This window comes from Bacillus sp. JK74 (assembly GCF_053663395.1).
The window spans coordinates 119790-235132 of the sequence record NZ_JBSJQB010000006.1; the positions used below are offsets into that span (position 1 = coordinate 119790).

Here is a 115343-nt window from a genome sequence, read left to right on the forward strand (position 1 = left end):
ATTTGGGGCTGTATATGGATTATTGCGTATTCCGTTTCTTTATTTAAGGTACTTTCTGTAGTCCTTGCTTGTGTCTGGTTAATACTGGCAGTATTAGGATGGATACTGACTTTGAAGACATATCTTAAGCAGAAACAATTTGATCCTATGCCCACTTTCTTAAAGAATCAATTAAAATATGCTTGGATTGGATTCATATTAGTGGTATGCATTTTTGTTTTCCTGTTTTTAATGGGATTATTGCCGCGAACAGGAGAATTTCTATCGTTTTTGATTGTTTTAATGGTGTCTATTATGTACATATTCTTAGGCATCGTGTTAACAAAAGAGATTTTTGTTATGGGATTTTGGCTGAGCATACTCGGTATGCTTACATTCTGCCTATTTCCTGATGCAATGAATATTGTTTTTGCATTTATTGGCGGAGGCAGCCTATTACTTACAGGAATGATTTTGAAAAGAAAAGGGCAAGGAAATGAGTAATGTTAACAATATCAATGATTTAATACATGCCAAAGTGCGGTTGGGAATTATGAGTTTATTGATGACTTATGATCAATGTGATTTTACTTTCCTGAAAAAGTCATTAGACATCACAGATGGGAATTTAGGTTCGCATCTGAAAAAGTTAGAAGATGCAGCTTATATAGAACTAACCAAGAAGTTCGTATCCAAAAAGCCGAAGACTATTGTTCAGATCACGAAAGAAGGGAAAGCAGCCTACAAGGAGTACATTAATACGATTGAATCCATATTTAAAATAAATAACAGTGGGGGCATGGTGTAAATGCTGCAAGTTGAACATATAAGTAAGCGCTATGGCACGACTCTGGCTTTGGACAATGTTGCTTTAACAATTCCGAAAGGAGTCTGCTATGGACTTGTTGGACCGAACGGATCCGGCAAATCTACCTTAATTAAGATCATCTCGCGCATCATCCGCGAATATGACGGTAAGGTTGAATTTGTCGGCAAGGAAAATGGCAGGCTGGGTTATGTTCCGCAGGATATCAGCCTTGAAGAAAAATTAACCGCAAAAACCAATATGGAATTTTTCGGAAAGTTACACAGGCTGAATGGCTTAAAACTAAAGCAAACAACAAAAAAACTGTTAGAAGATATCGGGTTGTTAGAAAGGGCAAACGACGTTGTGGAGAACTTTTCTGGAGGAATGAAGCGCCGTTTAAATATCGGGTGTGCATTAATGCACGATCCAGACTTAATTATTCTAGATGAGCCGACGGTAGGTGTGGACCCGCAATCACGCCGCTACATTTTTAAAATCGTAAATCGACTCAAAAAAGCCGGTAAAACCATTATTTATGTGAGTCATTACATGGAAGAGATTGAAACTCTTTGTGACTATGTAGCTTTTATCGACAGAGGGCAAATTATCGATGAAGGAGAAATAAATGAACTGCTTAAACGACATGAAGAATCATCTATTATGTTTAACTCCTCATTGTCTCCTGAATTAATAAAGAGCCATGGTTTTGAGTTTTCAGTCGTTAATTCAGGGTTGATAATAAAAACCAAAGAACCTTTAGAAACCATGGAGCGCTTAATTAGGGTCAGTAAGGAAAACAATATTGTGCCTCATCAGTTGTTTTTATATAAGCCAAAATTAGAAGATGTATTCTTTAAACTTACCGGCACTGATTTGCGTGATGAAGAATAAAGGGGGAATTTATCATGTTACCGCTCGCTCAAATTGAAACGCTAAAACAGTTAAAGGATAAGTCTCTGTTTTTTTGGACGATTATATTACCCATTGTGTCCATCATATTGCTGATTGAGCTATTTACGACAGACAGTGCAAACAAAACTTTAGTAGCTTCTCAATCTGTAACCGGCATGAGCGTATTCTTTTCAACATTCATTATTATCTCCATCGTTATAAGTTTTGTAAAGGATCGGGAAAAAGGAATTGTATCAAGACTGGCAAGTACTCCTTTAAAGCCTTATAACTTCTTCTTAGGAAAAAGCATCCCTTTTTTAGTCATAACTTTTATGCAAATTCTTCTCCTTTCCGTTCTGGGAATATTTCTGTACGATATTGAAATTAATAATTTTCCGGCGTATTTGTGGGTTGTTGTGTTGATATCTTTACTAGTTACATCCTGGGGAGTTGCTATTTCAGTCTTTGCAAAGACTGAAAATACCGGCTTGGTCATGACAAATGTGATTGCATTAGGTACCGCTGTTGTATGTGGTTTATGGACTCCTTATGATCAATTGCCAAGCTATCTTCAAACTATTGGAATGCTCTTTCCTCAGTACTGGGCGCATCAAGGGTTAATTCAATCGGTCTCGACGATATCTGGAGGAGAAAGTCTAGTATGGGTAACATTTGTTGTACTGGGCTATACAATACTAGGATTTATAGTTTCTCTAATTGGATACAGACATTACATTAAAATGGCGAGAAATTAAACCTCCGTGAGAATTAAGATATTAAAACGCAGCTGGGACTAAAAGGAGAGCGGGAAATGATTAGTGAAAAACTAAAACTGTATGTCGAGGCTCAATTTAAAAAGTATGAAAAAAACTCGTTGTTGAACAGAAAAAAAACGGAGCTAATTCCTTTATTGGCGGGTTTGATGAAACCAGTTCACAATTTTTTTCGCTAATGAGAAACAGAAATTTGCAAGACGCCTTAAGGACCAGTGTTGGAGAACAGTTTAAGCAGTCACAAATGCCAGCTCTGCTGCATGGTTGGATTATAAAAAACAAAAGGTATACGTGAAGAAAGCATTTTTGTATATCTTTAGGGTCTAAGCGATAATTTGACAGGGAAAGGACTGGATGACTCCGGTCCTTTTTTTACCTCACAAAAAAAACCTTCAAGTTTTTCAGTCCCTTTGCATACAATAACTTCAGCCCGCCTGTTGGGCGGCTGTCTTTGATATTCATTTTTCGTTTTTAGAAGTTTGTGTTATTCTTATATTTGGTATCTCCTATTTTCAGACCGGGTCTGATACGGTACCTTTTAATGCCAGAAAAAAATGTGAAACGAAGAACGGATATCCTGCGTCTAATGGCTGGCGGGATAAGATGTTCAATGGGCATGACACGAATGATAAATATATCGTTTTTTAAAATGGTGTGTTTATGGGGCTGTGTGATGCTTTCGTTTTGCTTGGAAAGCAGGAATTGAAGCAAAAAGTAAGAATACAGATTTAAAGTGTTTAGGAAAGTAGAGGTTGCCATGAAGAAATTATTTTCTTACAGACTTAGTTTTTTTGTACTGGCTATTATTTTGTTTTGGGCCAAAACGTATTTAGCCTATCATGCTGAATTCAACCTTGGGGTGAAGGGTCCGACGCAGCAGTTTCTGCTTGTGATCAATCCGTTCTCAAGCGCCATTTTCTTTTTAGGACTGGCATTGTTTGCGAAAGGCCGCAAATCAGCGATTATCATGGTGATTATTGATTTCATCATGACGTTTATTTTGTATGCCAATATCCTATTCTATCGATTCTTCGATGATTTCTTGACATTCCCGAACTTAAAGCAATCCGGTAATGTCGGAAATATGGGAGACGGCATCTTCAGCATTATGTCCGGCCATGATATTTTATACTTTGTTGATATTATTATTTTAATCGCGCTTCTGGTGTGGAGACGTGAGCTGAAGGAATTCAAGCTGAAAAAACGGTATACGTCATTAATTATCGTGACGGGTATTGTGTTGTTCTTCGTGAACCTGGCGATTGCCGAAGAGGACCGCCCGGAGCTGCTGACAAGAACGTTTGACCGCAATTACATTGTAAAATACTTAGGCCTTTATAATTACACGATTTATGACGGCGTACAGACGGCGCAGACGGAATCACAGCGTGCATATGCCAGCAGTGATGACCTGACGAGCGTTGAAAACTATACATCGTCGCATTATGCGAAGCCGAACGCCGAGTATTTCGGCAAGGCCAAAGGCAAGAACATCATTAAGATTCACCTGGAGAGCTTCCAATCATTTTTGATCAATTACAAACTTGACGGAAAAGAAGTCACGCCGTTCCTGAATAAACTCGCCCGCGGCGGAGAGGACATGACGTACTTTGATAACTTTTTCCACCAAACGGGCCAAGGTAAAACATCTGACGCCGAGCTGATGATGGATAACAGTCTGTTCGGACTGCCTGAAGGATCAGCCTTCGTGACAAAAGGGGAAAACACGTATCAATCGCTTCCTGCCATCCTTGACCAAAGTGAGGGCTATACAAGCGCCGTTTTACACGGTGACTACAAATCATTCTGGAACCGTGACCAGATTTACAAACATATCGGCTACGATAAATTCTTTGACGCCAGCACATACGATATGTCTGATGACAACCTTGTCAATATGGGACTGAAGGATAAACCGTTCTTCAAAGAATCTATACCGAAGCTTCAGTCGCTGAAACAGCCGTTCTACGCGCATTTGCTCACGCTGACGAACCATTATCCGTTTACGCTTGATGAAAAAGACGCAACGATCGAAAAAGCGAAAACGGGCGACGCGACTGTGGATGACTATTTCCAGACGGCGCGTTATCTTGACGAAGCGCTTGAACAGTTCTTTAAAGATCTGAAGTCATCCGGTTTATATGACAACTCGGTGATTATGCTTTACGGAGACCATTACGGAATCTCTGAAAACCATAACCGCGCGATGAAAGAAATTCTCGGCAAAGAAATTACGCCTTATCAAAACGCGCAGAATCAGCGTGTGCCGCTTATGCTTCGCATCCCCGGCAAAAAAGGCGGGGTGAACCATACGTACGGCGGTGAAATGGACGTTGTGCCGACGATCCTTCACTTGGAAGGCATCGATTCTAAGAAATATATTAATTTCGGCACCGATCTCTTCTCGAAAGACCATGATGATACGGTGACGTTCCGTAACGGAGATTACGTCACGCCGAAATATACTTCCATCTCCAATGTCGTATACGATACGAAGACAGGAAAAGAACTGAAAGGCAATCAGGAAACGAAAAACCTGAAAGCCAGAGTCACAGAGCAGCTGAAGCTGTCTGACAGCGTGATGTACAAAGACTTGCTCAGATTCCACAAATTGAGCGACTTTACGCCGGTTGATCCGTCTAAATATCATTACGGCAAAGAAAAGCTGAATCAGGATAATAAATAATAGAAAGAGCCTTACGGAATTTCCGTGAGGCTCTTTTTTTGTGTGTATCTTCACCAATCTGAAAAAAGAGAGAGCTTTTGGTCACAAAGGGCGCCAATCTCTCATATCTTACAGTAGATTTTGAAACCGGTGATAGAGAATCGGACAAATTATCGGGTTGGTTTCTCTTATACGGGCGGTTTCGAATCCAATATTCACAGAGAAGAGGGGTAGAGATGAAAGCAGTCATTCTCTGCGGCGGAAAAGGAACGAGAATGAGCGAAATCACCAATGAACGTCCCAAACCGCTCGCCATGATAGGCGGCAAACCGATTCTATGGCATATTATGAAACTCTATCAATACTATGGCGTGAACGAATTTATCCTGCTTCTTGGTTTCAAAGGAGAGATGATTAAGGAATATTTCTTAGATTATGACTGGAAGAATCACAGCATGACGCTGGACAGCTCTACCGGAGAAGTGCGGATATTGGGAACATCCGAGCCGTGGAAAATCACTTTTTTAGACACGGGGGAACACACGCAGACAGCGGGGCGGCTTTTACAGGCGAAGGACATCATCGGTGATGAAACCTTTCTTATGACGTACGGGGACGGACTGGCCAACATCAACCTGTTTCATCTGATCAGCTATCATCAATCAAAAGGGGCTGCGGCGACCGTCACCGGTATAGAAAAGACCTCGCAATTCGGAACGCTGACGGTTGAAGACGGTATGGCGAAAAGCTTTTCTGAAAAAACCTCAAGTGACGGCATCATCAACGGCGGATTTTTCGTGCTCAGCCCGAAGGTATTTGATTATCTGCCGAAAGACAGGGACGTCATGTTTGAAGAAGAACCGCTGAAGGAGCTGGCAAAGGACGGCGAATTGGCGGTATACCGGCATTACGGTTTCTGGACGGCGATCGATACGTATAAAAACCTGCTGGAAATCAACAAGATGTGGGACCGGGGACAACATGTATGGAAGGTATGGTGATCAAGTTTGAGTTTCTGGAAAAATAAAAATGTGTTTGTGACGGGATGTACAGGTCTTTTAGGAAGCTGCTTGGTGAAGGAACTGATCGATCAGGGGGCTAATGTGACGGGACTTGTCCGTGACACTGTGCCCAAGTCGAACCTGTATCAGGGAGAACAAGTGAAGCAAATGAATATCGTGCACGGCGCGCTTGAAGATCTGGATGTGATTGAGCGGGCGCTGGGCGAATATGAAATTGACACGGTCTTTCATTTAGCCGCTCAGGCGATCGTCGGCGTCGCAAACCGCAATCCGATTTCCACATTTGAAGCCAATATTCTCGGCACATGGAACATCCTTGAAGCGTGCCGCAGGCATCCGCTCATCAAACGGGTGATCGTCGCGTCCAGTGATAAAGCGTACGGCGACCAGCCGACACTGCCGTACGATGAAAACATGCCTCTTCAGGGCAAACATCCGTATGACGTATCAAAAAGCTGTGCCGATTTGTTAAGCCACACATATTTTAATACGTACGGACTTCCGGTCTGTATTACGCGCTGCGGCAACTTGTACGGCGGCGGAGATTTGAACTTCAACCGGATTATTCCGCAGACGATTCAGCTCGTGCTGAACGGTGAAGCGCCGGAAATCCGCAGCGACGGCACATTTATCCGTGATTATTTTTACATCGAGGATGCGGTCGAGGCATACCTTTTGCTGGCGGAAAAGATGGAGGAGCTCAATCTTGCGGGAGAAGCGTTCAACTTCAGCAATGAGATTCAGCTGACGGTGCTGGAACTTGTAGAAAAAATTCTTAAGGCGATGGACAGTGACCTCAAGCCGAAAGTGCTCAACCAGGGAAGCCACGAAATCAAGCACCAATATTTATCAGCGGAAAAGGCGAGGAAGCTTCTGAATTGGACGCCCGCGCATACCATTGATGAAGGATTGGAAAAAACGATCGAATGGTATAAAGCCTTTTTTCAAAAGTAACAGAAACAGAGGTGAGAGAAAGACGTGACAAGCGCATATTGCACAGTTTTATCAAAAGGAAGGCTGTATCAGGCTATCGCTTTGTTCGGCTCATTGAAAGCGGTTCAGGCGGACGCCCCCATTTTTACTTTGTGTATGGATCAAGACACCTATGACGTGCTTCAGGCAATGCGGCCGGATAATGTCACCTTGATTCAGGTGTCCGCACTGGAAAATGAGGAGCTCCTTGAACTGAAGCGGACGAGGGATCAGAGCGAATACTGCTGGACGGTGAAGCCGGTATTTCTCGAATTCGTGCTGGACGGACATCCGGAATTAGAGCGTGTCACGTACATTGATGCCGATTTGTTTTTCTTCGCTGATCCGCGCGCGATTTTTGACAATCAGCCGGATTGTTCGGTGCTTCTGTCACGGGGCGATATCGTCATTCCCACATTTAAAAAACAGGAAATCGACATGCTGCAGCGTCTTTTAGGCCGGTATAATTCCGGTTTTCTCAGCTTCAAAACCGACAGTGCCGGCACAGATTGTCTCAGATGGTGGAAAGAACGCTGCCTGGAAGAATGCAAAAATGCGCCGGGCGAAGGAAAATTCGGAGATCAAGGCTACTTGGATTACATGTCCGGCCTGTTCCCGAATGTGTGTGACATCACCACGCCCGGCGTGAATATCGGCCATTGGAATTACGGACGCCACACGTTTTCATGGAAGGACGGGCGTCTTGTGCTCGAAGACGGAAATCCGCTGATTTTCTATCATTTCAGCGGATACCGGATCGTCACAGCCGGCGACATTCGGCAGATTCATGAGACGGACCGGACCGACCTGCCGTTTGTCCATCAGCTTTATCAGGACATTCTGAAGCGGGTGATCGGGACGGTCAGCGCCGTCTGCCCGGAGTTCAGCGGCTTTGCATCTGAGGATGATAACAAATAAATGATCATATACAGGAAGTGAACGAAAAGTGAAGGCAAGCGTCATTGTTCCCGCATATAATTCCAAGGAGAGGCTTTATAACAGCCTGCTGTCTTTGAATGAACAGGAATGCACAGAGCCGTTCGAAGTGATTGTGGCTGACAACGGTTCGGAAGACGGAACCTTATCCATGCTTGAATCATTCAGCGCGAATTTTCCGCTGATTTTTGTAAGAATTAAAGAAAACAGAGGGATCGCTTACGGCCGGAATCAGGCGGTCCGCAATGCCAGAGGCGATATTTTGATTTTCCATGACAGCGACATGCTTGCCGAAAAGGATTTGGTGGCGAAGCATATCAAGGCTCATGAGAACCGGGACGATCTTGTCGTATGCGGTATGTTCTGGAAGCGGATTTACAGCTTTTATTATGACCGTTTTGAAAAAGAGCATAAGGAAAAACTCGCCGAACTGTATGAAGAGCTGCCGGGCGATAAAGAGGCGCTCCTTGATGAAAGTGACATCAGAGACGGAAGCTTTCTTGACCGATGCTTTGATTTAGATACCGACTTTATCCGGGTGCTGAAAAGCATTTTGGAAAAATACGGAGATGATTTGAACGGCTACCGTCTGCCGTGGCGTTTTTTCATTACGAACAATTCATCAGTTAAGAGGCAGCACGTGGCAGATCTCGGCCTGTTTGATGAAGGCATTGTCAGATACGGCTTTGAAGATTATGATCTCGGCATCAGGCTTCATCAGTCGGGAATGAGATTTCAGCTGCGGCGCGATATCATGAGCGTCCATCAGGAGCATCCGAGCAACTGCGCTTCCGTTGATGACATCAGGGCGAATATCGCGTACATGTGCGACAAGTATAATGACATTCATTCGCTTGACGTGCACCTCGCGTTTAACGGCCCGTTTGACGCGGAGTTAACCAACAGTATAATGGCAGACATCGAGGTGCTGCTTGATTATGAGAAATATGAAAGCCTGCTGCACATTTTTCTCGAGCTGCTGCACGCGGTTAAAGACCGCAACCTCGATCCGGACTGGAAGACGAAAAGCCCGCGGATCACGGCGAACAGCTTCCAGCTGCCGGAGGTCGGAAAGCTTTTGGCAAAAGCGGAAAAAAAGCTGGGCGTCACGCACTTTGCAAGGGCGTTCAAAGCGCTGACTGCTGATTTACTGCATGTGGATCTTAAATAAATTGGATGTGATATGGTGAGTAAATATCATTTTTCAACCATTGTTTCCAGAACGCATATCTTTAAACTGATGCCGATGATTCATTCTCTCCATGAGCATTGCCGGGATTTTCATCTGTATGTGCTGTGTGTCGATCAGAAAGCGTACGAACTGCTTCAGCAGGTGCCGTGGGAACATGTCACGGCGGTTCAGCTCCATGAAATGGAGGACCCGGAGCTGCTTGAAGCAAAGGGCGGCCGGACGTTTCATGAATATTGCTGGACGCTGAAGCCGGCTTTTCTGTTCCATGTGATGACGGAGTATGATGAAGCCGAATATTTTGCCCATTTGGACACCGATCTCTTTTTCTTCTCAGATGCGGGCGAGCTGTTTGCGGAAAAGCCGGATGCTTCCCTTTTTCTGACGGATCACCGCAATTCAGAACGGTTTGCGTCTTATTACAAGCTGACGGGGCAGTACAACACCGGGTTTGTCGGCGCGCGGAATACCGGGGAAGCGTACCGGGCGGTCTGGCAGTGGAGACAGGATTGCATCTCCTATTGTACGGTGGAGATGAATGAAGAAAAAAAGACATACGGTGACCAAAGGTATGTTGAAAAGTGGCCCGCGCAGTTTGAACACGTTCATGTCACGGAGTCGATCGGCGCGAATGCGGCGCTGTGGAATATTGAGCAATATGACGTCAGCCTGCGCGACGGGGCTGTATATGTCAATGACACCCCGCTGATTTTTTATCATTTTTCAGGCTTTACGCTCGTCACGGAGAACGAATTCAATCTCTGCTGGTACTATCACATTGATGACGAGGCGACAGTCAGTATGATTTACGTCCCGTACATCAAAAACGTAAAAAAATGGATTGATGAAATTCAAAAAGCGTTTCCTGATTTCAGAGACGGGTTTATTCCGAAATATGCGGTTCCTGACACTCATTTTTATACGGTTGAAACATAAAATCCCTGCCTTTTCGGCAGGGATTTTTTTATGAATGCCATTCTTTTAATGTTTTGTCGCTCGGCAGGACAAAGGCGAGCAGACCTAAAACGGGCAGAAAGGCGACGGCTGTCATGGTCGGCGTCAATCCCGCTGAATCAATAAGAGCTCCGAGCGCAACCGCTCCGATCGCGCCCATTCCGAAGGCGAGCCCGACCGTAAGCCCTGACATCGTTCCGATTTTGCCGGGAACAAGCTCCTGCGCGTAGACAACCGTCACGGAGAAGCTGGACATCAGAACAACGCCGATCAGCGCCAGTACGCCATAGGCGATGACAGGTCCCGCAAACGGAAGGAAAATCGTCAAGGGAGCCGATGCCGTCATGGAAACGATGATGACGTTCCGCTTTCCGAAACGGTCTGCAAGCGGCCCGCCGAGAAACGTTCCGACAGCTCCGAAAAATAAAAAGACGAAGATGTAGCTCTGTGCCTGCTGAATGCTGACATGATAGGCATTCATCGCATAGAACGTATAAAAGTTGCCGATCGCGCTCACATACCAGGAGCGCGCGAAAATTAAGAAGATAATCATGATAAGGGCGAGAATAATCGGTTTTGTAATCACGGTCTGCACAGCGGCGGCCGGTGATTTTTTACTTGCGGCGCGCAAATGAATCAGGCGGCCTTTATACCATTTGGCGATATAAATGAGAAACAGCACAGCGATTGCGGCGACTAGCGTAAACCAGACAGAGCCGAATTGACCGAGCGGAACGAGAATCAGCGCGGTAATCAAGGGCGCCATCGCCTGGCCGGTATTCCCTCCGACTTGGTAAATTGATTGCGCCAACCCGCGCTTTTCGCCGGCGGCCATGTAAGCGACACGCGATCCTTCAGGATGAAAGACGGCGGAGCCAAGGCCGATAAAAAAGACACAGCATAAAATCGTCAGAAAAGACGGGGCGAACGCGAGACCTAAAATGCCGAGCATGCTTGCGGTGAGTCCGAGCGGCAAAGCATACGGCATCGGGCGTTTATCCGTATACCAGCCGATGACGGGCTGCATCACGGAAGACACCATATTCAGCGTAAAGGCGATAATTCCGAGCTGCGTAAATGTAAGATTCATGGAACGTTCCAAAATCGGAAACATCGCCGGAATCACCGCTTGCAGTGAATCGTTCAGCAGATGACAGATCCCGATAATGAACAAAATAGAATACATGGTTGTCTCGGGACGATGGACAGGTTTTTCTTTAAGCGGGGCGGCAATTGCCAAAGTGATTCTCCTCCTTTTTATGTAAACGAAGCATACACCATATTATTCATAAGGTGAATGAATTATCAAGTGCAAAAAAGGCTCTTCTTTCTCAAACAGAAAAAAGAGCCTCCCTTTTTATTAATTTAACAAACTGTGTTTTCTCGAATACATCATATAAACGACGATCCCGGCGGCGATCCAGATGACAAAGGCGAGCCATGTCACGCCCGGCAGGCTGCTTGCGAGATACAGGCATAAGCATGCGCTGATGATCGGCACAAAAGGCACGAAAGGAACACGGAAGGAAGATTTGATCTCCGGATGTTTCTTTCTTAAAACGATGACGGCGATCGCAATGACCGTAAAGGCCGCCAAGGTTCCCATATTGACGAGATGCGCCAAGGTTCCCAGATCAATAAAACCTGCGATCCCGGCGGCAACGATCCCCGTCACCCATGTGTTTTGAAACGGTGTTTTAAAACGCGGGTGAACCTTGGAAAACATGCGGGGCAAAAGGCCGTCTCTGCTCATCGCAAATGTAAGGCGCACCTGAGCGTAAAGCAGAGCGAGCATGACCGTTGTAATCCCGATAATCGCGCCGACGGAAATAATGCCTGCTATTTTGTTCTGGCCGACAAATTGGAGCGCGAAAGATACCGGATCTCCGACATTCAGCTTGGTGTACGAAAGCATTCCTGTCAGGACGAGCGATACCGTAATGTAAAGAACGGTGCAGATGGCAAGCGCGCCGATGATTCCGACAGGCATTGATTTCTGCGGGTTTTTCACTTCTTCCGACGCGTTTGACACGGCATCAAATCCGAGATACGCGAAGAAAACGGTCGCGGCGCTCGTGATGACGCCTTTCATTCCGAACGGCATAAACGGAGACCAGTTTTCCGGTTTCACGTAGCCGAAACCGACGACGATAAACAGCAGAATGATCGCAATTTTCATCAATACAATGACATTGTTAAAGCGGGTGCTTTCTTTCACGCCCCTTGAAACAATCGCGGTAATGACCAAAATAATGATAACGGCCGGCAGGTTGAACACGGCACCCGTTTTGCTGCCGGGTGCGGCGGTCAGCGCCTCCGGAAGATGCAGCCCGAAGCCTGCAAGAAGCGACTGGAAATAAGATGACCAGCCGGTTGCGACGGCGGCGAGCGCGATAACATATTCAAGCATTAAGTCCCATCCGATTAAAAACGCGAGACACTCCCCGAGAGTGACATATGAATACGTATATACGCTGCCTGAAATCGGAATGGATGAAGAAAATTCCGCATAACAAAACGCGGCGAGCGCGCAGGCAAGGCCCGCGAGCACAAACGACAGAATCAAAGCCGGTCCTGCGCCTGTCGCGGCCACAGTCCCGGTAATCACAAAAATCCCCGTGCCGACAACACAGCCGATTCCGAGCAAAACCAAGTCAAAAGCGCTTAACGAGCAGGACAGGCTGGTCTGTTTGCTCTGGGCCTTTAAGTCGGCCAGCGGCTTTTTCCGAAATAGTAAAGACATATGGGTCCTCCTGAAAATTCATAATATTCTTATCATTATATACACTGACGTTTGTATTATATTGTCGAAATTTCTCGCAGTCAATTAAAGAATTTTCCACTTTAAAAGGACAAAGCTAAAAAGCGTCGATGCACGGAAGGAAAGGGAATTTTATTGTGAAATAGTTCAATTTTCTCACCTTAAGACCGATACAAAAGATGACTCATCAACTAATTTCAAGTTTCGGTGAAAGGGAGATGTTTACATGTTTCAATATGAAGAACTAAATAAGCAGTTTATCGGCGGCCGATGGAGGGATGGAAGCAGCCGGAACGTATTGGAAAACAGAAATCCTTATACTCAAAAAGTCATCACCTCATTCCGAAAAGCGACGCCTGATGACGTGGATGCGGCATATCGCGCCGCGGCTCTTGCGAAACAAGAATGGGACAAAGTAAACCCTTTTAAAAAGCGGGCCATTTTGGAAAAAGCCGTTTCTTTCATTGAAGAGCACGAAGAAGCGATTATTTACTTAATCATGGAGGAGCTTGGCGGAACACGGCTGAAGGCTGAGTTTGAAATCGGACTTGTCAAAAATATGATAAAAGAAGCCGCAACATTTCCGGTGCGGATGGAAGGGAAAATTCTCCCGTCCACGATTGACGGAAAAGAAAACAGGCTGTACAGAATACCCGCCGGAGTCGTGGGGGTGATCAGCCCGTTTAATTTCCCGTTTTTCCTTTCGATGAAATCTGTTGCGCCGGCACTCGGCGCGGGGAACGGCGTCGTGCTGAAGCCTCATGAAGAAACGCCGATCTGCGGCGGAACGCTTATCGCGAAAATTTTTGAAGCGGCCGGCGTACCGGATGGGCTGCTGAATGTCATCGTGACGGATATCGGGGAGATCGGCGACAGCTTTGTTGAGCATCCCGTGCCGCGGATAATCTCATTTACAGGCTCAACCGGAGTGGGCAGCTATATCGGACAGCTTGCGGTCAAACACTTTAAAAAACCGCTGTTGGAGCTTGGCGGAAACAGCGCGCTGATCGTGCTTGAGGATGCTGATCTTGAATACGCCGTCAATGCGGCCGTATTCAGCCGGTTTACGCATCAAGGCCAGATCTGTATGTCGGCGAACCGCGTGCTCGTTCACACATCTGTATATGACAAATTTACAGAGCTTTACGAAGCGAAAGTGTCATCGCTGAAAGTCGGCGATCCGATGGACCCTGATACGGTTATCGGTCCTTTAATCAATGAGAGACAGGCGGAAGGCCTGAGACGGTCTGTCGAAAAAGCGATAGAAGAGGGAGCGGTTCCGGTGCTGTCCGGCCGATTCAGCGGAACGGTCGCTGAGCCCGTCATTTTAAAAGATGTGAAACCTGAGATGAGCATCGCGAAGGAGGAGCTGTTCGGACCGGCCGTCTGCATCATGCCGTTTGAAACGGAGGATGAAGCGGTAAGCATCGCAAACGCGACACCGTTCGGTTTAAGCGGAGCCGTGCATACGGCAAACGTGGAGCGGGGCGTTGAGTTTGCTAAGCGGATCGAAACCGGCATGATTCACGTCAACGATACGACCATTAATGATGAACCGAATGTCGCGTTCGGCGGCGAGAAACAATCAGGTCTCGGCAGGCTGAATGGCGAATGGAGTCTTGAAGAATTCACCACGCTGAAATGGATTTCGGTTCAGCATGAAAAACGTCAATTCCCATATTAAGAAGGAGTGAAAGAAATGAGTATACAGACGGAGCAGCAAACGCACAGCCTGCTTGACGCTTTTGTCAAAGTTGCGCCTTTTTTAAACAGCCTGATCCAAGATGACATCACCATCGGAATTTATGATACAGAAAAATTAATCGTGAATATTCCGGCTAAAACGTTTTCTCTTAATGTAAAGCCGGGAGATCCGCTGCAAAAAGGGGACATCATTACAGACGCGATCCGCATGAATCAGAAGAAGACAAGCATGGTGCCGAAAGAGCTGTTCGGATTTCCGCTGATCGCCAGAGCGATTCCGCTTCATGATGAAAACGGAAAAGTCATCGGCGGCGTCGGTCTCGGCACGAGCCTTGAAAAATCAGCCAAGCTTCATGATGTCGCTGAAAGCCTGTCCGCCGTCGTGGAACAGACCGCTTCGGCGATCGCGGATATCTCAGAATCTATCAGCGGTTTCTCAGCACAGATGACCGGAATTTCCGCTCAGGCGAAACAAGTCAGTGAAAGCGCGGGAGAAATCGCCGACATTTCCGTCACTGTCAAGGGCATCTCGGATCAAAGCAATCTGCTCGGTTTGAATGCGGCCATTGAAGCCGCGAGAGCAGGAGAATCCGGCAAGGGCTTTTCCGTGGTGGCGGATGAGATCCGCAAGCTTGCCACTCATTCAAAAGACAATGTCGGCCAAATTGACCAGATTACGAAAAAAATCCACAGCCTGCTGAAAGGGCTGGAGGACTCAATTGAATCCATCAACCAGAACACGGACGGCCAAGCGGCGGCGGTAGAACAAATTTCTGCCACGATGCAGGAGATTTCAGGAAGCGCCCAGCATTTAGCGAAAATGGCTGAAAACGTGCTCGGAGAATCATAAAAAAAGGGAGCTTACGGGCTCCTTTTTTGTTTTCCCTTATCAATCGGAAACTGCACTTACACGTTTGATCCGTCATGCTAAAGGGGTACACATACGAATACATCACCAATGATAAAGGAGAGTCTTGTATGTCTGATGCAAATCTGCACAACCCGCTGACGAAATATGATCATGATGAATTTCCAAAACAATATCAAGAACCGCCCGGTTTGCAGAAAGAGATGAAGCCTGTGCCGGACTGCGGTGAAACAAGCTATAAAGGAGCCGGCAAGCTGAAGGGAAGAAAAGCCCTCGTCACCGGCGGCGATTCAGGTATCGGCCGGGCCGCCGCAATTGCTTATGCCCGGGAAGGGGCGGATGTGGCCATTAACTATCTGCCTGAGGAACAGCCGGATGCAGAAGAAGTGAAAGCGTTAATTGAAAAAGAGGGAAGAAAAGCCGTTCTGCTGCCGGGAGATTTAAGCGATGAAGCGTTTTGCGGAGAATTGGCGGAAAAAGCGTATCAAGAGCTTGGCGGTCTTGACACGCTCGCTCTTGTCGCCGGCAAACAGCAGGCAGTGGATGATATCAGCGATCTTACTACAGAACAAATCTATCAAACATTTGAAGTCAACGTATTCTCACTGTATTGGCTCGTCAAAGCCGCGCTTCCGTATCTGCCGGAAGGCGCGTCTATTATCACGACAACGTCCGTAGAAGGGTATAATCCAAGCCCGATGCTGTTGGATTATGCCGCGACGAAACATGCCATTATCGGTTTTACCGTCGGCCTAGGAAAGCAGCTGGCGAATAAAGGAATCAGAGTCAACTCGGTAGCGCCGGGGCCGATCTGGACACCGCTGCAGATTTCAGGAGGACAGCCCGGTGAAAACATTCCGAAATTCGGCAAGGAAACACCGGCCGTTCCATTACAGCGTGCCGGACAGCCGGCGGAGCTGGCAGGGATTTATGTCTTTTTGGCCTCAGAAGAATCGAGCTATGTGACATCCCAAATTTACAGTGTCAGCGGAGGAATTCCGACAGCGTAATCAATAAAGAGCTGCCCTGCATACGGGGCAGCTCTTATTTTCGTTGTTATGTGCCGAGCACGTTTTGATTATACAGGACACTCGGATGTGACGGATGATAGGAGGCGGCTTTGTCGTTATGAATCTTCGCTTTTTCTTTGTCGCCGAGCTGCCAGTGGCAGACGCAGAGCTGCAGATGGGGGTACCAGGTGGAATATTCGAGCTGGGTAAAGCCTGCATCACTGCTTTTGGCGGATAGGGCGAGCTCATACCAAAACACGCCCTGCCGGTATTGCCGTTTCTCCGCAAAATAGTCGCCGAGCCTGCAGCAGAACTCCGGCCGCGGACAATCGATCAGAAATGATTTTAAGAGAGACGTCATGGCGGCCTCTTCATGGCCGACCGCTCTGTAGCAATCGGATAGATATTGGCACGTTCTGATCTCGTCTTCGATCCAGCACTGTTTTGTGGAAAGAAAATGGTGATAATACGTGATGGCGCGCTGATACTGGCCGTGATCCTTTAATTCATTCGCGAAGTAAAACAAATCGCGCGGTGTCATCGTTTCACTGTTTTCCGCCATTTTCTCATAAATCTTCAAGTTGCGGTCTGAGGGAGGCGAGTGCTTTTTCTCGGATTTCCGGTGTGTGACGGCAATATCGGTTTCTATGATGTTTCCGTATACTTCAAGATACTCATGCACGGCTCCGATCCAGCGGAATCCTTTTTCACGCTTGACGAGTCGGTTGCGGCGGTATCTGAAGCTGACCTCTCCCCGATCATCAAAGCCGACGTGATAATACATGGATACCGCGTCCACCTCTTTTGAAAGCGACGCCTTTAGTTCAATCAGCTTTTCACGGTCCTTTTCCGTCAGCATATCGTCGGCGTCCAGCCACAGAATATAATCCATTTCCGCTTTCGAAAACACAAAATTACGGGCGGCCGCAAAGTGATCGATCCATTCAAAATCATAAATCTTATCCGTATAACGGGCCGCGATTTCTTTCGTCCGGTCGGTCGAGCCCGTATCAGCAATCACAATTTCATCCGCAATGTCTTTGACGGAATCAAGACAGCCCGCAAGCACTTCCTCTTCATTTTTCACGATAACGCACAAACTGACGCTGATCATGTCATCACCTCTTCCCCTCCAGTGTATAAAAGGAGAGGCGGAAACATTCTTCGGACAAAATGATCTCTTCCAGGAAATTTGTCTGTCCTTTTACTAGTTTTATTCCAGCGCCTGATTTAAAATGAACACATGAACTTACGTGAGGATTGATAGGAACCATGAGCATCATAAAAGCGGAAAACCTTTATAAAACATACGGAGATAAGACATTATTCGACCATATCTCCTTTCATATTGAAGAGAATGAAAGAATCGGTTTAATCGGCCCGAACGGAACGGGGAAGTCTACGCTTCTGAAAACCATTGCCGGCCTTGAATCAACGGAGGAAGGCGAGATTACGTCTTCAGGAAACGTGCATATTGAGTTTTTGCATCAGGACCCTGAGCTTCCGGCCGGACAAACCGTTCTTGAACATATTTATTCCGGCGGATCAGCCGTCATGAGAACGATGAGAGAATACGAAAAAGCGCTTCAGGCGCTGAATGAAGAACCGGAAAATGACCAGCGCCAGAAACACCTGCTTGATGCGCAGGCCCAAATGGACGCGAATGATGCGTGGGAGGCGAATACGTTAGCCAAAACGGTTTTAACCAAACTTGGCGTCACCGATCTGATGAAGGATGTCAGTGAGCTGTCCGGCGGCCAGAGAAAGCGCGTCGCGATTGCGAAAAACATCATCCAGCCGGCTGACCTGCTCATTTTAGATGAACCGACAAACCACTTGGACAATGAAACGATTGAATGGCTGGAAGGCTACTTATCGCAATATCCGGGCGCCGTTATGCTTGTCACGCACGACAGATATTTTCTGAACAGGGTGACGAACAGAATTTACGAGCTTGAGAGAGGCAGCCTTTATACGTATAAAGGAAACTATGAAGTATTCCTGGAAAAACGGGCCGAACGGGAAGCGCTGGCGGAGCAGAAAGAAACAAAACGTCAAAACCTCCTGCGCCGCGAATTGGCGTGGCTCAGAAGAGGAGCGAAAGCGCGCTCGACGAAACAAAAAGCGAGAGTGGACAGAGCGGAGGCGCTCAAGGAGCAAAAAGGGCCGGCAGTCTCCGGATCACTCGATTTCGCGATCGGTTCCCACCGTCTCGGAAAACAAGTAATCGAAGCCGATAACGTCGCCATTACCTATAACGGCCAAGCGCTGATCAGCCAGTTTAATGAGCTTGTCATCCCGGGGGAACGAATCGGCATCATCGGGCCGAACGGAATCGGGAAAACGACACTTTTAAACAGCCTCGCCGGCAGAATTCAGCCTGACAGCGGTAATATCACCATCGGGCAGACGGTCCGGATCGGCTACTACACCCAGGATCACAGCGAAATGAACGGTGATATGAAAGTCATTGACTATATAAAAGAGACGGCTGAAATCGTCAAAACGGCGGAAGGCGATGTCATCACCGCGGAACAAATGCTTGAGCGTTTTCTGTTCCCGCGTCCGATGCAGCAGACATATATCAGAAAGCTGTCGGGCGGGGAAAAGCGCCGTCTGTACTTGCTGAATGTACTGATGCAGGAGCCGAATGTGCTGTTTTTAGATGAACCGACCAATGATCTGGACACAGAAACATTAAGCGTGCTCGAGGATTATATCGAACAGTTCCCGGGCGTCGTCATCACTGTATCCCATGACCGCTATTTCCTTGACCGCGTCGTGGACCGCCTGATTGTATTTGAAGGACACGGCATCATTTCCCGTTTCCAAGGTTCGTACAGTGAATACATGGAACAAGCAAAAGCGAAGAAGACGGCGGTAAAACAGCCGGCCGAAGAAAAAAAGGCGGAAGAAGAGCCGAAGAAAAAGCGCAAAAAGCTTTCGTACAAGGATCAGATCGAATGGGACGGCATCGAAGACAAAATCGCCGGCCTTGAAGAAAAGCATCAGCGTCTGGAAGCGGAAATCGCTGAAGCGGGAAGTGATTTCGGAAAGATACAAGAACTGATGGCCGAACAGGCAAAAACGGCTGAAGAGCTTGAAGCGGCGATGGAACGCTGGACCGAATTGTCACTGATGATTGAAGAACTTGAGAATTAAGAAAAGCCGGTACGACCCCCGAGAAGATGGCGGGTCATACCGGCTTTTTGTTTTAAACAAATGTCTCCCGGCGCTTTAAAGACAAAGGTTCCGTCCAAGCCAAGTTTATCCGGCATAGAAAGTTTACGTTTACGTTAATGTTCAAATGGTGTATAATAGAAACAGATACGACAAGAGGGGGATTCACCTTGGAATGGATGAAGATTGATCAAGTTGCCAAGCGAAGCGGACTGACAAAACGAACCATTCGTTTTTACGAGGAGATTGGTTTGATTCCTGCTCCTAAACGGACAGAAGGCGGCGTCCGGCTTTACTCTGAAGATGATATGGAAGAGCTCGAAAAAGTCACCAGCACAAAAGAAGTGCTCGGTTTTTCCCTTCAGGAGCTTCAGCAGTTTATGGAGATGAGCCGTCAGCTGGAATTAAACAAAGAGGGGTACTTGTTGTCACTGGATCCGAAGGAACGGAAAGAAAAGCTGGAAGAGATTCAGCACGCTTTGAACCACCAGCTTGAGATGATTGATGAGAAGATCAGCACATTTCAGCATTTTAAAACGCGCCTTAACGGAATGAAAGAACAAGCTGACCGCGCCATTCAATCAATCGAATGATTTTGCTGTAAACGCTATGGATATAGCGTTTCTTTTAATGGATGAAACAGGAGGTCTGGTCAAATGGATACATCATCACAGCAGAAAACAGGCTTATTCAGCCAGCCGAAAGCCGTTTGGGCGGTTGCGTTTGCCTGTGTGATTTCCTTTATGGGAATCGGTCTTGTCGATCCGATTCTTCCGGCGATCGCCGCACAATTACATGCTTCACCTAGTGAAGTATCTCTGTTATTTACAAGTTATTTGCTCGTTACCGGTTTTATGATGTTTTTCTCCGGCGCGATTTCCAGCCGGATCGGCGCAAAATGGACGCTGCTTCTCGGACTTATTTTTATCATCGTGTTTGCCGCTCTCGGCGGAAGCTCAAGTTCAATCGCTCAGCTTGTCGGCTATCGCGGCGGCTGGGGACTTGGGAATGCTCTCTTTATTTCAACCGCGCTTGCCGTCATCGTCGGTGTATCTGTCGGCGGCAGCGCCAAAGCTATTATTCTGTATGAGGCCGCGCTCGGACTGGGAATTTCCGTCGGGCCGCTTGCCGGCGGAGAGCTGGGCAGCATTTCATGGCGCGCTCCGTTCTTCGGAGTGTCTGTCCTGATGTTTATAGCGCTTTGCGCGATTTCACTCATGCTGCCGAAGCTGCCGAAACCGGCGAAACGCGTCGGTGTGTTTGATGCGATGAAGGCGCTCAAATATAAAGGCCTTTTGACAATGGCAGTATCTGCATTCTTATACAACTTTGGATTTTTTATTTTGCTTGCTTATTCTCCGTTCGTGCTGGATTTAGATGAACACGGTCTTGGATATGTCTTCTTCGGCTGGGGCCTTCTGCTGGCAATTACGTCAGTCTTTACGGCGCCGCTCGTGCACAAAGCGCTGGGCACAGTGCGTTCGCTCGTCGTTCTCTTTATCGCCTTTGCGGCCATTCTCGTTATTATGGGGGTCTGGACTGACCATCAGACGTTGATCATTACATGTATCGTTGTTGCCGGTGCCGTTCTCGGTATGGTGAATACGATCATGACAACCGCTGTGATGGGTGCTGCGCCGGTTGAACGTTCAATCGCGTCTTCAGCCTACAGCTCAGTCCGCTTTATCGGCGGTGCGCTCGCTCCGTGGATTGCGGGAATGCTGTCAGAACACTTCACCGCAAGCACTCCATATACAGTAGGCGGGATCGTCGTTTTTGTCGGCATGCTTGTCCTTCTCATGGGACGCAAACATCTCGCCGGAATAAAAGCCGGACATTAAGAAAAAAAGGAACTTCCGCACAGGCGGGAGTTCCTTTTTGTGTTTACAGCACTTTCGTCGTCCAAGACTCACAATTCCATGTTTCCGTCGCGATATCCAAGTAAAACTCGGGTTCGTGGGAAATCAGCAGAATGGAGCCTTTGTATTCTTTCAGCGCGCGTTTCAGCTCTTCTTTCGCATCGACATCCAGGTGGTTTGTCGGTTCGTCAAGCACAAGTAGATTTGTTTCTGAATTGATCAGCTTGCACAGTCTGACCTTCGCTTTTTCTCCTCCGCTGAGAACGGAGACGCGGCTTTCAATGTGTTTGGTCGTCAGGCCGCATTTGGCGAGGGCGGCGCGGATTTCGTACTGGGTAAAGGAAGGAAATTCGCTCCACACTTCTTCGATGCACGTATTGTTATTGGTTTCTTTCACTTCCTGCTCGAAATAGCCCGTGTATTGATGCTCGCCGCGCTCCACCGTGCCTTCCAGCGGCTGGATTTCACCGAGCAGGCTTTTTAACAGCGTCGTTTTCCCGATGCCGTTTGCGCCGTACAGGGCGACTTTCTGTCCGCGCTCCATTCTGAGATTGAGCGGGCGTGAAAGCGGAGTATCGTAGCCGATGACTAAGTCCTTCGTTTCAAAAATGAGCTTGCCTGACGTTCTCGCAGGCTTGAAATGGAATTCCGGTTTCGGTTTTTCGGCCGCCAGTTCGATCATATCCATCTTATCAAGCTTTTTCTGACGGGACATCGCCATATTTCTCGTGCTGACCCGGGCTTTGTTGCGGGCGACGAAATCTTTCAGCTCAGCCACTTCCTGCTGCTGTTTTTTGTAGGCGGCTTCGAGCTGCTGTTTTTTCACTTCGTAGACTTCCATAAACTGATGATAATCACCGACATAACGGGTCAGCTCCTGATTTTCCACATGATAAATCAAATTGATCACGCTGTTTAAAAACGGAATGTCATGAGAAATTAAGATGAACGCATTTTCATATTCCTGCAAATAGCGTTTCAGCCATTCAATATGCTGTTCATCAAGGTAGTTGGTCGGTTCGTCCAACAGAAGGATTTCCGGTTTTTCCAAAAGCAGCTTGGCGAGCAGCACTTTTGTCCGCTGTCCGCCGCTTAAATCAGTGACGTCGCGGTCAAGTCCGACATCCTGCAGGCCGAGGCCGCGGGCGATTTCTTCAACTTTGCTGTCAATCACGTAGAAATCATTGTTTGTCAGGGCGTCCTGAATGACACCGACATCTTCAAGCAGCTGCTCAAGCTCATCAGGGTCCGCTTCGCCCATTTTGTTGTAAATCTCGTTCATTTCTTCTTCCATCGCAAATAAGTAATGGAACGCATCCTTCAGCACGTCGCGGATCGTTTTTCCTTTTTCAAGCACGGTATGCTGATCGAGATAGCCGACACGCACGTTTTTCGCCCATTCAACCTTACCCTCATCAGGCTCAAGCTTTCCGGTAATAATATTCATAAACGTTGATTTACCTTCGCCGTTTGCTCCGATTAAGCCGACGTGTTCCCCTTTTAAAAGACGGAACGATACATTGTTAAAAAGCGCACGGTCACCGAAGCCGTGGCTTAAATCTTTTACGGATAAAATACTCATCATTACACCTCTATCGTTATCAGACACGCTTTTTTTATCATGTGTCTTTCTCATTTATGATTATAAAGGAGGAGACCGTTTGTTAAAAGGCTTGGAAGGAAAAAGAAAATTGCGTTTGGCGCGTGCATTTGAGATACTATGGAGTAGATTTTAAGAATTGAGGAGAACGACATGACCCAAACATGGCCATTTTTACAGCATACACAACCATTTATCGCCGAAAACTGGGAGACGTCAGGTTTTCAGGAGCCGACCGTTATTCAGGAAAAAGCCGCTCAGGTGATCATGGAAGGGAAAGACGTCATTGCCGAATCCCCGACGGGAACGGGAAAAACATTGGCGTACACGCTTCCGGTTCTGGAGCGGATCAACCCGGAACAGAAACATCCGCAAGTGATCATTTTAGCGCCGTCCCGCGAGCTTGTGATGCAGATTTTTCAAGTGATTCAGGAGTGGAAAAAAGGCTCCGATCTTCGCGCTTTGTCTTTGATCGGCGGGGCGAACGTGAAAAAGCAGGTGGAGAAGCTCAAAAATAAACCGCATATCATTGCAGGCACACCGGGCAGGGTGCTCGAATTGATTCAGGCGAAAAAGCTGAAAATGCATGAAGTCAAGACGATCGTTCTTGATGAAGCGGATCAGCTCGTGACAAAGGAACACCGCGAAACGATGAAAAAAATCATTAAAACGACGCTGAAAGACCGACAGCTTCTAAGCTTTTCCGCTACGCTGCAGCCGGAGACAGAAGAGGTGCTGAATGCCATCGCACATGAACCGGCCGTTTTGAAAGTGGAGCGGAATACGGCGGAAAAAGCGCGCGTCACACATCAATATCTCGTCTGCGATCAGCGGGATAAAGTAAAGCTTTTGCAAAAGCTGTCACGCCTGAACGGCATGCAGGCGCTCGTGTTTGTCAGAGATATCGGAAATTTAAGCGTCTATGCGGAAAAACTCGCCTATCACCATGTGGATCTCGGCATCCTGCATGGAGAAGCGAAAAAAATGGAGCGGGCAAAGATATTATCAGCGTTTGAACGGGGAGAATTTCCGCTGCTTCTGGCGACTGACATTGCGGCGCGCGGACTCGATATCGATGATCTTCCGTACGTCATTCACGCGGACATCCCGAATGAAGACGGATATATCCACAGATCCGGCCGGACGGGGCGGGCCGGTAAAGAGGGAACCGTACTCAGCCTTGTCACGCCGATGGAAGAATCCAAACTGAAAAAAATGGCCAAATCACTCGGAATTGAGCTGAAAGAGGCCGTTTATTCAGGCGGAAAATTATCTGAGAAATAAGAAACGGAGGGCGGGAAGCCCTTCTTTTTTTATTGTAAAATAATAGAAAAGGTTCGGGCAGGGGAGTGGGAAGATGGGTTCAATAGACCGATTTCAAATATTGAAGGAACGTGAGCTGAAAATACTTGAACACTGGTTTAAGAACGATAACATCAGACGGAGAATGGATGCGATGCTGCCATTAGACGCGTGGTATGCACGATTGAATAAAGATGAAGACGATACTGTCATTATGGCATATGACGGGCAGCTTCCGGCAGGAATGGTCTCTATAGAGTTTGTGGAGGAACGGGCGTATATCGGATTGATCGTCAATCCTTTGCACCAGCTTCAAGGGTACGGAAAACAGATTTTGCAAAAACTGCTGACTGATCCATGGTTTACCGGCGTGCGGGAATGGGCGGCAAGCATCGAAAAAGACAATCAAATCAGTTTAGCCTGCTTTCAAGCAGCGGGATTCACTTTGGAAGATACGGAGCCTGATGAAGACGGCTTTCTGACTTTGATTCTTCGCGGCTGATGCGAAAAAGCAGAAAAGGAGGGGACAAAGCCCTCCTTTTTTTCATCATCATGTTAACTTAGATCACTGACTTTGATGATCTGTTTGCCTTTGTTTTCTCCTTTAAACAGGCCGAGAAAGGCGTCTGGAATATGGCTGAATCCTTCCGTAATCGTTTCTTCATAATGAAGCTTTCCGTCCTTGAGCCATTCGGCCAATTGTTTCGCGCCTTCGGAAAAGCGGTCAGCATAATCACTGACGATGAACCCCTGCATCAGCGCTTTTGTTTTGATCAGCTTCGGCTGGACGCGGGGGCCCATGTCTTCCTCTTCACTTTCGGTATTATATGAAGAGATCGCTCCGCATACCGGAATGCGGGCGAATTCATTCAGCAGGTTTATCACCGCATCTGAAATCGGTCCGCCGACATTGTCAAAATAGACATCGACGCCGTCAGGGCATGCCTGTTCAAGCGCTTTTTGAATATCATCCGCCGTTTTGTAATTAATGGCTTCATCAAATTGAAGCTCCTCTTTCAGGTACGCGATTTTTTCGTCAGAACCGGCGATGCCGACAACCCGCGCGCCTTTGATTTTGGCAATCTGCCCGACCGTTGAGCCGACGGCGCCCGCAGCCCCTGAAACGACGACGGTTTCGCCCTTTTTCGGACGGCCGATATCGAGCAGCCCGAAGTAAGCGGTCAGTCCGGTCATCCCTAAAATGCCGAGATACGCCTGGGCGGGTGCGATATCCGTATCCAACTTGCGGAGGGCGGACTCATTGACGGCTGAATATTCCTGCCATGCGAGATTTCCGATCACAACATCTCCTTTTTTCAGCTTATCGCCGTCTGTCAGAACCTCGGCAATCACTCCGCCTGTTATGGCTTCATCTAAAGCGAACGGATCTACATATGATTTTGTATCCTGCATCCGTCCGCGCATGTACGGATCAACGGACACATAACTCGTTTTCACAAGCACTTCGCCGTCTTTCGGTTCGGGAACGGCAATCGTTTCAAAGCGGAAATCGTCATGGACGGGAACGCCTTTGGGGCGTCTTGCCAATTGAATCTGCTGCTGATTTTTCGGCATGATGCATCCTCCTTCAACATGAGTGTTTGTTCCAAATGTAACACGAACCATTTCCCGAATACAAAATCAAACCGTCCGCCGGCAACAAAAAAAGAAGGGCCAGGGCCCTTCTTTCCTTATATGCGTATTTAAAAGAATAACCGGTACACATCGGTGTTTTTCTCATGTTCCAAATATTCATAGGCATTCGTTTTTGAAGAATGAAGCATGTCAGCGGTAATGACGGGCTGAAGCGCGGTCAGATAAGAACCCAGCTTATTTTCAATTTCTTTCGGCAGAACGGATTCGATATCACCGATATTGATAATGATAGAGAAAACGAAATCGATATTAATATGAAAAGTATCTTCAGCAAAGACCGTAAGCTCTTTTATTCCATCCGGGCAGCGGGTATGCCGGCGGAATACCTGCTTCACTAAATCACTGACAACCCAAGCGTTAAATCGCTGTTCCGGTGAAAAGTAATGAATAGGAACCACCTCCCTGCTTAATCGGCTCATGAAGATTTTTATTTTTCTGAAAATGTAGCTTTCCCTACTGTAACATGTCCCGCCGGAAAATATCCACCGACAATCTGCCCGTTTTTTCCCGGAACTCTCTTTCTTTTGTTTGACCTTTGGTTGAGCGGGTAAACATCCAATATACAAAAACAAAAGGGAGGACTTATCAATGAAACCGGTAGTAAGAGAATATACAAATGATCAAAAACTGATGCAGGACGTAAAAGAGCTTCAGCAATTGGGTGTCGCAAAAGAAGACGTATATGTGCTTTCTCATGATGACGACAGAACGGACCGCCTGGCAGATAATACTGATGTCAATACCATCGGAGCGAAAGAAACGGGCATTAAACACGCGGTCGGCAATATGTTTAATAAAAAAGGCGACGAGCTCCGCAACAAAATTCACGAAATCGGCTTTTCAGAAGAGGAAGCATCACAATTTGAAAAGCGCTTAGATGAAGGAAAAGTTCTTCTGTTTGTCACGGATAACGAAAAAGTAAAATCATGGGCGTAAGCTGAACAGATCCCAAGGGGTTTTCGGTCCCTTGGGATTTTTTTGCGGTTTCCGCAATAAAACCGAAAGGCACATGCTGTACATTTTCGGTGCCGTTTCTCAACTGATTTGATAGAATTCAATTGTAATAAATTGGAATGAAAAATCAGGAGGAGCACAATTCATGAAAAAAATGTTATTTATGCTGGCGGTTTGTTTATGTATGATCCCTGCGGACGTCTATGCCGCTGACCTGGGACGGCAGACGTTAGGAACAAATGACGGCTGGGGAGCCGCTTCCGGCGGGACAACCGGCGGCGCGAAAGCCTCTTCATCGAATGTCTACACCGTATCAAACAGACAGCAGCTCGTTTCTGCATTAGGGGGAAGCGCCAACAGCACGCCGAAGATTATTTACATACAAGGCACAATCAATATGAATACGGACGACCGGAATAAAACGCTCGGCTTTAATGATTATAAAGATCCGGCATATGATCTCAACGCTTATCTGAAGGCGTACGACCCGGACAAATGGGGGAAAAAAGCGCCGTCAGGCACCCAGGAAGACGCCAGACATCGATCTCAAAAAAACCAGAAAGCACGGGTCGTGATTGACATTCCTTCAAATACGACGATCATCGGTTCGGGTTCAAATGCCAAAGTGACAGGCGGAAGTTTTAATATAAAGAACGGCGTCGACAATGTCATCATCCGCAACATTGAATTTCAAGACGCTTACGACTATTTTCCGCAATGGGACCCGACGGACGGCAGCAGCGGCAACTGGAACTCGGAATATGACAATATCACCATTAACGGCGCGACGCACATCTGGATCGATCATTGCACCTTTAATGACGGATCGAATCCCGACAGCGGTTTTCCTTACTATTACGGGAGAAAATATCAGCACCATGACGGCCAGACGGATATAGCCAACGGGGCGAATTATATTACATTGTCCTATAATAAATATCATGACCATGACAAAGGCTCCGTCATCGGAAACAGCGACAGCAAGACGTCGGATGAAGGAAAACTGAAGGTGACCATTCACCATAACTATTACCAGAACATCGTTCAGCGCGCACCGCGGGTCCGGTACGGGCAGGTTCATATTTATAATAATTTTTACGCAGGCTCTAAAAGCGCCGCATACCCGTTCAGCTATGCGTGGGGCGCGGGCCACGCGTCAAAAATATATGCCCAGAATAATGTCTTTGAAGTGCCGGGACTGGCTGCTGATAAAGTCATCAGCGTCTTCAGCGGCGGAAAAGCGCTTCATGAAGACGGCACTCTTTTAAATGGCGCCGCAATTAATGCGTCAGCCGCCAACGGATTAAGTCAGTCCGTCGGCTGGACACCGTCATTGCACGGTTCCATCGGCTCATCATCAAATGTAAAATCAGATGTTATATCTAAAGCCGGGTCGGGTATATTAAAATAATAAACAAGAAGCACAAAGGAAAATATTCCTTTGTGTTTTTTAATTAACAAAAACGTTTATTAACTTAGTTAAGTAGTAAAATGGGATAGGGGATGGAAGACAACAAAATAGGAGGAGACCTGTAATGGCTTCAGAAAAAGACGCAAAAAAACAGCAGGCAGTAAAAATCATTCCTTTGCTTATTACTGTTGCTGTGGGATTAATCATTTGGTTTATTCCCGCGCCGTCCGGACTTGAACCTAAAGCATGGCATTTGTTCGCTATTTTTGTCGCAACAATTATCGGCTTTATCTCCAAGCCCTTGCCAATGGGCGCAATTGCAATTTTTGCATTGGCAGTCACCGCGTTAACGGGAACGCTATCTATTGAAAATACGTTAAGCGGATTTGGAAACAAGACAATCTGGCTGATTGTCATCGCCTTTTTTATTTCCCGGGGATTTATCAAAACCGGGCTCGGCGCCAGGATTTCTTACGTATTCGTACAACGGTTCGGGAAGAAAACACTCGGCCTTTCTTATTCACTGCTTTTCAGTGATTTAATTTTATCACCTGCCATTCCGAGCAACACGGCACGGGCGGGCGGCATTATTTTTCCTATTATCAGATCATTATCCGAAACTTTCGGATCAACGCCGGCAGACGGAACAGAGCGGAAAATCGGCGCTTTCTTATTAAAAACCGGTTTTCAAGGAAACTTGATTACGTCTGCGATGTTTTTGACGGCAATGGCGGCGAACCCGCTGATCGCCAAGCTGGCCCACGATGTCGCAGGGGTGGACATCACATGGACAAGCTGGGCAATCGCGGCCATTGTACCGGGATTGGCGAGCTTAATCATTACGCCGCTCGTCATTTATAAGCTGTATCCGCCGGAAATTAAAGAAACACCGGACGCGGCTAAAATCGCAACGGAAAAATTGAAAGAAATGGGTCCGTTTAAAAAATCCGAACTCTCCATGGTCATCGTCTTTTTATTGGTGCTTGCGCTGTGGATTTTCGGAGGAAGCTTAAATATCGACGCAACGACGACGGCCCTGATCGGATTATCCGTTTTGCTTTTGTCACAGGTATTAACATGGGAGGACATCAAAAAAGAACAAGGTGCATGGGATACGCTGACTTGGTTCGCGGCGCTTGTGATGCTGGCGAATTTTCTGAATGAGCTCGGCATGGTGTCTTGGTTCAGCGATATGATGAAATCATCTGTTTCCGGTTTTTCATGGATTGTGGCATTTATGATTCTGATTGTCGTGTATTATTACACGCATTACTTCTTTGCGAGTGCAACCGCGCATATCAGCGCCATGTATGCGGCATTTCTCGCCGTCATCGTGGCGGCAGGCGCTCCGCCGCTGTTGGCGGCGCTCAGCCTGGCGTTTTTCAGCAACCTTTTCGGTTCGACGACGCATTACGGATCAGGAGCGGCTCCGGTCTTTTTCGGAGCGGGTTATATCTCGCAAAGCAAATGGTGGTCCATCGGCTTTATCCTGTCAATCGTCCATATTGTGACATGGCTTGTGATCGGCGGATTATGGTGGAAAGTATTAGGGTTATGGTAGAAGAAAAAAGGCAGACTCAGGTCTGCCTTTTTTTATTTCTGTAAGGAATGGGAAGGGCCTGCACATGATGACTTCAATGCGAATAGAATATTGCCGGGGTGATATTATGAGCAGCGGCCGTAATCAATACATGATATTGAAACAGAAACCTTACAAATATATGAGCAGACATATGAAACGCCGGTATGAACAATTACCATGTGAACTTGAAAGTCCGGAAACAGGGACGGAAAAACGGTTTCCGTCTTCAGATGAAAATCGATCTGCCTTGTGCGTACCCGGGCTGCGAGGTCCCGAAGGCAAAAGAGGACCCGCCGGCTCCCGCGGTCCGCAAGGGGAGGCGGGTCCGCCCGGTCCGCCCGGTCCCCCGGGGCCTGAGGGTCCGCCGGGAGCGGTTCCTGCGGTAGCTTTTCAAAATACAGCAGAACTAATGACGATTCCGTTAGAAGGAACACCGATAAACGTGTTAAGCGCAGTGATAGCTGCGCCGACAGATCAATTGGTGAAAACGGATGCCGTCATACAAGTAAATGTGGAATTAGATCCGCTCGCGTCTCATTTCTCATTGGTCTTAGCTGTCAATCTGCAAAGAAATGGCGTATCGATACAAACACAGAGACAAGAGAGGAACCTCTTTTCTTCAGGCGGGCAAATCATAGGAATTCCTTTTACGTACATCGACGAAATGAAGGCGGATGAAACAGCCGCGTATCAGCTCTATTTATCCGTCCTTTCTTCGAACTACGTAACACAAGTCGCAGCGGCAAACCGCTCCCTCATTGCGACGGGATTCCCCATTCAAGGATCGGATTAAGGTGATGAAAAGAAATCACCTTTTTTATTTAGGTTGTCAAAACACAGCCCGTATTAATATGCTGTCTTAATAAGTAAGACGGTCAACAACGGGAAGGAGAGGGAAAAAGATTGAATGAATAATCCGATTATAAACGGGAGCTTTGAAACAGGCACATTAGCGGGCTGGAGTTCGGCAAATACCCAGATTAACAGTTTGTTTGCACATTCAGGGAGATATTCTGCGCAATTTATTGGAGCTCAGCCATATGCTTACCTCAGTCAAATCGTTCCCATTTCAGCCAAGTCAGTGACTCTATTCGTATCACTCGCAACGCTTGGAAATGAGCCAAGTCCCCAAGTCACTCTCCAGATCATCTATGTCAGCGCAGCAGGTGAACAAATCAGTTCCATTCAAGAAAATATCACACCCGGAAATTTGCCGAACGTGCTCTTTCACACATGGTCTGAAATCTATAAAACAAGCAGTGTGCCTTCTGGCGCGGCCTCTGCCGTCATTGTATTAAGTAAAGTTTCTTCCGGCACGGTTTTAATAGACGATGTTTCATTGGCGCAAACCGGGGGTGAACCTGGCGTAACAGGAATTACAGGTCCCACTGGAGTGACGGGCCCCACAGGAGTGACCGGAGCAACTGGTGCAACTGGAGCAACTGGTTCAACCGGGGCAAGAGGAGCGACGGGTGTAACCGGCCCAAACGGAGTAACTGGTCCGACAGGAGTAACTGGAGCTACCGGCTCGACTGGTGTAACAGGAGCAACCGGAACCACGGGCTCAACGGGAGCAACGGGAGCAACCGGCCCCACCGGAGCAACGGGTGCATCCGGGGCGACAGGCGCAACGGGAATAACGGGAGTAACCGGCTCGACCGGTCCAACGGGAGAGATCGGCCCAACCGGAGTAACGGGTCCAACTGGAGTGACTGGCTCAACTGGTGTAACCGGCCGAACCGGAATAACAGGCTCAACAGGAACGACCGGCTCAACTGGTGCAACAGGACCAACTGGTTCAACCGGTTCAACAGGAGTGACTGGGGCAACGGGGATAACCGGAGCGACTGGAGCAACCGGAGCGACAGGTACAACAGGCCGAACTGGTTCAACGGGAGAAACCGGAGCAACTGGAGTGACTGGTGCAACGGGGATAACAGGAGCGACTGGAGCAACCGGAACCACGGGCTCAACTGGAGTAACAGGGGCGATTGGAGCAACCGGCTCAACCGGAGTAACGGGTCTAACTGGTGTAACGGGCTCAACTGGTGTAACAGGAGCAACGGGATCGACAGGCTCAACCGGCACAACCGGTGTAACGGGAGTGACTGGGTCAACGGGGATAACCGGAGCGACTGGAGCAACCGGTCCAACTGGAGTTACTGGGGCAACTGGAGAAACTGGCTCGACCGGGGATACCGGAGCTACTGGAGTAACCGGCCCAGCAGGAGCAACGGGATCAACCGGCGCAACAGGCCCAACCGGCTCAACAGGTCCAACTGGTGTAACAGGAGAAACCGGCTCAACTGGTGTAACAGGAGCAACGGGATCGACAGGCTCAACCGGCCCAACCGGTGTAACGGGAGTGACTGGGGCAACGGGGATAACCGGAGCAACCGGCCCAACCGGAGCAACGGGGATAACCGGAGCGACTGGCGCAACCGGGGTAACAGGTTCAACCGGAGCCACGGGAGAAACTGGCCCAACCGGCGTAACAGGTTCAACCGGAGTGACTGGGTCAACAGGAGAAATCGGAGCGACCGGTGTAACTGGCTCAACAGGAGAAACTGGGGCAACGGGAGAAACCGGAGCAACGGGAGTAACTGGAGCAACCGGTCCAACCGGAGCAACGGGTGCAACAGGATCAACCGGTTCGACTGGTGTAACCGGTGCAACAGGATCAACCGGTTCGACTGGTGTAACCGGTGCAACAGGATCAACCGGTTCGACTGGTGTAACCGGTGCAACAGGATCAACCGGTTCGACTGGTGTAACCGGTGCAACAGGAGAAACTGGCCCAACCGGCGTAACTGGTGCAACCGGAGTGACTGGGTCAACAGGAGAAACCGGAGCGACCGGTGTAACGGGGTCAACTGGTGTAACGGGCTCAACAGGAGCAACCGGAGAAACTGGCGCGACTGGCTCAACGGGCTCAACTGGAGTAACAGGAGCAACCGGAGCAACCGGTCCAACTGGTGTAACGGGCTCAACTGGTGTAACAGGAGCAACGGGATCGACAGGCTCAACCGGCACAACCGGTGTAACGGGAGTGACTGGGTCAACGGGGATAACCGGAGCGACTGGAGTAACCGGCGCAACCGGGGCAACGGGGGTAACTGGAGAAACCGGCCCAACGGGAGAGGCCGGTCCAACCGGATCAACAGGCTCAACCGGAATAACAGGAGCAACAGGACCGACAGGCTCAACCGGAATAACAGGAGCAACAGGACCGACAGGAGCAACCGGTCCAACTGGAGAAACTGGCTCGACCGGGGATACCGGAGCTACTGGAGTAACCGGCCCCGCAGGAGCAACGGGATCAACCGGCGCAACAGGGCCAACAGGTTTAACAGGATCAACAGGAGCAACCGGAACCACGGGCTCAATTGGAGTAACAGGTCCAACCGGCTCAACAGGTCCAACGGGTGTAACAGGAGCAACCGGGGCAACGGGGATAACCGGAGCGACAGGAGCAACAGGAGCAACAGGTGTAACTGGCTCAACAGGCCCAACTGGCTCAACCGGAACAACCGGGGCGACGGGAGTAACCGGATCAACAGGAGTAACAGGCTCAACCGGTGCAACGGGATCGACAGGAGCGACTGGGGTAACTGGGACAACAGGAGTAACCGGTGCAACGGGAGAAACTGGCCCAACCGGAGAAACTGGGGCAACCGGAGTAACTGGGGCAACGGGGATAACCGGCGCGACCGGTATAACAGGTCCAACTGGATCGACAGGAGAAACCGGAACCACGGGCTCAACTGGAGTAACAGGGGCGACTGGAGAAACCGGCCTAACCGGAGTAACGGGTCCAACTGGTGTAACGGGATCAACCGGTGTAACTGGGTCAACCGGTGTAACGGGATCAACCGGTGTAACTGGGTCAACAGGAGAAACCGGCGCGACCGGTGTAACTGGGTCAACAGGAGAAACCGGAGCGACTGGTGTAACTGGGTCAACAGGAATAAACGGAGCGACTGGTGCAACAGGAGTAACAGGCACAACCGGAGAAACCGGTGTAACAGGGCCAACAGGAGAAACAGGCTCGACCGGGGATACCGGAGCTACTGGAGTAACCGGCCCAACCGGAGCAACGGGGGTAACAGGGGCGACTGGAGAAACCGGGTCAACTGGGGAGACTGGAGCAACGGGGATAACTGGAGCAACCGGCTCAACCGGAGTAACGGGTCTAACTGGTGTAACGGGCTCAACTGGTGTAACAGGAGAAACGGGATCGACAGGCTCAACCGGCCCAACCGGCACAACCGGTGTAACGGGAGTGACTGGGTCAACGGGGATAACCGGAGCGACAGGAGCAACCGGTCCAACTGGAGTTACTGGGCCAACAGGAGAAACTGGCTCGACCGGGGCAACCGGAGCAACGGGGGTAACAGGAGCAACCGGGTCAACTGGGGAGACTGGAGCAACAGGGATAACAGGAGCAACAGGCCCAACCGGAGCAACGGGTTCAACCGGAGTAACAGGTGCAACGGGAGAAACCGGTGCAACGGGAGTAACTGGAGCAACAGGACCGACTGGAGCAACCGGAGCTACTGGAGTAACCGGCCCAACAGGGGCAACGGGGGTAACTGGAGAGACCGGTCCAACCGGAGCGACTGGGGTAACGGGTGTAACCGGGGGAACGGGAACAACCGGACCGACAGGACCGACAGGAGAAACCGGCCCAACCGGCCCAACGGGAGAGACCGGTCCAACCGGAGAAACGGGTGCAACAGGATCGACTGGACCAACAGGGCCAACAGGTTTAACAGGATCAACAGGAGCAACCGGAACCACGGGTTCAACCGGAATGACTGGAGTAACAGGAACAACCGGTTCGACTGGTGTAACCGGTGCAACGGGAGAAACTGGCCCAACGGGAGAGACCGGTCCAACCGGAGCAACGGGTGCAACAGGATCGACAGGACCAACAGGGCCAACAGGGCCAACAGGGCCAACAGGGCCAACAGGTGTAACAGGATCAACAGGAGCAACCGGAACCACGGGTTCAACCGGAATGACTGGAGTAACAGGCTCAACCGGTTCAACTGGTGTAACCGGTGCAACGGGAGAAACTGGCCCAACCGGCGTAACTGGTGCAACAGGAGTGACTGGGTCAACAGGAATAACCGGTGAAACAGGAGCGACGGGAGTAACTGGTTCAACTGGAATAACCGGATCGACCGGTCCAACCGGCCCAACAGGTGCAACGGGAGTAACTGGAACCACGGGATCGACAGGCACAACCGGCCCAACCGGTGTAACGGGAGTGACTGGGTCAACGGGGATAACCGGAGCGACTGGTGCAACAGGGCCAACAGGAGCAACCGGAGAAACCGGAGCGACCGGTGTAACTGGGTCAACAGGAATAACCGGACCGACTGGCTCAACGGGAGAAACCGGTTCAACCGGAGCAACGGGTGCATCCGGAGCAACCGGCGCAACGGGAATAACTGGAGAAACCGGAGCAACAGGATCGACTGGTGTAACCGGATCAACAGGCTCAACCGGAATAACAGGGGCAACGGGTCCAACAGGGTCAACTGGTTTAACGGGAGTGACTGGTTCAACCGGAGAAACCGGCCCAACTGGGGTCACGGGCTCAACTGGTGTAACAGGTCCAACTGGATCGACTGGTGCAACAGGAGTAACAGGCACAACCGGAGAAACCGGTGTAACAGGGCCAACAGGAGAAACAGGCGCGACCGGGGCAACCGGAGCTACTGGAGTAACCGGCCCAACCGGAGCAACGGGGGTAACAGGCGCGACAGGAGCAACCGGGTCAACTGGGGAGACTGGAGCAACGGGGATAACCGGAGCGACTGGAGCAACCGGTCCAACTGGAGTTACTGGGGCAACTGGAGAAACTGGCTCGACTGGAGCAACAGGACCGACTGGAGCAACCGGAGAAACTGGCTCGACCGGGGATACCGGAGCTACTGGAGTAACCGGCCCAACAGGGGCAACGGGGGTAACTGGAGAGACCGGTCCAACCGGAGCGACTGGGGTAACGGGTGTAACCGGGGGAACGGGAACAACCGGACCGACAGGACCGACAGGAGAAACCGGCCCAACCGGCCCAACGGGAGAGACCGGTCCAACCGGAGAAACGGGTGCAACAGGATCGACTGGACCAACAGGACCAACAGGGCCAACAGGGCCAACAGGTGTAACAGGATCAACAGGAGCAACCGGAACCACGGGTTCAACCGGAATGACTGGAGTAACAGGCTCAACCGGTTCGACTGGTGTAACCGGCGCAACCGGAGTAACGGGCCCAACCGGCGCAACAGGGCCAACAGGAGAAACCGGCCCAACAGGGGCAATGGGGATAACTGGAGAAATCGGCCCAACGGGAGAGACCGGTCCAACCGGAGTAACAGGAGCAACAGGATCGACTGGCATAACGGGTTCAACCGGCCCAACAGGAGTAACAGGAGCAACCGGTTCGACTGGTGTAACAGGTTCAACGGGAGAAACTGGCCCAACCGGCGTAACTGGTGCAACAGGAGTGACTGGGTCAACAGGAGAAACCGGCGCGACCGGTGTAACAGGGTCAACAGGAATAACCGGAGCAACGGGATCGACAGGTTCAACCGGCCCAACAGGTGCAACGGGAGTAACTGGCCCAACAGGAGAAACTGGTGCAACGGGAGAAACCGGCGCAACCGGTGTAACAGGGTCAACAGGAATAACCGGAGCAACGGGATCGACAGGCTCAACCGGCCCAACAGGTGCAACGGGAGTAACTGGAGCGACCGGAGTAACTGGCCCAACAGGAGAAACTGGTGCAACGGGAGAAACCGGCGCAACCGGTGTAACAGGGTCAACAGGAATAACCGGAGCAACGGGATCGACAGGCTCAACCGGCCCAACAGGTGCAACGGGAGTAACTGGAGCGACCGGAGTAACTGGTGCAACGGGAGTAACTGGCCCAACCGGAGTAACGGGTCCAACTGGTGTAACGGGATCAACAGGTGTAACAGGAGAAACCGGAGCAACTGGAGTGACTGGAGCAACGGGGATAACAGGAGCAACTGGTGCAACCGGGCTAACTGGAATAACAGGCGCGACGGGCCCAACCGGTGTGACTGGCCCAACAGGGGTTACTGGCTCAACAGGAGCAACAGGATCAACAGGATCGACTGGCGCAACCGGTACAACCGGCCCAACAGGATCAACCGGATCAACAGGCTCAACCGGAATAACAGGAGCAACAGGTGCAACCGGAGAAACCGGAGTAACAGGAGTAACAGGTGCAACCGGCTCAACTGGAGTAACAGGAGCGACAGGTACAACAGGCCTAACGGGTCCAACTGGAGCAACGGGAGTGACAGGAGCAACAGGAGCAACCGGCACAACCGGCCCGACTGGTGTAACCGGGGCAACCGGAGTAACGGGCCCAACAGGCCCAACAGGCCCAACCGGCGCCACAGGCAGTACACCAACCTTGCTCTTCACAAGAACCAACGGGCCGCTCACTGTTTATCCGCCGTTAAATACAGAGGTTCCCATTGCTACGCTGGCAATCCCGGTTAACGCTTTGCAGAATGTAAAGCTTGATTATGCACTCAGTGTCGCGCTAACAACTGCAGCGAATTCAAACTTTGTTTTTGAAGTGAGATTATATAGGGGAGCAGTGCAAATTCATACAAGAACTCTGTCGCGAACTAATACTACCGCAGCTACGGATAGTTTTTCGATTGCTGATACAACAGTGGATACAGCGCCGACCGCAGGAACAAATACGTACCAGTTGAGAGTTGTTTTCACAACTGCAAATAATATAACAGCAGCGTCAGCTCTCAATATCGATTTTAACAGCATTCGTTTCCCGACAACCTAATGACAATAGCAGACTGATATTTTAAAGATGAAAGACCTGACTTATGCACAGTTAGGTCTTTTTTCTCTAAAAGCTGTGCATGGTGCAGCCTTAAGAACATTTGAAAATTCGCCCAATAGAAATGGGATTTTGCCACACCTTTTTCTTTTGCGGAAATATTATGCAAGAAGAGGTGGTGTAATGAGAAAAGGAGATACTTGGTATAACAGATACGACTCTTGGGATTACGACTGCCGGAATTGTAATGAGTGCTGCTGTCATTTTCAACATAAAAGAAGAAATCAAAGGCGCAGTTATCAAAATCGGGCCCATTGCTGTGAAGAATTCTGTTGCAAGACCTCTTGCTGTCATGAAAGATGGTGTCCATGCTGTCATCCAAATCATTTTCATGTAAGAGGATTCACCGGAGCAACGGGGTGCACCGGAGCAACGGGGCTGACCGGAGCAACGGGGTTCACTGGAGCAACAGGGCTGACTGGAGCAACGGGGTTCACTGGAGCAACAGGGCTGACCGGAGCAACGGGGTTTACCGGAGCAACGGGCTCGACTGGTGTAACCGGTGCCACGGGAGCAACCGGCGTCACTGGAGATCCCGGCACGACTGGAGCAACTGGCGCCACGGGAGCCACGGGAGTAACGGGAGCAACCGGGGTAACCGGAGTTACTGGAGTAACGGGCTTGACCGGAGCAACCGGGATCACCGGAGTAACAGGCGCTACCGGAGTAACAGGCGCTACCGGAGTAACAGGCGCTACCGGAGTAACAGGCGCTACCGGAGTAACAGGAGCGACAGGAATAACGGGAGCCACCGGGGTAACAGGCGCTACCGGAGTAACAGGCGCTACCGGAGTAACAGGAGCGACAGGAATAACGGGAGCCACCGGGGTAACAGGCGCTACCGGAGTAACAGGCGCTACCGGAGTAACAGGCGCCACCGGAGCAACAGGCGCCACCGGAGTAACAGGTGCTACCGGAGTAACAGGCGCCACCGGGATAACGGGAGCCACTGGGATCACCGGAGCTACTGGAGTAACGGGCTTGACCGGAGCAACCGGGATAACGGGAGTAACAGGAGCTACAGGAGCTACAGGATTAACGGGAGCAACCGGGGTAACAGGTGCTACCGGAGTAACGGGAGCAACCGGGATCACCGGAGCTACTGGAGTAACAGGCGCCACCGGGGTAACGGGAGCCACCGGAGAAACAGGCGCCACCGGGATCACCGGAGTAACGGGAGCAACTGGAGTAACCGGGGTAACGGGAGTAACAGGAGCAACCGGGGATACTGGAGCAACCGGAATAACAGGCGCCACCGGAGTAACAGGGGCTATCGGAGTAACAGGTGCTACCGGAGTAACAGGGGCTATCGGAGTAACAGGTGCTACCGGAGTAACAGGCGCCACCGGAGATACTGGATCTACCGGAATAACAGGAGCGACCGGAGTAACAGGAGCAACCGGGGTAACGGGAGTAACCGGAGCAACAGGCGCCACCGGAGTAACAGGTGCTACCGGAGTAACAGGCGCCACCGGGATAACGGGAGCCACTGGGATCACCGGAGCTACTGGAGTAACGGGCTTGACCGGAGCAACCGGGATAACGGGAGTAACAGGAGCTACAGGAGCTACAGGATTAACGGGAGCAACCGGGGTAACAGGTGCTACCGGAGTAACGGGAGCAACCGGGATCACCGGAGTAACGGGAGCAACTGGAGTAACCGGAGTAACAGGCGCCATCGGAGTAACGGGAGTAACCGGAGTAACCGGGATCACCGGAGTAACGGGAGCAACGGGATCAACTGGAGTAACAGGCGCCACCGGAGTAACAGGCGCCACCGGAGTAACAGGAGCGACAGGAATAACGGGAGCCACCGGAGTAACGGGAGTAACCGGAGTAACGGGATCAACTGGAGTAACCGGAGAAACGGGAGCAACCGGGATAACGGGAGCCACCGGAGTAACCGGAGTAACCGGGATCACCGGAGTAACCGGAGTAACAGGCGCCACCGGAGTAACAGGCGCTACCGGAGTAACCGGGGATACTGGGATAACGGGAGCCACCGGAGTAACGGGATCAACTGGAGTAACCGGAGTAACCGGAGTAACCGGAGTAACCGGAGTAACAGGCGCCACCGGAGTAACAGGCGCAACTGGGATCACCGGAGCAGGCGCGATCATTCCTTATGCTTCAGGTCTTCCCACTGCCGTGACGACCATTGCCGGCGGATTAATCGGAACGGTGAGCCTTGTCGGGTTCGGCAATTCTGTGACGGGCGTCAATGTCGGAGGGGGAGGCGCAATTGATCTTACCGGGGCTGGAGGAACTCTGCTGAACTTTGCTTTTTCTGCTCCGAGAAGCGGAACCATTACATCAATTGCCGCCTATTTCAGTACAACCGCAGCACTGTCGCTTGTCGGCTCGACTGTTACGATAACCGCACAACTATACAGTTCTACTGTGCCGAACAATACGTTCACGCCGATCCCCGGAGCATCCGTCACTTTAGCTCCTCCCCTCACCGGCGTATTGTCAATCGGCAGCATCAGCAACGGAATCACGACAGGGCTGAACATTGCGGTAACTCCTCAAACCCGGCTGTTAATGGTATTCTCCGCCACTGCGACAGGCCTTTCGCTTATTAATACAGTGGCGGGATATGCAAGCGCGGGAGTTACAATTTCCTGATAGATTGCAGACTGACTTCGGTCAGTCTTTTTTATGTGTTATATCAATTGTGTAAAAGTAAATATATACCTATCATCACCTTTATGGTAAGCCGCAAGAGAAAAAGATCACGAAAATTCTCAAAAATGAGAAATAAAGATTTGAAAAATGGTATGATTTTAGGAGGAAAGGACGGCTGGTGCTGTGTTGGAAGCGAAGCGGTTTTATGTCTCTCTGCAAATGAAAATCGCCGGATTAATTACGGCTTTATTAATACTTGTTATCGGAACGCTCACGGTTATATTTGCCTTTCAGCAATTAAAGGAAGGGCAGAAGCAGGCTGAACAGCTGGCGGTGCAAACGGCAAAAACCATTTCATATTTGCCTCCCGTAAAAGAGGCGTTCCGGCTTGCGGATCAAGAGGCTTTTACAAAGTTAGACGTCATTGAACAAATGAAAGAACAGGCAGGCGCGCACGCCGTCTACATCACTGATCAAAAAGGGCATGTTGCATTTCATTCGGCCCGAAGCAGTATTCCGAAAGAAAATCAAAATCTGCAAAACAAAACCGTCATGTTCGGCGGGTCTCCGGTTTCCGACGGAATGAAGGCCGTCCGGGGAAGCGCCCCGGTTATTTTGGAGGAAAAAAATCATAACGAAGTCGTCGGAACGGTGACAGTCGAGTTTCTACAAGATGAGATAGAAAAAGATATGAAAGCGCATCTGCGGCATTTAGGCTATTTTGCATGTTTGGTGTTTCTTATCGGCATCGGGGGAGCGGCGGCGCTCGCAAAAAGCATCCGTAAAGATACACTCGGCCTTGAACCGCATGAAATTGCAGCGCTGTACAGGGAACGCAATGCGATGCTCCTTGCGATTAAAGAAGGGATTATCGCCGTAAACAAAGAAGGCGCGGTAACCATGATGAATTTATCTGCGGCTGATATGCTGAATCTTCCGGAACCGATGATCGGAAGGCATATAAAAGAAATCATGCCGGGCGCAAAGCTCATGCCGGTGTTGGCAGGGGGAGAAATACCGCCGAACGTGGAGGTGCGTGCCGGAGATAAAGTATTTATCTTAAATGTGAAAGAAATGAAACAGACCGGACAAGTATACGGAGCGGTGATCAGCTTCCGCGAAAAAACGGAGCTCAAGAAACTGATCAACAAGCTGACTGAAATGAAAAAATACTCGGAGGATCTCCGGGCGCAAACGCATGAATTCTCGAATAAGCTTTACGCGATACTCGGTCTGTTAGAGCTGGGAGAATATAATGAAGCCATTGAACTGATAAAAGAAGAGTACGCCATCCAGAATGAACAGCATGAAATCCTCTTTCAAAACATTCATTCACAGCGGGTTCAGGCCATACTATTAGGAAAAATGGGAAAGGCGTCTGAGAAGAAAGTGAAGCTTTCAATAGATGAAAACAGCTTTTTAGAATCGCTGCCGGAGCATGTGGGTTCATCCCAGCTCATTACGATCATCGGAAATCTTATTGATAACGCTTTCGAAGCCGTCGCCGAAAAAGAGAAAAAAGAGGTATCCTTTTTCATGACCGATATCGGCAGGGATATCGTCATCGAGGTGGCGGACTCAGGAGACGGCGTGCCTCAGGAAAAAACAGAAACGATATTTGAAAAGGGCTACTCTTCAAAGGGGACTAGGAGAGGATACGGCTTAGCCAATCTGAAAGAAGCCGTCAGTGAATTGCAGGGATCGATAGAGATTTCGCAGCAAAAGAGCAGCGGTGCTGTATTTACGGTGTTTATACCGAAAGAAAGGCCAAAGGGGGAATCGGTGTGATTAACATCGCGATTGCAGAGGACGACTTTCGAATAGCGCAAATTCACGAAAAATTTATCGAACATCTTGATGGATTCAATGTCATCGGCAAAGCAATCAATGCCAAAGACACCATATCGCTGCTTGAGAAACGGCAGCCTGATCTGCTGCTTTTGGATATTTATATGCCGGATGAGCTGGGAACAGATCTGCTCCCGCTTATCCGCGGCCGTTTTCCTTCCGTTGATATCATCATTATTACGGCTTCTGCCGAAACAAGGCTGCTGCAGGAAGCGCTCAGATCAGGCGTTTCCCACTATGTCATAAAACCGGTGTCGGCACATAAATTTACAGAAGTGCTTTTGCAGTACCGTGAAAAAAGAGAATGGCTGCACTCACAGCCGGAGCTCAGCCAGTCCGTGATCGACATGTTTTTCGGAAGCGGTCAGAAAGAACAAAAACAGCACAATGATCTGCCGACAGGCATTAATTCGATTACGCTTCAAAAAATCAAAAACGCGCTCAGAACGGCCCAAAAAGGGATGACGGCTGAAGAACTGGGAGAAAAAATGGGCGCCTCCAGAACAACGGCGCGGCGCTACGCCGAGTTTCTCGTTTCTCGGGAAGAAGCGCTCGCTGAATTAGAGTACGGCATTATCGGCAGGCCGGAACGGAAATATTATTTAGCACATGAATAAGGGATGGGAGAAATGAAGCGGTTGGGAGTGCTTCTTGTCATGCTGGCGGCGCTGGTTTCTTTTGACGGACGGCAGATGGAGGGCTTCCGCTCAGCTGAAGGGCCGGTTGAAATTGTCGTCCCGGCAGCGCCTCAAGGGGGCTGGGACGTAACGGCAAAAGCTTTGCAATCGGTAATAGAGCGGAAGCAAATATTAGGCCGGCCCGTAAAGATCATCTATAAACCCGGCGGAGGCGGAGACAGCGGCTGGAAATATGTAAACGAACGAAAAACGGATGTCATCAGTATGAATTCAAGCCTGCTGTTAAGCAATGAAATTTTGGGACAAAGCCGGCTGAAGGCAGCTGATTTTACGCCTTTGGCTATTATCGCAAAAGAGTGGCAGACCGTCGCTCTTCCCAAGGATTCAAAGATAAAAAGCGGAAAGCGGCTGCTCGGCGATATTAAAGCAAATCCGGGCGGCATAAAAATCGGATTTGCGCCCGGCCTCGGAAATGATGACCAGCTCTCCTTTGCGAGAGCGGCGGAAATGGCCGGAATTTCTCCGTTTGATATCCGCTTTTTTCAATACGGGAGCAGTAATGAAGTCATTGCAGCTCTTATCAGTCACGAGATAGACGCCGCCTCAATGACCATTTCAGAAGCGAGAGACGCCTATCGGAAAGGGAAAATCACATTGGCGGCCGTTACGTCTGACAAAAGGCTCTCCGGCTTCAGCGATGTGCCGACATGGAAAGAGCAGGGGGTGCCGTTTGTCTTTGCGCACTGGAGAGGCATCATGGGGCCGAAAGACATGACCGAAGGCGAGATCGCCTATTGGGATCAGGCTTTGAAACAGATTACTTCATCCGCGGAGTGGAAGCAAATGTTGAAAAAACGGGATTGGGAGAGCTTTTATAAAAACAGCAGCGGCGCAAAACGCTTTTTAGAAGAGCAGACCGAGTTTTATAAAGAGATGATGAGCAGCGAAAAATAAGCCTTCCGCATATTTGCGGAAGGCTTTTGATTTATAAATGAACAAAATGAACGAAAAGGTTATAAAAAATTAAAAATCTTTAAAATCCAAAATATTTACTTCAATATCCAATTCTCATAAGATAGCAAAAAGGCGGATAAAGGGGATCGGGCCTTTAAAATGTAAGCGTATTCATAATAAGGGGGACATACTGTGTTAGCAATCTTAGGCTTTCTTATGATGCTTGTTTTTATGGTGCTGATTATGACAAAACGGCTTTCAGTGTTAACGGCGCTCGTATTAACGCCGCTCGTGTTTGCGCTGATTGCCGGGTTTTCTTTTAACCGGGTCGGCGAGATGATGATCTCCGGCATTGAACAGGTGGCGCCGATCGCAGTGATGATTATGTTTGCGATTCTTTATTTCGGCATTATGATTGATACCGGTTTATTTGATCCGATGGTGTCGCGTATTTTAAAGCTGGTTAAAGGCGACCCGCTCAAAATTGTGGTCGGAACAGCCGTTTTGACCATGCTTGTCGCACTGGACGGAGACGGCTCGACGACGTATATGATTACGACAAGCGCAATGCTGCCTTTGTATATCATGCTCGGAATCCGTCCGATTATTTTAGCGGGAATCGCCGGGGTCGGCATGGGTATCATGAACACGATACCATGGGGCGGCGCGACGCCGCGTGCGGCGAGTGCGCTCGGCGTTGACCCGGCAGAGCTGACGGGGCCGATGCTGCCCGTCATCGCGAGCGGAATGGTGTGTATGATTGTGGTCGCTTATGTACTCGGAAGGATGGAAAGGAAACGGCTCGGGGTGATCGAATTAAAACAGCCGTCCCATACAAATGAAACGGCTGCGGCTGCGGAAGATGAATGGAAGCGGCCGAAACTGTGGTGGTTCAATTTACTGTTAACGCTTTCTTTAGTGGGATTTTTAGTGTCAGGAAAAGTGAATTTAACCGTGCTGTTCATCATTGCGTTTTGTATCGCGCTGATTGTCAACTATCCGAAACTTAACGATCAAAGGGAGCGCATTTCAGCCCATTCGAGCAATGTGCTTGCGATCGGTTCGATGATTTTTGCCGCAGGCGTGTTTACCGGAATTTTAACGGGGACGAAGATGGTTGATGAAATGGCCATTTCCCTCGTATCGCTTATTCCGGAACAGATGGGAGGTTTTATTCCGGCGATTGTTGCCTTAACGAGCGGTATCTTTACGTTTCTGATGCCTAATGACGCCTATTTTTACGGCGTGCTGCCCATTTTATCTGAGACCGCCGTGGCGTACGGTGTAGATAAGGTGGAAATCGCCCGCGCTTCGATTATCGGCCAGCCGATTCATATGTTAAGCCCGCTCGTGCCGTCGACGCATTTATTAGTCGGGCTTGCCGGGGTCACCATTGATGAACACCAGAAATTTGCGATGAAATGGGCGGTTCTTGCCGTTATCGTCATGACGGCCTTTGCGCTCATCATCGGTGCAATCACGATTTTTTAACATAAAACACCCGGTTCGTCGCACACTAAAGGCATCAGAGGAGGTGCCATGATGAGTGATCCGTTTATGCCGCTTTTTTCAGTGAGAAGCGGCGCCGGTTTTAAAGCGGCGGACGGCGTTTACGGACTGACCGTGCAGATTGCGAATGTTTACTTTATCGAAAATCCCTCAGCTCCGCGGGAAATCATTCTGGTTGACGCGGGAATGCCTCAATCGGCGGAGATGATAACAGAAGAAATGAAACGCCGATTCAAAGAGGGGTATGAGCTGAAGGCGGTCATTTTGACACACGGTCATTTTGATCATGTCGGTGCGATTGAAGAACTGCTTGAGCTTTGGGATATGCCGGTTTACATTCATGAAAAGGAGCTCCCGTACGTCACGGGGAAAGCGGATTATCCGCCTGCCAGGCCCGATGCGAAAAAAGGGCTTGTCGCAAAGCTGTCACCGCTGTTTCCGCGCCATACGATCCGCATTCCGTCCGTTCAGGCACTGCCTTCAGACGGTACCGTTCCGTTTCTTGAGGAATGGAGATGGGTGCATACGCCCGGCCACACACCCGGCCATATTTCATTATTCCGGGATAAAGACCGCGTGCTGCTTGCCGGTGATGCCGTGATCACTGTTGAACAGGAATCGCTTGCGGACGTTGTCATACAAAAGCAAGAGCTTCACGGGCCGCCCGCCTATTTTACAGCTGATACGCAGACGGCGGCCGCATCCGTTCAGAAACTGGCGGAACTGGAGCCGGAAGCGCTTTTGACGGGTCACGGAATTCCGATGACGGGAAAAAACTACCGTGAGGATTTGCTTACACTGGCTGAAAAACTGCATTCCGTTTTGTAAAACACCTGCGAAAATCACAGGTGTTTTTTCTTCGCAGTTTCCAGTATGATACAAAAAAACCATTGTGTTCACACCTAAAAACGATACAATGGGAAACAGATGTAAATTGAAGGAGAGAGTTTTTTGAAACATACGGAAATACTTTGGGATGAGGCGAAGGATTTTATTGATGTCTGCTATCAGGAACTCGGAATGGAATCGCAAATCAACGCGCGACTGCACGCGATAAAAGATGAGATAGAGCGGACGGGAAGTTACGTCCATACGGCGGAAGAGCTTGAACACGGGGCGAAAATGGCGTGGCGCAACAGCAACCGCTGTATCGGGCGTCTGTTCTGGCAATCGCTGAACGTCATTGACCGGCGCAATGTGAACACGAAAGAAGAGGTGCGTGACGCATTATTTGAACATATTGAAATCGCCACGAACGGCGGAAAAATTAAACCGACGATTACGATTTTCCCTCCTGAGAAGAACGGGGAGAAACAAGTGGAAATCTGGAATCACCAGCTCATCCGCTATGCGGGATATGAGACTGAAAAAGGAAGAGTCGGTGATCCGGCATCATATGAGCTGACGGCTGTCTGCGAAAAACTCGGCTGGCGCGGGAAGCGGACCGATTTTGATATTCTGCCGCTGCTTTTCCGGATGAAAGGGGACGGGCAGCCGGTCTGGTATGACCTGCCTCAGACGCTCGTGAAAGAAGTGCCGATCACCCATCCGGATATTGAAGAGTTTGCCGATTTAAATCTCAGATGGTACGGGGTTCCGATTATCGCCGATATGAGGCTTGAAATCGGCGGACTGTCGTACAACGCGGCGCCTTTTAACGGATGGTATATGGGAACCGAAATCGGCGCAAGGAATCTTGCTGACGAAAAGCGGTATGATATGCTCAAAAAAGCCGCTTCGGTCATGGGGATTTCCGCCAGCCTGAATACTGACCTGTGGAAAGATCAGGTGCTGGTGGAACTGAATAAGGCAGTGCTCTATTCATACAAAAAACACGGTGTCAGCATTGTCGATCACCATACGGCCGCGAATCAATTTAAACGCTTTGAAGAACAGGAACAAGACGCGGGCAGAAAGCTGACGGGCGACTGGACCTGGCTGATTCCGCCGATCTCGCCGGCTTCCACCCACATTTTTCATAAATCATATGACGATACGATTGTGAAGCCGAATTATTTTTATCAGGACAAGCCTTATCAGTAACTGATGGAAAAGGTGCGGTACCCTTTCAGACGGTGTGATTCTTCGATGGTTACGTTTGTGACATTTGAGAAGGGGCTGCCTTTTCTGACCGCTTCGGCAAATTGTTTTAACGACTCTTCAGGGCCTTCGGCAAGGATTTCCACCCGGCCGTCATCACGGTTTTTTACCCAGCCGGCTATCTTATGTCTGTCGGCTTCCATCTGGACGAAGTAGCGAAAACCTACGCCCTGAACCCGGCCGTCTGCAATCATATGATACTGAAGCATGGAAAAACCACCTTTTTCTTACTATGATAAAGGAAAGATAGGATATTTCGCAAAGGATGTGAACGAGATGACGCAAGACTATTCTGTCTTATCTATCAATCTCGGAAAGCCCGCAATTCATGAATTTGCCGGCAGACAAATCAATTCAGGCATCATCAAGCGGCCCGCAGATTCTCCCGTCATGCTGTATAAAACCCATTTTGACGGGGACGGGCAGGCTGATCTGAAGCATCACGGAGGTCCCGATAAAGCGGTGTGCGTGTATCCCGCCGAGCATTATTCATATTGGGAAACAACGCTCGCGAGAAAACTTCCCGCCGCCGCGTTCGGAGAGAATGTAACGGTCAAAGGACTGGCCGAACAAGACGTGTGGATCGGAGACGTCTTTCAGCTGGGGGAAGCCGTCGTTCAAGTAAGCCAGCCGCGCCAGCCCTGCGTCAAACTCGCGCTCAAATATGGCATCAAAGATATGGTGCTCCGTGTACAGCAGACGGGATTTACCGGCTTTTATTTCAGGGTGCTTGAAGAAGGATATGTCGATCCGCGTCCCGTCCTCAAGCGTCTGTCGAGAGGCAAAGAAAGCATTTCCGTCTGGTATGCGAACGAAGTGAAATACCGTGATTCAGGCAATCTGTCAGCGATTGAAGAAATACTGCGGGAAGAAGCGCTGTCAGAAAGCTGGAGGGAGTCCTTCCTTAAAAAAAGGGACAGGCTCACTAATGTATAGAAAAAAAGCCGTGCTGCACTGACAGCACGGCTGATTTACGTTATGCTTGTTTCTTTGTTTCCAGCAGATTGGCAAGGAAGTACTTTTTGAAGCTTTGAAGCTTTCTTCCTTCATAGTGGGTAATTCCTTTTTTCTTTAACTCTTCTACATACCAGCCTTTACTGCCATAATGCATGTCAGAAAACTCCTTTCTCCGTTCTCCCGCTGGGGAGAGTTTCTTCAGTTTTTGCCAAACTTTTGGCATTGTAACATCTATAAAAAGACGCTGAAAAGGGATAACGCAAAAACTGAGCCTTTCGATTCAGAGATGTAAAGCTTTCTTACATATATATGTAAAGGGCGGTCTTTTCATGCTTAATGGCCGGTTAATTTTAACAGCACTGTTCCGAGTGTCATGATTCCGAAAACGACGCCGAAATAAATCAGCATCCCCTTCTTTTTCTTCACCCCGTAAACGGTAAGAATGATGCTTTCAATAAAGAAAATAAACCCGAAGATAATAAACCACATGTTGAAAAATGGCTCCTTTCACAGACATATGTCCAGTGTAGCACAACTCTTATAACGGAGCATAAAAAAGCCGGGCACTGTATCAGTGTCCGGCAAGTTTGACGAGAAGCTGGGCCAAATGCTGTTTTTCATTGTCATCCGCAATGTCCCACAGTTCTTGTAAAAGTTTTTCTTCCGCATTGCGGGGCTCCTCGTGTTTGGCGAGATAGTCCCCGAGGATGGCGGCGCTTTTAATGATTTTGCTGTCATCCAGACCCAGTTTTTTTCCGGCGGAAATTTTCTGATGAAGGTACGCCTTAAATTCCTCGAAATCCTCTAAAATCTGCTGTTTCGTTACGCCGTGCATGGCGTGTATTTCGTTTTCGATTTTGATTTTTTCTTTATCTTTTTTCATGCGTCTCCCTCCTTCGGGTTAGTTGTTGTATACCTGTTCGGGAGGGAGATGAAACATTACAATGCAGTTAAAATAATCGGTTTGTCTTTTGTAATCACGATGGTGTGTTCCACTTGGGCGACAAGGCTTTTATCCGGCGTTTTATACGTCCAGCCGTCTCCCGCTTCAACAATCGTTTCCGCTTTCGTGGAAATAAACGGCTCAAGCGCGATCACGGTTCCGTTTTTAAACAGCGCGTTATCAAACGGATCGTAGTAATTCATGATGTGGTTCGGCGCTTCATGGAGGTTTCTGCCGATTCCGTGGCCCGTCAGCGTTTTAATGACGGTAAATCCGTTGGAGCGGGCCTCATGGTAGACGGCTCTGCCGATCTGGTTTTGACGTTTGCCGGCTTTTGCCTGATCCAATCCTTTCTGAAATGCGGATGTTGCGCAGTTACAAAGCTTTTGCAGACGTTCATCGCCTTCTCCGAGCACAAATGAAATGCCCGTATCGGAATAAAAACCGCCGAACTCCGCCGAAATATCGATATTGACAAGATCTCCGGCTTTTAAGATTTTAGAGGCGCTCGGAATGCCGTGAGCGACTTCGTCATTTACGCTGATGCATGTCACGCCCGGGAAATCGTATTCCTTCTCCGGAGCGGAAGCGGCTCCGTGCTCGTCAAGCACCGCCTTTCCGATCAGGTCAAGATCTTTCGTGCTCATGCCGGGCTCGGCTTTTTTCTTCATTTCTTCACGCGCCAGCGCGACGATTCTGCCGATTTTTTTAAGGCCTTCTAATTCTTGATCGTTCGTTACAATCATTGTCATTCCCGCTTTCTATTTTTAATCATCTGATTCAAGCTTACCACAACTGGTTTATAAATAGAAAACCAACAAGCCTTATGTGAATAAATGAAGGAAAATTGGTATAGATCACTAGATAACTTATGTGGTATATTTAAGAAAAAAGAAGGGGGATGGGTAAAATGCTTCAATTTTTGCAAAAACTCGGAAAGTCTTTTATGCTTCCGATTGCCGTTCTGCCCGCCGTTGGTATTATTTTGGCCATCGGCAGAGAGGACTTATTAAATATTCCGTTCATTTACGCGGCGGGGACCGCGGTATTTGATCATCTGCCGCTGATTTTCGCGATCGGAATCGCGATCGGGATTTCCAAAGACAGCAACGGGGCCGCCGCTCTGTCGGGAGCCATTTCTTATATCATGCTGGACGCGGCTGTAAAATCAATCAATTCGACAAATAATATGGCCGTTTTCGGAGGGATTATCGCGGGGTTAATTGCGGGATACACGTATAATCGCTTTAAGGATACGAAGCTGCCCGAATATCTCGGTTTTTTCAGCGGGCGCAGGCTCGTTCCGATTGTAACGGCGCTGATTACCATTATTTTGGCGGGGATCTTCGGATTTGTGTGGCCGCCGATTCAGTCGGTGATTACGTCCTTCGGGGAATGGATGATCGGGCTTGGCGGGATCGGCGCCGGGATTTACGGGATTTTTAACCGGCTTTTGATTCCATTCGGTCTTCATCATGTGCTGAATAATATTTTTTGGTTCCAGTTTGGCGATTTTCACGGAAAAACGGGAGATCTGGCCCGCTTCTTTGCGAAGGATCCGACGGCGGGGACTTATATGACGGGATTCTTCCCGATTATGATGTTCGGGCTTCCGGCCGCATGTCTGGCAATGATTGCCGCGGCTAAGCCAAGTAAGCGCAAAGCGACGGCCGGAATGATGATCGGTCTCGCGCTGACGGCATTTATTACCGGAATTACAGAGCCGATTGAATTTGCATTTATGTTTTTATCACCGCTTTTGTACGGGGTTCATGCTATATTAACCGGGTTCTCTTTATTTATCGTGAATGTTCTCGGAATCAGGTCAGGTTTTTCATTCTCGGCGGGGGCGATCGATTATCTCCTCAGCTACGGCATTGCCGAAAAACCGCTTTTGCTGCTCGTTGTCGGGCTTTGTTATGCGGTGATCTATTTTGTCGTCTTTTATATGCTCATCAAAACGTTAAACTTGAAAACGCCGGGACGGGAAGATGATGAGGAAGAGGAAGAAGTGCTTAGTGAAGATACGGCCGGTTCCGTCGAAGAACATGCCATGCTCAAGGGGCTCGGCGGCAGGCAAAACCTCGAAACGATTGATCACTGTGCGACCCGCCTCAGGCTGACCGTGCAGGATACGTCTCTCATTAATGAGGTGGCGCTTAAAAAAGCGGGAGCAAAAGGGGTTATCAAAACGGGGAATAAAACGGCGCAGGTCATTATCGGGCCGAACGTCGAATTTGTCGCGGAAGAGCTGAGAGAGGCCGTCCGCCTTGACGATCAGAAGCAGACTTGAAAAATCCGGATCACCTATGTGATCCGGATTTTTTTGAACATATATCAAGTTTCACATAATGTACAAAAAACAATGTTTCCTTCTATGTTAAGATTCATGTAGAACAAGTATGGAGATGATGTAAGGTGACATGGATTGCAGTTGTTTCAATTGTTGTCATAAGCCTGATTAAGATTGTGCTGACATGCCTTCCTACCGGAGCGGTGGAATGGATCCTCCGCAAGTTTGAAACCCATTCAAAGCTCAGTGACGAGTCCGCTGCCGTTTCCCTCGGCGGAAAACGTCTGGAAGGCGAAGACAAACGCCGGGTGATTGATGATTTTAACGAAGCCGTGTTTATCGAACGGCATTATATATACCCAGGGGATGAAGAGCGTTATCTTCATCCGCAAAACGGAGCCGATCCGCTTGTCATTAAGACGAGAAAAGGAAAAAAAGATGTGACAGTGTTTGTATACAGCTACGAAGATCATGTAGATGTCGTCAAACAGCAGAAAAAGAAAGTCGTCGCTTATTCAGTTCTTTCCGACAGCCTGCAAAAGCGCACTATGGCCGCTGCCGGGAGCTGAACATAAAAAAGCCAGATCATATCAATGATCTGGCTTTTGTTTATTCTTTTTGATCGTCTGCTGAGGAATCTTCACGCTTCGTATAATCGAATTGTGACGGATCCACTTTCTTGAAGCCTTTCGGCTGATAGAAACGAAGCAGATCGCCGTTGATGATCTTATCAGACATTTCAAGCTCGGTCTTGACGAGAGAGTCTTCTTTTTTGTCGACTTCTGAATCATCTAAAAGTCTTCCGGTTTTCGTATCGTAATACTTGCCGGACACTTTCGTATAGTTCGGCGAGATGAAGTCTCCGTTACGGAACGGAATGACTTCTCTGTGCTCTTTCGATAAGATATCAGAACCTGACATGAGATAATCTTTCGTATCGACGCCGAGCAGATGAAGAACGGTCGGCGCGACATCGACTTCACCGGCAAATTTATGATTGCGGCCGCCTTTCACGCCGGGAGCGTGGATAAAGAGCGGCACCCGCTGAAGCTGGGCATTGTCGTATTCAGTGATCTCATCTTTGCCGAGCACTTTCGCCATCGCTTTATTATGGTTTTCGGAGATGCCGTAGTGGTCTCCGTACATCACGATAATCGACTTATCGTACAGGCCGTCTTTTTTCAGGTCATTAAAGAACTGTTCAATTGATTCATCCAGATAGTTCGCGGACTGGAAGTAATTATTGACGACTGAATCGCCAAAGTCTCCCGCCGGGAAGTCCGTGTCTTCTTTATCCATTCCGAACGGGAAGTGGTTGGACAGCGTAATGAACTTCGTATAGAACGGCTGCGGCAGGCTCTTTAAGAGCGGCATGGATTCTTTGAAATACGGTTTGTCTTTCATGCCGTAGTTTTTCGTGTTTTCTTCGCTCATGTCATAATAAGCGGAATCGAAAAACTTATCGATGCCTTCCGATTTGTACATTTCGTTACGGTTCCAGAAAGTCTGCGTATTTCCGTGGAAAGCGGCAGACGTGTACTTTTTGCCTTTTAAGATCGCAGGAACGGACTGCAGCGTGTTTTGCGCTTTATTGACGAAAACCGAACCTTGCGAAAGCGGGTACAGAGAGTTCTCCATCATAAATTCCGCATCAGATGTTTTACCTTGTCCCGTTTGGTGGAAAAAGTTATCAAAGTAGAATGTTTGATTATCGTGCGCCAGTTTGTTTAAAAACGGCGTCACTTCCTTGCCGTTAATTTTGTAATCAATGATAAAGGATTGCAGAGACTCTAATGAGACGTAGATGACGTTTTTTCCTTCGGCTTTTCCGAAGTAGACGTTATTCGGCACGTCATAGTTGGCCTTCATATAGTTTTCCACATCCGTTACATCGCTTGAATCGGCAAGCGCACGCTGGCTGTTTGATTTCACATTCTGCACGGCATCGTAAATCGTAAAGTTGTACGTGCCCAGGTATTTCACCAGATAATTTCGGTCAAATGAGCGTGTCAAAAGCTCGGGACGGTCGGATTCCGCGACGGCGAGGTTGATCAGGAACACAAGCACGGCGGAAGCCAAAACGATTCTGAATGATTTCTTCGCCGGTTTTTCAGCCGGTTTTTTCATCTTAAGGGCCAAAATAATCAAAATGACGGTATCCAGGAAGTAGAAGGCGTCTGTCCATCTCATTAACGAGAACGCGCTGTCTCCGAGCTGGCCGCCGTTTGTCTTTGCCTGCATCATGACCGGGATGGTAATGAAATCATTAAAGAATCTATAATAGACGATGTTTGCAAAAAGCAAAAAAGACAATAAAAAATGAATCACAATAATGGCTGTCTGCTGTAATTTTTTCTTGAAAAGAAGCCCAAATCCAAGAAAGAACAAGCTGGAGCTCAGCGGATTCACAAAAAGCAATATTTTCTGGATCGTGTTGTCTATGCCGAGGTTAAAGTTTAAAATATAAGCGACATATGTTTTCACCCACAATAACACGACCGCTATCAAGAAGAAGGCAAGTCCTCTTTCTTTTATAAATGTTTTCATTGTTACACTCCTTTTTTCCGATCACGGTTTACACGGAACGATAGAAAAAACGAACGTAATCAATATACCATGAAACCAGCAAATAGAAAAGGTGGAAAAGGCTCATCGGAAAAAGGGCGAAAAACGCTGTCGCAACAGCGGTTCATCTGTTGAATGACAGCTTTAAAAAACACAAATGGCACAAACTGGGATGTGAATTTCCGTATGATCACACCCGGTTCTATTGAAAAAAGAGGTGAACAGTGATGGATATTGCCCATATCGTGGCTGAAGATAAAATCAAGCGCGCCATTAAGGATGGAGAGTTCGCCGGCATCAAAGGAATGGGAAAGCCCCTGCCGAAAGACGATGCCGCACATCTTCCGGAGTCGCTCAGAATGGGCTACCGCATATTAAAAAACGCCGGGATCGCCGAGGATGAGGGCGCGCTGAAGAAAGAGCTGATGACGCTCGATTATTTGATCGCCAAGTGCCGCAATGAACAGGAGCGGGATCACCTGCGGAACAAACGGACGGAAAAACAAGTCAGACTCGACAAACTGACGGAGGAGAAAGCCATGTTCTCAAAACCCGCATCTTCTCATTATAAGGAGAAAGTGTACAGACGGCTGGGCCGCCCGTAAGCCGGCTCTTTAGATTTTTTTCTGAAAAGGAATGTGCTCCATAAGGCGCGGGTAGGAAATGTGGAGCAGGCCGTTTACGCACTGCGCCTGTAACAGGTGGGGCTCAGCCGGTTCAGGAAGCTCAATCGTCTCATCGATTTCCCCGTAATACCGGTTTTGGCAGACGCCCATGTTCTTCGGAAAAAGGGGTGTGATGTTTCCTCTTATATGCAGCCGTGTCCTTGACAGCAGCCTCAATGTCAATTCTTCTTCGTAAACGCCGGGCATTTCCACAATGACAAATGTGTGCTGTTCATCCTGATAAATATCATAAGTCAGGGTGTTTTTTTGTAAGGAGAAAAAATCTTCGGGAGATTTCCGTTTCAGGACATTGGTCCAAAAGTCGCTGGGCTTGTGCTCGTTCGTAATCTCAAGCCACTTTCTCATTTTTTCGATATCCACCTCGGCAGAACCTCCCTATATTTGATTTGCGATCGGCATTGACGGGTTGGCGATCTGATCCTGGTCGCTCACGTCAGGGTCAAGATGGCCCGAATTCAAACATCCGGCGGCCGGCGAAAAATCCCCTAAAGAAAAGTTCGCGCCGACAAACTTGCTGTTGGCGGTGTGGCTGTTTTGTACGGTCTGACCGATATCGACGTTTCCGTTTTGCGTTGCTCCGTTTACTTTTATATTGACGACGTTAATTTGGTAAGGCATTCATAAAAACCCCTTTAATCTATAATGGGCGGCACCGGCGTAATATTTGCGGTATCTGCGGTTCCGATGGCTGTCTGGTCGTTGACATCAGGATCATTTAACAAGTTCTCCATCATCGATTCTATAGGTGACGTATCGCCGAATGAAGAGTTCAGTCCTTGTGATTTGTTATTTGTGGTGGGACTGTTGTATGCCGCTTCCCCAATCGTAATAGATCCGTTGCCAGAAATACTGTTAATCTTCAAATAGTACAGGTTGATAACAGTGGATGGCATCTCTTCACACCTCTTTAACTTAGTTGTACAGTACTGTATGCTTTTTGTGCTCCTGTTGTGAATTTCGCCCGGACATGTTCCCGACCAAACAAGAAGTCAAGGCCCGGTTCCGGCGGGGCTTTTTTTGTTTCAGGGTCTTTCGCAGTATATTTGTGATGAAAGCGCTATAAAAATAGATTGACGACATGTATATACATCATTACAATAGAGTCATAAACATGTATATACAAGTTTGCGAGACAAAATGAAAACGGTTACGGAGGGGTTGGCATGGGTGAGTTTAACCGGGCTGCGCGGCAGATCGCTGAAGCTGTCGGCGGAATTGAAAATATTGAGGCGGCGACTCATTGTGTGACGCGTTTGCGGTTTGCATTAATAGATGAAACCAAGGTAAACCAAAAAATGCTTGATGCAATAGACATTGTCAAAGGATCTTTTGCGGTAAACGGGCAGTTTCAAGTCGTGATCGGGCAGGGGACGGTCAACAAAGTATATGCGGAATTAGTGAAGGAAACGGGTATCGGTGAAGCGTCCAAGGATGACGTAAAGAAGGCGGCAGCGCAAAACATGAATCCTTTGCAGCGTGCTGTGAAAACGCTTGCGGACATCTTTATTCCGATCTTGCCGGCGATCGTCACGGCTGGGCTTTTAATGGGTCTGAACAATATCTTAACGGCGGAAGGCATTTTTTACAGCACGAAATCGATTGTTCAAGTGTATCCGCAATGGGCGGATCTTGCCAATATGATTAATCTGATCGCGGGGACGGCCTTCGCTTTTCTGCCGGCTTTAATCGGCTGGTCGGCAGTGAAGCGGTTCGGAGGAAGCCCGCTTTTGGGCATCGTGCTCGGGCTGATGTTGGTGCATCCTGATCTGTTAAACGCATGGGGCTACGGGGCTGCCGAGCAGAGCGGCGATATTCCGGTGTGGAACCTGTTCGGCCTTGAGGTGCAGAAAGTCGGGTATCAAGGTCAGGTGCTTCCGATTCTGCTGGCGTCTTATTTACTTGCCAGGCTTGAGCTCTTTTTGACAAAACGGACGCCGGAGGGCATTCAGCTGTTGGTCGTCGCGCCGGTGACGCTTTTGGTCATCGGTTTTCTATCCTTTGTTATCATCGGTCCGATGACCTTTGCGATCGGTAACGCGCTGACGGCGGGATTGATTGCCGTTTTCGGCCAATTCTCCGCCATCGGAGGCCTGCTGTACGGAGGGCTGTATTCGGCGCTTGTGATCACGGGGATGCATCATACGTTTCTCGCGGTCGATCTTCAATTAATCGGATCAAAGCTCGGCGGCACATTTTTATGGCCGATGCTCGCATTGTCAAATATCGCTCAAGGATCGGCGGCTCTGGCCATGATGCTGATTACAAAAGATAAAAAACAGCGGGGGCTTTCACTGACGGCCGGCATTTCCGCATATTTGGGCATTACAGAGCCGGCGATTTTCGGCGTGAATCTGCGTTACAAATTTCCGTTTGTGATCGCTATGATCAGTTCGGGAATCGCGGGGATGTTCATCTCCGTCAAAGGCGTTCTCGCAAGCTCGGTCGGAGTCGGCGGCGTGCCGGGGATCTTCTCCATTATGAGCCGGTACTGGGGTCCGTTTGCGATCGGAATGCTGATTGTGCTGATTCTCCCGTTTGCGGGAACATACGGGTATGCGCGGCTGAAACGGCAAAAATAGAAAACCTGCGGGGCGCCTTCTAACAGGCTGTCCCTTTTCCCTTTCCATTCAAAACAATACAGGCGGTGAAGAAAAATGAAAACAGACAGCACACCATGGTGGAAAAAGGCAGCGGTATATCAAATTTATCCGAAGAGCTTTAATGATACGACGGGAAACGGGATCGGTGATCTGAACGGTATTATCGAGAAGCTTGATTATTTGCAGAAGCTTTTGATTGATGTCATTTGGCTTACGCCGATTTACGATTCGCCGCAGAATGACAACGGTTATGACATTCGCGATTACTGCACCATTTATGAAGCATACGGAACAATGGAGGATTTTGAACGCCTTCTTGATGAAGCGCACAAAAGAGGAATCAAGGTCGTCATGGATCTTGTCGTAAACCATACATCAGTCGAGCATCAATGGTTCAAAGAAGCGGTCTCGTCACCCGACAGTCCGTATCGGGATTTTTACATTTGGAAAGACGGAAAGGAAGACGGCCGGGCGCCGAACAACTGGGAATCAAAATTCGGCGGTTCCGCTTGGGAGCTCGACCCGGCGTCAGGCCAGCACTATCTGCATTTATTCGATGTGTCGCAGGCCGATTTGAACTGGGAAAATGAAGAGATGAGAAAACAGGTTTACGACATGATGCATTTTTGGTTCCGAAAAGGGATCGACGGCTTCCGGCTGGATGTGATCAACCTCATTTCTAAAGACCAATCGTTTCCTGATGCCGAGGATGGCCGTGACGGACGCCCTTATTATACGGACGGGCCGCGCGTGCACGAATTTCTTCATGAGATGAACCGGGAAGTGTTTTCGAAATATGACAGCATGACGGTCGGTGAAATGTCCTCGACAACGGCTGACCACTGCATCCGGTACACAAACCCTGAAAATAAAGAACTCGATATGACCTTTAACTTTCATCATTTAAAAGTGGATTATCCGAATGGTGAAAAATGGGCGCTCGCTCCGTTTGATTTTCTGAAGCTGAAACGGATTTTAGCGTTTTGGCAGACGGAGATGCAAAACGGCGGAGGCTGGAACGCATTATTCTGGTGCAATCATGACCAGCCGCGGGCCGTATCCAGATACGGAGACGACGGCGAATACCGGACGAAATCAGCCAAAATGCTGGCGGCGGCCATTCATATGATGCAGGGCACGCCCTACATTTATCAAGGTGAGGAGATCGGCATGGGCAATCCGAAGTTCGATGACATCGGCTCATACCGCGATGTCGAATCACTGAACATTTACAAAAAGATGAAGGAAGAAGGCGTGTCAGAAAAAGACATTATCGCCATTTTAAAAGAGAAATCAAGAGACAATGCAAGAACCCCCGTTCAATGGAACAGCGGACCGCACGGCGGCTTCACGACGGGAACGCCTTGGATTCCGGCGGCGGATGATTATCGGGACATTAACGCGGAAGCGGCTTTGCGGGACCCGGATTCAATTTTCTACCATTATCAGAAGCTCATCAAGCTCAGAAAGGAATATGACATCGTGACTGAAGGAACGTTTGAGCTGCTTGCTGAAGATGATCCGGCGGTTCTGGCGTACGTCAGACACGGCAAGGATGAAAAACTTCTGTGCATCAACAACTTCTACGGGAAAGAAGCGGACTTTACGGTTCCGCTTAAAGACACGGACGGCTGGCGGTTTACGGTGCTGCTGACGAATGATGAACCGAGGGAAGGGCGGCCGGAACGATTGACGCTCCGTCCGTATGAATCGATCGTTTATCATCTGACAAAAGCGTGATACACTAATCTGGGTGGTCATGAATGAAAGTGAATAAATATATCACAATCTATAAAGATATGGTGCGGCAGATTGAAAGCGGCCAGCGGAAGGCTGAAGACGTTCTTCCGTCTGAAAATGATTTATGCGATCAATACGGCACATCACGAGAAACCGTCCGTAAAGCGCTCAATATGCTGGCGCAAAACGGCTACATCCAGAAAATCAAAGGCAAAGGCTCCGTCATATTAGACAGAGAAAAAATGCGCTTTCCCGTCTCAGGCCTGATCAGCTTCAAAGAGCTTTCGGAAACGCTCGGAAAAGAGACGAGAACGGAGGTTCACCGTCTCGGGCTGATCCTGCCTCCCTCAGAAGCCGCAAAAGAGCTTGGTACAGAAGCGGATGAAAAGGTGTGGGAAGTCGTCAGATCAAGACGGATTGACGGAGACCATATTATTTTAGACAAGGATTACTTTGTGAAAAAACATGTGCCTCAATTGACCAAGGCGATTTGTGAAGATTCGATCTATGAGTATCTCGAAGGAGAGCTCGGCCTGTCCATCAGCTACGCGCAAAAGGAAATTGTCGTGGAGCCGGCGGGGGAGGAAGACGGGAAGTATTTAGATCTCGGCGGGTTCAGCCATATGGCGGTCGTGAAAAACCGCGTCTTTTTGGAGGATACCAGCCTCTTCCAATATACGGAAAGCCGGCACAGGCTCGATAAATTCCGTTTCGTCGACTTTGCGAGAAGAGAAAAATAAAAACGGACTGCCGCGGCAGCCCGTTTTTTTGTCAGTATCAAAATGAATACTATCCAACAAAAATGTGCGTACTGGTACTTTCAAAAATAATGGCTACAATAGTACATAACGAGATGAAAAGGAGAGATCATGAATGTCAGATAAAAAACAGCAGATCATCGAAGCGTATCAATTCAGACACGCCACAAAGGAATTTGATCCTGAGAAAAAAATTTCAGAAAGCGATTTTGAATTCATTTTAGAAACGGGAAGATTATCCCCAAGCTCACTCGGTTTGGAGCCTTGGAAATTTGTCGTCGTTCAAAATCCGGAGCTTCGTGAAAAACTCCGCGAGTTCACATGGGGGGCGCAAAAGCAGCTGCCGACCGCAAGCCATTTCGTACTTCTGCTTGCCCGGACGGCAAAGGATATCCGTTTTGACGCCGATTATGTCAAAAATCACTTGCGGGAAGTCAAAAAAATGCCGGAAGATATGTATGAAGGCTATATCAGCAAAACGGAAGAATTCCAGAAAAATGATTTCAATCTGCTTGAATCAGATCGCGCGCTGTTTGACTGGGCATCCAAACAGACTTACATCGCCCTCGGCAATATGATGACAGCCGCTGCGCAGATCGGCATCGATTCCTGTCCTGTTGAAGGCTTCAACTATAAAGAAATCCACCGGATTCTTGAAGAAGAAGGGCTTCTGGAAAACGGAAGTTTCGACATCTCTGTCATGGCCGCATTCGGCTACCGTGTCAGAGAACCGCGCCCGAAAACAAGATCTGCCTCAAAAGACGTTGTAAAGTGGGTATAAGATAAAAAAAGCTGCCGGGCGTGTCCCGGCAGCTTTTACTGTTTATTTGGTTTTGCTAAAAAACAGGCGGTGATCCAGGACGTCACGGGAATGATGATGCCGATCCCGATTCCGGCGCAAAGAATGGTGACGGCTTCCGCACTGAATACTTTTGAGTTCACTATTTTTTCAGCTGAGTATGATAAGTCTTTAAACCAGATAATTAAAGCCAAATAGCTGCCGAAAAAAGCAAAGAATAACGTATTCGTATTCGTTCCTAAAATATCTCTCCCAATGCTTAATCCGAATGTGTACAGTTCTTTTCTGCTCATGGACGGATTATGACTGTAAATTTCCCGCATGGGTGAAGTAATGGAAATCGCGACATCGGTAATCGCCCCAATCGTGCCCATGATGATCATAGCTGCGGTAACCTTTACAAAATCCACCCCGACAAACAGTGTGAATATGCCGATATCCCCCAATTCTTCTTCACCGAATCCCTGAATCGAAGTATGTTTTGTTACGGCCATAATAAAAAACAGCAGCAATGAAATGGTCAGCATTGCAGAAATAAAGGCGGTTACGGTTTTGACGTTTCCTCCATTAATATAAAAAAGAGTAATGCTGCAAATCACGGCGGAAGAGAGCAATGTTAAAACAATCGGATTGATATGCGGGTCTGTCATGAAAATAATGGTGAGAAAGAGAACACCGAAATTTAAGAATAACGCAATAAAAGACCTCGCTCCTTTTTTTCCGCCGATGATGACCATTAATAGAAATAAAATCGCCGCGAGAATTACGATGACATTCATGAGCTTGCCTTCTTTCGTTTAATAAAAAAGACAGAAGCATACAGACTGGCGGGGATGGTTAATACAATTCCGATCCCCCCGGCCAATGCTCTGGCTATTTCCAAGGAAATGTTCATAGAAAGAGTGAATCCTATCGGGGAATCATTTTTCAAATACAAAAGCATCATCGGAATAGAGCCGCTTATATAAGCAAAAAACAGAATGTTGGTCATCGCCCCCATGATGTCTTTTCCGATCTCCATCCCGGAACGTCTGAGAGCTTGTAATGAGATACCCTTGTTTTCTTCATATAATCCGAAGACAGATGACGTCATGGTAATGGCCACATCCATGACCGCTCCCAGTGATCCGATAAATACCCCGGCCATAAACACCGTGTGATAAGGGCGGGTTAAATACTGCATTTCCTCATATCTGAGACCTTTCTCTCCGGTTGCCAGCATCACCAGATACGTAATCAGCAGGGAAACGAAAGTGCCTGCGAGCGTCGCGGCTATGGCGGCGTATGTTTTCGCGTGAAAACCGCTGACAAGCAGCAATGAGATGACAGTAAAGATGAGAATACAGATACCGCAGATGAAAATTAACCCTATATTAGGATGCTTCCTGTACAAATCTAATGCAAACGACAGTAAAACGGCGTTAAACATCAGGCTGACGATCGAAAAGAAGCCTTGTTTTTTGCCGCCGATAAGCAAGGTGAAGATGAAAACCCAAGCGATCAGCAAAAGCTGTTTATCCCGTTTTTTATCTATAATGCTTCCCGATATAACTTTGTTTGATGGTTTCCCTTTATCAATAGAAACGAATACTTCATCGCCAATCGAATATTTCTGATCATTCGCTCCGGATAAAGAATACTGATTGGACAAATGAATGAGCTGCCCTTTCTGACTGCCGTTTTCAAGTCTGGCAGTGATCGTCTGATTGAAAATCTTATCTTTGTTTTTATGCATGTCCTGTACGTCAGACTGGTGTTCCAATGTTGTTTTCGTCACTCTGGCAATCGGCCGCTCATAAAAAGAAGCGTTGTGAGTGACAAAAATGAGCGAGCTGATAAAACAAAGCGCTGTTATCACGTAAAACAGCTTTTTCTTGTAAGACATGCGGATTCGTTTGTTTCCTGTAATCTTCAAAAAAAGTCCTCCAAACAGGCGGCGCCGTGTAAAAGAGAGGCCCCGCCGTGAAGTGTTAAACGATGCGGATGCAGTCTTTCGCGAATAACGTTCATATTTTATCACTCGGCCATACGGCTGTCGACTCAGAGGGGGGACCGGCAGAAAAAGCTCTCCTGATATCAGATCAGGAGAGCTTTTGGGATGAACCGCCTGATAAAAGCGGTCTTTTTATGCTTCGTTCACTTTTTTTGCTTTTCTTCTTTGATACAGATACAGTGCCGTTCCGAGCGCGCTGATGAGTAACCCGGCAAGAAGGATGGAATACATCGTTGTGGCCGTATCAGGAAGCAGGCCGCCCGGCGATACTCCGTCCTGCGCAGGGCCGGATGACGGTTTTTGTCCGCTTGGCTGCTTTCCGGAGCCGTGATCTCCGCTTGTCGGCGGCGCGCTCTTCGTGTTTGCGTTTAATATGGTGTATTCACTGAAATGATTTGTATAGCCCGTGACGAGATCGTGTGAAACCGAACCGTTGTTTGTTTTTGTATAGACGTTCTTTTTCCGGTCTACATGATAAATGCCGGGCTGTTTCGCCTTTTTCATATTCTCAATGCGCAGGGTGAGCTTTACCGGCGCTTTGAATGTTTTGATGTCTTTGTTTTTCTGCTTCATTGTAAAGTCGTATACATTTGAAAGCGCCCCGCTAACTTTTCCTTTCGGCGTCACACCGAATCGTGTATCAGCTGAAGCAGCGTTTGCCATCGGCATTTTCATGCTGAACTTGTCATGCAGGATCGTAAGGGAAGAATCCGATGTTCTGTCCTTTAACAGGCCGATTTGTTTTTTGGTCACGCTGAGATCAATCGGCTTTTTGGCGCCGTCATTCTTATCATAATACACGATCGGCGTGTTGGCGTTTTTTGCATAGACGGCAAATGCGCTGTCATCTTCAAGCGTCCACGAACCGTTTTTTTGTCTCGTCGGCAGGTACACTTCCTGCGCGCGGCCGTCAACTTTCGGTCCCACCGCTTTTCCCGCTTTTTCAAGCTGCTCAACGAAGACCTCATAGTCGGCAAAGCCAAGGTCTTCTTTATGGGACGCTTCGTTAAAGACGGAATATCCGTCTCCGCCTTCACCGACAAAGTTACTGGTGGCGACTCTGTATGTCTTCTTATCAGAAATCGGCTTTACACTGCCGTCATCCTGTACGGCCGAAGCTTGAAGAACACGGTGTCCCGGCTTTTTATTCAGTGTAAACGTGTATGTTAAACCGGCAACTTGAGGGAAGGCGCCGCCTTGAGCCTCAATTCCGCTTAACCCTTGTTCCAGGGCTTGTTTGATCTGTTTTCCGGTTAAATCCGCGACGTAAAGCGTGTTGCCGAACGGCATTACATTCAGCACGTCGCCGAGTGTGATGTCTCCTTTATCAATGCCCGCGCGGATGCCGCCCCCGTTTGTGATCGCGATTTGGGCGCCGGCCGCTTCCTTCGCTTTTTGCAGCATGCCGTCCGCGATGAAGTTTCCGAGATTGGTTTCTTTGGAGCGGACATGCTCGCGCTGGCCGTCAAGTGCGACCTTCGTTGAACCGACTTTTTCATTTTTAACTGAGACGAGCTCTTTTTTAAACGGATCAAGCTCTTTTTTCAGATCCGGGTCTTCTTTCGTCTGCTCATTCACCGGCAGCGCTTGAAGAGAGGATTGTTCCGGCAGGACGACGCCGTTTTTGTCAAATGCGACATCGACACGGCCTAAATATTCGCCGTATTCTTTTGCCTGGGCGACGATGGTCGGCTCTTCGTTTTTGACAATTTCCATTTTATCTACAAGCGTATGCGTATGTCCGCCGACGATTAAGTCGATGCCTTTTACCTTTTTGGCGAGATCGAGATCACGCTGATGCCCGATATGGGTCAGGGCGATAATTTTATTGACATGTTCCTTGTTCTGTATTTCTTTTACCGTATCTTGTGCGGATTGGAAGGCATCATGAAAGACAATGCTTTTTCCCGGGCTTGATGTGACGGACGTATCTTCTGTCGTCAAGCCGAACACGGCGACTTTTTCTCCGTTTACATCAAGCAGAATATATGGATAGATGCCTGCTTTTTTCTTTTTCCCTGCCGTAAATGTGTCTGCTTTTTTCATGAATGGTCTGAGTTTTGACTCTTTGGACACATCGACATTTGAGCTGACGAGCGGAAAGTCAGGCGCTTGAAAATTGTATTTCCCGGATGGGTCAGACGCGCTCCCGTTACCGCTCAGGAAGCTGGCGAGAGCACCCGGACCTTTATCAAACTCATGATTTCCGAAGGTCATTGCGTCATAGCCCATGCTGTTCATCAATTTTAAATCAGCCAGCCCCTGCCACTTTGTGAAATAGAGATCGCCTGAGAAAACGTCTCCCGCATCCAGCAAAATGCTGCGGTCGGTTTCGCTTCTGATTTCTTTGATTTTCGTCATCCGCCTCGCCGCGTTATCAAGGTGGGCGTGCGTGTCATTAGTATGCATAACGGTGAGTTTCCATGCGTCATCTTTCGGCGGATCTGTGCCCGGTTCATCATCTTTGAATTGGAGCTTGTACTGTCCGTAGCCCGCGTTTTGTGATTCACCGATATAGGCGACGTCATCTGCGCGGTCGGCAAACGGCTTTGCGGCCAAGGAAGATTCAAATGTCAGATTTGTCCCTTTGACCGGAAGGATGGACCAGTTATGATCAGCCTGCGGATTAATCGTTTTCTGCTGGATGATGTAATCCATTAAGACCTGCCTGTTCTCATCGGCAGAAGAGTATACGATTTTATCATTGCTTAAGTGAGGGAACCCTCCGCCGCCTGAAGCGCGGTAATTATTTGTGACGATCAGAAATTCCTGCTTGGCGCTGACGGGCTTTCCTTGATAAGAAAGGTTGACGATCCGGCTTGCATCGGGATGAATAACTGTTCCGTTTTCGTTGTATTTCGCCGGTTTTGTGACATCGACCTGATAGGTGACACCGTCAATGACATCAAAATTGTATGAGCGGTAGGCGTCATTTAAAAGCGCTTGGCTGCCGCCTTTTGCCTGATCGATCTGATTAAATTGCCCCGCGGACATTTCGAGCCAGTCTTTCACTTCGCTTCCGTTCAGCTTGACGATCTGAACCGTGTTGTCATACAGGTACAAATCGCCGATGTTTTTGATGGCGAGGTCGCCAGCGGAAATGTTTGTATAGTAGTTTGAGCCGTTCCGCCCGCCGGCTTTAAACGGGGCGCCCGCCGAGAGGATAGGCAGATCTTTGTACTCCGTATCCTTCATCTTATTTTCGGCGTACCATTTTTGCGCATCCGTTACGATTTGAATGGACGGATCATCTTTGACTTGGGCGAAGAAACTGTTGATATCGGCTTTTGTCTGGCCGACGGGTTCTCTGATGTATTTCAAAGTGCCTTCGTGCGCTTTTTTGACGGTATTGACGACGGTTTCGTTTTCCGAATTCACATTGCCGGCAATCGGCTCGATGCTGCCTTTTGCATCTTCCACATGCCACGCGCTGTCTGTTTTTTCAAGCCGGAGGTCGATGACGCCCGCATATTTGCCCCAGCTGCTTGACATAACAACGGGGATGCCGTTAATCGTGCCTTTATCGACGTCGAATTGATCAGCGCCTTTGTATTCGGCATCAGGGAAAAGACCGTGCTGATGGCCCGATACGATCGCATCAATTCCGCTGACTTTCGTTGCCAGATCAAAAACGGCATTTTCCGCTCCGGAAGACTGCGCTTTTTTTTCGATGCCGCTGTGGGCGAGGGCGATGACGATATCGGCTCCTTCAGCTTTCATTTTCGGAACGGTTTTCTTTGCGGATTCCACAATGTCCTCGACCTGAACGCGGCCTTCGAGATTTTTCTTATCCCACGTCATGATCTGGGGAGGAACAAAGCCGATATAGCCGACTTTTAGCTGATGCTTGCCGCCGTTTTCATCCGTGACGGTTTTGTCTTTTATGACATAAGGCGTATAACGGTTTTCGCCGCTTACTGTTTTCACATTGGCGTTAACGATCGGATAATCAGCGCCTTTGATTGTCCCGTCCAGGAATTCAAGCCCGTAATTAAATTCATGATTGCCGAGTGTTCCTGCGTCATAATGCAGACTGTTCATCACTTCAATGATCGGATGGGTCTTTGCGCCTGAAATGATATCATTTTTCTCATATTTTACGGCGTATTCTCCGAGGGGATTGCCCTGAATCAGGTCTCCGTTATCGACAAGCAGCGTATTCGGGTTTTCGCGCCTGTGCTTCTCAATAAGCTGAGCCGTTCGGGCCAGCCCGAATTCCGTTGTCGGTTTGTCGCTGTAGTAATCGTAGTCCATCATGTTAGCGTGAACGTCAGTTGTGGCTAAAATGCTGAGATTCACACTGGAGGATTTGTTTTCTTCTGCTTTAATGGGTGATGTTGGGAGGATTAGACTAAGTATCATAACTAGGGGCAGCAGAATACGGAGTGTCATATTGACGCTGCATCGTCTTTTCTGTATTCTCACCTGTTCTCCACCTTTCAACAAATTTTATCATGCAGTACCATTGTAAGAATATTTTGTGAAAGTTTATATAGATTTCATGATGATTCTTGTAAAAAGATAAAAAATGAGGATAATGACCTATGTAAAACAGGCGGGCGGTAAACGCGTTACCTATGTTTGATGTTAGTGTGGCTGGGGTACATGGATTTATGTAGACTTCATCAAGCAGGAGGTAGTAACTATGGGTAAAAAAATTGCAGTTGTATTAACGGATTACTTTGAGGATGTCGAGTATACTGAACCTGCGAAAGCTTTTAAAGATGCGGGTCATGAATTAACCATAATTGAACAGGAAAAAGGAAAAACAGTCAAAGGCAAACAAGGGGAAGCGGAAGTGAAAGTGGACGCGTCCATCGATGATGTGAATCCGAAAGACTTTGACGCATTGCTGATCCCGGGCGGATTCTCACCTGACATGCTGCGTGCGGATGACCGTTTCGTCCAATTTGCCAAAGCATTTATGGATGATGAAAAACCGGTGTTCGCCATCTGTCACGGCCCTCAGCTTCTCATCAACGCGAAAGCATTGGACGGGCGCAAAGCGACAGGATTTACTTCAATCCGAATCGACATGGAAAACGCGGGCGCGAATGTGGTGGATGAAGAAGTCGTCGTCTGCCAGAACCAGCTGGTCACAAGCCGCACACCGGATGACATTCCGGCATTCAACCGCGAATCATTAAAACTGCTTGCGTAATATAAAAGCGGAGCGCCGTATCAGGCGTTCCGCTTTTTTTGTGAAGATTCCCGGATGACCAGCTCAGGCGCCAGAATAATGCGTTGTTTTTTGTGCTGGGAATTGGTGATTTTATGATGCAGCAATTGAGCCGCTTCTTTTCCCGACTGCCGCGGAAAGGAAGAAACGGTTGTAAGCGGGGGATAAGAAATTTCAGCTTCCGGCACGTTATCAAAGCCGACAATGTCAATATCTTCGCCCGGAACGAGCCCGGCTTTTCTGATCCCTTGCATGACGCCGAACGCGACCAAATCACTAAAGCAGAAAATCGCGGTCGGGCGCTCAGACCGGCGGAGGAGCTCCGACACGGCCTCACAGCCTGCTTCGCGGGTCGGCGCGCTGTCAATGACATATTCATTTTTCACTTCCAGATCCGCTTCACGGAGCGCTTTTTTAAACCCTTTCATACGCTTCGTCCATGTTGATGAGTGCTTCACGCCGCCCAGAAACGCAATCTCCTGATGGCCTTTCTCAATGAAATGACGCACTGCCTTATAAGTGCCTTCTTCATAATCGGCTCCGACAAAATCACAGTCTGCATCGGCAATCTCCCTGACGGCGAGCACGACCGGAATGTCAAGCTGCTCAAGGCGGGAAAGGGTTTCCTCAGCCGCACCTGAAACCGGACACAAAATCAATCCGCCGACCCTGTGCTCCAGCATGGTCGAAATCAGCTGCTCCTGCTTGGCGACGGAATCAAATGTCGTGCCTAACAGCACCGTTAATCCGACTTCCTCAAGCGTATTCTGAACGCCGATCAGAAACTCTGAGAAAAATGTATTGGAAATGTCAGTGATAATCAATCCTACCGTTGTGGACGTCTGTGATCGTAAATTCGCGGCGACCCGATCATATACGTATCCCAGCTCCCGCATGGATTGCAGCACTTTCTCACGGGTCGCTTCGGAAATTCGGGGATTATTGCGGACAATTAATGAAGCGGTGGATGTTGAGACGCCGGCATGTTCGGCGACCTGCTGCAATGTCACCCGGCGTTTTTTTTGCTGTTTCATACGTCGCATTCCTCACTTGGTTTTTATTCGTTACATCCATTATAAGCGTTTTGGCGCATGAGAAGAAAGAGAGAGGAGGGGGAAAAAGATAAAGCGCCGGAAGACGGATTGTCCTTCGGCGCTTCTGTCACAATAGGTTATTCAAACATTTGCTCTTTAATATACTGAACCGGCATTTCACGGCCTGTCCAATATTTAAACGCCATGGCGCCCTGCCAAAGCATCATGCCGAGACCGTTAATGGTTTTGCATCCGGCCGCTTGAGCTTGTTCAAGCAATTTTGACGTAACGGGGTTGTAAACGACGTCTGTCACAATCAAATCCGGACGGAGCATGGATGTATCTTCAATAACGCTCAAGCCTTCAAGCGGTTTCATGCCGACACCTGTTCCGTTTGTGAAAATATCGCTTGAAGCGATTTCAGCACGCAGCGCATCTTGATCTTCGAGCGGGAAGACTTTCGCTTTACAAGAAGATCCCTTCATTTCTTCATTGATGATGCGGACATTTTCTTCCGCTTTTTCGAAAAACGCGTCATTGCGGGCGAAAATAGAGATTTCTCCGAGGCCTTCCAATGCGGATTGAATCGCTATCGGAGTGGCGGCCCCGCCGGAACCGGCCAGCGTCATTTTTTTCCCTGTGATATCGATGCCGTGTTCTTTTAAGTTGCGGACGTATCCCATACCGTCAGTGGAGTGTCCGATCAGTCTGCCGTTTTCATTAACGACTGTATTTACCGCGCCGGTGAATTTCGCTGAATCCGCGAGTTCATCGAGATAAGGGAGAATGTTCATCTTATTCGGCATCGAGACATTGAAGCCTCTGACGTTTAAGGCACGCATTCCCGTTACCACATCTTCCAGCTGTTCATTGCCGACTTCAAACGCGAGGTAAGCGTAGTTCAATCCTAATTTTTTAAACGCCAGGTTGTGCATCGCCGGAGATAAAGAGTGTCCGATCGGTGTCGCGAATAATCCGATAAGCTGAGTTTTTCCGTTAATCCGTCCTAATTCTTTCTTCATGATGTATTCCTCCGTTAGTCCATTCATTTGTTTTTCATCCCGCTTTGAGGGCAAAAAACGCTGATTACATATGTTTATTTAAAATGCTGAGTACGCTGCGCAATTCCTCAACGGGAATCTGCCCGGGCGCTGATGCTTCTTTGCCCGCTCCGAACGTGCACGCTGAGCCGAAGACTTCGCCGGCCAGGCGGCTGATCAGGCCTGTTCCCGCCATTGACATCGTGATGATCGGCCGGTCCGCGTATTGTGTTTTCATCGTGTGAGTGGCATCCAATAAGACGAAAACATCTTCCGTGCTTTGCGGCATCACCGCGATTTTCGGAATGTGCGCGCCATACGCCTGCATGTTCCGCAGCCGGGAAATGATTTCTTCTTTTTTCGGTGTCTGATGAAAATCATGATTGGACATGACGACATATACGCCGTTGTCTTCAGCGGTTTTCACAATTGATTTGACTTCCGCTTCTCCCGTAAACAGCTCAACGTCTGCAAGGTCAATATGTTTTGTTTCGACGGCGGTTTTAAGCAATTCAATGTAAAAGCGGTCATCAATAACTTTATTTCCGCCTTCTTTATGGGTTCTGAATGTGAAAAGCAGCGGTGTTGCGCCTGCGGCTTTCCGCAGCTTTTCAAGCATGCCTTTTACGGCGTCCAGGCTGTCAACATGCTCGTATACATCCGCCCGCCACTCAATGATATCCGGGCGAAGCCCGTTGACGGCTTCAATTTCTTCGAGCAGTTCTTTCTCTCCGGCCGCCATCAGCGGCACAATGATCTTCGGAAGCCCTTCGCCGATGACCGTATTTCTGATCGTGATAGATTGCATGATAAATCCTCTCCCTTAAAAAATAGTCAGGCTTTCATCACTTGCTTAAAGCGGATTCCGATAAACAATGCGAGAAGGGCGCTGACGGCCGCAATTCCGATATCAAGCAGAAAAACAGGCGTCAGGCCGGCGGCTTTGGATATCGCTCCCGTTACAAGCGGAATGACAATAAAAGATAAGCTTGATGCTATATTAACAAAAGATGTGATCGTACCTTTATTTTTAGGGAATAAAACAGCCATAACCGTCATCGCCAATTGCAGAATGCCCGCAGTTGAAAGTCCGATGACAAAGGAGCTGATGACTGATACGGCCGGCTGATGAATGAAAATCAGAGCAAGCAGCGCGATTGCCGCGATCACAGGGTACAGCACCATTACCGTAATCGGCTGAATCACTCTGTTTAACAGCACAGCCAGCAATAACACGGACACAAGCGCCCCAATGCTGTAATAGCTCAACAATTTGACGGCCTGCACCTCAGGCATGCCCAAAACGGATTGCCCGAACTTAGGAAGCCATACTTGAACGAGCATAAACAGCGCCGTTGATGAAAAGCCTAACAGAATGATTGCGAGGCCTTCGCGCCATATCGACGGCTGTGATGTGAACGCGTCATCAGACGGAGAGGCTTCCGTCCGGCCGCCGTCTTCTTTTTGCTTATGATTCGGAAACGGAACTTTCAACAGGAAAAAGCCGTTCAGGAAGAAAATAATGCCCGGTACGAAAAACGTCCAGCCGTAAAACAAATGCCTGTCCGCAATAAACGCGATAAAAAACGGAAGCACCGTCGCGCCGATGGATACAAACGCTTTGATTAACACGGTTGCAGAGCTTGCGTTTTTCGGAAATCCTTCAATAAGCGCCGGATATGTCCCGGAATCCAAAAAGGAATTGGCGATCCCGGCGAAAATGGCGAAGATAAACGCGGCCGTATAGTTTGTCGAAAGCGGAATTCCGATTAGGAAAATCAGATACAGAAAGGCGCCCGACACGATAAACGGCCGTCTCCCGAATGTATCCGAAAGCTTCCCGGCAAACAGAAGCGAAATCAGCTTCCCGATCCCGATGGCGGAGACCAAATAGCTGACCCCGGCTGCGGATGTATGAAGCTGTTTTGATAATGCCTCCATATTGGATGCGATAATAATATTGATCATGCCCAGCAGGAAATAGTTAATATAAAGACCTGCTGCCATTTTGGTGTATATGTTTTTCATGATGACATCCCCTAATGCGGTTAATAAAGAATTAAATTATTTTTTTAATTGATAAAAGCACAGCGCCATTCCCCTTTATTGAACCACTGCCTTTCTTTGAAAACTGGTTTGATAAAACGATTGCATAGACAAACTTGAATAACGCTGATATCACAATGAGTATATCGTTATACTAAACAAAAAAGATAAGCGGCCCGCTCTTTTAGTATATCGTTCTACCAAGTTCACAGTTACTATACTCCTTCTTTTTATATGTGTCAAACCGATGAACTTTTATTTTTTACTTTTTTAAATCAAGAAAAGACCTGCCGTTTTTCGGCAGGTCTGACATGGGTTTATTTTCTGAGAGAAGCGAGCTCCTCGGCAATGGCCTGCATTTCACTCGGGCTGAATGATGCTTTTTTCATGACCATTTGATGAAGGTATGTAAGATCTTCTATTTTTTCATCACTGAAATCTTCCGCTCTGATGACGCCGACATTGAGCATGTTGAGCTTTTGCGAAATGTCTTCAATCATTTTGTTTAACGTTTCTGTTTGTTGGCTCGGCAAATTCATGCATCCTTTCATGACCGTTTTCGTACCCTTTATTCTAACAGAATTCATTTAGAATAAAAGCTTATTTCCACAGCCGCAGAAAAGTTGCTAAGATGTTGATAAGGTTTTTGATCCTCAAAATGCGGGGAAAGAATAGGGAGGTTATCGATATGATACATGTGCTGTTTGTCTGTCTGGGAAATATTTGCCGGTCGCCTATGGCAGAGGCGGTATTTTCTGATATGGTGAAGAAAAACGGGCTGAACGGGCAGATTAACATTGATTCAGCGGGAATCGGCGCCTGGCATGCGGGAAATCCGCCGCATGAAGGGACAAAGGAGATCCTGAAGAAGAAAGGGATCAGCGCAAGCGGCATCACGGCGAGGCAGGTCCGTGAGTCTGATCTGACCGATTTTGATTACGTCATTGCGATGGATGCAGAAAATATCGGACATTTGCGCAGCATGGCCGGTTATAAAAAAGCGGCGCCGCGTATTGCAAGGCTGCTTGATTATGTACCGGAGTCGGACCTTGCCGACGTGCCCGATCCGTATTATACCGGAAATTTCAGCGAGGTGTACGCTTTGGTCGAGTCCGGGTGCCGTCATTTGCTGGAGATAATAAAGAAAGACCATCATTTATAAGGGGGATTGACCGATGAAGCAGACACGCATCATGGCAAAAGCGATTCTGATCGGCGCTGCCGCCGGCGGAGCACTGTCCTTATTACATAAGCCGACGAGAGAGGCATGTTTCCGGAACATGGACGCGTGCAGGCGGCGTGCGGCATTTTACCGAAAACATCCTGAAGCCCTGAAGCAGCAGGCTTCCGCAAAAATGGATCAAGTGAAAATCTTCGCCAATACCGTATCGGAAGATCTGAGTTTTTTAAACGGGCAGATCACCAAGCTGAAGCAGACGACACCGCAGGTCATTGACCTGTTAAAAGAAACGAAGGAGCATTTTTCGAAAAACGATCATTGAGGTGGGATGTCATGAGTTTTATAAAGGAGCTGTTTGCAAGGTTTTCTCTGCATGAAGGACAAAGTAAATCGGCGGAGCTGGCGTATTTTTTCCTGCTGTCATTGTTTCCGTTGATGATTTTCATGCTGACGCTCACCGCCTATCTTCCCATATCGGCAGAAGACGTGCTCGGGGCGGTCGATCAATACGCGCCCGACAGCGCCATGTCCATGGTGAAATCCATAACGGAGCAAACGCTGAACAAGCGCAGCGGCGGGCTTTTGTCATTCGGGATTATCGCCGTCATCTGGTCGGCTTCGAATGGTATGAACGCGATTGTCAGAGCATTTAACCATGCCTACGAAGTCGAGGAAAACCGCTCATTTATCATCATTCGCCTGACCTCAATTTTTTTAACCATTGCGATGGTGGTTACGATTTTAATCGCATTGCTTCTGCCGGTGTTCGGCAGAGAAATCGGAATGCTGGCCGCGGATTTTATCGGCGCCTCCGGCCTGTTTTTGCAGGTGTGGTCGGTTGTCCGCTGGGGTATCAGTCCGCTTATCCTGTTAATCGTGTTTACCGCGCTTTACATTTTCGCGCCGAATAAAAAGCTTTCCCTCCGTTTTGTGCTGCCGGGAGCCGTGTTCGCGGCAGCCGGCTGGATTATCGTCAGTATGCTGTTCTCATTTTACGTCGGCACCTTTGCCAACTACAGCGCCACATACGGGAGCATCGGGGGAATTATCGTCCTGATGATCTGGTTTTACCTTACGGGAACCCTGCTGATTTTAGGAGGAGAAATCAACGCGCTTTTACATAAACGTAAAAAGCTTCCTGATGAAAATCCGTACCGCGGGAGCAAGCTATAGAGGAACGGATGACGTTCAAGCTGAAAAACGGAGGGAATCGGCTATGACCAAGCATACGAAAAAAGGCGGAAGCCATAATAAACAAAACTCAAAAAACGGCCCGAAGAATAAAACAAGCGGAAGCGCTAACGGGCAGAACGGATACCACTAGAAAGAAGCCGCCTGGCTCAGATCAGGCGGCTTTTTTATGAGACCGGAAAAGAATGGGATTCGGAAGCGGGGCTGTGCTTTGTTTTTCCGAAGACGAGCGCAAGCCAAATACAGACCAGAATCACCGTAATAAAGTAAAACAAGTTGGCGCTTTCAAACCGCTGCATATACCAGCCGCCCGCCACCGGGCCGATCATGCTGCCGAGGCTGAAGGAAATGCCGCAGAGCAGATTGCCCGCTGGCAGCAGATGGGACGGCAGCAGGTCGCTCATATAGCTGATGCCGAGGGAAAACATACTGCCGACCGCCATTCCCGCCGTGAAAAAGCAGCAGCCGATGACAGAAGGCGACGGAAACAGTCCGGCTGTCAAAAAGCAAAGGGCACCCGTTAATAAGATGACGAGCAGGACAGGTTTTCTCCCGAATCGATCGCTTAATAAACCGAGAGGGAACTGGAATACAATACTTCCGATGGCAAAAGCGGGCAATATCAGCGCTACGGCATCAACGGATATACCTAAACGAAGGGCGTACACGGGAAAGCTTCCGTTCAGCGCCGTTTCTAAAAAACCGTACCCGAAAGCCGGGAGAAAAGCGACCCAGCCGAAAAGGAGGGCGCGGTAAAACCGTTTTGCGCTGTTGTCCCCGGATGTTTCATCCGGACCTTGCGCCGGGTACTCGTTACGTAAGGCAAACACAAACAGCCAGGCACAAAGACTGATACAGCCGGATACGATAAACGGAAGGGACGGACTTGTTTTCACAAGAGGGACCATGAAAGGGCCGACAGCGAATCCGAGCCCGAAGGACAGTCCGTACAGCGAAATGTTTCTTCCTCTGTTTCGGGGCGTTGACTTGGAAGTCACCCACGTTTGGGTTGAAAAATGCAGCATATGATCCCCGATTCCGATAAGCAGCCGAAGAAAAAACCACAACCATATGGATTGAAGCCAAATAAAACTGAATAAGCTGATGATAACAAGAAATCCGCCCATGACCATCAGAGGTTTGAATCCGAGCTTGCGCAGCGGGGCCTCCATAAACGGCGACGCCAGAAGCACGCCGATATAAAGGCCGGTTGCGTGAAGTCCGTTTATGGCTGCGGATTCTCCGTTCGTTTCAAAAATGACGGAGATCACCGGCAGAAGCATGCCTTGGGAAAATCCGGAGATGGAAACAAGCAGAACCAAAATAAAGAAGTACAGTCGTGACATCGCGTATTTCTCCTTCTTCAGTATCTTTCTTGATCGTACACGGATTTTCCGCGTCCGGCAACCTGAAAATGCCAATTCGGGCTGCCGAGGAAGTGTAATTGAGGGAGTTTTTGAGAAGGATATAAAAAGACTTATTCGAAAAAAGGAGCCAGGCAGATATGAATCGGATTTTTTTCTTTACGGCTGCGGCGGGAGTTCCGCTTTCAGTCATCGGCGGCCTGATGCACTGGCCGTCAGCGGTTTTGTTTATTATTTATTGCTTGACGATTATTGCGCTTGCAAGTTATATGGGGAGAGCGACTGAATCTCTTGCCATTATCGCGGGACCGCGGATCGGCGGTCTGCTGAATGCCACGTTCGGCAATGCGGTAGAGCTGATTATATCGCTTTTTGCCCTAAAAGAAGGGCTGACGGGCATCGTTCTTGCTTCACTGACCGGTTCGGTGCTCGGCAATCTTTTGCTCGTCGCGGGACTGTCGTTTTTTATCGGCGGTTTGAAATATAAGCGGCAGGAATTCAATATTCATGATGCACGGCATAATTCAGGCCTGCTGATTTTTGCCATTATCGTAGCTTTTGTCATTCCCGAAGTGTTTTCCATGGATATGGGGGAGAAAAGCAAGCTAAATTTGAGTGTCGGCATCAGCATTATCATGATCCTTTTGTACGTGGCGGCTCTTTATTTCAAGCTCGTCACCCACCGCGGTGTTTATCAGCCGAATCAGCCGGAGGCAAAGAAAGAAGAGGAGCAGCCTGAGTGGTCAGGGAAAAGAGCGACGGCCGTCTTATTTATTTCAACTATTATTGTCGCCTACATATCTGAAAACCTTGTCCATACGTTTCATGCGGTGGCTGAACAGTTCGGCTGGAGCGAGCTGTTTATCGGGGTGATTATCGTCGCAATTGTCGGAAATGCCGCAGAGCATGCGTCAGCGATTATTATGGCGTACAAAGACAAGATGGATGTCGCCGTTGAAATCGCGGTAGGTTCGACTTTGCAGATCGCCATGTTTGTAGCCCCGGTTCTTGTGATCTGTTCTATCTTTTTTCCGGTCAATATGCCGCTTGTATTCACATTGCCCGAGCTTGTGGCGATGATATCATCCGTCCTTTTGATGACGATGATTTCAAATGACGGCGATTCGAACTGGTTTGAAGGGGCTACGCTCCTTGCCGCTTATGTCATCATGGCGATCGGTTTTTTCCTGCTTTAACCTGTAAAAAATGCGGATAACAACGATTGCGTAGGAAAAGACTAAAGGAAAATGCTATAGAAAGAGTGATATGATGAGAAAGCTGTTTCATGCCACATTGATTCTGCTGTTATCCTTTAGTTTTTTCGCAATGCCGTCTGCCGGTGCAAAGAAACCGTTTAAGGTTCCCAACTCTGTCGTAAGCATTTCAAAGGAAAATACGTATCCGAATGCTTCACAGGACCAGCCGATGCTTCAGCCGAGCAAACTGGCAAAGGAATTGTTAGATACATCCGAGATCAATATCGAAAATCCGCATCTGATAAAGATGCTGAATGAATCCTCGGTTTCCGGTTCACCGCTTGCCATCGGATATCGGGCGACAATATTTCTCGGGAAATGGGCGCTCGGCTATCAATCGAACGAAACGGTCGCCAACTGGGAATATAAAAAAATCAATACGAACAGAGCGGATAACCGGGGCGGACAGCAAACCGCGATTATCTCATACGCCCAAGAACAGCAATACAAAATCAAAGGCGGGCTCACAGCGAAGGTGCCGAACGCAGAAGACGTAAAAAGTATGATGATGCAAAAAGCGATGAAGAAAACAAAACTGCCGCTCGCTTTTGAAACGGTTATCGGCGCAGGCACAAAACGCGATCAAACCTACAAAATTTCTCCGCAGCGGCTCGGCTACCTGCACGCCTACGCTCCGGCCGTTAATGAAAAAGGAAAAGTAACATACGGTGAAGTGTATTTGGTGCTGAAAGGCAGCAAGCGGAAACTTGTCGTCAAAAATGTGACTTCGCAAGGAATCGGGGCTTGGATTCCGGTTCAGGATCACGTCACATTCGGTTTTCAAATGACAGCGCAGCCGAGATAACTAAAAAAAGCTGATTCCGGTTCGGGAATCAGCTTTTTTGTGTGTGATACATTTCCTCAAGCAATTGCACATTGTTGTTGTACAGCTCCCGGGCAAGAACGCGTCTCACCGCAAGGCTTGCCGAGAAGTATTCTTTATCTTGAACCATGCCTTTGACGGTAAATTCTATGCCTCTCGTCAATTTGTTCAGGCTCATGATTCCATGAACTTGAAACGGCTCCGTCGCATTGAGAAATTCATCTCGCTTCAGTGAATCGCGAAGCTCATCATTGAGCATGTCGCAAGCTTTTTCTAAGACGGCATATACCCGCTCGGGATCTTCTTTATAACTGATCACGACGGACTCGGTAATCCGCATAAAATCAATGTTATAGTTTTGAAGCTGTCTGACCTCACCGTTTGAAATGGTAAGCAGCTTGCCGGTCCACTCACGGATCTGAAGGGAACGGAGCCCGATTTCTTCGACTGTGCCGTTGAACAGATTGTTAATCGTCACGTAATCGCCTTTATGAAGCTGGCGTTCGTATATCAAAAAGACACCGGCCAATATGTCCTTGATTAACGACTGGGCGCCGAAACCGATGACGATACCGGCAACACCCGCCCCGGCTAAAATTCGGCCGAAATCATGAACGAATAACGAAATGACGTAAAAGATAAAACCGATCGTCGCCGTATACTGGGTGATGGATCGGACGAGGCTTTCAATCGTTTTCCCTTTCCGTTCCTCCAAGAAATCTATGCGTTTAAATAACACCTGGACAAAGCGGTTGATCAGAAAAACACCGGCGTAAAGCACGAGAGCGACGATGATGATCTCAACCACTTTGCTTTTCAAAATATCCGTAATTGTCGTTTCCATCTTCTGTTAACCTCTGGCTTTTCGTAATGAAAAATCCGTGTCCTGATAATAACTGTTTTTGACAAGGACGTTCGGTCCGAGGCACCGGACGTTTGTGCAGCGGCAGTTCAGCTCTTTGCTCAGCTTCGTCTGTCTCCACTTGTCATATGCATCGGGAAGGCTGTCTGTTTTAATATTGCCGAGCGGCGGTGTATCGCCGAAATCCGTGACAATGATATTTCCGTCAAAAATGTTGACATTCAGGCGGGAGCGGCCGTCAGGGTCGTTTCGCACCGTAACGTTTTTCGCTTCCCGCAGGCGGCGGAGGAGCTTCTGGTCTTCTTCATCAGGGCTGCATGCGTAAAACGGGAGCGTGCCGAACAGCATCCATGTCTCTTCATCGCGAATGTCGAGCAGATGATGAATGGCCTGTCTCATGTCCTTCAGGCTGAGTGATTCAAGCGCGCTGGCGAAATCACTCGGATACATCGGATGGACTTCGTGCCGCTGGCATTTCATTTCTTCCGTAATCTGCCGGTGAATATGTTCAATATGCGGCAGCGTGCGTTTGTTCAGCATCGTTTCCGCTGAAACCATTACGCCTGCTTCGACCAGCGTGCGGCTGTTTTCAATCATTTTGTCAAAATAGCGCGCCCGCTGTTCAAATGTCGGTTTCTTCTCCATCATCGCAAATCCGATGTCGGCAAAGTCCTCGACCGTTCCCCAGTTGTGGGAAATGTGAAGAACGTCCAAATAAGGAATAATCCGTTCGTAGCGCCCGATATCAAGCGTCAGGTTTGAATTGATCTGTGTGCGCACGCCGCGTTCATGCGCATATTTCAAAAGCGGGACGACGTATTCCTTTACCGATTTCAGCGAAAGCATCGGTTCGCCGCCCGTAATGCTGATAGAGCGCAACAGAGGAATTTCATCAAGCCGCTTTAATAAAAGGTCAATCGGCAGCGCATTCGGGTCTTTCGGCTGGAGCGTGTACCCGACGGCGCAGTGCTCGCATCTCATATTGCACAAAGTCGTCGTTGTGAATTCAACGTTCGTCAATTTCATATCTCCATACTGGTCGACATCCATGTACGCTTCCCAAGGATCGTACTCCGGTGTGATCGGACGCAGTGCTGTGTTTTGTGTCATGACTATCTAACTCCTTTATAAATGGGGCATACTAACGTCTGCCAACTGTTAATTTTAGACCTGATCTGCCAAGATCGCAAGTAGCGGAACCATTGAAAAACGCCAAAAAATACGCTACCATTATAAAAAATGAATGGAGTGGAAGTATGGGGAATGCAGTAAACAGCAAAGATCAGCAGCTTGATTACCTGAAGAACAGACTCGATATGTTTATGAATGTCATTGATTCATTAGACCCTGAATCAACGGACGTTGAAGATATAGATCGGCTCATCGGCATGCTTGATGATCTGGAAGCAAAATACGAACGCTTTAAAAAGGATTGGGAATAACCCCCGGCGGATGCCGGGGTTTTTCTTTTTCCATAATGCGGCTGTATAAAAGGGCAGGGCCAACTGCAAAATAAGGAAAAATGCAGAAGGAGTGCTGGTCATGAAATGGTTTTGTTCAATTTGCTGCATGGCCGTTTTACTTGCGGGAGGCATCAACAGCGCAGAAGCCGTGCCGAATGAACGGATAAACTGGGGATTTAAACGCAGCGTCAATCATCAGCCGCCGGATGCCGGCAGACAGCTGGACAATCTGGTCAAAAAATATGATGCCTTTTATTTGGGCAATACGAAAGAAAAGACCATCTATTTAACGTTTGATAACGGATATGAAAATGGGTACACCCCGAAAGTGCTTGATGTGTTAAAAAAACATCACGTCACGGGCACTTTTTTTGTCACGGGTCATTTTGTGAAAGAGCAGCCTGATTTGATTAAACGGATGTCAAAGGAAGGCCATATCATCGGCAATCATTCTTTTCATCATCCTGATCTGACGACAAAAACGGGCGATCAGATTCAAGACGAACTCGATTCCGTCACGGAAGCTGTGTACAACATTACCGGAAAGCGGGACAACCTGTATCTCCGTCCGCCGCGCGGCGTATTCAGCGAATATGTCCTCAAAGAAACGAAGCGTCTCGGCTACCAAACCGTTTTCTGGTCCGTCGCATTTGTCGACTGGAAGGTTAACGAGCAAAAAGGGAAACAATACGCCTATGATCACATGATAAAGCAGGCGCATCCCGGCGCGATCTACCTTCTTCACACTGTTTCAAAGGACAATTCAGAAGCTCTGGACGATGCCATTACCGATTTGAAAAAAGAAGGCTACACGTTTAAAAGCATTGATGACCTGATGTTTGAGAAAGAAATGAAGCTGCCGCGCCTGTAAAAAACACCTCTCCTGGTAATGGAGAGGTGTTTTGTTATTTGATACATTTAATCAATGCCGCCCAATCCAGATCTCCGAAGCCTTGTGCGATCCCGCTTTCAAAATGGCTCTTCGCCAGTTCGGCAAGAGGGAGTTTTGCGGAAATCTGTTCTGCGGCGGCGAGCGCCAGATTGGTATCTTTCAGCCCTAAAGACATTTTGAAACCGGCAGGCTCAAATTTTTCCTCAGCCATGATCGTGCCGTAATTTTGATAGACGGGAGAGCCAAAAAGCGCACCGGCGATTTCTAAAAATTGTTTTTGTTCTAAACCGAACTTTTCCATCATTAAGAATGATTCAGATAACGCCTCCAGCATAGAAACGAGCAAGAAATTGACGCTGATTTTCGCGGCATTGGCCGTTTTTGTTTCTTCACCCGTATCAAATACTTGCTGACTCAGGATGTTAAGCAGCGGTTCGGCCTTTTTCTTCGCTTCTGCCGGTCCGGCTGTGATGATGCGAAGCTCGGCCTTCTCGGCGGCATCGGGGCGGCCGAGGACGGGAGCGGCAATAAAGGACTGCCCTCTGCCCGAATGTGCGGCGGAGAGCTGTTCTGACAGCGCCGTACTGATCGTACTCATTGAAATATGAATGCCGTTTTCAGATAACCCGGCAATAATGCCGCAAGCTCCGAACGTCACGCCTGTTACGGCTTCATCGTCTGACAGCATTGAAAGCACGATGTCCGCATGTTCAGCTGCCTGGCGGGGCGTTTCGGCATATTCGGCCCCTTTATCCAGCAGGTCAGCCGCTTTTTCTTTCGTCCGGTTATATACAGTCAGGCTGTATCCGGCTTTCATGATATTTTCGGCGATGGGGCGGCCCATATTGCCGAGTCCGACGATGGCGATCTTCATTTGACAGTCCCTCCAATGAAAAGTTTTCCACCATTATACATGCGAAATGGTTATTCTGCTGTGTACAGGATTGCCACTTTCAGTTCAGGTTCTGAAGACCATCCGGAGTCTGAGGCGGCTTTCCCCTTATAAAATCCGCTAAACCGCGTTTTGATGATTGTTTTTGAACGGGGTTTTACAGTGAACGTTTTTGATTTGAATGTGACGTCCTTTATGTTTTCTGATAAATCCGGCGTGACAGAAATGGTTTGTTCCCCTTTTCCATAATGATTGATATAAAGCGTGCAGCTCATGCCCGCTCTTTTTCGCTCAATCAGATGGCTGCATTCGCTGCGGTGCTTCAAATATTCGACAGCCTCTTTTTCGGGCGCGAACTGTTTTAAGGAAAAAGCGGCATATTCGGTGGCAGGACTGATACCGGAAGCGGCCCCCATACTGAGAAAGATCAGAAACAGCCCCGCCGCGGGAAGCGTCCGCCTGAACGCGGCGGCACACCAGATTAACGCCGCAAAGTAAAGGACGACCCCGGGAATGACGGAGATATGGGCTCCGTCTTCAGACCAGGAAGAAAAGCCGAGCGACTCAAAGATGTAATCAGACACCGTACAGCCGTTATACAGCGGGGCAATGGACATAACACTGAATAGCAGGAGGACAGAAGAAATGATTTTGTGAGAAAAGATGGTAACGGCGCACACCTCTTTACGTTTTTTTCCAACATATCATGTTTTCTCAAAAAAAAGAACAGCCGGCAGCCGTTCTTACTTGAAAATATTAAACCAGCCTTTGCGGGCGAACCAAAACAGCATGGCGGCCACAAGAACGGCCATGACGCCCAAAACGATAAAATACCCGTATTTCCAATGAAGCTCAGGCATGTTATCGAAATTCATGCCGTAAACCCCCGCGATGAACGTCAGCGGGATAAAAATGGTCGAGACGATGGTTAATGTCATCATAATGGCGTTCATCCGGTTTGAATTCAGCGTCACATAGCTGTCCCGCAAATCTGACGTCATATCACGGTTTGACTCGATCAGCTCGGCCAGTTTTAACAGGTGGTCATAAATATCGCTGAAATACGCCTTCGTTTCACGGCTTTCTTTTACATGGTCAAGGCTCAAAATCCGGTACATTAAATCGCGCATCGGAATGATCGTCCGTCTCAGGTTCAAAAGATCAGTCCGCAATTCAAACACTTCATTCATTAATGTGCCGTAAGATTTATGGGTTCTGCTGTCTTCAATTTCATTCAGCCGGTCTTCAATTTTGTACAGCACGGGGAAATATTCATCGACAAGCTGATCCATAATCATATAAGTGATGTGCCCCGGCCCTTTTTTGGCTAATCCCGGAGAAGCGAAAAACCGTTCTCTCACCCTTGAGACGCCGGGCGATTCGTGCAAATGGAAGCTGACGATGAAACGGTCGGACTGAAAAATGTCCACCTCTTCCATTTCCAGTGTGTCCGGGTTCAAGGCGTGGAGCACATAAAAACGGTAGCCGTCATAATGGTCGATTTTCGGCCGCTGCATGTGCTGAAAGCAATCCTCGATCGCAAGCGGATGAAAGTGAAAATAATCCCGCAGCAGCTCGGTTTCATGCATCTCAGCGCCGAAAAAATCAATCCAGTACCATGCGATGTCCGGTTGTTCTGTACGTGATAGGGGGATATTATCTAATATCTCATTATGTGTTGTGATTGCGGTTATATGTATCATAAACAACCCTCCGCCTGCCATTATATCATGCGGCGTTATGAAGAAAAGTATACGAATTGCCGCCCGGCCGCTTCATGATATACTTGGACAAAAAGGGGTGGAGCATATGTGGAAGGAAACGGTTTCGGTCACGCCGCCGTATTATTTTGATAAAGTCCTTGAAAGGCTGTCGCTCGATCCGCTGAATGCGGTCGATCTTCATGCAAGATCAATCAAAGTGCCGCTCAGAACACGGGACGGCAAACTGTCCGTCATCACGGTTCAAGCGGAAGGCACCGCCGCAGACCCGGTCTTCCTCGTCAGCGGAGAAACGGACCGCGAGGAGATGATTGAACGGATCAAACACATTTTTCAATGGGAACAGCCGCTTCAGCCTGTGCTTGATCATTTCTCAAAAACAAATCTGTCGGCGCTTTTTGAGGAGCATGCGGGAACCCCGCTCGTCTTGGAATATGACGTCTACAACTGTCTCATGAAATGCATCATCCACCAGCAGCTCAACCTGTCTTTCGCATTTACCTTAACGGAACGGTTCGTCCATGCCTTCGGTGAACAAAAAGACGGCGTCTGGTGCTATCCCGAGCCGAAAACGATCGCGGCGCTTGATTATCAGGACTTGCGGGAGCTCCAGTTCAGCATGAGAAAAGCGGAATATGCGATTGACATTTCACGGATGATTGCAGACGGAGCGCTCAATCTGGCGGAACTTACCCATTTATCGGATGAAGACATTATGAAAAAGCTGATCACCATCAGAGGCATCGGCCCGTGGACCGTCCAAAACGTGCTCATGTTCGGCCTCGGCCGCCCGAATCTGTTTCCTTTGGCGGATATCGGCCTGCAAAATGCCATCAAACGCCGCTTCGCCCTTGAGGATAAACCGTCAAAAGACGTGATGCTTCAGGTAAGCAGCGAATGGGCGCCGTATTTAAGCTATGCGTCCTTGTATTTGTGGAGAAGTATTGAATGAAAAACCGCTTTGAGGATTTTTGGAAACTTCCAGTGAAAAACATGAAGGAACAGCCGGCTGCATGTTATACTGAAAAGATGTGATATTTCAAATCAGCCGTTTTCCCAGGAGAAAGGCTTTATATAGAAACGGAGAGAAAAAAACGTGAATCAACATCAAAAAAAGGCGCCTGCCGAATTGAAAATCGGGCAGACATTTCCGCTGACCATCAAACGTCTCGGCATTAACGGAGAGGGCGTCGGCTATTTTAAGAAAAAAGTTGTCTTCGTTCCCGGCGCTCTGCCCGGGGAAGAAGTCGTTGCCGAAGCGACAAATGTGCAGCCGAAATTTTCAGAAGCACGCGTCAAAAAAATCCGCAAGCCGTCTGAACACCGCGTCACGCCGCCATGCCCGGTCTACGACCAGTGCGGCGGCTGTCAGCTTCAGCATCTGGCATACACCCAGCAGCTTCGCGAAAAACGCGACATTGTCATTCAGTCTCTGGAACGTCATACGAGATTCAATGTCGAAGAAATGAACATTAAAGATACGATCGGAATGGACAACCCTTGGAATTACCGGAACAAAAGCCAGTTCCAAGTCGGACGCTCGCAAAGCGGCAGCATCATTGCCGGCTTATACGGACTTGATTCCCATAAAATCGTCCCGATTAAGGAATGCATTGTCCAGCATCCGGCGACAAACAAAACAACGGGTATCGTCCGCCGTATTTTGGAAAAACACAACGTATCCGTTTATAACGAACGGACCAAAAAAGGCGATGTCCGCACCATCGTGACGAGAGTCGGTTTTGAAACAGGCGAAGTGCAGGTCGTGCTTGTCACCGCGAAAGAGACACTGCCGAATAAAGACGAGATTGTCAAAGCCATTCAGAACCGGCTGCCGGAAGTGAAATCGATTATTCAAAACGTCAATGGCGCGCGCACATCCGTCATTTTCGGTGACAAAACAAAAGCGCTGGCCGGAAGCCATGCCATTCAAGAAGTGCTCGGTGACGTGTCATTCGAACTGAGCGCCCGCGCTTTCTTCCAGCTCAACCCTGAGCAGACGGTCAAGCTGTATGACGAAGTGAAACAAGCGGCTCAGCTGACAGGAAAAGAAAAAGTCGTAGACGCGTATTGCGGCGTCGGTACGATCGGCATGTGGGTTTCAAGCGGCGCAAAAGAGATCCGCGGCATGGACGTCATTAAAGAATCAATTGATGACGCGAAGAAAAACGCCAAAAAACACGGCATCAAAAACGCGGCATATGTCACAGGAACAGCCGAACACTGGCTCCCGAAATGGACGAAAGAAGGCTTCCGTCCTGACGTGGTCATCGTCGACCCGCCGAGAACGGGCTGTGACAGAACATTTTTAGATACCATCAAAAAAGTAAAACCGAAACGCTTCGTCTACGTATCCTGCAATCCTTCCACACTGGCGAAAGACTTGCAGACGCTGTCGAAGGACTATCGCGTCGAATATATTCAGCCTGTGGATATGTTTCCGCAGACGGCTCATGTGGAAGCCGTGGCGAAGCTTGTGTTGAAATCGTCTAACTAAAATAAACAATTCGTAATCAGACCTGGATTCGGTATAAACATTTCCGATTTCCGGGTTTTTTTTATGCGCAGCCTTTGCCCTGGCTGTCTTTTCTAAACTTTATGTTTCTTCTTTTCTCGGAGATCTTTATTTAAACTGACGAAAAGAGTTGAAAAACGTGTGGAAAAGCGAGTGAAAAACAGCCAATTTTGACCTCGTTTGTATAATGACGATGTGGTGTATTATGACATTATTAGGATAATATAAAATAATTTGATATCATTGGTTTGAAATGAAGTTGTAACATTATTCAACTGTAAAGTATTTATCATGCCAAAGTAAGTAGGTCTTTAATAAAAGATAAACAGGAGGTGAAACCGAATGAGAGATATTGGAATTTCAACAACTGAACGAAGGTTCTGAAGTAGAAGCTGTAAAAGGCAAGGGTGCTTACTTACACTAATCACCAGCGGCAGTTGGCACATCGATAAAAGATCAAACACACTAAAAAAGCATGTTTGGTCGTTATACATAATATGAAAGCCTAAACAGGAAAAGGACCCCAATTATTTCTCTTGTTCCAAAAAAAGGAATAAATATGAGGCGGAACCGCAAGAGATAACAACTCTTACAGTAATACCTGCGATGGTTATATTCTTAATAAGTAATTATTGCGACAATCATGCTTCATCATATAATGATGTTAGATTGACACTAGGCTAAAAAGTATTGCAGAAAAGGAAATGGATAATGAAATGGGTAAAGTATATAAAAGAAGTTGGTTTCACACGTTGTTGGCATTTTTAATATCACAGCTTTATTTTAATTTTGTAGAATTAACGGGATGGGGTCCGAACTATAGAGAAATGAATGGATTCCCAGCAAACATAGTTGAACTGGATTTCTTTCAAACATATCTTTCATTCTATGATAATCCATGGTTTAATATTGTCACTGTTTTCTTGGGGGTTTTCACTGTTATACAAATCATTACAGGTATAACAAAGAATATTCGAAATGAAAGCAATAACTTCTGACGCCTTATTTAATGATGAAAGAAAATGAACACTTTCTTATTAATCTTATGAATGAAGACTGCGGCACTTAGTCAGCAGTCTATTTTATTGGTTTTGGATCAGGATTACCGGATCGTAACCTTATACAAATATATATAGGTGATTGTATAAAGATATTAACATATGGGCTTTGAAAGCCGATCGACCCTTAGAACATATACTGTATAGAGCCAGAAGCCACTTGCTGCGTTGGTTATTTCTAAACCATGAGCAAATCCCAAAAGATCCAGATTGAAGTTTTTGAATTCTGTTAAGTTCGAGTTTATTTTCTCTTCCCATCCTCTTTACTTCATGTGATTCACAATCGGCAAGTTAAGGCTTTTTCTTTTTACATTCTCTTCAGTACTCAGATATACCCCCCCAGCCCCATTTGCTTAATCAACTTATTTCTTGAAATTTGTTTTATGGTAATAGGGAGAACTCATATGATATTCTATTTAGGTTGGACTCCTTTTTATCCAAAAAGAGCAAAAGTAAGGCCGCTAAGAAAGATGAAGGTCAGCGCTAATCTTAATAAACCACAATATAAATAAAAATTAGGTGTAGATAATCATCACACTTTTTTCTCTCTCAAACCCTTTTAAAGGTTAAGGAGTTGACTGATTTGATCAGAAATGAACGGTATGGGGTTAACTATAGCGGTAGTCTATTACGTTAACTCAATTAATGTGTTCTACTCCAGTTTGCTTTTTCACGTATAAAAAGTGAAATGTTCAAAATTTACTATCGTTTGATAAGAAGTGCTGACACATGCTATAAGTGTAAAAGAAGCATGGTCAGTTTTTAATTTTGGGATAAAGGTTTGGCTGTATCCCATCATGAAAGGATTTGGATTTGTTATGACAGATAATTTCTGGCGTGAATTACCGCGGCCATTTTTTGTACTGGCACCAATGGAAGATGTGACGGATGTCGTTTTTCGCCATGTTGTGAGTGAAGCAGGCAGACCTGATGTGTTTTTCACAGAGTTTACAAACTCAGAAAGCTATTGTCACCCGGATGGGAAGGATAGTGTACGCGGCCGTTTGACTTTCACGGAGGATGAACAGCCGATGGTTGCCCACATATGGGGAGATAAGCCTGAAAACTTTCGCCAAATGAGTATTGGGATGGCGGAATTAGGGTTTAAGGGCCTGGATATCAATATGGGCTGTCCTGTCCCTAATGTGGCGGGGAATGGAAAGGGAAGCGGCCTGATTTGCCGTCCTGAAGTTGCGGCAGAATTAATACAGGCGGCGAAAGCAGGAGGTCTGCCGGTAAGTGTGAAGACGAGACTTGGCTACACGGATGTTGACGAATGGCGCGGCTGGCTGACACACATACTGAAACAAGACATTGCGAATCTTTCTATTCATCTGCGTACAAGAGCGGAAATGAGTAAAGTAGATGCGCATTGGGAGTTGATTCCGGAAATTAAGAAACTTCGTGACGAGATTGCGCCAGATACCCTTTTGACGATCAATGGGGATATTCCTGACCGGGAGACCGGCTTGAAACTCGCTGAACAATACGGTGTTGACGGGATTATGATTGGACGAGGCATTTTTACTAATCCGTTCGCCTTTGAAAAGGAGCCGAGAGAGCATAGCAGTAAGGAATTGCTTGATCTTTTGAGATTGCACCTGGATCTCCATGATGAGTATTCAAAAGAAGAAGCCAGAGCATATAAACCGCTCCCTCGCTTTTTCAAGATATATCTCCGCGGATTCCGGGGAGCAAGTGAATTAAGAAATCAATGCATGAATACAAAGTCAACAGATGAAGTGCGTGCATTGCTCGATGACTTTGAGAGAAAGTATCTTGATGGGATGGAGCAAGAGTGACATAAACAACTCTTCATCCGGCCCGGAGTTCGGTTTGAATTCCGGGTTTTTTGTGTGCAGCTTTACCCAGACAGATCCATGGCCGTTTTCGTCATGCAGAAATAAACGAATAATGGTACATTGATAGGAGATACATCATAAAGGGGGAGAGAAAAATGAAACGACTGTGCATCATCCCCTGCGGCAAGAAAAAAATTTGGGATGTCCATTCAGATACAGGGCCGGTAAGGGCGGAAGACGCTTATCTCAGCCCGTTTCATCAGGCGTGCGAGCGATATGCGAAAGCATTTTTCGATGAGTGGGTGATTTTGTCGGCGAAGCACGGATTTCTTCGTCCGGATGATACTGTTCCCGGAAATTACGATGTCACTTTTGGAACCGGTCACCCGGAGATCATGGCAGCGGACGAGCTGCGCCGTCAATTTCATGAAAAAGGCTTTTCCGACGTCGAAGAGCTTGTCATGCTTGGCGGGAAAAAATACCGAAGCGTCCTAAACGCCGTCATCGGAGAGCATCAGCATATCACCTGGCCTCTGTCATCGTATAAAGGCATTGGTTACATGCTTCAAGCGCTGAATCGGGCTGTTGAAGAAAAGGATGAACTGCAGCACGTGGATATGAAAAAAAGAGTGTAACCACTCAAACGCCGCGTTAGACTGTATGCGGAAGAATGAAGCAATAAAAGATTTCCGAGGAAATAAATACGTCGATCATTGTCAAAGACAGGGTGATGCCCGGTCTTTTTTGTATGCCATAAAACGAGACAAAGTGATCAGATCGAGACAAAATGAGACACCTGTCTCAAACTGTCTCCATTGTAAAAATAAAAACATTCATTTTACGGGCTTCAAAGGCTGGCATGCTTCTTGCATTTATAAGTGTGAACCCTAAATAGAAGGAGGCGCACAAAATGGAATTGTTAAAACGAGAAGGCTTGTCATTAACTGAGGAAAAAGCGCTGTGGATGTACCAAAAGATGCTGGAAATCAGGGGCTTTGAAGACAAAGTGCATGAACTGTTCGCGCAAGGAGTGCTTCCCGGATTCGTCCATTTGTATGCCGGTGAAGAAGCGGTAGCCGCGGGGGTGTGCGCTCATTTACATGATGGCGACAGCATTACAAGCACACACAGGGGACATGGCCATTGTATCGCCAAAGGCTGTGATCTGGACGGCATGATGGCGGAAATATTCGGAAAAGCGACCGGACTGTGTAAAGGCAAAGGCGGTTCTATGCACATTGCGGATCTTGATAAAGGCATGTTAGGCGCAAATGGAATCGTCGGGGGCGGATTTACGCTCGCATGCGGATCAGCGCTCACGGCTAAATATAAACAAACTAAAAATGTAAGCGTTTGCTTTTTTGGGGACGGAGCCAATAACCAAGGCACCTTCCATGAAGGGCTGAACTTAGCGGCAGTATGGAACCTTCCTGTCGTGTTCATCGCCGAAAACAACGGCTACGGCGAAGCCACGACATTTGAGTACGCGTCAGCCTGTGATTCAATCGCCGATCGGGCGGCTGCCTACAACATGCCTGGGGTCACGGTGGACGGAAAAGATATTTTAGCAGTTTATCAGGCGGCCGGGGAAGCGATAGAAAGAGCAAGAAACGGCGGAGGCCCGTCTTTGATTGAATGTATGACTTACCGAAACTACGGCCATTTCGAAGGCGATGCCCAAACTTATAAAACAAAGGATGAAAAGACTGAGCATCTTGAAGAAAAGGATGCCATCCAAGGCTTTAAAAACTATCTTCTAAAAGAAACAGATGCAAATAAATTGTCAGACATCGAACAGCGAGTCAGCGAATCGATTGAAAAAGCCGTCTCGTTCAGCGAAAAGAGTCCGTATCCGAAAGAGTCAGAGCTGTTGACAGACGTCTACGTGTCATATGAAAAAGGGGGAATGTGAGATGGCGAGAGTCATAAGCATGTCGGACGCGATCAATGAAGCAATGAAGCTTGCGATGAGAAGAGACGACAATGTGCTTGTAATCGGTGAGGATGTCGCCGGGGGAGCGGCGGTCGATCATTTGCAAGATGATGAGGCATGGGGCGGTGTACTCGGGGTCACAAAGGGTCTCGTACAGGAATTCGGGCGCAGCCGAGTGCTGGATACACCGATTTCTGAGGCGGGCTACATGGGTGCGGCCATGGCTGCGGCATCCACGGGGCTGAGACCGATTGCCGAGCTGATGTTTAACGATTTTATCGGAACGTGCTTTGATCAAGTGATCAACCAAGGGGCGAAATTCCGCTATATGTTCGGCGGTAAAGCGCAAGTGCCGATCACCGTCCGCACCACATACGGAGCCGGGTTCCGGGCAGCCGCTCAGCATTCGCAGGCGCTGTATGGCCTGTTCACCAGCATCCCGGGTCTGAAGACGGTTGTGCCGTCCAATCCGTATGACGCCAAAGGTTTGCTGCTGGCGGCAATAGAAGACAATGATCCGGTATTCTTTTTTGAAGACAAAACGTCCTACAGCATGAAGGGCGAGGTGCCGGAAGATTATTATACAATTCCGCTCGGAAAAGCGGATATCAAACGCGAAGGCAGCGACATCACGCTGTTTGCGGTCGGCAAGCAGGTTAATACCGCGCTTGAGGCGGCTGCACAGCTTTCTGAGAAAGGCATCGACGCCGAGGTGCTTGACCCCCGGAGTCTGTCTCCTTTAGATGAGGAAGCGATTTTCACATCGCTAGAAAAAACAAATCGGCTGATCATCATTGACGAAGCCAATCCGCGCTGCAGCATCGCCACGGATATTGCTGCGATTGTCGCCGATAAGGGCTTTGATTTGCTTGATGCGCCGATTAAGCGGATTACAGCGCCGCATACACCGGTGCCGTTTTCGCCGGTGCTTGAAGATCAATATTTGCCGACACCAGACCAAATTGTCAGCGTCACGCTTGAATTGCTTGGCGAGCCGGCAATGAATTAAAGGAGGGATATAGAATGGCTGTAAAAGTAGTAATGCCGAAGCTGGGAATGGCGATGAAGAAAGGTGAAGTATCCGTCTGGAATAAAAAAGTCGGCGACCCGGTTGAAAAGGGAGAGAGCATCGCCAGCATCAACTCGGAAAAAATAGAAATGGAAATAGAAGCGCCTGAAAGCGGCACGCTTCTTCACATTAAAGTCAAAGAGGGAGAAGGAGTCCCCCCGGGAACGCCCATCTGTTATATCGGGGAAAACGGCGAAGAAGTGCGGGAGAAGGAGGCGCCGGCTCCTGAAAATGCAGGGAAACCGCAATCTGAACCTGAACATATTCCCGCTCCCAAAGCCGGGCAAAAGCGTAAACACCGCGTGAAAATATCTCCCGTTGCCAGAAAAATGGCGGAGAAAGCCGGGTTGAAAGTTGATACGCTGAACGGGACGGGTCCCGGAGGCCGAATTGTAAAAGCTGACGTCATCAAGGCGATGAAGACAGAAGCTGAACCGCAGTCTTCGGTTCAGACGGCACAGCCGGAGGGAAAACCGGCTTCAGCGATGAGAAAAGTGATTGCAGACCGAATGCACAAAAGCCTGCAAAACAGCGCCCAGCTGACGCTGACGATGAAAGCGGACATTACGGAGCTTGTGAAATGGCAAAAGCAGCTCGCCGACAGTGCGAAAAAGCGGAGCGGTGTTAAACTGACGGTCACACATTTCGTATCCCGGGCCGCGGTGCTTGCGCTGAAACAGCATCCTGAGCTGAACAGCTCTTATCAAGAGGAGCGGATCATCACCTATCCATATGTCCACCTCGGGATGGCGGTTTCTCTTGAAAACGGTCTCGTCGTGCCGGTGATCCGGGATGCGGAAAAGCTTTCATTTCTTGAGCTTGCGGATCACATCAGCACATCGGCACGCCGGGCGCGGGAAGGCAATGCTTCCGGAGATGACCTGCACGGATCGACATTTTCTATTACAAATCTCGGGGGTTACGGAATTGAGCATTTCACCCCGATTCTTAATCCGCCTGAAGCCGGTATTCTCGGAGTGGGCGCAAGCTATGAAACGCCGGCGTTTAAAGGAGATGAGCTTGTCAAAAGCACCATGCTGCCGCTGAGCCTTACCTTTGATCACAGAGTATGTGACGGTGCCCCGGCTGCGGACTTCCTGAAAACGGTCAAAGCGCTGCTTGAAGAGCCTGCCGGTTTGATTTTATAGAGAGAGGTGAAAAAATGAAACTAGCCATTATCGGCGGCGGGCCGGCCGGATATGCAGCTGCCGTGACTGCCGCGCGGAGGGGAGAAGAAGTCGTTCTGATCGACAAAGGGCCGCTCGGAGGCACTTGTCTCAATGAGGGGTGCATCCCGACAAAGTCGCTTTTGGAAAGTGCGAATGTGCTCGATAAAATCAGGCACGCAAATACATTCGGCATCGAACTGCCGCAAAACATTACACTCAATTGGAACCGCATGCAGGGGCGCAAACGGCAAATCGTCAGCCAGCTCGTGCAGGGAATTCAATACTTAATGAAAGCAAATCAGATTAAAGTCATCAGCGGGACAGCTTCATTTCTCACAGAGCAGACATTGCTTGTTGAAGAAGAAGGAGGCGCAAAAGACATTCTGGAAGCGGACCGGATATTGATTGCATCCGGATCTGAACCGGCGGAGCTGCCGTTTGCCCCATTTGACGGCGATTGGGTGATCGACAGCAAAGATGCGCTTTCTTTACAGCAAATCCCTTCGTCTCTGCTCATTGTCGGGGGAGGTGTGATCGGCAGCGAATTTGCCTCTTTATTCAGCCGGTTTAAAACGAAAGTGACGGTGATTGAATCGGCTGACCGGCTGCTCCCGGCAGAAGACGGGGAAATCGCCGCCGCTTTCGAAGACTCTTTAAGAGACAGCGGGGCTGATATTCAGACAAAAGCCGCCCTTCAGCGGATTGACAAAGAAAGGAAAACCGCCGTGTGGACAAAAGACGGAAAAGAAATTGAGGCTCAGGCTGATCACATTTTGGTTGCAATCGGCAGAAAGCCGCGTTTGCAAGGGCTGAATTTGGATCAAGCCGGCATCCGGTATTCTCCGCGCGGGATTGAAGTCAATGACCATATGCAGACCAATGTGCCTCATATATATGCGTGCGGCGATGCGGCCGGAGGAATGCAGCTCGCGCATGCCGCCATTCATGAAGGAATCACAGCCGCCGCGCATGCCTCGGGAAAGGACAGCAAAGTCAATATGCGGGCGGTGCCCCGCTGTATTTATACATCGCCCGAAATGGCAGCTGTCGGGCTGACGGAAACACAGGCGAGAGAGACATACGGAGATGTGAAAATCGGAGAATGCTCATTTTCTGCTAACGGAAAAGCGTTAATTAAGCATCAGCACGGCGGCAAAATGAAAATCATTGCCGAACCGGAATTCGGAGAAATCGTCGGAGTGTCAATGATCGGGCCGGACGTGACGGAATTGATCGGTCAGGCGGTCATGATGATGAACGGTGAAATGACGGCGGATATGTCGGAGCACTTTATCGCGGCGCATCCGACTCTGTCAGAAACGCTTCAGGAAGCCCTGCTGAATGTCACCGGACTTGCGGTGCATTCCGTATAACCGGAATACCCTTTCTCAGATGAGAAGGGGTATTTTTCGTTGAAAGCGCTTTACTTTTCCCCTACAATATATGAAAAGATGGTCTGAACAGGGGGGAGCGAATACAATGAATGTCATTCGGAATGATTTTAAAACCTGGAAGCGTTTTGTGAAAGAAGGCGTGCTCGATGAATCCCGTATTCAGAAGCGGGTGGCCGCCTCATGGCACCGCTGCAAAAAAGCCGACGTCAACCCTTATCTAGAAAAGGGACCGAATGTAATGCCGGCAGATCATTTAGAAAGGCAGGCCGAAAAGCATGCGTTATTTTTAGCGGCCTCAACGCCGCACGCAGAAAGAATGAAAACGGCGATGCGGGAAATGGAAATGATGGTTCTTCTGATTGATTCTGACGGCGTTGTCCATTCAGTTGACGGCCACCCGCGCACCATTCATGAAGCGAACCGCATCAATTTCTTAAAAGGCGCCCGCTGGACGGAAACGGCCGTCGGCACGAATGCGATCGGGACAGCTCTTTATACAAATGAACCGGTCATGATACACGGCTCTGAACATTATTCGCTCGCTTCTCATCAATGGAGCTGTTCCGCCGCGCCCATCCGTTATGAAGACGGGCGGCTGGCGGGTGTCATTGATATTTCCTGCCCCGCCGCCCGCGCTCAGCCTTTTATGCTCGGAATTGCCTCCTCCATCGCTTATACGGCGGAACGCGAGCTTGCCCTAAAGATCAAAATGACAGAACTTGACATGATCAGCAAATTCGCCGGGCTTACCCGGTCTCACGATCCGATCGTGCTTTGCAATGAAATGAGCCGGGTTATCGCCGCAAGCCGTCCCGTTCAGCATTTTACCGGACATATGCTGCGCGAGCTTGAGGAACAGGGCTATCACATCAAGCAGACGAAGCGGGAGGAGAACGGCTTCACATGCATTTACTTATCCAAACGGGAAGAAAAGCCGTCGTTTATATTTCATGGTGCGGCAGGCAAAAGCCCGTCATCCCGACATATGCTTCAGCAGCTGGAGCTTGTCGCCCGAACGGACGCAACCGTTTGTCTTACGGGAGAAACCGGGACGGGAAAGGAGATTGCCGCCCGGGCGATTCACAACAACAGCTCCAGGAAAAACGGCCCGTTTATCGCTGTCAACTGCGGAGCGGTTCCTGAAAAGCTGATTGAAAGCGAACTGTTCGGCTACTCGGAAGGCGCCTTCACCGGGGCCAAACGGAAAGGACATAACGGCGCTTTGCAAAAAGCCGATAAAGGCACGCTTTTCCTCGATGAAATCGGAGAAATATCACACTCCATGCAGGTCGCTCTGTTACGGGTGCTGCAGGAGCGGAAAGTCACCCCGGTCGGCGGGACAAAAGAGATTCCCGTTGACATCAGAATTATCACTGCCACCCACACTGATCTGAGACAGCTTGTCGAATGCAAAAAGCTGAGAGAAGATTTATTTTACCGGCTTCACGTCTGTCCGATCCACCTCCCTCCATTAAGAGAACGCACCGAAGACATTCCCGGCCTCTTCCTTGAATTTCAGCGAAATCGCGGCTGGCGGGGGGAGCTTCCTGATGATTTTTTAGACCTATTAAAGAGCCGGAAATGGCCGGGGAACATCAGGGAATTGTTTAATGTATTTGAACGTCTTTCCGTCATGTTCCCGGACGGACGGCTGTCAGGGCGCCCCATCGCAGCCCTGCTTGAAGCGTCAGGTCTTAAAGAGGCGGCCGAGTCTTATGAACAGGAAGAAGCGTCCCCTGTCTCCATCCGGGAGCACATTCAGAAAAACATCATCGTAAACGCGCTTGAATCAGCGAAGGGGAATGTCACGCAGGCCGCCAAAATGGCCGGAATCCCGCGGAGCACGTTTTACAAACGCCTCAAAAAATTCAAACTCACCGCCGGACAATTGTAAGAAACAAGCATACTTCTCTTGGCTGCCGGACACGTTATGTGTGAGGCCTAAAGGAGGTTTGAGACGTGAATACACAGCGTGCGAAAGACATTTCGGAATCCGCCGCCATGGCGTATGTGACGTATGAAGGAGTTCCGATTTATATTCAGCATGTCAACGAAGACAAGGAAACAGCCAGGATTTTTCCGATCGGAAATCCACAATTTGAGCAGGAAGTGCTGCTTTCTGATTTACAAGAGCATTTTTGAGAAGGGGTCTGCTGATGACAGCAGGCCTTTTTTGTACCTGTGGGAACTTTCCCGATTTTTGAGAAAAATAACTAAAAATGATCAAATGATCTAACTCCTCCAAACCCGGTACAGATCGGACCTTCTCATGATATAAATAAAATGTAAACGTTATCAGAGGAGGGCTTCACATGACAGACAAATCATTCTCAATCGTTATTGCAGGCGGCGGCAGCACATTTACCCCCGGAATTGTATTAATGCTTTTGAATCACCTGGAAGAGTTTCCGATCAGAAAGCTGAAACTTTATGACAATGATAAAGAAAGGCAGGAGCGGATTGCGGGTGCGTGTGAGGTATTCATAAAAGAAAAAGCGCCGGACATTGAATTTTTGGCGACTGATGACCCAGAGACGGCTTTTACGGATGTTGACTTCGTCATGGCGCATATCCGCGTCGGAAAATATGCGATGCGCGCGCTCGATGAACAAATCCCGCTGAAGTACGGCGTGGTCGGCCAGGAAACATGCGGGCCGGGCGGAATCGCATACGGCATGCGCTCTATCGGCGGTGTTCTGGAGATTCTTGATTATATGGAAACGTACTCGCCTGACGCATGGATGCTGAATTACTCCAATCCGGCGGCGATTGTGGCCGAAGCTACACGGCGCCTCAGACCGAATTCAAAAATATTGAACATCTGCGACATGCCGGTCGGAATTGAGGATCGCATGGCGAACATCCTCGGATTATCTTCACGAAAAGAAATGAACGTCCGTTACTACGGCTTGAACCACTTTGGCTGGTGGACGTCCATTACAGACCGGCATGGCAATGATTTAATGCCGAAGCTGAAAGAGCATGTCCGTGAATACGGCTACGTTCCGAAGACGGAGGCCGAAGAGACTGAAGCAAGCTGGAATGACACATTCAAAAAAGCGCGCGACGTACAGGCGGCTGATCCGGATACGCTTCCGAACACATATCTGCAATATTACTTATTCCCGGATGATATGGTGAAAAAATCAAATCCGAACCATACGAGAGCCAACGAAGTCATGGAAGGGCGGGAAGCTTTCATTTTCAGCCAATGCGATATGATTACGCGCGAACAATCATCGGAGAAGAGTGAAATTAAAATTGATGATCATGCTTCCTATATCGTCGATCTTGCCCGGGCCATCGCTTACAACACAGGGGAGAGAATGCTGTTAATCGTTGAAAATAACGGCGCGATCGCAAATTTTGATCCGTCAGCCATGGTTGAGATTCCTTGTCTCGTAGGTTCAAACGGACCGGAACCGCTCTCAGTCGGGAACATACCGCAATTTCAAAAAGGCCTGATGGAACAGCAGGTGTCTGTCGAAAAACTGACGGCTGAAGCGTGGGAAGAGCGGTCATTTCAAAAGCTGTGGCAGGCGCTGATCCTGTCAAAAACAGTGCCGAATGCCCGTGTGGCAAGACTGATTCTTGAAGATCTGATGGAGGCTAATAAGGACTACTGGCCTGAGCTTGATGTAAGCCCGTCTCCTATTTCCTGATGACAATCTTCCCCGTTTTCTTTATCTGTTATTCTATATAATAGAAAGAAAACGGGGGGATTTTTGGGATGAGTCTTGAAGAACTGGTTAATCAGCATTACGCGAAATTAAATGACAACGATTTTTATATTTTAAAATATATATTGAATCATAAGCATACGTGCTACCATCTCGGTATCAATGACATGGCGAAAGCCTGCAATGTCTCTCGGTCTTCCATCCTGCGGCTCGCCCAAAAACTGGGCTTCAGCGGCTATAGTGAATTCCGTGTTTTTCTGAAATGGGAGGATCAGCCTGAAGAGGGCGAGAATATGACGTTTGAAAAGCTGCTGGATGATATTGAAGCCAATGTAAAATACGTGAAGTCAAAAGATATGACGGAGATGTGCCGGCTGATAGATGAAGCAAAGCGGATTTTCGTTTACGGATCGGGGACGGCTCAGAGGGTGTGCGCCCGTGAGCTGCAGCGGATGTTTGTATCCCGGCGGAAGTATCTGATTTTAATTCAGGACATCACAGAGTTTGATATCATGTGTGATGATTTTAAGGTTGATGACGTATTCATCATTATTTCTTTATCAGGCGAGACACCCGAATTAATTCCGCAGGTAAGGACCCTGTCCGCAAAGGGAGTTCCGTTTATTTCAATCACCAATCTGAAAAACAACGTCCTGGCGCAAACGACGCCGTATAATCTTTATGCGACCAGCAAGCCGGTGACGTTAAGCGATAAAACGGAAATCGTCGCATTTGCCCCGTTTTTTCTGGTGGGCGAAGCGTTATTCCGTGCATATGTTGATTATAAAGAGCTCGAAAATTTTGATAAATAGCGGGAGGTCACGTGAAATGATGCAAAAAGTCCAGCGCTTCGGCAGCGCGATGTTTGTGCCTGTTTTATTATTTGCATTTTCCGGTATTATTGTCGGTCTGAGCACGCTGTTTAAAAATAAAACGCTGATGGGGCCGCTGGCTGATCCTGACGGGTTTTGGTATCAATGCTGGTACGTCATTGAACAGGGCGGCTGGACCGTCTTTAATCAGATGCCGCTCCTGTTTGCGATCGGCATACCTGTCGCCTTAGCGAAAAAAGCGCAGGCGCGGGCTTGTTTGGAAGCGCTTACAGTTTATCTGACATTCAATTACTTTATCAATGCGATTCTGACGGTTTGGGGCGGGGCTTTTCATGTCGATATGACTCAGGAAGCCGGCGGAACGAGCGGGCTGACGATGATCGCCGGCATCAAAACGCTTGATACGAATATTATCGGCGCCATCTTTATTTCATCTATTGTCGTGTATTTGCACAATCGTTATTTTGATAAAAAACTGCCGGATTTTCTGGGGATTTTTCAAGGCTCTTCATACATCGTAATCATTTCTTTCTTCATTATGATACCGATTTCACTTGCGGTGGCATACGTATGGCCGATGGTTCAGTCCGGAATCGGCTCGCTGCAAAGTTTTCTCGTTTCTTCCGGGGCGATCGGCGTGTGGATTTACACCTTCCTGGAGCGGATTTTAATTCCGACCGGCCTGCATCATTTTATTTACTCGCCGTTTATTTACGGTCCGGCTGTGGCTGAAGGCGGTATCGTCACCTATTGGGCCCAGCATCTCGGGGAATACTCTCAAAGCGTCAAACCGCTGAAAGAATTGTTCCCGCAGGGGGGCTTCGCGCTTCACGGCAACTCGAAAATCTTCGGCATTCCGGGAATCGCGCTCGCTTTTTACGCCACGGCTTCAAAGGAAAAGAAAAAAATCGTCGCCGGCCTTTTGATCCCGGTCACCTTGACGTCCATTGTCGCAGGGATTACAGAGCCGATTGAATTTACATTCCTTTTTATCTCGCCGTTTTTATTTGCGGTTCATGCTTTGCTTGCCGCTTCCATGGCAACCGTCATGTATATGGCCGGCGTCGTCGGAAATATGGGAGGCGGTTTGATCGAAGCTGCGACCTTGAACTGGATCCCGCTGGCGTCAAGCCACGGCTTGACGTATGTATACCAGATCATCATCGGGCTGTGTTTTACCGCTGTTTACTTTTTCGTCTTCCGTTTCCTCATTCTCAAATTCAACATCGCCACACCGGGCAGAGAAAAAGAGGAAGGGCAGGAAACAAAGCTTTATTCGAAAAAGGAGTACAGAGAACGGAAGCAGGCTTCAAAAGAAACAGCCGCGGCAGACGAAACACAGCGGGATACAGCCGCTTTGTATATTGAAGCGCTGGGCGGAAAGGACAATATTACGGAGGTCACCAATTGCGCCACCCGTCTACGCGTCACTGTCGCTGATGAATCAAAGGTCAAAAGTGACGCCGATTTCAGAGAGCTGGGAGCCCACGGCGTCGTCAGAAAAGGCAGGGCGCTTCAGGTCATTGTCGGATTAGGCGTTCCGCAAATGCGGGAGCGCATTGAACAGCAATTGGATCAATAAGGTCAAAACCTTCCCCTCCCCGGGAAGGTTTTATCTTTTTCGCAGATTATTAAAAAAACGGCACACCAAATTTCTTTATTCATTTGCCGGAAAGGCATAAAATAATAATATTGAACAAAGGATTTGGAGGCTTACACATGTCAAAGGCTTTATCATATGTAAAACCGTATTCCCTTTTGGCGGGAATCGCTCTGTTTTTCATGCTCATCGAGCTTGCGGTAGAGCTGATACAGCCCCTGCTGATCGGGAAAATCATTGACGAAGGAATTTTAAAGCAGGATCTCGGTACGGTTTGGCTGTGGGGCGGCGTGATGATCGGGCTGACCGCTGTTTCATTCGCATCGGGAATTTTAAATTCATTCTACTCCGCCCACATCAGCCAGAGCTATGCGTATGATACGCGAAAAGGGCTTTTTCAAAAAATTCAATCCTTCTCTTATTCGACGTTTGCGCAATTCTCATCTACGTCGTTTATCACCAGGCTGACAAACGATGTGACGCAGGTCCAGAATATGCTTTTCATGAGTCTCCGGTTTATGCTTCGTGCGCCGTTAATGATCGCGGGCGGCATTATTCTCTCGCTGACCGTCAATGTGAAACTCGGGTTTTTTCTGCTGATCACGGTGCCGATTTTGCTTTTGTTTTTGCTGTGGGTGCTGAAAAGAGGCGGCGCGCTGTTTCGGTCTGTGCAAAAGCGGCTTGATCAGGTCAACACGATCATGCAGGAAAACCTGACGGCGATCAAACTGATTAAAGCGCTCCTCCGTGCAAACCACGAAGTGAAACGTTTTTTGAAATCGAATACGAAGCTGATGGAAAAAACGGTTTCCGCTTTTCGTCTCGTGGAAGCGGCGATGCCGATTTTAATGCTGTTGATGAACAGCTGCATTTTGTTTATCTTATGGTTCGGCGCCAAAAGCATTGCTCAGGGCGGAGCGCAGGTCGGCGATGTCGTTTCCGTCATTAACTATGCGACGCGGATTACAGGCGCGCTGTCCGTCCTTCCTTTTCTCATCATGGTATTTTCCCGGGCGAAGGCTTCCGGGGAAAGAATCGGTGAGGTGCTGGAAACAGAAGGCGGCGAGGGAACGGGGCACGACCCGGCACGGGCGCTTGCAGGCGGGATTGAGTTTCGCGAAGTGTCCTTCCGCTATCCGGACATGGAAAAAGACGCGCTGCATCACGTGTCCTTTTCTGCCAGCCCGAGAGAAACGGTTGCCATTATGGGCGCGACAGGTTCAGGGAAATCAACGCTTTTTCAGCTGATTCCGCGCCTGTACACGGCTGATTCGGGCAGTATTTTCATAGACGGCAAACCGATCGGTGAATTCTCCGCTTGCGGGCTGCGCAGGGAAATCGGCTATGTGCCGCAGGAAGTGCTTCTGTTTTCGGGCACAATCCGTGAAAATATCGCCTGGGGACGGGAGGATGCTTCACTAGATGAAGTAATGGAAGCGGCCAAAGACGCGCAAATCCATGACACGATTATGAAACTGTCAAACGGATACGACACGGTGCTGGGACAGCGGGGCGTCAATTTGTCAGGCGGGCAGAAGCAGCGGATTTCCATCGCGCGCGCTTTTATCAGAAAGCCGTCCCTCCTGCTGTTAGATGACAGTACGAGCGCGCTCGATCTTCAAACGGAAGCGAAGCTTTTACAAGCCATCAGATCCTATGAATGCACGACACTGCTTATTACGCAGAAAATAACGACCGCGATGAAGGCTGACACCATCTTATTACTTGAAGACGGCGAACTGCTGGCAAAAGGCACGCACAAAGAGCTGATGGCACAGTCTCATCTGTACCGGCAGATTTATGAATCACAATTCGGAAAGGAGGGAGCTGACAGTGGAGAAAGACATTCGTAAACCTTTCCGATATCCGAAAATACCGCTCAAACCAAATGAAGGCGGCAGAAAACGCGCGAAAGCAAAAGATACAAAAGGCACGCTGCGCAGAATCTGGTCGTATGTAGCCGAGAAAAAAGGGCTTTTAACCCTTGTGATCATCATGGTAGTCATAAGCGCCATATTCGGCCTGCTCGGACCGTTCGTCATCGGGAAAGCAATTGATCATTTTATCGTCGGACGGACGACGGACGGATTGGCGGGTGTACTGTTCATACTGTTTGGGATTTACCTCGTGCAATCATTGTCCTTATGGTTTCAAAACTATTGGATGATCAATATCTCGCAAAGCACCGTGTTTAAAATGCGGAGCGAACTGTTCACCCATCTGCATGAGCTGCCGATACCGTTTTTTGATAAACAGCGCCTCGGCGACTTGATGAGCCGGGTTACCAATGATATCGAAAATGTCAGCTCCACTTTAAATACATCCGTCATTCAAGTGCTGTCGAGCGTCATTACATTCGTCGGCACAATCGCCGTCATGCTGTACATGAGCCCGCTTTTAACATTGATCACGCTTTTGATTATTCCGATCATGCTTTTGAGCATTAAATGGATCACCAACCGGACGGGACTCCTGTTTAAGCAGCAGCAGAAAAACCTCGGCGAGCTGAACGGTTTTATTGAAGAGTCGATATCAGGAGCGAAGGTCATTAAAGCCTATTCGAGGGAAGACCGCGTCATGGAGCAATTTTTAGAAAAAAACGCGGCGTTACAATCATCAGGGTTTTGGGCGCAGACAATTTCGGGATTCATTCCGAAAGTCATGAATTCTTTAAACAATTTAAGCTTTACGATTATAGCGGCGGTCGGCGGGCTGTTTGCGCTGAAGGGGTGGATTTCGATCGGCTCCATCGTCGTATTCGCAGAATACTCGCGGCAGTTCACGCGCCCTTTAAATGATTTAGCCAATCAGTTCAATACGATGTTATCGGCCATCGCCGGGGCTGAACGGGTGTTTGACGTGCTGGATGAAAAAGAGGAGCGGGAAGATGAAGAGCATGCGACGCACCAGCCGATCAAAACGGGAGAGATTGAATTCCGAGATGTCTCCTTCGGCTATCAGGAAGACAGCCTGATCTTAAAACATCTGTCCTTCAGCGTTCCGAAAGGACAGTCAATCGCCTTCGTCGGACCGACCGGAGCGGGTAAAACGACCGTTACGAGCCTGATCGCCCGCTTTTACGAGCCGAATAACGGGAAAATCCTCATCGACGGAACGGACATCAAAAAACTGACGAGATCCAGTCTGAGAAAAAACATGGGGTTTGTCCTGCAGGATTCCTTTCTCTTTCAGGGCACCATCAGGGAAAATATCCGTTACGGCCGTCTGGATGCATCTGACCAAGAGGTGGAGGCAGCAGCAAAAGCCGCCAATGCCCACGGATTCATCGAACGGCTCCCGAAAGGCTACGATACCGTCCTTACCCAAAACGGCGCGGGCATCAGCCAAGGACAAAAACAGCTTATTTCCATCGCGAGAGCTGTGCTGGCGGACCCGGTGCTGCTCATTTTGGATGAAGCGACGAGCAACATTGATACGGTGACGGAAGTGAAAATACAAGAAGCGCTCGGCCGTTTAATGGCGGGCAGAACAAGCGTCATCATCGCTCACAGGCTGAACACGATTCAAAAAGCCGATCAGATTCTTGTGCTGAAAGACGGCGAAATGGCTGAAAAAGGAACCCATGCTGAACTGCTCAGCCAGAACGGGTTTTACCGGGAATTATATGAAAGCCAGTTCCGGGAATCATAGATAGGGAAAAAGACCTCCGACAGAGTGCGGAGGTCTTTTTTTGCGAAGACAAATAGTACTTTTAAGTTATTTTCGTTAAATGTAACAAAATTACTTGACGTAAATAAGTTATGTATATATACTAGCTTACATAAAGTAAGTGATAATAATTTTCAAGGAGGATTTTATGAATAAATCATTCGAAACAGGAACACTGCTTTTAAGGGTTGTAACAGGTATTATCTTTTTTGTTCACGGTTTATCCAAGTTTCAAGGGTTGGAAGGAACTACGCAATTTTTCCAGAGCATCGGGCTTCCGGCCTTTATGGTCTACGTCATCGCGACGATTGAGCTTGTCGGCGGGGTTCTGATCTTTTTCGGTTTGGCGACGCGCATAATCGGCGTTCTGTTTGCCCTCACATTAGTCGGCGCCATCTTCACGGCGAAGCTTTCCTCACCATTTATGGGCGGATCGGAATTTGATTTCATCTTACTGGTTGCGTCAATTCACTTAGCGCTTTCAGGAAGCCGACTGCTTTCATTGGATCAGCTCCTTTTCAAATCAAAAAAGGGAGAAACTTTTTCAGCATAAGAAAGAAGGCGTTCAAATGACCGGCATTCATCAAGATACGGCAATCGGTTATGTCAAATTGACCATTAAAAATATGGAACGGTCGCTCGGCTTTTACCAAAATGTGATCGGCCTTCAAGTCATCTCGCAAACCGATCGTTCCGCAGAACTGTCAGCAGACGGAAAACGCGTCCTGCTGGTGCTTGAAGAAAATCCAAGCGCCGTCGTTCTGCCGGAGCGGTCTGTCACCGGCCTTTACCATTTCGCGATACTTCTGCCTGACCGGAAAGAACTCGGCATCGCATTGGCCAGGCTGATTGAAAACGGCATCGCGCTCGGGCAGGGGGATCACGCGGTCAGTGAGGCTCTTTACCTGTCTGATCCGGACGGCAACGGCATTGAAATATACGCCGATCGTCCCCGCAGCACGTGGCGCCGGGATGCAGAGGGCAATTATGTCATGCAAACGGCGCCCGTCGATGTGGACGGGCTTTTGGAAGAAGCCGGAGCTGAACGGAAAAGCCGTCTCCCGGAAGGAACCGTAATCGGTCACATCCATCTTCATGTGACGGATTTACAGGAAGCCAAAGCGTTTTACACCGATATCCTCGGTTTTGACATTGTCGGCAATTACGCGGGCATGTCCGCTCTGTTTGTTTCGGCGGGAGGGTATCACCATCACATCGGTCTGAATATATGGGCCGGAAAACATGCGCCGCCGAAACCGGGAAATGCAAGCGGGCTGGATTATTACACCATCGCGCTGCCGCATCAAAAAGAGCTGTCACGTGTGACAAAAGCGCTGACCGATGCCGGCTTTGAGATCGAAGAAAAAGAAGAGGGCGTATTCGTCAAAGACCCTGTATCAGGGGCGGATATCGCATTTACACTGTAAGAAACAACCCTTGCCGTCTCACCGGCAAGGGTTTTTATTTTTCTAAAGGCTCGGGAAAGAAGAACGTCGATTTGCAATATACACCCGGCTTTTGTGTGACTGAAGAGAGCGAACATCTCAGTGAGGCGCAAAAATGACGCGTGGAGCCTGCCATCGCCGGCCCGAACTCAGGGCATCCGCTGGATTGAAAATGGTGTCCGTTCGGCGGATCAGGGAGCAGTATGGGCAGACTTTGAATAGAAAAAGGGAAAAGCCGCATCCGGTCACAAGATGCGGCTTTTCATATACAATTTACAATTGTGTGAAAAATGCCCAAAATAAATTGTGCTTCCTGATTCTTCCTGATATGATAAGCCGAAAAAGGAGAACCTCCACAAATGAATTCAAATGCAGCACAGACGGAACAGTCTATGAAGCATAACGGAAACCGGATGACGGTCAAGGACTTTATCATTCTTGCCAAACCGGGGATTATCATCTCAAATTCACTCGCCGCATTGGGCGGATTTTGGATCGCGTGGCTTCAGTCGGAAAGGACGGGCGGAGGGCCCGGTATATTTGCCGCCATGGCGGTTGCCATGATCGGAACGGCGTTAGTCATGGCGTCAAGCACTGTTTTTAATAACTTCTTTGACCGCGGCATGGACGCAAAGATGGCGCGAACCCGCACCCGCGCCAGCGTCACGGGAAAAATACCGCCGACGGTCATGATCCTGTACGGCACATGTCTCGGCGCATGCGGATTCATCATGCTTGCTTCGCTTAATGTACTGACCGCCGTTCTTGGCCTGCTTGCATTTTTGCTGTATGCCGTCGTTTATACGCTTTGGTTTAAAAGACAATCCGTCTGGAGCACATTTGTCGGCAGCTTTCCCGGGGCGGCTCCGCCTTTAATCGGTTATTGCGCGCTGGCCGGGTACATTGATATGCCCGCGATTTTGTTATTCGCGATTATGTTTTTGTGGCAGCCGCCGCATTTCTGGGCGATCGGAATCAGGCGAAAGGAAGAGTATCGTGCCGCCGGCATTCCGCTTTTGCCGATCATAAAAGGCAATCGCGTCACAAAAATAAAAATGCTGCGCTATATCGCCGTTCTGACTGCGGTTTCGCTGCTCGTTCCTCTTTATATAGACGTCAGCCCGTTTTATACCGCAACCGCTCTCCTGCTCGGGGCCATCTGGCTGTACCGGAGCGTCAAAGGCTTTCAGGCGGCGGATGACACGCAATGGTCGAAGGGGATGTTTTTTTATTCGATTGTTTATTTCAGTCTGCTTTTTCTTATTTTAATGGCTGATTCGTTTATCAATGCGGTTCTCAGAACGTAAACAGGCGGCCTGCAGATACAGAGCCGCCCCGTTTTGTTTATGCTTTTTTGATGAGAGCCAAAATATCTTCAAGCCAGGAAATATAATTCCGTTCCCGCTCAAGCGCTTTTGTCAGCACGAGATAATGGCCGAAATCAGGAGAAGAAAATGAATCCGCCTCCGCGGACGATGTCATCAGTTCTTGATAACTGTTTTCCAGATCGGACAATTTCTCCTTACGCTTTACGAGCTGATCGGTGAATAGCTCATCCGCTTCTTCCTGCGTCAAAGCTGAGATGAAATAAGCCTTCAGCATAAATTCATCCTTCACCGTTTCCGGAATCGGGTCTTTTTTCGTCAGCCAGGCAGCAAGCTCCAGCTCTCCCTTGTCAGTCAGCGTGTACATTTTTTTCTCAAGCTTCGTTCCTTGAATCGCAGTGCGAAACGTAATAAATCCCTCAGCCGTCAGTTTTTTTAATTCCGGATAAATCTGGCTGTGCTTTGCGCTCCAAAACTGGCCGAGCTCTTCCTTAAAATAGCTCGATATATCATATCCGCTCAATTCGCCTTTTCGCAAAAGCCCTAAAATCGCGTACTTTAAAATTCTCATGTTGTCCTCCAAGCCCATTCATTTGACAGCTAGTATACCATACGGCCGCTTAAAAACGCAGAAGCGCCGGATGCTTGTCATTGAATCCGCGGCGGCAAAATCAGCAAAATATGCAGAAAGGGGTTATCGAAACGGCAGCAGAACTGGAAAAAGCCTTTCTCGTGTCTTTGCCTCATTCATATGACATCATGATATAATCATTGTAAAAATTAATAAATACTGGGAGGGACATATGAAGACGGTGATTGTGTATGCAAACCCGGATGAGAACAGTTTCAATGCGGCTCTCGTAAAATACGTCGCCATGGCTTTAAAGGACAGCGGCCAAAGCTATACGGTCATTGACTTATACGCCGATCAATTTGATCCCGTGCTGAAGTACGGCGGCGAAAAAAAGCGCTCTGACATGAACCGGGACGCTGAAACGAAGAAATACCGGAAACTGATGAAAGAAGCGGATCATCTCATTTTCATCTACCCGCTGTGGTGGGGAGGCGTTCCGGCGATTATGAAAGGCTTTTTTGACAGAGTGCTTGTCGCCGGAGAAGCCTACACATATGAAAACGGCCGCGTAAAAGGACTGCTACGGGCAGAGACGGCACAGGTCTTTTATACGGCGGACTCTCCGGGCTGGTACTTAAAGTGGTTCCGGAAAAACTCGGACTGGATTACGCTGAAAAAAAGCATTCTGCAATTTTGCGGCATTCAAAAAGCCGAGCGGAACCTTTTTTCTGTCGTCAGAACGAGCACCCCCGAACTGCGGGAAAAATGGCTGCGCCAAGCATACGCCAAAGTCCGGCGCGCTTGTGAAAAAGGAGCGGCCGCATGCAGATAAAAGAAATTTTCGTGATTCGCTGCCTGTCCTGTTTAAGTGTCGTTCTGCTTCACGCAGTTTCAATGGTGCTGATGATTCAGGAAGAGTCCTTAGCCAGTGCCGCCCATACGGTTGATGCGTTTCGGACCCTGTTGATGTTCAGCACGCCGGCGTTTATCTTTATTTCGGAATTTCTGCTTGCCAGGTCATACCCGAAAGGCGTTCCAGCGGGTTTTTTAAAGAAAAGGGGCAAAGTCATTTTCGTGCCGTTTCTGTTTATTGCCGCGGTGGATGCCATTTTAATGAAAAGCGTGGCGGAAGAAGGAGCCGGATTCGTTTCAGTGATCGGTAAATTTTTAGAAAATGTGTTTTTAGGAAACTTCATCGGCTACTTCATTCTTGTGATCTTTCAATTTTACATTCTCCATATGCTGCTGCACCGCTGGCTGAACAACACATCCCCCGTGTGGGTGCTGTCTGTTTCGTTTATCATCAACGCCGTCTATCTGGCTTACTTTTCGATCTTTCATCCGCCGGCATCATCGGGGCTTGATTCTATTTTTCCGTTCTTTTGGGTTCCGTTTCCGGGCTGGGTGTTTTATTTCTGTCTGGCATTTTATTGCGGAAAGGAATATCCGCGTTTTTTATCGCTCATCAATCAGTACCGTTATGCGGTTTACTTCAGTGCGGCCGTATCGGCAATATTGATTGTGGCCGTTTCATATATCAGCGGCGGCTCCATTTCCTCTAAGCGTCCGGATATTATGATTTACGCGGTCAGTATGATCTTTCTGTGTTTTCATCTGTTTTCAAAGCTCAAAAAAGTGCCCGCGATTGTGATGATGATCAGCAACTATTCGTTTTCAATCTATCTGCTGCACTCCTACTTTTTAATCAGCGGATATCTTCTGGAAGGCTATTTGCGGTCAATGCCTTTAGCGGCTGCCATTCTTCTTTTATTTTTGATCTGCACGCTCGGTCCCATTTTCGTATCGTGGGGGTGCAACCATTTCAGATACGGATACCTGTTTGTCGGGAAAGTGTATCAGCCGAAGCAGACCAAAAGAAATACGGCGGCGCATCAAGGCCGCACAGTCTGAAAAAAAGGCGGCGTTTCGGCCGCCTTTTTGATACGGGTCCGCTTTATCCTGCACGAGGACGGATAGTTGTACATCCTGCAAACAAAGCCCCCGCCTGCGGCTGTTTTGACGGATGCATTTATGACAAAATAACGCCATTGATTTTCTCCCTTGTGAAGACCGATATATTGTATACTTATAGGAAATACTTTCAAAAAAAGTGAAAAAGAGAAAAACTGTGAGCTTGGATGAACGACTAAAAAGGAGCGGGGACATTATGAATGACTGTGTCAAAACATTCGGAGAACTTCCGGCCGAACTTTATTCCTTTGCGGGAGGAAAAGGAAGCATTCTCTCTAAAATGTATCAAAGCGGGTATCCTGTGCCTGAAGGGTTTGTGATTTTGCCGTCAGCCTTTCAGGACGGACAGCTCCGCCATCAGGCGAGAGAGGCTGTTGATCAATATGTGAATTCCATCCGCAGCCGCCATGCAGCTGCGTTGTTTGCCGTACGCTCATCCGCGCTGAGCGAGGATTCCGCTCAGGCTTCCTTCGCCGGAGAATTCGATACGGTGTTGAATGTCAAAACAGATCAAGACATGTCCAGGGCGATTGATGAAGTTCGCCGGTCGGTACAGTCAGAAAGAGTAAAAGCGTACAGCGCCGTTCAGGGAATGGAAGATGAGCATGAAATCGCAATCGTCATCCAGCTGATGATACCGTCTGAGATATCCGGAGTGCTGTTTACCGCAGATCCGATTACGGGGAGCAGGCGGGAGATGACAGGCAATTACGTCTACGGTCTCGGGGAGCAGCTCGTTTCTGGGGAAGCCGATGCCTATTCTTTTAAACTGGCACGGCCCAAGAAAAAATATGACGGCCCCGGGGAATTTCGCAAATATGCGTCAAAGCTCTATAAACTGGCGAAAAAGCTGGAAAAAGATCTTGGAGGGCCGCAGGATATTGAATGGGCCGCCGCGGGCGGGACATTGTATATTCTTCAATCCCGCCCGATTACGACCTTACAAGCCGGAAATCTGGAAACCTATGAATGGAACGATTCTTTCAGCGGTGATTTTTTATGGACAAACACCAATATAGGAGAAGCGATTCCCGATGTGATGACGCCGCTGACATGGTCGCTCCTCCGGAATCTGGATGAAGAGTCGGGCATCATTCCGGGCTATTATGTCTGGTCCGGCAATATTTGCGGCAGAGCCTATAACAATATGAGCCAGCCTCTTTCCGTTCTCGCCGCTTTCGGTCTGAATCCGAAAGGCGGAAAAATTGGAAAAATGATGAGCGATACATTGGGAGAAATCCCGGCGGAAATGAAGATTCCTTTATATCCGTTCTCAAAGTATGAACTTTTGAAGATCATCCCGAAAAAACTGAAACCGTATCTGTCGAAAATGAAGCAAGCGAAAAAAAACATGTCCTCCTACTTGGACGAATCGCCGGAGTGGTGCCGGAATATTGAGGAAAAGCTGAAACGCGCCGAAACGGAGCGGGCATTATTAGCGATATGGAACAATGAGATCTATCCGTATTTATGCAACGCGTGGTTTGCGTTAATATCCGGCGGGCGTGATTCTGCGCAATCCTCTTCGTCGTTAACCTCTCAATTAACAAAACTCGCAGGCATAGAAGATGCGAATCTCCTGCTTTCCAATCTGAGGGGAAAAGGCGGACTGGCCAGCCTGGAGCCGATTATCGGCATTGATCAAGTCATGAAAGGCCGTATGAGCGAGGAAGAATATCTCAGGAACCAAGGCCACCGTGGTCCGCATGAATACGAACTTTCCATACCGCATCCGGGAGAAAACCGGGATTGGCTGACGAAGCAGATCAAAGAACACAAGGAGTCGGGTATTGATGCCGAACAACTGCTTTTGAAACAGCAGCGGGCGCATGAACAGGCCTTCCGAAGATTTGCAGAAAAGTATCCTCATAAGGTCAAATGGCTCAAAGCCAAAATGGAAAAAGCGTCAGAATACGCGAATATGAGAGAAACAACCAGATCCGAATTTGTCAGGGTGTACCGGACAGCCAGAGCATTCGCGCTCAGAGCGGCGGAAATGACCGGCATGAAGGACGATATTTTCTTTCTGTATCTGCATGAAATAACCGATCTGCTCGCGGGGAAAGAGCCGGCGGTTGCATCGATTCAAGCGAGAAAGCAAAACTATGAAACCTATAAAAAACTGCCGCCGTTCCCATCCGTTATTAACGGAAGATTCAATCCGTTTAAATGGGCTGAGGATCCTGACAGAAGAGCGGATTATTACGATGCTTTTATGCCTGCGGAAACGGATGAAGCGCATACTTTAAAAGGTTTCGCGGGAGCGGCCGGGAGAGTGGAGGGCATTGTCCGTGTCCTTGATGTCCCGGAAGACGGGGATTCTTTTGCGGCGGGGGAAATTTTAGTGACGTCGACAACCAATGTAGGCTGGACCCCGCTTTTTCCAAGAGCGGCTGCTATCATAACGGACGTCGGCGCCCCTTTGTCCCACGCGGCGATCGTCGCCCGGGAACTGGGGATTCCTGCCGTTGTCGGGTGCGGAAATGCAACGTCAAAACTGAAAACGGGGGACAGGGTGGCCGTTGACGGCGGGCAAGGCATCGTTCAGCTGGAACCGCGGCAGACTCCGGTCACTTCTGAAGAGGAAAATGGTAAACTGATAGAATAGAATCAAGAGAAAGGAGTCGCGCATGAATAAAGCAGTTATTAACGGGGAGCAAATCAGAAGTATGAGCGACCTGCACCAGACATTGAAAAAGGAACTTGCCCTTCCTGAATACTACGGTGAAAACCTTGACGCTTTATGGGATTGTCTGACCGGCTGGGTGGAATACCCCCTCGTTTTAGAATGGAGACAGTTTGAACAAAGCAAGCAGTTTACAGAAAATGGCGCCGAGAGTGTGCTTCAGGTCTTTCGTGAAGCGAAAGCGGAAGGCTGCGACATCACCATCATACTTTCATAATACGAGCAACGGGAGAGAGACAAAAATGGAAAAACAAACCCTCAGCTATCCGATTGGAGAATATCAGCCGGCTGAATCGATTTCTGTCGGACAGAAACAAGAATGGATCAATGCGCTGGAACACGCTCCGGCCAAACTGAAACAAGCTGTCAGAGCGATGTCGGACAGTCAGCTTGATACGCCGTACCGCGAAGGGGGATGGACTGTCCGCCAAGTGGTTCACCATCTGGCGGACAGCCACATGAACGGCTATACCCGGTTTAAATTGAGCTTAACGGAGAATGAACCGGAAATCCGTCCTTATGATGAAAAAGGCTGGGCCGATCTTCATGATTCCAAAACCGCCGCTTGCGGGGATGCGCTTGAGCTGTTAACAATCCTGCACAGAAGATGGGCCTCTCTTTTGCGCTCCATGACGGAAGCCCAATTCAAACGGGCATACTTCCATCCTGTATCTAAAGAGACGGTTACGCTGGAACAGGCGCTTGGGCTATATGTCTGGCACTCTGAACATCACATCGCCCATATTACTGAGCTTTCCCGGCGGATGGGCTGGCACCTGTCTTAGAGGATGCCGGCTTCCGGAAAAACGCCAAAACAGCCGCAGACACGATCGTGCATAATGAAATGACGGCGGCTGCCGTATAAAGATGGTGGTAGCCGCTGGAAATGCCCGCTTCAATCGCATCAGAAACCGCTTTTTTGACGGCGGGAACGGGGATTCGGCTTACCTGCTCCTGCAACGAAGAAAGTTCGCCGCCAATATCGGGCGTTTGCGCCTGATCAGCGGGAATGCCGCTTTTCATTAAGCGGTTTTTAATGTCATCTCCGATCCGGTCAAAGCCCGCTGTAATGAAGCCGGCATATAAAGCCGGAGAGAGCGTCAGCCCGACCTGCCTTACGAGTGACAGCGTGCCGAGCGCTGTTCCTTTGTTATGGCCCGCTGTTTCTGATACAAGCACATTCAGCGGAGCCCCGAGCAGAAATCCGAAACCGATCCCCGCAATGACACTCGCCGTGACAAATTCCCATTTATCCGTCACCCATAACGGAAACAGGCTGAATCCGGCAAAGGCGATGGCGCCTGATACAGCCGCGGAGAAGACCGGCCCTTTTTTATCCGTGACCGCCCCGCCGAGCCACGCTCCGATGCCTGACGCCAACGCAAGCGGCGTCATCCAATAACCCGCTTTCTCCGCCGATACGTGCAAATATTGCTCCGCATAAGAAGGAATAAAAATGACCGCAGCGAGCAGCCCTCCCGATAAAAATCCGATGACGAGCGTCCATTGAAACACTTTATTTTGCAGCAGCGAGTAGGCGAGAATCGGATCGCCCCCCCGGTTTTCAACCCGCTTTTCGACCTTAAGCAGCACCAGAAAGAGAAGTGCCGCTCCCAAAAGATACCCGTACACCTTTACGTCCATTATGCTTTCTGACAGCTTCGCCCCATTGAGATTCGTGATACCGATCATACAAGATAAGATCGCAAGAGACAGCAGCATTGTGCCGGCGAGATCAAGCCGTTTCGCCTCAGGCTCTTTCGTTTCAGCGATAAACAAACCGCCGCACACAACCAAAGCGGCGGCAATCGGCAGGTTAATCAAGAACAGCCAATGCCACGACCCGGTTACATCAAGCAAAAAGCTCCCGATATTCGGTCCGAGGACGGCCGCCATACCGTTCATCGCCCCTAAAAGCCCGAGAGCTTTCCCCTGTTTCTCCTTCGGAAGCACGGCCAGCACATGCGAACTCCCGATTATAAAAATTCCGCCGCCGCCAAGCGCCTGAATGAGCCGTGCCGCCAAAAACATCGGGAAGCTCTGACTGAGTGCGACAAGCAAAGAGCCGAGTCCGAACAGGCCGACTTCCATCATAAACAGCTTTTTCCGCCCGTATCGGTCCGACAGCTTGCCGACAATCGGCACACTGACACTGAGTCCCAATGTGTAAAGGGTCACGCCCCACGATCCCCATGAAGGAGAAATATCAAAAGAGCTGTTAATCGTCGTCAGAGCAGCGGAAATAATTCCGTTGTCCAGCGCCGCCATGAACACACCGATCGTAAAAAGGGTGATGGCCCAGCTCTGGTTTTTTCCTGTTTGAACTCGCCTCGGCATACTGATCAATCCTTCCTTTTTAATTCACTTAAAATATATTATTCACTTTGAGTGAATTAAATGTCAAATAAAAAAAGGCCGCCGATACGGCAGGCCTTTTTCATCTCTATGCCTGTTTGGAGGATTCCAGCGCTTTTGCCAAAATGGCCAGCCCTTGATTAACCGTTTGTTTTTCTTCAGCGGTCAGCGTTTCCAATGAACGCTTTAATTTTAGATGTCCTTTTTGATAAAGGCTGCGGAAAATGTCTTTCGCGTTTTCCGTCAATTGAACGACGACTGAACGGCGGTCTTCTTCTGACGGGGCGCGTGTAACGAAACCCGATTTTTCCAACCGGTCAAGCAGTCCC

The 115343-nt window shown here is 48.5% G+C and carries 103 protein-coding genes (2 of these 103 cut by a window edge); 70 read left to right on the top strand and 33 right to left on the bottom strand.

Annotated features, from left to right (window positions below; translation table 11 throughout):
• The 10 genes from ACWJJ5_RS16525 to ACWJJ5_RS16570 all read left to right on the top strand — a co-directional run.
• Positions 1 to 483: the 3' portion of a hypothetical protein gene (locus ACWJJ5_RS16525; protein ID WP_077721924.1), read on the top strand. It extends 111 nt beyond the left edge of the window; 483 of the gene's 594 nt are visible here — the last part of the coding sequence; its start codon lies beyond the left edge, outside the window; it ends in the stop codon at positions 481 to 483.
• Entirely contained in the window at positions 476 to 787 is a 312-nt protein-coding gene (locus tag ACWJJ5_RS16530) for a winged helix-turn-helix domain-containing protein (protein WP_007609957.1), read from the top strand. Before ACWJJ5_RS16525 ends, ACWJJ5_RS16530 begins: the two co-directional genes overlap by 8 nt.
• Positions 788 to 1678 (top strand): ABC transporter ATP-binding protein, encoded by an 891-nt coding sequence (locus ACWJJ5_RS16535; protein ID WP_167859962.1) that lies wholly within the window; start codon positions 788 to 790, stop codon positions 1676 to 1678.
• 14 nt (positions 1679 to 1692) lie between these two features.
• Positions 1693 to 2433 carry an ABC transporter permease gene (locus ACWJJ5_RS16540; RefSeq protein WP_077721926.1) on the top strand — a complete coding sequence of 247 codons (741 nt, stop codon included), beginning with the start codon at positions 1693 to 1695 and terminating at the stop codon, positions 2431 to 2433.
• A 775-nt stretch (positions 2434 to 3208) separates the two neighbouring features.
• Positions 3209 to 5137, top strand: coding sequence for an LTA synthase family protein (locus tag ACWJJ5_RS16545; protein ID WP_003155677.1), 1929 nt, complete (start codon positions 3209 to 3211; stop codon positions 5135 to 5137).
• A gap of 215 nt (positions 5138 to 5352) precedes the next feature.
• A complete protein-coding gene (locus ACWJJ5_RS16550) occupies positions 5353 to 6117 on the top strand; it encodes a glucose-1-phosphate cytidylyltransferase (RefSeq protein WP_003155676.1) in 765 nt (254 codons plus the stop codon).
• A 6-nt stretch (positions 6118 to 6123) separates the two neighbouring features.
• Complete coding sequence (locus ACWJJ5_RS16555) at positions 6124 to 7092, top strand: GDP-mannose 4,6-dehydratase (protein WP_032865771.1); 969 nt, start codon at positions 6124 to 6126, stop codon at positions 7090 to 7092.
• Between the two features lie 24 nt (positions 7093 to 7116).
• The gene (locus ACWJJ5_RS16560) at positions 7117 to 8028 is read left to right on the top strand and encodes a putative nucleotide-diphospho-sugar transferase (protein WP_232213484.1); all 912 of its coding nucleotides are present in this window, start codon (positions 7117 to 7119) and stop codon (positions 8026 to 8028) included.
• 28 nt (positions 8029 to 8056) lie between these two features.
• Positions 8057 to 9217 (top strand): glycosyltransferase family 2 protein, encoded by a 1161-nt coding sequence (locus tag ACWJJ5_RS16565; protein WP_172614525.1) that lies wholly within the window; start codon positions 8057 to 8059, stop codon positions 9215 to 9217.
• Positions 9218 to 9232: 15 nt separating this feature from the next.
• On the top strand, positions 9233 to 10171 hold the full coding sequence (locus ACWJJ5_RS16570) for a putative nucleotide-diphospho-sugar transferase (RefSeq protein WP_003155671.1): 939 nt from the start codon (positions 9233 to 9235) through the stop codon (positions 10169 to 10171).
• A 28-nt stretch (positions 10172 to 10199) separates the two neighbouring features.
• On the opposite strand, the gene ACWJJ5_RS16575 is transcribed toward ACWJJ5_RS16570, so the two are convergent.
• Positions 10200 to 11429 (bottom strand): MFS transporter, encoded by a 1230-nt coding sequence (locus ACWJJ5_RS16575; protein ID WP_003155670.1) that lies wholly within the window; start codon positions 11427 to 11429, stop codon positions 10200 to 10202.
• Positions 11430 to 11549: 120 nt separating this feature from the next.
• The gene (locus ACWJJ5_RS16580) at positions 11550 to 12932 is read right to left on the bottom strand and encodes an amino acid permease (protein ID WP_454022552.1); all 1383 of its coding nucleotides are present in this window, start codon (positions 12930 to 12932) and stop codon (positions 11550 to 11552) included.
• Between the two features lie 244 nt (positions 12933 to 13176).
• Here ACWJJ5_RS16580 and ACWJJ5_RS16585 point away from each other — a divergent pair, with 244 nt between their 5' ends.
• The 3 genes from ACWJJ5_RS16585 to ACWJJ5_RS16595 all read left to right on the top strand — a co-directional run bounded on the left by ACWJJ5_RS16585 (position 13177) and on the right by ACWJJ5_RS16595 (position 16532).
• Complete coding sequence (locus ACWJJ5_RS16585) at positions 13177 to 14634, top strand: aldehyde dehydrogenase family protein (RefSeq protein WP_033574964.1); 1458 nt, start codon at positions 13177 to 13179, stop codon at positions 14632 to 14634.
• A 465-nt stretch (positions 14635 to 15099) separates the two neighbouring features.
• Positions 15100 to 15504, top strand: a complete 405-nt coding sequence (locus ACWJJ5_RS16590) for a methyl-accepting chemotaxis protein (protein ID WP_369719111.1) — start codon at positions 15100 to 15102, stop codon at positions 15502 to 15504.
• 128 nt (positions 15505 to 15632) lie between these two features.
• Positions 15633 to 16532 (top strand): SDR family oxidoreductase, encoded by a 900-nt coding sequence (locus tag ACWJJ5_RS16595; protein ID WP_014304589.1) that lies wholly within the window; start codon positions 15633 to 15635, stop codon positions 16530 to 16532.
• 46 nt (positions 16533 to 16578) lie between these two features.
• Here ACWJJ5_RS16595 and ACWJJ5_RS16600 read toward each other — a convergent pair whose 3' ends face one another.
• Positions 16579 to 17646: a tetratricopeptide repeat-containing glycosyltransferase family 2 protein gene (locus ACWJJ5_RS16600; RefSeq protein WP_014304590.1), complete on the bottom strand. Its 1068-nt coding sequence runs from the start codon at positions 17644 to 17646 to the stop codon at positions 16579 to 16581.
• 158 nt (positions 17647 to 17804) lie between these two features.
• Between ACWJJ5_RS16600 and ACWJJ5_RS16605 the strand changes: the two genes are divergently transcribed.
• The 3 genes from ACWJJ5_RS16605 (at position 17805) to ACWJJ5_RS16615 (ending at position 21553) form a co-directional block, all read left to right on the top strand.
• Positions 17805 to 19694, top strand: coding sequence for an ABC-F family ATP-binding cassette domain-containing protein (locus tag ACWJJ5_RS16605; RefSeq protein ID WP_167859969.1), 1890 nt, complete (start codon positions 17805 to 17807; stop codon positions 19692 to 19694).
• 188 nt (positions 19695 to 19882) lie between these two features.
• A complete protein-coding gene (locus tag ACWJJ5_RS16610) occupies positions 19883 to 20305 on the top strand; it encodes a MerR family transcriptional regulator (RefSeq protein WP_017419084.1) in 423 nt (140 codons plus the stop codon).
• A gap of 63 nt (positions 20306 to 20368) precedes the next feature.
• Positions 20369 to 21553 (top strand): MFS transporter, encoded by a 1185-nt coding sequence (locus tag ACWJJ5_RS16615; RefSeq protein ID WP_094247169.1) that lies wholly within the window; start codon positions 20369 to 20371, stop codon positions 21551 to 21553.
• A gap of 43 nt (positions 21554 to 21596) precedes the next feature.
• On the opposite strand, the gene ACWJJ5_RS16620 is transcribed toward ACWJJ5_RS16615, so the two are convergent.
• A complete protein-coding gene (locus ACWJJ5_RS16620) occupies positions 21597 to 23153 on the bottom strand; it encodes an ABC-F family ATP-binding cassette domain-containing protein (RefSeq protein WP_173613120.1) in 1557 nt (518 codons plus the stop codon).
• Positions 23154 to 23324: 171 nt separating this feature from the next.
• Here ACWJJ5_RS16620 and ACWJJ5_RS16625 point away from each other — a divergent pair, with 171 nt between their 5' ends.
• Together ACWJJ5_RS16625 and ACWJJ5_RS16630 are read left to right on the top strand one after the other, a co-directional pair.
• Entirely contained in the window at positions 23325 to 24455 is a 1131-nt protein-coding gene (locus tag ACWJJ5_RS16625; RefSeq protein WP_146276308.1) for a DEAD/DEAH box helicase, read from the top strand.
• Positions 24456 to 24528: 73 nt separating this feature from the next.
• On the top strand, positions 24529 to 24975 hold the full coding sequence (locus tag ACWJJ5_RS16630) for a GNAT family N-acetyltransferase (protein WP_063174325.1): 447 nt from the start codon (positions 24529 to 24531) through the stop codon (positions 24973 to 24975).
• Positions 24976 to 25028: 53 nt separating this feature from the next.
• On the opposite strand, the gene ACWJJ5_RS16635 is transcribed toward ACWJJ5_RS16630, so the two are convergent.
• Together ACWJJ5_RS16635 and ACWJJ5_RS16640 are read right to left on the bottom strand one after the other, a co-directional pair.
• Complete coding sequence (locus ACWJJ5_RS16635; protein ID WP_454022553.1) at positions 25029 to 26048, bottom strand: NADP-dependent oxidoreductase; 1020 nt, start codon at positions 26046 to 26048, stop codon at positions 25029 to 25031.
• Between the two features lie 128 nt (positions 26049 to 26176).
• Positions 26177 to 26527 (bottom strand): DUF3212 family protein, encoded by a 351-nt coding sequence (locus tag ACWJJ5_RS16640; protein WP_050515827.1) that lies wholly within the window; start codon positions 26525 to 26527, stop codon positions 26177 to 26179.
• 190 nt (positions 26528 to 26717) lie between these two features.
• Between ACWJJ5_RS16640 and ACWJJ5_RS16645 the strand changes: the two genes are divergently transcribed.
• The 5 genes from ACWJJ5_RS16645 (at position 26718) to ACWJJ5_RS16665 (ending at position 37925) form a co-directional block, all read left to right on the top strand.
• Positions 26718 to 27065, top strand: coding sequence for a general stress protein (locus tag ACWJJ5_RS16645; RefSeq protein WP_003155650.1), 348 nt, complete (start codon positions 26718 to 26720; stop codon positions 27063 to 27065).
• A gap of 163 nt (positions 27066 to 27228) precedes the next feature.
• A complete protein-coding gene (locus ACWJJ5_RS16650; protein ID WP_454022554.1) occupies positions 27229 to 28494 on the top strand; it encodes a pectate lyase family protein in 1266 nt (421 codons plus the stop codon).
• A 124-nt stretch (positions 28495 to 28618) separates the two neighbouring features.
• Positions 28619 to 30055, top strand: a complete 1437-nt coding sequence (locus tag ACWJJ5_RS16655) for an anion permease (RefSeq protein ID WP_015417012.1) — start codon at positions 28619 to 28621, stop codon at positions 30053 to 30055.
• A gap of 106 nt (positions 30056 to 30161) precedes the next feature.
• Entirely contained in the window at positions 30162 to 30869 is a 708-nt protein-coding gene (locus ACWJJ5_RS16660) for a hypothetical protein (protein ID WP_043866907.1), read from the top strand.
• Between the two features lie 114 nt (positions 30870 to 30983).
• Positions 30984 to 37925 carry an NTTRR-F1 domain gene (locus tag ACWJJ5_RS16665; RefSeq protein ID WP_454022574.1) on the top strand — a complete coding sequence of 2314 codons (6942 nt, stop codon included), beginning with the start codon at positions 30984 to 30986 and terminating at the stop codon, positions 37923 to 37925.
• A 90-nt stretch (positions 37926 to 38015) separates the two neighbouring features.
• On the opposite strand, the gene ACWJJ5_RS16670 is transcribed toward ACWJJ5_RS16665, so the two are convergent.
• The gene (locus ACWJJ5_RS16670; protein WP_454022555.1) at positions 38016 to 38315 is read right to left on the bottom strand and encodes a hypothetical protein; all 300 of its coding nucleotides are present in this window, start codon (positions 38313 to 38315) and stop codon (positions 38016 to 38018) included.
• A gap of 288 nt (positions 38316 to 38603) precedes the next feature.
• Here ACWJJ5_RS16670 and ACWJJ5_RS16675 point away from each other — a divergent pair, with 288 nt between their 5' ends.
• From ACWJJ5_RS16675 to nosA, 7 genes are all read left to right on the top strand, one after another.
• Positions 38604 to 40610, top strand: coding sequence for an exosporium glycoprotein BclB-related protein (locus tag ACWJJ5_RS16675; protein WP_454022556.1), 2007 nt, complete (start codon positions 38604 to 38606; stop codon positions 40608 to 40610).
• 183 nt (positions 40611 to 40793) lie between these two features.
• The gene (locus ACWJJ5_RS16680; RefSeq protein ID WP_454022557.1) at positions 40794 to 42398 is read left to right on the top strand and encodes an ATP-binding protein; all 1605 of its coding nucleotides are present in this window, start codon (positions 40794 to 40796) and stop codon (positions 42396 to 42398) included.
• Complete coding sequence (locus tag ACWJJ5_RS16685) at positions 42395 to 43075, top strand: response regulator (RefSeq protein WP_046559422.1); 681 nt, start codon at positions 42395 to 42397, stop codon at positions 43073 to 43075. The genes ACWJJ5_RS16680 and ACWJJ5_RS16685 overlap by 4 nt, the downstream gene beginning before the upstream one ends.
• Positions 43076 to 43087: 12 nt before the next feature.
• A complete protein-coding gene (locus ACWJJ5_RS16690; RefSeq protein ID WP_454022558.1) occupies positions 43088 to 44050 on the top strand; it encodes a tripartite tricarboxylate transporter substrate binding protein in 963 nt (320 codons plus the stop codon).
• Between the two features lie 192 nt (positions 44051 to 44242).
• Positions 44243 to 45541: a citrate:proton symporter gene (locus tag ACWJJ5_RS16695; RefSeq protein WP_454022559.1), complete on the top strand. Its 1299-nt coding sequence runs from the start codon at positions 44243 to 44245 to the stop codon at positions 45539 to 45541.
• Positions 45542 to 45592: 51 nt separating this feature from the next.
• Positions 45593 to 46387, top strand: coding sequence for an MBL fold metallo-hydrolase (locus ACWJJ5_RS16700; RefSeq protein ID WP_077721930.1), 795 nt, complete (start codon positions 45593 to 45595; stop codon positions 46385 to 46387).
• A 123-nt stretch (positions 46388 to 46510) separates the two neighbouring features.
• Positions 46511 to 47602 (top strand): nitric oxide synthase, encoded by a 1092-nt coding sequence (nosA, locus tag ACWJJ5_RS16705; RefSeq protein ID WP_070081495.1) that lies wholly within the window; start codon positions 46511 to 46513, stop codon positions 47600 to 47602.
• Here nosA and ACWJJ5_RS16710 read toward each other — a convergent pair.
• Entirely contained in the window at positions 47596 to 47868 is a 273-nt protein-coding gene (locus ACWJJ5_RS16710; protein WP_003155611.1) for an acylphosphatase, read from the bottom strand. The genes nosA and ACWJJ5_RS16710 overlap by 7 nt on opposite strands.
• Before the next feature lie 67 nt (positions 47869 to 47935).
• Between ACWJJ5_RS16710 and ACWJJ5_RS16715 the strand changes: the two genes are divergently transcribed.
• Positions 47936 to 48595: an MOSC domain-containing protein gene (locus ACWJJ5_RS16715; RefSeq protein ID WP_015239385.1), complete on the top strand. Its 660-nt coding sequence runs from the start codon at positions 47936 to 47938 to the stop codon at positions 48593 to 48595.
• 40 nt (positions 48596 to 48635) lie between these two features.
• Here ACWJJ5_RS16715 and ACWJJ5_RS16720 read toward each other — a convergent pair whose 3' ends face one another.
• The 4 genes from ACWJJ5_RS16720 to map all read right to left on the bottom strand — a co-directional run bounded on the left by ACWJJ5_RS16720 (position 48636) and on the right by map (position 50305).
• Complete coding sequence (locus tag ACWJJ5_RS16720; protein ID WP_003155609.1) at positions 48636 to 48770, bottom strand: YflJ family protein; 135 nt, start codon at positions 48768 to 48770, stop codon at positions 48636 to 48638.
• 179 nt (positions 48771 to 48949) lie between these two features.
• Complete coding sequence (locus ACWJJ5_RS16725; protein WP_003155608.1) at positions 48950 to 49105, bottom strand: hypothetical protein; 156 nt, start codon at positions 49103 to 49105, stop codon at positions 48950 to 48952.
• Between the two features lie 82 nt (positions 49106 to 49187).
• Positions 49188 to 49499: a DUF3243 domain-containing protein gene (locus ACWJJ5_RS16730; RefSeq protein WP_003155607.1), complete on the bottom strand. Its 312-nt coding sequence runs from the start codon at positions 49497 to 49499 to the stop codon at positions 49188 to 49190.
• Positions 49500 to 49555: 56 nt separating this feature from the next.
• Positions 49556 to 50305: a type I methionyl aminopeptidase gene (gene map / locus ACWJJ5_RS16735; protein WP_454022560.1), complete on the bottom strand. Its 750-nt coding sequence runs from the start codon at positions 50303 to 50305 to the stop codon at positions 49556 to 49558.
• Positions 50306 to 50469: 164 nt separating this feature from the next.
• Here map and nagE point away from each other — a divergent pair, with 164 nt between their 5' ends.
• Together nagE and ACWJJ5_RS16745 are read left to right on the top strand one after the other, a co-directional pair.
• The gene (nagE, locus tag ACWJJ5_RS16740; protein ID WP_146276326.1) at positions 50470 to 51852 is read left to right on the top strand and encodes an N-acetylglucosamine-specific PTS transporter subunit IIBC; all 1383 of its coding nucleotides are present in this window, start codon (positions 50470 to 50472) and stop codon (positions 51850 to 51852) included.
• A 125-nt stretch (positions 51853 to 51977) separates the two neighbouring features.
• Positions 51978 to 52421, top strand: a complete 444-nt coding sequence (locus tag ACWJJ5_RS16745; RefSeq protein WP_003155601.1) for a YfmQ family protein — start codon at positions 51978 to 51980, stop codon at positions 52419 to 52421.
• A gap of 40 nt (positions 52422 to 52461) precedes the next feature.
• On the opposite strand, the gene ACWJJ5_RS16750 is transcribed toward ACWJJ5_RS16745, so the two are convergent.
• Positions 52462 to 54399 carry an LTA synthase family protein gene (locus ACWJJ5_RS16750; protein WP_003155599.1) on the bottom strand — a complete coding sequence of 646 codons (1938 nt, stop codon included), beginning with the start codon at positions 54397 to 54399 and terminating at the stop codon, positions 52462 to 52464.
• A gap of 245 nt (positions 54400 to 54644) precedes the next feature.
• Between ACWJJ5_RS16750 and ACWJJ5_RS16755 the strand changes: the two genes are divergently transcribed.
• Positions 54645 to 55022, top strand: a complete 378-nt coding sequence (locus ACWJJ5_RS16755) for a DnaJ family domain-containing protein (RefSeq protein WP_007610033.1) — start codon at positions 54645 to 54647, stop codon at positions 55020 to 55022.
• 9 nt (positions 55023 to 55031) lie between these two features.
• Here the strand turns inward: ACWJJ5_RS16755 and ACWJJ5_RS16760 are convergent, their stop codons facing one another.
• From ACWJJ5_RS16760 to ACWJJ5_RS16770, 3 genes are read right to left on the bottom strand one after another with little or no spacing between them, the layout of a single operon-like run.
• Entirely contained in the window at positions 55032 to 55463 is a 432-nt protein-coding gene (locus ACWJJ5_RS16760; RefSeq protein ID WP_003155596.1) for an Hsp20/alpha crystallin family protein, read from the bottom strand.
• A 15-nt stretch (positions 55464 to 55478) separates the two neighbouring features.
• A complete protein-coding gene (locus ACWJJ5_RS16765) occupies positions 55479 to 55721 on the bottom strand; it encodes a spore germination protein (protein ID WP_003155595.1) in 243 nt (80 codons plus the stop codon).
• 14 nt (positions 55722 to 55735) lie between these two features.
• On the bottom strand, positions 55736 to 55996 hold the full coding sequence (locus ACWJJ5_RS16770) for a spore germination protein (RefSeq protein WP_007408496.1): 261 nt from the start codon (positions 55994 to 55996) through the stop codon (positions 55736 to 55738).
• A 270-nt stretch (positions 55997 to 56266) separates the two neighbouring features.
• Between ACWJJ5_RS16770 and treP the strand changes: the two genes are divergently transcribed.
• The 4 genes from treP (at position 56267) to ACWJJ5_RS16790 (ending at position 60982) form a co-directional block, all read left to right on the top strand.
• Complete coding sequence (gene treP, locus ACWJJ5_RS16775) at positions 56267 to 57682, top strand: PTS system trehalose-specific EIIBC component (RefSeq protein ID WP_454022561.1); 1416 nt, start codon at positions 56267 to 56269, stop codon at positions 57680 to 57682.
• A 75-nt stretch (positions 57683 to 57757) separates the two neighbouring features.
• Positions 57758 to 59443: an alpha,alpha-phosphotrehalase gene (gene treC, locus ACWJJ5_RS16780; RefSeq protein WP_173613099.1), complete on the top strand. Its 1686-nt coding sequence runs from the start codon at positions 57758 to 57760 to the stop codon at positions 59441 to 59443.
• Between the two features lie 23 nt (positions 59444 to 59466).
• Complete coding sequence (gene treR / locus ACWJJ5_RS16785; RefSeq protein ID WP_201488818.1) at positions 59467 to 60183, top strand: trehalose operon repressor; 717 nt, start codon at positions 59467 to 59469, stop codon at positions 60181 to 60183.
• Between the two features lie 133 nt (positions 60184 to 60316).
• On the top strand, positions 60317 to 60982 hold the full coding sequence (locus ACWJJ5_RS16790) for an NAD(P)H-dependent oxidoreductase (RefSeq protein ID WP_031378881.1): 666 nt from the start codon (positions 60317 to 60319) through the stop codon (positions 60980 to 60982).
• Positions 60983 to 61017: 35 nt separating this feature from the next.
• Here the strand turns inward: ACWJJ5_RS16790 and ACWJJ5_RS16795 are convergent, their stop codons facing one another.
• The 3 genes from ACWJJ5_RS16795 to ACWJJ5_RS16805 form a co-directional block, all read right to left on the bottom strand.
• Positions 61018 to 61779 carry a YibE/F family protein gene (locus ACWJJ5_RS16795; protein ID WP_182069703.1) on the bottom strand — a complete coding sequence of 254 codons (762 nt, stop codon included), beginning with the start codon at positions 61777 to 61779 and terminating at the stop codon, positions 61018 to 61020.
• Positions 61776 to 62915: a YibE/F family protein gene (locus tag ACWJJ5_RS16800; RefSeq protein WP_454022562.1), complete on the bottom strand. Its 1140-nt coding sequence runs from the start codon at positions 62913 to 62915 to the stop codon at positions 61776 to 61778. Before ACWJJ5_RS16800 ends, ACWJJ5_RS16795 begins: the two co-directional genes overlap by 4 nt.
• A 210-nt stretch (positions 62916 to 63125) precedes the next feature.
• Positions 63126 to 67418: a multifunctional 2',3'-cyclic-nucleotide 2'-phosphodiesterase/3'-nucleotidase/5'-nucleotidase gene (locus ACWJJ5_RS16805; RefSeq protein WP_454022563.1), complete on the bottom strand. Its 4293-nt coding sequence runs from the start codon at positions 67416 to 67418 to the stop codon at positions 63126 to 63128.
• Positions 67419 to 67638: 220 nt separating this feature from the next.
• On the opposite strand from ACWJJ5_RS16805, the gene ACWJJ5_RS16810 reads away from it, so the two are divergent.
• Entirely contained in the window at positions 67639 to 68154 is a 516-nt protein-coding gene (locus ACWJJ5_RS16810; RefSeq protein ID WP_454022564.1) for a type 1 glutamine amidotransferase domain-containing protein, read from the top strand.
• A 20-nt stretch (positions 68155 to 68174) separates the two neighbouring features.
• Here the strand turns inward: ACWJJ5_RS16810 and ACWJJ5_RS16815 are convergent, their stop codons facing one another.
• The 5 genes from ACWJJ5_RS16815 to ACWJJ5_RS16835 all read right to left on the bottom strand — a co-directional run bounded on the left by ACWJJ5_RS16815 (position 68175) and on the right by ACWJJ5_RS16835 (position 72825).
• Entirely contained in the window at positions 68175 to 69206 is a 1032-nt protein-coding gene (locus ACWJJ5_RS16815) for a LacI family DNA-binding transcriptional regulator (RefSeq protein ID WP_454022565.1), read from the bottom strand.
• A gap of 137 nt (positions 69207 to 69343) precedes the next feature.
• Positions 69344 to 70228, bottom strand: a complete 885-nt coding sequence (locus ACWJJ5_RS16820) for a shikimate dehydrogenase (RefSeq protein WP_454022566.1) — start codon at positions 70226 to 70228, stop codon at positions 69344 to 69346.
• Positions 70229 to 70292: 64 nt separating this feature from the next.
• Entirely contained in the window at positions 70293 to 71054 is a 762-nt protein-coding gene (gene aroD, locus ACWJJ5_RS16825; protein ID WP_454022567.1) for a type I 3-dehydroquinate dehydratase, read from the bottom strand.
• A 26-nt stretch (positions 71055 to 71080) separates the two neighbouring features.
• A complete protein-coding gene (locus tag ACWJJ5_RS16830) occupies positions 71081 to 72274 on the bottom strand; it encodes an MFS transporter (RefSeq protein ID WP_003155573.1) in 1194 nt (397 codons plus the stop codon).
• Positions 72275 to 72609: 335 nt separating this feature from the next.
• On the bottom strand, positions 72610 to 72825 hold the full coding sequence (locus ACWJJ5_RS16835) for a DUF1128 domain-containing protein (protein WP_003155571.1): 216 nt from the start codon (positions 72823 to 72825) through the stop codon (positions 72610 to 72612).
• 155 nt (positions 72826 to 72980) lie between these two features.
• On the opposite strand from ACWJJ5_RS16835, the gene ACWJJ5_RS16840 reads away from it, so the two are divergent.
• The 3 genes from ACWJJ5_RS16840 to ACWJJ5_RS16850 are packed head-to-tail and all read left to right on the top strand — an operon-like array spanning position 72981 to position 74645.
• Positions 72981 to 73454 carry a low molecular weight protein-tyrosine-phosphatase gene (locus tag ACWJJ5_RS16840; RefSeq protein ID WP_003155569.1) on the top strand — a complete coding sequence of 158 codons (474 nt, stop codon included), beginning with the start codon at positions 72981 to 72983 and terminating at the stop codon, positions 73452 to 73454.
• Positions 73455 to 73467: 13 nt separating this feature from the next.
• Positions 73468 to 73794 (top strand): hypothetical protein, encoded by a 327-nt coding sequence (locus ACWJJ5_RS16845; protein WP_021493870.1) that lies wholly within the window; start codon positions 73468 to 73470, stop codon positions 73792 to 73794.
• Between the two features lie 11 nt (positions 73795 to 73805).
• Positions 73806 to 74645, top strand: a complete 840-nt coding sequence (locus ACWJJ5_RS16850; RefSeq protein ID WP_033574984.1) for a YihY family inner membrane protein — start codon at positions 73806 to 73808, stop codon at positions 74643 to 74645.
• A 185-nt stretch (positions 74646 to 74830) separates the two neighbouring features.
• Here ACWJJ5_RS16850 and ACWJJ5_RS16855 read toward each other — a convergent pair whose 3' ends face one another.
• Positions 74831 to 76009, bottom strand: coding sequence for an MFS transporter (locus ACWJJ5_RS16855; RefSeq protein WP_073981958.1), 1179 nt, complete (start codon positions 76007 to 76009; stop codon positions 74831 to 74833).
• Between the two features lie 158 nt (positions 76010 to 76167).
• Between ACWJJ5_RS16855 and cax the strand changes: the two genes are divergently transcribed.
• Together cax and ACWJJ5_RS16865 are read left to right on the top strand one after the other, a co-directional pair.
• Entirely contained in the window at positions 76168 to 77223 is a 1056-nt protein-coding gene (gene cax, locus ACWJJ5_RS16860) for a calcium/proton exchanger (protein ID WP_070081505.1), read from the top strand.
• Positions 77224 to 77293: 70 nt separating this feature from the next.
• Positions 77294 to 78088 carry a YfkD famly protein gene (locus tag ACWJJ5_RS16865; protein ID WP_117363985.1) on the top strand — a complete coding sequence of 265 codons (795 nt, stop codon included), beginning with the start codon at positions 77294 to 77296 and terminating at the stop codon, positions 78086 to 78088.
• 28 nt (positions 78089 to 78116) lie between these two features.
• Here ACWJJ5_RS16865 and ACWJJ5_RS16870 read toward each other — a convergent pair whose 3' ends face one another.
• Together ACWJJ5_RS16870 and yfkAB are read right to left on the bottom strand one after the other, a co-directional pair.
• The gene (locus tag ACWJJ5_RS16870) at positions 78117 to 78950 is read right to left on the bottom strand and encodes a mechanosensitive ion channel family protein (protein WP_015388541.1); all 834 of its coding nucleotides are present in this window, start codon (positions 78948 to 78950) and stop codon (positions 78117 to 78119) included.
• A 6-nt stretch (positions 78951 to 78956) separates the two neighbouring features.
• Positions 78957 to 80078, bottom strand: a complete 1122-nt coding sequence (yfkAB, locus tag ACWJJ5_RS16875; protein ID WP_017419119.1) for a radical SAM/CxCxxxxC motif protein YfkAB — start codon at positions 80076 to 80078, stop codon at positions 78957 to 78959.
• 146 nt (positions 80079 to 80224) lie between these two features.
• On the opposite strand from yfkAB, the gene ACWJJ5_RS16880 reads away from it, so the two are divergent.
• Together ACWJJ5_RS16880 and pdaA are read left to right on the top strand one after the other, a co-directional pair.
• A complete protein-coding gene (locus ACWJJ5_RS16880) occupies positions 80225 to 80410 on the top strand; it encodes an SE1561 family protein (protein WP_003155558.1) in 186 nt (61 codons plus the stop codon).
• A 100-nt stretch (positions 80411 to 80510) separates the two neighbouring features.
• The gene (gene pdaA / locus ACWJJ5_RS16885) at positions 80511 to 81302 is read left to right on the top strand and encodes a delta-lactam-biosynthetic de-N-acetylase (protein WP_003155556.1); all 792 of its coding nucleotides are present in this window, start codon (positions 80511 to 80513) and stop codon (positions 81300 to 81302) included.
• Positions 81303 to 81336: 34 nt separating this feature from the next.
• Here pdaA and ACWJJ5_RS16890 read toward each other — a convergent pair whose 3' ends face one another.
• From ACWJJ5_RS16890 to corA, 3 genes are all read right to left on the bottom strand, one after another.
• Positions 81337 to 82197: an NAD(P)-dependent oxidoreductase gene (locus ACWJJ5_RS16890; RefSeq protein ID WP_146276346.1), complete on the bottom strand. Its 861-nt coding sequence runs from the start codon at positions 82195 to 82197 to the stop codon at positions 81337 to 81339.
• Positions 82198 to 82247: 50 nt separating this feature from the next.
• A complete protein-coding gene (locus tag ACWJJ5_RS16895; RefSeq protein ID WP_094247154.1) occupies positions 82248 to 82895 on the bottom strand; it encodes a hypothetical protein in 648 nt (215 codons plus the stop codon).
• Positions 82896 to 82958: 63 nt separating this feature from the next.
• The gene (corA, locus tag ACWJJ5_RS16900; protein WP_003155549.1) at positions 82959 to 83918 is read right to left on the bottom strand and encodes a magnesium/cobalt transporter CorA; all 960 of its coding nucleotides are present in this window, start codon (positions 83916 to 83918) and stop codon (positions 82959 to 82961) included.
• Positions 83919 to 84024: 106 nt separating this feature from the next.
• Here corA and ACWJJ5_RS16905 point away from each other — a divergent pair, with 106 nt between their 5' ends.
• From ACWJJ5_RS16905 to cyoE, 19 genes are all read left to right on the top strand, one after another.
• Positions 84025 to 84888, top strand: coding sequence for a DNA-3-methyladenine glycosylase family protein (locus ACWJJ5_RS16905; protein WP_025854014.1), 864 nt, complete (start codon positions 84025 to 84027; stop codon positions 84886 to 84888).
• Positions 84889 to 85032: 144 nt separating this feature from the next.
• Positions 85033 to 86433, top strand: a complete 1401-nt coding sequence (rlmD, locus tag ACWJJ5_RS16910) for a 23S rRNA (uracil(1939)-C(5))-methyltransferase RlmD (protein ID WP_007408520.1) — start codon at positions 85033 to 85035, stop codon at positions 86431 to 86433.
• Positions 86434 to 87167: 734 nt separating this feature from the next.
• Entirely contained in the window at positions 87168 to 87449 is a 282-nt protein-coding gene (locus ACWJJ5_RS16915) for a YfzA family protein (RefSeq protein ID WP_094247152.1), read from the top strand.
• A gap of 878 nt (positions 87450 to 88327) precedes the next feature.
• A complete protein-coding gene (locus tag ACWJJ5_RS16920) occupies positions 88328 to 89311 on the top strand; it encodes a tRNA dihydrouridine synthase (protein ID WP_057080401.1) in 984 nt (327 codons plus the stop codon).
• 155 nt (positions 89312 to 89466) lie between these two features.
• Positions 89467 to 89946 (top strand): DUF6884 domain-containing protein, encoded by a 480-nt coding sequence (locus ACWJJ5_RS16925; protein WP_077721944.1) that lies wholly within the window; start codon positions 89467 to 89469, stop codon positions 89944 to 89946.
• Between the two features lie 275 nt (positions 89947 to 90221).
• Positions 90222 to 91223 carry an acetoin:2,6-dichlorophenolindophenol oxidoreductase subunit alpha gene (gene acoA / locus ACWJJ5_RS16930; protein ID WP_025854017.1) on the top strand — a complete coding sequence of 334 codons (1002 nt, stop codon included), beginning with the start codon at positions 90222 to 90224 and terminating at the stop codon, positions 91221 to 91223.
• Between the two features lies 1 nt (position 91224).
• Entirely contained in the window at positions 91225 to 92253 is a 1029-nt protein-coding gene (acoB, locus tag ACWJJ5_RS16935) for an acetoin:2,6-dichlorophenolindophenol oxidoreductase subunit beta (protein WP_003155539.1), read from the top strand.
• 14 nt (positions 92254 to 92267) lie between these two features.
• Complete coding sequence (locus tag ACWJJ5_RS16940) at positions 92268 to 93461, top strand: dihydrolipoamide acetyltransferase family protein (RefSeq protein ID WP_077721945.1); 1194 nt, start codon at positions 92268 to 92270, stop codon at positions 93459 to 93461.
• A gap of 14 nt (positions 93462 to 93475) precedes the next feature.
• Entirely contained in the window at positions 93476 to 94855 is a 1380-nt protein-coding gene (gene lpdA, locus ACWJJ5_RS16945) for a dihydrolipoyl dehydrogenase (RefSeq protein WP_454022568.1), read from the top strand.
• A 106-nt stretch (positions 94856 to 94961) separates the two neighbouring features.
• Positions 94962 to 96770 (top strand): sigma-54-dependent Fis family transcriptional regulator, encoded by a 1809-nt coding sequence (locus tag ACWJJ5_RS16950; RefSeq protein ID WP_102421919.1) that lies wholly within the window; start codon positions 94962 to 94964, stop codon positions 96768 to 96770.
• Positions 96771 to 96835: 65 nt separating this feature from the next.
• Positions 96836 to 97018 (top strand): H-type small acid-soluble spore protein, encoded by a 183-nt coding sequence (locus tag ACWJJ5_RS16955; protein ID WP_003155535.1) that lies wholly within the window; start codon positions 96836 to 96838, stop codon positions 97016 to 97018.
• Positions 97019 to 97188: 170 nt separating this feature from the next.
• Positions 97189 to 98538 carry a maltose-6'-phosphate glucosidase gene (gene glvA / locus ACWJJ5_RS16960; RefSeq protein ID WP_326361150.1) on the top strand — a complete coding sequence of 450 codons (1350 nt, stop codon included), beginning with the start codon at positions 97189 to 97191 and terminating at the stop codon, positions 98536 to 98538.
• A 68-nt stretch (positions 98539 to 98606) separates the two neighbouring features.
• The gene (locus ACWJJ5_RS16965; protein WP_007408530.1) at positions 98607 to 99368 is read left to right on the top strand and encodes a MurR/RpiR family transcriptional regulator; all 762 of its coding nucleotides are present in this window, start codon (positions 98607 to 98609) and stop codon (positions 99366 to 99368) included.
• A gap of 16 nt (positions 99369 to 99384) precedes the next feature.
• Positions 99385 to 100971: an alpha-glucoside-specific PTS transporter subunit IIBC gene (locus tag ACWJJ5_RS16970; protein ID WP_052587310.1), complete on the top strand. Its 1587-nt coding sequence runs from the start codon at positions 99385 to 99387 to the stop codon at positions 100969 to 100971.
• Between the two features lie 137 nt (positions 100972 to 101108).
• Complete coding sequence (locus ACWJJ5_RS16975; protein ID WP_070081512.1) at positions 101109 to 102842, top strand: ABC transporter ATP-binding protein; 1734 nt, start codon at positions 101109 to 101111, stop codon at positions 102840 to 102842.
• Positions 102823 to 104640 carry an ABC transporter ATP-binding protein gene (locus tag ACWJJ5_RS16980; protein WP_071391446.1) on the top strand — a complete coding sequence of 606 codons (1818 nt, stop codon included), beginning with the start codon at positions 102823 to 102825 and terminating at the stop codon, positions 104638 to 104640. Before ACWJJ5_RS16975 ends, ACWJJ5_RS16980 begins: the two co-directional genes overlap by 20 nt.
• 166 nt (positions 104641 to 104806) lie before the next feature.
• Entirely contained in the window at positions 104807 to 105211 is a 405-nt protein-coding gene (locus ACWJJ5_RS16985) for a DoxX family protein (protein WP_014304646.1), read from the top strand.
• 16 nt (positions 105212 to 105227) lie between these two features.
• Positions 105228 to 106085, top strand: a complete 858-nt coding sequence (locus ACWJJ5_RS16990) for a VOC family protein (RefSeq protein ID WP_070081514.1) — start codon at positions 105228 to 105230, stop codon at positions 106083 to 106085.
• A gap of 377 nt (positions 106086 to 106462) precedes the next feature.
• Positions 106463 to 107410 carry a heme o synthase gene (gene cyoE, locus ACWJJ5_RS16995; protein WP_070081515.1) on the top strand — a complete coding sequence of 316 codons (948 nt, stop codon included), beginning with the start codon at positions 106463 to 106465 and terminating at the stop codon, positions 107408 to 107410.
• Positions 107411 to 107447: 37 nt separating this feature from the next.
• On the opposite strand, the gene ACWJJ5_RS17000 is transcribed toward cyoE, so the two are convergent.
• Positions 107448 to 107999 carry a PadR family transcriptional regulator gene (locus tag ACWJJ5_RS17000; RefSeq protein WP_012117104.1) on the bottom strand — a complete coding sequence of 184 codons (552 nt, stop codon included), beginning with the start codon at positions 107997 to 107999 and terminating at the stop codon, positions 107448 to 107450.
• A 232-nt stretch (positions 108000 to 108231) separates the two neighbouring features.
• Here ACWJJ5_RS17000 and ACWJJ5_RS17005 point away from each other — a divergent pair, with 232 nt between their 5' ends.
• The 5 genes from ACWJJ5_RS17005 (at position 108232) to bstA (ending at position 113444) form a co-directional block, all read left to right on the top strand.
• Positions 108232 to 108834: an NAD(P)H-dependent oxidoreductase gene (locus ACWJJ5_RS17005; protein ID WP_003155520.1), complete on the top strand. Its 603-nt coding sequence runs from the start codon at positions 108232 to 108234 to the stop codon at positions 108832 to 108834.
• Positions 108825 to 109913 carry an acyltransferase family protein gene (locus tag ACWJJ5_RS17010; RefSeq protein WP_003155518.1) on the top strand — a complete coding sequence of 363 codons (1089 nt, stop codon included), beginning with the start codon at positions 108825 to 108827 and terminating at the stop codon, positions 109911 to 109913. Before ACWJJ5_RS17005 ends, ACWJJ5_RS17010 begins: the two co-directional genes overlap by 10 nt.
• Before the next feature lie 256 nt (positions 109914 to 110169).
• Entirely contained in the window at positions 110170 to 112581 is a 2412-nt protein-coding gene (locus tag ACWJJ5_RS17015; RefSeq protein ID WP_416406156.1) for a PEP/pyruvate-binding domain-containing protein, read from the top strand.
• Between the two features lie 22 nt (positions 112582 to 112603).
• On the top strand, positions 112604 to 112876 hold the full coding sequence (locus ACWJJ5_RS17020; RefSeq protein WP_025650237.1) for a ribonuclease inhibitor Barstar: 273 nt from the start codon (positions 112604 to 112606) through the stop codon (positions 112874 to 112876).
• A 25-nt stretch (positions 112877 to 112901) separates the two neighbouring features.
• Positions 112902 to 113444 carry a bacillithiol transferase BstA gene (gene bstA / locus ACWJJ5_RS17025; RefSeq protein ID WP_077721955.1) on the top strand — a complete coding sequence of 181 codons (543 nt, stop codon included), beginning with the start codon at positions 112902 to 112904 and terminating at the stop codon, positions 113442 to 113444.
• Here bstA and ACWJJ5_RS17030 read toward each other — a convergent pair.
• Together ACWJJ5_RS17030 and ACWJJ5_RS17035 are read right to left on the bottom strand one after the other, a co-directional pair.
• Positions 113404 to 114996 carry an MFS transporter gene (locus ACWJJ5_RS17030; RefSeq protein WP_454022569.1) on the bottom strand — a complete coding sequence of 531 codons (1593 nt, stop codon included), beginning with the start codon at positions 114994 to 114996 and terminating at the stop codon, positions 113404 to 113406. The genes bstA and ACWJJ5_RS17030 overlap by 41 nt on opposite strands.
• A gap of 106 nt (positions 114997 to 115102) precedes the next feature.
• On the bottom strand, positions 115103 to 115343 hold the end of the coding sequence (locus tag ACWJJ5_RS17035; RefSeq protein WP_342007492.1) for a MarR family transcriptional regulator. The gene runs 242 nt beyond the window's last position; only the last 241 of its 483 coding nucleotides appear in the window; its start codon lies beyond the right edge, outside the window; its stop codon occupies positions 115103 to 115105.

Coding starts and splice junctions, on each gene's coding strand:
- ACWJJ5_RS16545 (WP_003155677.1), top strand. CDS start 3,209: ATGAAGAAATTATTTTCTTACAGACTTAGTTTTTTTGTACTGGCTATT.
- ACWJJ5_RS16700 (WP_077721930.1), top strand. CDS start 45,593: ATGAGTGATCCGTTTATGCCGCTTTTTTCAGTGAGAAGCGGCGCCGGT.
- acoA (WP_025854017.1), top strand. CDS start 90,222: ATGGAATTGTTAAAACGAGAAGGCTTGTCATTAACTGAGGAAAAAGCG.
- ACWJJ5_RS16655 (WP_015417012.1), top strand. CDS start 28,619: ATGGCTTCAGAAAAAGACGCAAAAAAACAGCAGGCAGTAAAAATCATT.
- ACWJJ5_RS16620 (WP_173613120.1), bottom strand. CDS start 23,153: ATGAGTATTTTATCCGTAAAAGATTTAAGCCACGGCTTCGGTGACCGT.
- ACWJJ5_RS16765 (WP_003155595.1), bottom strand. CDS start 55,721: ATGCCTTACCAAATTAACGTCGTCAATATAAAAGTAAACGGAGCAACG.
- ACWJJ5_RS17020 (WP_025650237.1), top strand. CDS start 112,604: ATGAATAAAGCAGTTATTAACGGGGAGCAAATCAGAAGTATGAGCGAC.
- ACWJJ5_RS16590 (WP_369719111.1), top strand. CDS start 15,100: ATGACCGGAATTTCCGCTCAGGCGAAACAAGTCAGTGAAAGCGCGGGA.
- ACWJJ5_RS16530 (WP_007609957.1), top strand. CDS start 476: ATGAGTAATGTTAACAATATCAATGATTTAATACATGCCAAAGTGCGG.
- ACWJJ5_RS16870 (WP_015388541.1), bottom strand. CDS start 78,950: ATGGAAACGACAATTACGGATATTTTGAAAAGCAAAGTGGTTGAGATC.
- ACWJJ5_RS16985 (WP_014304646.1), top strand. CDS start 104,807: ATGAATAAATCATTCGAAACAGGAACACTGCTTTTAAGGGTTGTAACA.
- ACWJJ5_RS16650 (WP_454022554.1), top strand. CDS start 27,229: ATGAAAAAAATGTTATTTATGCTGGCGGTTTGTTTATGTATGATCCCT.
- ACWJJ5_RS16635 (WP_454022553.1), bottom strand. CDS start 26,048: ATGCCGAAAAATCAGCAGCAGATTCAATTGGCAAGACGCCCCAAAGGC.
- ACWJJ5_RS16865 (WP_117363985.1), top strand. CDS start 77,294: ATGATGAGAAAGCTGTTTCATGCCACATTGATTCTGCTGTTATCCTTT.
- ACWJJ5_RS16645 (WP_003155650.1), top strand. CDS start 26,718: ATGAAACCGGTAGTAAGAGAATATACAAATGATCAAAAACTGATGCAG.
- ACWJJ5_RS16585 (WP_033574964.1), top strand. CDS start 13,177: ATGTTTCAATATGAAGAACTAAATAAGCAGTTTATCGGCGGCCGATGG.
- ACWJJ5_RS16990 (WP_070081514.1), top strand. CDS start 105,228: ATGACCGGCATTCATCAAGATACGGCAATCGGTTATGTCAAATTGACC.
- ACWJJ5_RS16790 (WP_031378881.1), top strand. CDS start 60,317: ATGTCAGATAAAAAACAGCAGATCATCGAAGCGTATCAATTCAGACAC.
- ACWJJ5_RS16770 (WP_007408496.1), bottom strand. CDS start 55,996: ATGCCATCCACTGTTATCAACCTGTACTATTTGAAGATTAACAGTATT.
- ACWJJ5_RS17030 (WP_454022569.1), bottom strand. CDS start 114,996: ATGCCGAGGCGAGTTCAAACAGGAAAAAACCAGAGCTGGGCCATCACC.
- ACWJJ5_RS16580 (WP_454022552.1), bottom strand. CDS start 12,932: ATGTCTTTACTATTTCGGAAAAAGCCGCTGGCCGACTTAAAGGCCCAG.
- ACWJJ5_RS16845 (WP_021493870.1), top strand. CDS start 73,468: ATGAAGCAGACACGCATCATGGCAAAAGCGATTCTGATCGGCGCTGCC.
- ACWJJ5_RS17010 (WP_003155518.1), top strand. CDS start 108,825: ATGCAGATAAAAGAAATTTTCGTGATTCGCTGCCTGTCCTGTTTAAGT.
- ACWJJ5_RS16625 (WP_146276308.1), top strand. CDS start 23,325: ATGACCCAAACATGGCCATTTTTACAGCATACACAACCATTTATCGCC.
- ACWJJ5_RS16820 (WP_454022566.1), bottom strand. CDS start 70,228: ATGAAGAAAGAATTAGGACGGATTAACGGAAAAACTCAGCTTATCGGA.
- ACWJJ5_RS16850 (WP_033574984.1), top strand. CDS start 73,806: ATGAGTTTTATAAAGGAGCTGTTTGCAAGGTTTTCTCTGCATGAAGGA.
- ACWJJ5_RS16600 (WP_014304590.1), bottom strand. CDS start 17,646: ATGATCAGCGTCAGTTTGTGCGTTATCGTGAAAAATGAAGAGGAAGTG.
- ACWJJ5_RS16550 (WP_003155676.1), top strand. CDS start 5,353: ATGAAAGCAGTCATTCTCTGCGGCGGAAAAGGAACGAGAATGAGCGAA.
- ACWJJ5_RS16755 (WP_007610033.1), top strand. CDS start 54,645: ATGGATATTGCCCATATCGTGGCTGAAGATAAAATCAAGCGCGCCATT.
- ACWJJ5_RS16950 (WP_102421919.1), top strand. CDS start 94,962: ATGAATGTCATTCGGAATGATTTTAAAACCTGGAAGCGTTTTGTGAAA.
- aroD (WP_454022567.1), bottom strand. CDS start 71,054: ATGCAATCTATCACGATCAGAAATACGGTCATCGGCGAAGGGCTTCCG.
- ACWJJ5_RS16715 (WP_015239385.1), top strand. CDS start 47,936: ATGACGCAAGACTATTCTGTCTTATCTATCAATCTCGGAAAGCCCGCA.
- corA (WP_003155549.1), bottom strand. CDS start 83,918: ATGATACATATAACCGCAATCACAACACATAATGAGATATTAGATAAT.
- map (WP_454022560.1), bottom strand. CDS start 50,305: ATGATTGTAACGAACGATCAAGAATTAGAAGGCCTTAAAAAAATCGGC.
- acoB (WP_003155539.1), top strand. CDS start 91,225: ATGGCGAGAGTCATAAGCATGTCGGACGCGATCAATGAAGCAATGAAG.
- ACWJJ5_RS16540 (WP_077721926.1), top strand. CDS start 1,693: ATGTTACCGCTCGCTCAAATTGAAACGCTAAAACAGTTAAAGGATAAG.
- ACWJJ5_RS17015 (WP_416406156.1), top strand. CDS start 110,170: ATGAATGACTGTGTCAAAACATTCGGAGAACTTCCGGCCGAACTTTAT.
- ACWJJ5_RS16665 (WP_454022574.1), top strand. CDS start 30,984: ATGAATAATCCGATTATAAACGGGAGCTTTGAAACAGGCACATTAGCG.
- ACWJJ5_RS16940 (WP_077721945.1), top strand. CDS start 92,268: ATGGCTGTAAAAGTAGTAATGCCGAAGCTGGGAATGGCGATGAAGAAA.
- ACWJJ5_RS16970 (WP_052587310.1), top strand. CDS start 99,385: ATGATGCAAAAAGTCCAGCGCTTCGGCAGCGCGATGTTTGTGCCTGTT.
- ACWJJ5_RS16965 (WP_007408530.1), top strand. CDS start 98,607: ATGAGTCTTGAAGAACTGGTTAATCAGCATTACGCGAAATTAAATGAC.
- ACWJJ5_RS16690 (WP_454022558.1), top strand. CDS start 43,088: ATGAAGCGGTTGGGAGTGCTTCTTGTCATGCTGGCGGCGCTGGTTTCT.
- ACWJJ5_RS16670 (WP_454022555.1), bottom strand. CDS start 38,315: ATGAAAATGATTTGGATGACAGCATGGACACCATCTTTCATGACAGCA.
- ACWJJ5_RS16905 (WP_025854014.1), top strand. CDS start 84,025: ATGTGGAAGGAAACGGTTTCGGTCACGCCGCCGTATTATTTTGATAAA.
- ACWJJ5_RS16925 (WP_077721944.1), top strand. CDS start 89,467: ATGAAACGACTGTGCATCATCCCCTGCGGCAAGAAAAAAATTTGGGAT.
- ACWJJ5_RS16720 (WP_003155609.1), bottom strand. CDS start 48,770: ATGCATTATGGCAGTAAAGGCTGGTATGTAGAAGAGTTAAAGAAAAAA.
- ACWJJ5_RS17005 (WP_003155520.1), top strand. CDS start 108,232: ATGAAGACGGTGATTGTGTATGCAAACCCGGATGAGAACAGTTTCAAT.
- ACWJJ5_RS16615 (WP_094247169.1), top strand. CDS start 20,369: ATGGATACATCATCACAGCAGAAAACAGGCTTATTCAGCCAGCCGAAA.
- ACWJJ5_RS16630 (WP_063174325.1), top strand. CDS start 24,529: ATGGGTTCAATAGACCGATTTCAAATATTGAAGGAACGTGAGCTGAAA.
- ACWJJ5_RS16795 (WP_182069703.1), bottom strand. CDS start 61,779: ATGAATGTCATCGTAATTCTCGCGGCGATTTTATTTCTATTAATGGTC.
- bstA (WP_077721955.1), top strand. CDS start 112,902: ATGGAAAAACAAACCCTCAGCTATCCGATTGGAGAATATCAGCCGGCT.
- ACWJJ5_RS16880 (WP_003155558.1), top strand. CDS start 80,225: ATGGGGAATGCAGTAAACAGCAAAGATCAGCAGCTTGATTACCTGAAG.
- ACWJJ5_RS16725 (WP_003155608.1), bottom strand. CDS start 49,105: ATGTGGTTTATTATCTTCGGGTTTATTTTCTTTATTGAAAGCATCATT.
- ACWJJ5_RS16605 (WP_167859969.1), top strand. CDS start 17,805: ATGAGCATCATAAAAGCGGAAAACCTTTATAAAACATACGGAGATAAG.
- ACWJJ5_RS16710 (WP_003155611.1), bottom strand. CDS start 47,868: ATGCTTCAGTATCATATGATTGCAGACGGCCGGGTTCAGGGCGTAGGT.
- ACWJJ5_RS16830 (WP_003155573.1), bottom strand. CDS start 72,274: ATGAAAAACATATACACCAAAATGGCAGCAGGTCTTTATATTAACTAT.
- ACWJJ5_RS16595 (WP_014304589.1), top strand. CDS start 15,633: ATGTCTGATGCAAATCTGCACAACCCGCTGACGAAATATGATCATGAT.
- ACWJJ5_RS16920 (WP_057080401.1), top strand. CDS start 88,328: ATGACAGATAATTTCTGGCGTGAATTACCGCGGCCATTTTTTGTACTG.
- ACWJJ5_RS16975 (WP_070081512.1), top strand. CDS start 101,109: ATGTCAAAGGCTTTATCATATGTAAAACCGTATTCCCTTTTGGCGGGA.
- treC (WP_173613099.1), top strand. CDS start 57,758: ATGAAAACAGACAGCACACCATGGTGGAAAAAGGCAGCGGTATATCAA.
- ACWJJ5_RS16750 (WP_003155599.1), bottom strand. CDS start 54,399: ATGAAAACATTTATAAAAGAAAGAGGACTTGCCTTCTTCTTGATAGCG.
- nagE (WP_146276326.1), top strand. CDS start 50,470: ATGCTTCAATTTTTGCAAAAACTCGGAAAGTCTTTTATGCTTCCGATT.
- cyoE (WP_070081515.1), top strand. CDS start 106,463: ATGAATTCAAATGCAGCACAGACGGAACAGTCTATGAAGCATAACGGA.
- cax (WP_070081505.1), top strand. CDS start 76,168: ATGAATCGGATTTTTTTCTTTACGGCTGCGGCGGGAGTTCCGCTTTCA.
- ACWJJ5_RS16890 (WP_146276346.1), bottom strand. CDS start 82,197: ATGAAGATCGCCATCGTCGGACTCGGCAATATGGGCCGCCCCATCGCC.
- yfkAB (WP_017419119.1), bottom strand. CDS start 80,078: ATGACACAAAACACAGCACTGCGTCCGATCACACCGGAGTACGATCCT.
- ACWJJ5_RS16660 (WP_043866907.1), top strand. CDS start 30,162: ATGAGCAGCGGCCGTAATCAATACATGATATTGAAACAGAAACCTTAC.
- ACWJJ5_RS16535 (WP_167859962.1), top strand. CDS start 788: ATGCTGCAAGTTGAACATATAAGTAAGCGCTATGGCACGACTCTGGCT.
- treR (WP_201488818.1), top strand. CDS start 59,467: ATGAAAGTGAATAAATATATCACAATCTATAAAGATATGGTGCGGCAG.
- glvA (WP_326361150.1), top strand. CDS start 97,189: ATGACAGACAAATCATTCTCAATCGTTATTGCAGGCGGCGGCAGCACA.
- ACWJJ5_RS16915 (WP_094247152.1), top strand. CDS start 87,168: ATGGGTAAAGTATATAAAAGAAGTTGGTTTCACACGTTGTTGGCATTT.
- ACWJJ5_RS16840 (WP_003155569.1), top strand. CDS start 72,981: ATGATACATGTGCTGTTTGTCTGTCTGGGAAATATTTGCCGGTCGCCT.
- pdaA (WP_003155556.1), top strand. CDS start 80,511: ATGAAATGGTTTTGTTCAATTTGCTGCATGGCCGTTTTACTTGCGGGA.
- ACWJJ5_RS16855 (WP_073981958.1), bottom strand. CDS start 76,009: ATGTCACGACTGTACTTCTTTATTTTGGTTCTGCTTGTTTCCATCTCC.
- ACWJJ5_RS16815 (WP_454022565.1), bottom strand. CDS start 69,206: ATGAAACAGCAAAAAAAACGCCGGGTGACATTGCAGCAGGTCGCCGAA.
- ACWJJ5_RS16810 (WP_454022564.1), top strand. CDS start 67,639: ATGGGTAAAAAAATTGCAGTTGTATTAACGGATTACTTTGAGGATGTC.
- ACWJJ5_RS17000 (WP_012117104.1), bottom strand. CDS start 107,999: ATGAGAATTTTAAAGTACGCGATTTTAGGGCTTTTGCGAAAAGGCGAA.
- ACWJJ5_RS16730 (WP_003155607.1), bottom strand. CDS start 49,499: ATGAAAAAAGATAAAGAAAAAATCAAAATCGAAAACGAAATACACGCC.
- lpdA (WP_454022568.1), top strand. CDS start 93,476: ATGAAACTAGCCATTATCGGCGGCGGGCCGGCCGGATATGCAGCTGCC.
- treP (WP_454022561.1), top strand. CDS start 56,267: ATGGGTGAGTTTAACCGGGCTGCGCGGCAGATCGCTGAAGCTGTCGGC.